The organism is Microbacterium proteolyticum, assembly GCF_014192415.1.
GTDB classification, from domain to species: domain Bacteria; phylum Actinomycetota; class Actinomycetes; order Actinomycetales; family Microbacteriaceae; genus Microbacterium; species Microbacterium proteolyticum.
This window is the reverse complement of sequence record NZ_JACHXY010000001.1, coordinates 1-112191: the sequence shown is the minus strand read 5'-3', so window position 1 is coordinate 112191 and position 112191 is coordinate 1. Positions and strand designations below refer to the sequence as shown.

Here is a 112191-nt window from a genome sequence, read left to right as displayed (position 1 = left end):
CCATGGGGAGCAGCAGGTAGTCGGTCAGGGCGGTCCACCCGACGACGAAGCCGACGCCGGGATGGATCGACTCACGGGCGTAGGTGTAGGCGGAGCCGGCGCTCGGGATGACCCGGACCATCTTGCCGTAGCTCACGGCGGTGAAGGCGAGCACGATGAGGGCCACCGCGTAAGCCGCGGGGACGACGTTGTTCGTCTCGTCGGCCACGAGGCCGAAGGTGTCGAAGACGACGGTCGGGGTCATGTAGCCGAGGCCGAGACCCACGATCGACCAGAGGCCGAGGGTGCGGGCGAGCTTTGCTGCCGAGCCGGGCGTGGCCGTCGGGGCGGCGATGTTCTCGTTCGTGGCTCCTCCTAGAGGGTGCGGGGCGCGATCGGGTGTCGCGCGAGCGGGTGCGGGGCGCGATCGGGTGTCGCGTCCGTGGGGCTGAAGGCGGGGTACAGCACGCGGAGCACCGCTCTGAGTGGGAGCGGACGTGTCGGCCGGGGTCGGGCCGTGGAGCAGGGGCGGGTGAGGATGCCGAACGGGGTGGGCTCGGCATCCCCGGTTCGTCAGAGGCGGTTCGCCGCCTCGGTGAGGGTCGCGCGGAGGATCTGTTCGATCTCGATGAACTCGGACGGGCCGATGGTCAAGGGCGGAGCGAGCTGGATGACGGGGTCGCCACGGTCGTCGGCGCGGCAGTAGAGGCCGGCGTCGAACAGGGCCTTCGACAGGAAGCCGCGCAGCAACCGTTCGGACTCGTCGTCGTCGAACGTCTCTTTCGTCGCCTTGTCCTTCACCAGCTCGATGCCGAAGAAGTAGCCGTCGCCGCGCACGTCTCCGACGATCGGCAGGTCGAGAAGCTGCTCCAGCGTCGAGCGGAAGACGGGGGAGTTGGTGCGCACGTTCTCGAGCAGCCCCTCCTCCTCGAAGACATCGAGGTTCTCCAGCGCCACCGCGGCCGACACCGGGTGCCCGCCGAAGGTGTAGCCGTGCGGGAAGGATGCGTCGCCGTGCGCGAAGGGCTCGTAGACGCGGTCGCTGATGATCGTGCCCCCCAGCGGCGAGTAGCCGCTCGTGACGGCCTTGGCGAACGTGATCATGTCGGGCTGGTAGTCGTACGCGCTGGCGCCGAAGTAATGCCCGAGACGCCCGAAGGCGCAGATGACCTCGTCGGAGACGAGGAGCACGTCGTATTTGTCGCAGATCTCGCGCACCCGCTGGAAGTATCCCGCCGGGGCGGGGAAGCATCCGCCGGCGTTCTGCACCGGTTCGAGGAAGACCGCCGCGACCGTCTCGGGCCCCTCGAACTGGATCATCTGCTCGATGCGGTCGGCGGCCCACAGGCCGAACTCCTCGGGGGTGCCGCCCCCGAAACCGGACTCCTCGGCGCGGTAGTAGTTCGTGTTCGGCACGCGGAAGCCGCCCGGGGTGACGGGTTCGAACATGTGCTTCATGACGGGCAGGCCCGTGATGGCCAGGGCTCCCTGCGTCGTGCCGTGGTAAGCGATCGCGCGGGAGATCACCTTGTGCTTCGACGGCTTGCCCTGGGTCTTCCAGTACTGCTTCGCCAGCTTGAACGCGGTCTCGACCGCCTCGCCGCCGCCCGTGGAGAAGAAGACGTGGTTGAGGTCGCCGGGGGCGAGGTTCGCGAGACGCTCGGCGAGTTCGATCGCGGCGGGGTGGGCGTACGACCAGAGCGGGAAGAACGCCAGCTCTTCGGCCTGCTTCGCCGCCGCCTGTGCGATGCGTCGTCGCCCGTGGCCGGCGTTGACCACGAACAGCCCGGCGAGGCCGTCGATGTAGCGCTTGCCGGTGGAGTCGAAGATGTGGTGGCCCTCGCCCTTGACGATGATCGGGACGCCGGGGCCGTCGGTCATCACCGACTGACGGGAGAAGTGCATCCAGAGGTGGTCGCGGGCTTTCGCCTGGAGGGTGGAGTTCTGGTCGGTGTCGAGAAGGGTCATCGTGTTCCCCAGTTGTAGAGCTGACGGTGGAGCTTGAGGTAGACGAACGTCTCGGTCGAGACGATGTCGGGTAGCGAGCGGATGCGGTCGTTGAGCAGGTCGATGAGGTCGTCGTCGCTCTCGCACACGACCTCGACCAGGAGGTCGAACGACCCCGCGGTCGAGACGACGTACGTCACGCCGGGGAGTTCCGTCATCTGCGCGGCCGCCACCCTCGTGTCACCCGAGACGCGCACGCCGATCATGGCCTGGCGTGCGAAGCCCAGCTGCAGCGGATCGGTGACCGCGACGATCTGCAGGATGCCGGCATCCTGCATCTTCTGCACGCGCTGGCGCGTCGCGGTCTCGCTGAGGCCCACGGCCTTGCCGATCTCGGCGTACGAGCGGCGTCCGTCCTCCTGCAACTGCTCCACGATCGCCTTGGAGAGGCGATCGAGAACGGCGTTGCGTTCGATCGAGGTGCTCATGTTGCGCGACGGTATCAGCGCACTCGACGACAAATCAATGATGATGTCGACTTTCACGGAGGTGTAACAACGCGGAAACCGTCGTATCGCGCGAAATCCCGCGCCGCGCACGCGCGTGACGGAGGGGAGGCGACGCCGAGCCGCGGCATCCGCTCACCCGCTGGACGTCCCGTCCCCGCCTCCGCCGGGGCGCAGAATCGAAAACCGCACCGCACGCGAGGTGGTGGGGGTGGGCGCCTCAGACGTCGCGCGCGAGGAAGCTCAGACCCGCGTCGCGGAACGCGCGCGCACCGGGGGCGTTGACGTGGTGGCGTCCGGGGATGTCGGCGAACTCGCCCCGCGGCAGCAGCGAAGCGAGGTGGGCGGACTGGTCGTGGATCGGGTCTTCCGTGCCGGTGGCGATCAGCACCGGCTGCTGCGGCGGCGAGGCCGGGTCGGGGTCGGTCTCGCCCAAGCGTATGCCCTCGGCGATCGCGACGAGTGCACGCAGATCGTTGCCCGGCACGCGCTCGGCGAGCGAGACGTAGCGCAGGGTCGTGGCGTCTTCCACCGGGGTTCCGTGGTCGAGGAACGCCCGAGCCTGTTCGACCTTCAGGCGTGCCAGGGGGCGACCGTCGGGGATCCCGCCGAGGACGGCCCGCTCGACGTGCTCGGGCGCGTCGACCGCCAGTTGCCACCCGACACGACCGCCGAGGGAGTACCCGAGGTAGCGGACGGAATCGAGCAGATAGGTGTCGAGCACCGCGACGAGGTCGGACACCAGGGTGGGCATCGTGTACGACGCGGCGTCGAACGGCTTGTCACTCGATCCGTGCCCGCGCTGGTCGACGGCGACCACGCGGAACCCGGCGCGCAGCAGATCGCGCACCCAACCGGTGTTGACCCAGTTGTCGCGTGTGCTCGAGCCGAAGCCGTGGACGCACAGCACGGGGTGGGCGTCGGCGTCGCCCCACGTGTACGTCGCGAGGCGCACATTGTCGCCGACGATGACGTACTGCGGCGTGGGCATCTCGGTCAGGGAGGGCACGGCATCCATTCCTCCGATCCTGGCAGATGCACGATCCCCGCTCGGGGTAGTGGTCATAGTGGTCTCATGGGTTTCACGCGCGCCGAACTGGAGTCGTTCCGGGATGCCACCATCCCCGACCTCGTCGAGTCGGGGGTGCGGTTGCTCTTCGTGGGCATCAACCCGGGGCTGTGGACCGCGGCGACGGGCACCCCGTTCGCACGTCCGGGCAACAGGTTCTGGCCCGCGCTCGTGGAGGCCGGCGTGCTGCCCCGGTTGCCGCGATACGCCGAGGAACTGGGCGACGACGACCGTCGCATGATCTTCGACGCCGGTGTCGGGGTGAGCAACCTCGTCGCCCGCGCGACCGCGCGCGCCGACGAGCTCTCACGCGACGAACTGCGCGCCGGGGCCGCGGCGCTCACGGACCGTGTGGCGGCGTGGCGTCCGCGGGCGGTGGCGGTCGTGGGTGTGACGGCGTATCGACAGGGATTCCAACGCCCCCGCGCCGTCGCCGGCCGGCAAGAGGAGTCGATCGCCGATGTGCCGACGTGGGTGCTGCCCAATCCCAGCGGCCTGAACGCGCACGACACCGTCGCCACGTTGGCCCGCGCCTACGCGGAACCCGCTCGCGCGGCCGGAGTGCCGGCATGACGCCCCCGCGCCGTCGTCCGGTCGCGTTGGTAGCGCTCGCCGTGGTCGTGGCGGCGGGGCTCGTCGTGGCGAAGGTCCTGCCCTCATCGGCGGCGACCGACATCGCCGGCGATGCCCTGTACGCCGTCGCCGTCTACGCCGGGCTCGTCGTGCTCCTGCCGCGGGCGGGCAGGCCGATCCTCGCCGTCGCCGCCACCGGGTGGTGCGTCTTCGTCGAGCTGCTGCAGCTGACGGGACTCCCGGTCGCGCTCGCCGAGCGGATACCTCCGATCGCGTTGGTGCTCGGCACGGGCTTCGACGCGCGCGACCTGCTCGTGTACGCGAGCGCGGTGCTGGTCGCCGCCGCGGCCGATGCGGTCGTTCGTTCACGCATGCTGCGCCGCGGTCGATCGAGGATCGACGCCTGACGTGTCGGACGTGTGGGCGCCTCCTCCCCAGGGGGCGGTGCTCGGGCGGCGTCGGAGGGCCGGAGTAGGGTGACCGCGACATGAGGAGGTCCGCGTGATCGTGCGATTCGACGGCGACGTGTTCCGCTGGGAGGCCCGCAGCGACAGCGACTGGTACTTCGTCGCGCTGCCGCCCGAGCTCAGCGCCGACATCCGTGAGACGCAGACGTTCCGCCGGGGCTTCGGGGGCGTGCGGGTGGAGGCGACGATCGGTGGATCGAGCTGGCGCACGTCGATCTTCCCGCAGGCCCATGACGTCTACGTCCTTCCGCTCAAGCGCGCGGTGCGCGACGCCGAGGGGATCGATCCCGGAGCGACCGTCGTGGTCGATCTCGTCGTGCTCGACGCCTGAGATCCCGGATGCCAGGGGCCGTCGCACCGGCGCTGACGGTGTTCGCCGTGCTCGGTGTCGTGCTCGCGGTGATCGACGCCCGCACCCACCGCCTGCCCGACGCCGTCCTCGTGCCCGGTGCCGGAGTGGTGCTGGTGCTGCTGGGCGGAGCCGCCGTGGCGGTCGGTGAGCCGCTGCGTGCGATCGGGGTCGTGGGGGGAGCGGCGGGGGCGTTCTTCGCCTGCCTCGGCGTGCACCTCGCCCGGCCCGCATCGTTCGGCGGCGGTGACGTCAAGCTCGCGGGTCTCTGCGGGGCGGTACTGGGGTGGATCGGCCCCGACGCGGTGGCATCCGGGATCGCCCTGGGCTTCGTCGCCGGAGGGGTCGCCGCGTCCGCAGCCCTGCTCGCCGGCATGCGCGGTGCATCGATCGCCTTCGGACCGTACCTGCTGGTGGGCACGTGGGGGCGCCTGCTCGCGGGCCCGTGATCGGGTGCGGCACGGGCGAGAAGCGGGGGTCGGGTTCGCCCGACGGCCTGATCGACGCTGTCCCGCCCGCGCGCCGCGGTCAACCCTGCGGGACCGACCCCGACGCGTCGATACGCTGAGCCCATGCTGGACCTCATTCGTCGCGTCACCGCGTGGGCGCTGTCGCTCCGCCTCGTGCGCGCCTTCCTCGTCTACTCGGGAGCGCGCGGTCCGAGCCTGGCCGACGGCGTCACCTATCGCACGCTGTTCAGCCTGTTCGCCGCCGTGCTCATCGGTTTCTCGTTCGCGTCCCTCTGGCTGGCCGGCAACCCCGAGGGGCTCAGCGCTCTCGTGCGTTCGGTGAACAGCGTCGTTCCGGGGCTCGTCGGCGAGAACGGACTGATCAAGGTCGAGGACATCGAGGCGCCCGCCGGGCTGACGATCGCCGGCATCCTCGGCTCGCTGGGTCTGGTCGGCGCCGCCATCGGCGCGATCGGGTCGCTGCGCGCCGCCCTGCGGCAGATCGCCGGCGTCACCACCGACGACACCCTCATCGTGTGGGTGCTGCTGCGCAACCTCGCGCTCGCGATCGGCATCGGACTCGCCCTCGTGGCCGGTGCGGCGGTCACGTTCCTCGCCACGGCGGGCCTCACCTTCGTGCGTGAACTGCTCGGCGTCTCCGCCGACTCCTGGGTCACCGCCGTGCTCACCTGGCTGCTGTCGACGCTGGTGGTGCTCGCCCTGGACTCCGCCGCCATCGCCGCCGCCTTCGCACTGCTGTCGGGCGTTCACGCCCGGCGGAGCACCCTCATCCGCGGCGCACTCATCGGCGGCGTCGGCCTCGTGGTCCTGCAGCAGCTGTCGGGATTGTTCGTCGGGGGCGCGAGCAGCAACCCTCTCCTGGCCACGTTCGCCTCGCTCATCGCCCTTCTGCTGTGGCTGAACCTCTCGAGCCAGGTCATCCTCATCGCCGGCGCGTACATCACGGTCGCCACCGAGGAAGACCACGATCGCGTGCGGGCGAAGTACGGTGCCGCGACGATGATCCAGTTCCGCGTCCGGCGGGCCGAGAAGGCGATGAGCGCCGCCCTCGGCGAGCTGAACGCCGCACGCGAAGCCGAGGCGAAGGAGCGCGAGACCCTCGCGAAGACCGACCCCGCGGCCGCGGCACGAGAGACCGACGCCGAACGCGGCGCCCGGGCGAAGAGCGATGTCTGACACACCCACCGGCTCCGGCGATGGTGCGGACCCCGGATCGACGCCGCATGTCTGAGACCCCGGCCGACGGCGAGGAGCGCGCGGCGATGCCTCCCGCACCGCGCACCGCGGCGTACACCGCGGACGCCGTCCGTGCCGCCGAGGCTCCCCTCATCGCCGAGGGCCGACCCCTCATGAGGTGGGCGGCCGAGGCCCTGGCCGAGATCGTCGCCGTCGAGCTGCGCGGAGCCCCCGGTGCCGTGCTCGTGCTCGCCGGCGCGGGTGACAACGGGGGCGACGCCCTCTACGCGGCCGCCGACCTCGCGGGCCGGGCGAATCGGGTCGACGTGGTGCTCGTGCGCGACCGCGTGCACCGCGGTGCGCTGGATGCCGCGACCGCCGCCGGCGCGAACGTGGTCTCCGTCAGCGACGTGTGCGCCCGGCTGAGCGCGTACTCGCTCGTGCTCGACGGCATCCTGGGGATCGGGCGCCTCCGCGACCGACGCCTCCGCGGCTCCGCCCGCGCGCTCGTCGAAGCCCTCCTCGCCCTCGACGAGCGTCCGCGCGTCGTCGCCGTCGATCTGCCGAGTGGACTCGACCCCGACGAGGGGATGGCGGAGGGTGCCGTGCTCCCCGCCGATGTCACGGTCACGTTCGGCGCCGTCAAGGCCGGGCTCGTGCGCGGCCGCGGTCCCGAGCTCTCCGGTCGCGTGCACCTCGTCGACCTCGGGCTCGAGCCCGCCCTGCGCCGCGCCCACCCCGCGGTGACCGCGCCGACCGCGGTCGTGCGGGTCCCGGCGCGTCACCGGCACTGAACGCGCTCGTCCCTCAGCGCCGAGGTGCACGACCGCGCCCGTCCTCGCGGGCGGGCGAGGGCTACCGCGCTCGTCTCCGGGATGGGGGCGGTCTACCGCGCGTAGCGCTCGACGAACGTGCGCAGCATGCGCGACGGCGCCGTCACGGGGGCGCGGCGCACGGCCGCGAGGGTGCTCTGCAGCTCCTCGGCCGCGAAGTAGCCGTAGCCCGCATAGGCGTGGATGCGCGTGACGATGCCGTCGATGTCGAGCTCGGGATGGAACTGCGTCGCGTAGACGTTCCGACCCACTCGGAACATCTGCACCGGGCACGTCGGGGAGGATGCCAGCAGCACCGCAGCCTGGGGCAGTGCCGTGATGGCCTCCTTGTGTCCGACGAAGGCCGAGAACCGATCGGGCAGCCCCGCCGCCAACGGATCGCTGCGACCGTCGTCGGTGAGGGTCACCTCGACCACGCTGATGGGCTCGGCGAACGTGCCGTCGATCGTGGCATCCAGGTGCGTGCCGAGGGTGCCGACGCCGTAGCAGGCCCCCAGGAACGGCACGTCGCGAGCGACCACCTCGTCGAGTAGCGCGGCCATCTCCGCTTCGACCCGCTGCTGGACCGACGACTTCTTCTCGAGGGGGTCGGAGGCGTTGAAGGGGCTTCCCCCGACCATGATGCCGGCGACATCGTCGAGATCGAGAGCGGGCATCGGGTCGCGCTCCAGGCGGATGCGGTGCAGGCGCTCGGGCGGCAGCCCGGTGTAGCGGAGGAAGAGCGCATACTCTTCGTCGGCGGGGAGATCCTCCGCCCGGGTGGCGAGCAGGACGAACGGGCGATCACCGGGCAGGTCCGTCCACATCACCCGAGCGATTCTAGGCGAGCACTGTCAAGGCGCCGGGCGGTGTCGGGGTCGCGGTCTACGCTTTGAGCATGGCTATTGCACGACTGACCGGAGGCCCGCTCGACGGGCAGGTCCTCCCGCTCGAGAACGACTCCGACGACACGCTGATCATGCCCTACAGCGAGGGGCAGCTGGTCTACCGCCGCCAGGGCGCGCCGACGAACACCGGCGAGTCCGACGGACCCACCGAGGCGGTCTTCGCGTTCTCGCAAGAGACCGAGGACATCAACCCCGACGCCGACGGACGCGACGATTGAGCGGAGCCGCTCACGGCGCGTCGAGCGTCGAGGTCGAAGCCAAGTACGACGTCGACGACTCGACGCCCCTCCCGGACTGGTCGGCGCTGCCGGGTATCGCGCGGGTCGGTGACGCCGAGCCCCGCGAGCTCGACGCGCGCTACGTCGACACCGCGGACGCCGAGCTCGCCCACGCCGGTGTGGCGGTCCGCCGTCGGCGCGGTGGTCCCGACGAGGGATGGCACGTGAAGGGCCCGGCGCAGGGCGCGGGGCGCAGCGAACGGCAGTGGCCGCTCGGCGACATCGCCGATGACGCGGCGGATCCTGTGGTGCCTCCGGCGGTGCAGGATGCCGTCGCCTCGATCGCCGCGCCCCCCTTCACCCCGCTGGCGCGTGTGCGCAACAGCCGCACGGCGTACGCCCTTCTCGACGCCGATGGCGAGGTGGTCGCGGAGTTCGTCGACGACCGCGTCCGGGCGCGCGACGAGCGGCGCGGCATCGAGTCCGCATGGCGCGAGTGGGAGGTCGAGCTCGGTCCCGCGGCCCCCGACGACGAGCACGGACGTGCGGCGTTCTTCACCGCGGTCGACGCGGCGGTGTTCGCCGCGGGCGGCCGGCACGCGGCATCCGGATCCAAACTCGCCCGCGCTCTGGGTCGCTGAGTTCGACCCGCATCCGCGTGCGGACGACCGTCCGGGTGTCCCGGAGGCGAACGCGAAAGGCCCGCCCGGCGAACCGGGCGGGCCTTCGACGTCGTGTGGGTCAGAGGTTGATCATGTGACCCGTGAGGCCGTGGAACGCCTCCTGCAGGCCCTCCGACAGCGTCGGGTGCGTGTGCACGTTGCGTGCGGCCTCGAGCGCGGTCAGATCCCACTTCTGGGCCAGGGTGAGCTCGGGAAGGAGCTCGGACACGTCGGGGCCGATGAGGTGGCCGCCGATGAGCTCGAGCGTCTCGGCGTCGGCGACGAGCTTGACGAAGCCGACCGGCTCGCCGAGTCCGTTCGCCTTGCCGTTGGCCGAGAAGGGGAACTTCGAGACCTTGATGTCGTGCCCGGCGTCGCGTGCCTGCTGCTCGGTGAGACCGAACGAGGCGACCTGCGGGTTGCAGAACGTCGCGCGAGGCATGTTGCGGTAGTCGCCCAGCGTCTGCGTCTCGGCCTTGCCGATCGTCTCGGCGGCGACCACACCCTGCGCCTCGGCGACGTGGGCCAGCTGCAGCTTGGCGGTGACGTCACCGATCGAGTAGATGTGCGGCACGTTCGTGCGCATGTGGTCGTCGATGTCGATGGCGCCGCGTTCGGTGAGCTTCACACCGGTGTTCTCGAGACCGAACCCGTCGACCTTCGGGGCGAAACCGATCGACATCAGTACGCGGTCGGCATCGATCGAGCCCTGCGCGCCGTCCTTGCCGGTGTAGGCGACGGTGACCTTGTCGCCGTGGTCGGTGACCGACTCGACCTTGGTGGAGGTGAGGATGTCGACGCCGTAGCCCTTGTACTGCTTCTGGATCTCTTTGGAGACCTCGGCGTCTTCGTTGGGGAGGGCGCGGTCGAGGAACTCGATGATCGTGACCTTCACGCCGTAGTTCGTCATCACGTACGCGAATTCCATGCCGATGGCGCCGGCGCCGACGATGACGATCGACTCGGGCAGTTCGCGGGTGAGGATCTGCTCCTCGTAGGTGACGACGTTCTCACTCAGGGTGACCCCGGGCAGCAGTCGCACGGTCGAGCCCGTGGCGATGATGACGTTGTCGAAGGTGACCTGCTCCTTCGAGCCATCGGTCTTGGTCACATCGATCGTGTGGTCGTCGGCGAAGTAGCCACGGCCCTCGTACTCGGTGACCTTGTTCTTCTTCATCAGGTAGTGGATGCCCTTGACGTGGCCGGCGGCGACGCTGCGCGAGCGGTCGAACGCCTTGCCGAAGTCGAAGTGCACGTCGCCCGAGATGCCGAACAGGTCGGCCTTCGCGTGGAACGTGTGCGCGAGGTCGGCGTTGCGCAGGAGCGCCTTCGAGGGGATGCAGCCCACGTTGAGGCACACACCACCCCAGTACTTCTCTTCGACGATCGCGACCGACAGTCCGAGCTGTGCGCCGCGGACGGCGGCGACGTACCCGCCGGGACCCGCACCAAGAATGACCAGATCGTAATGAGGCATGGCTCCAGCCTATCGCCCGGCGGTGCCGCCTCCGGCGGTCTTCCGCGGTCCCCGCGACGCGAAGACGTACACCAGCACACCCGCCACGATCACCAGCGCCACGGCGATGAGGATCCACGGCAGCGGAGACGCCGGAGCCGCTGACTCGACGGGTGCGGCGGTGGGTTCGGCCGAGGCGGCGGGCGATGCCGCCTCGCTCGCCGATGCGGTGGGGGAGGCGGTCGGCGACGCTGACGGTGTGGGCGTGGGGGAGGCGGTCGGAACCGAGAACGCGAACTCGCCGTCGATGGGGTGGCCGTCGCTCGACACCACGCGCCAGCGCACCGTGACGGCACCGGATGCCGGGCCCGCCAGCGCCTGCGTCACCTCGGTGCCCGCGGCCTCGGGAGTGCCGTCGGTCAGCGAGGCGCCCGACGCGTCGGTCACCTCGATCACCGTCGCGCCCGCGTCGGGGAGCACATCGGCGCTGAAGGACAGCGTGATCTGCGCCGGCAGTGCCTCGAGCACCGCGTCGGCGGTCGGGTCGGTCGCGATCAGTTCGTCGTGCGCAGCAGCGGGAAGGGCCGGAACGAGGAGAGCGGCGGCGGCCAGGAACGCGGTGGCCAGGACGACGGGAAGGGTGCGCCGACGCGGCGCCTGGGGGGACCTCATGCTCCGACCCTAGTTACGGCATCCGAGGAAGGGGCTGGGAGCCGTGTCGCTGTTCGGGAGGTCGGAGCCCGACGCGTACCGGCGCCCGGACTCGACAGGGGCGTGCTCGGGTCGATAGGTTCGAGTGTCTCGTCGACCGCTTCGCGCCCCGAACCGCGGTGCCGGTATCGACGGGAAGAGACACATCACGCATCACCATGGCCCGCTCGAGGCCGGTCGCCCTTCCGGTGCGAATCGGTCGGTTATGGTGAATGAGAAGGAGTAGCCGTGGACGAGACCAGCCGATTCGAGCGAGACGACATCCGGCGTGCAGGCGAAGCTGCCGCCGCCGGTTCGCACGACACGACCCAGACCCACGACGCCGACCTGTCGTTCGTCCCCTTCGGTGCCGACCTCACCGAGGCGGAGGTCGAGGCGATCGGCGCCCTTCCGTCGGGTGCCGCCCTGCTCATCGTGCGGTCCGGGCCGACCACCGGCGCCCGCTACCTGCTCGACACCGACATCACGACCGTCGGTCGCCACCCCGAGGCAGACCTGTTCTTCGACGACGTCACCGTCTCGCGTCGGCACGCCGAGATCACGCGCACGGGAACGGCTTTCGAGATCGTCGACCAGCGCTCGCTCAACGGCAGCTACGTCAACGGCGAGCGTGTCGACCGTGCCGCGCTCGTCAACGGCAGCGAGGTGCGCATCGGCAAGTTCCGCCTGAACTTCTTCGGTTCGCCTGTCGATCTGCCCGCGGCAGAGCACTGATGGCGGCAGCCCCGTCCCGTAGTCGTCAGACGGCTGCGGGGCTGCTGAGTATCGGGCAGGTGCTCGCTCGCCTGACGCCCGATTTCCCCGCGCTCACCTCCAGCAAGCTGCGCTTCCTCGAGGTGCAGGGCATCGTTTCGCCCACGCGGACCGAGTCGGGGTACCGCAAGTTCTCGCCCGCCGACCTCGAACGTCTGCGTCTGGCTCTGACGCTGCAACGCGATCACTACCTGCCGCTCGTCGTCATCCGGGACTACCTCGCCGACCTCGACGCCGGCCGTAATCCCGCGCCGCCCACGTCGATCCCGTCGATGACGAGCGCCCCGCGCCGGTACCGCCGCGAGGAGTTGCTCGCCGCCGCCGGCGCAGGACCCCAGCTCCTCAACGACGCCGTGAGCACGGGCGTCATCGTCGGCGCCGAGAGCTACCCCGAGCAGACGGTGGCGTTGCTGCGGGCGCTCGTCGCCCTCGACCGGCACGGCATCGAACCGCGTCACGTGCGTGCGCTGCGCCAGAGCGCCGAGCGCGAGGTGTCGTTGGTCGAGTCGGCGCTGTCTGCTCTTCTCCGCCGCCCCGACGCGCCGTCGCGAGCGCGCGCGAGCGAGCTCGCCCCCGAGTTGGCGGCGCGCCTCGACGAGGTGCGCACCATGTTCGTCCGCGACGCCCTGGACCGGATGCTCTCCTGAGCGCGACACGCCGCGCCCCTCGGAGCGGATGTCATTGCCGGGGAACGTTCGCTGATCTAGCGTGGAAGCAACGAACCGATGAGGAGGGACGCGAGCATGAACGCTGGCGACGCACTCGGTGAACCTCGGTTCGCCGCTGACCTCCTCTTCACCGACGGTCTGCCCGAGATGGACGACGACACCGGTTATCGCGGGGCCGTCGCCGCGCGTGCAGCCGGCATCACCTACCGCCAGCTCGACTACTGGGCGCGCACCGAACTGGTCGTCCCGACGGTTCGCGGCGCGAGCGGATCGGGCTCGCAGCGCCTCTACGGCTTCCGCGACATCCTCGTGCTGAAACTCGTCAAGCGTCTACTCGACACCGGCATCTCGCTGCAGCAGATCCGCACTGCGGTCGAGCAGTTGCGCGTGGCCGGGATCCGCGATCTGGCGGGCACGACCCTCATGAGCGATGGTGCGTCGGTGTATCTCTGCACCTCGAACGACGAGGTCATCGACCTTGTCAGCCGTGGCCAGGGCGTGTTCGGCATCGCTGTCGGCAAGGTCCTGCGCGAGGTGGAGTCCACCCTCGTCGACTTCGAGACCGCTCAGCCCGACGCGGTCGACGAGCTCGCCGCGCGCCGCGCCGCCCGCACCGCCTGACGCGTCACCGCCCCGTCTTCGAACCTCGGATGCCTCGGCATCCGGGGTTCTTCGTCGCTCTGGGGCGTTTCAGCCGCCCCGCGAGAACGCGATCGGGGCCTGCGGCGAGAAGCGCGATCTGCAGGGTCGGGTCCCGAGAAACGCGATCGGCGGGCGGAAACGCCTCGACGATGCGTTTCTTCCAGTGGATGCCGTTTCTCGCCGGGCGATCCGGCGAGAAACGCGATCGGCGGGCGGAAACGCCGTGACGATGCGTTTCCTCCGGCGGATGCCGTTTCTCGATCATCGGCAGGCGTAGCGCCGTGCGTGCCGCGCTGAACGCGATCGGCGGGGCCATCCGGCGAGAAACGCAATCGGCGGGCGGAAACGCCTCGACGGCGCGTTTCTACCCGCGGATGCCGTTTCTCGCGCCCGGGCACCCCCGGCCGGGGGAGCGGGCTCAGGCCTGGGGAGCCTCGTTGGCGACGGGGATGCGGCCGGTGCGGACGATCCGATCGAGGAGAGCGTCGAAGTCGGCGGCGAGCTCTTGCGCGGAATCGCCGGGCCATACGTGCAGCGGCTTGGCGGCACCCTGCGCCTGCTGGAGCGATGTGCGCTCGGGCAACTGCGGGTTGAGCACGAGGGGGCCGAACATGTCGCGCAGTTCTTTGATGCGGAACTGGTGCTCGATCGACTGCGGGCGCACGCGGTTGACCACCACGCCGAGCGGCTGCAGGCGCGGCGAGAGGCCTCGACGGATCTCTTCGATGGCCCGAAGGGCGCGGTCGGCGGCGGCGACGGAGAACAATCCCGGCTCGGTGACGACCACGACGCGGTCGCTGGCCGCCCACGCGGTGCGCGTGAGGGCGTTGAGCGAGGGGGCGCAGTCGATGAGCACGAGGTCGTACTCGCTCTCGATGGTGGCCAGGGCCTCCTCGAGCTTCCAGACGTCGCGGACGCTCGGGTGCGGACCGTCGAAGTTGATGGCGGACGGGCTGCCGATCAGCACGTCGATGGTGCCGGGATGCACCTTGGCCCACCCGCTCGAGGTGATCGCCTGACGCACGACCTTCTCTTTCGGGTTCGCCAGGACATCGGCGATGTTGAGACGGCCGGCCACCGAGATGTCCATGCCGGTCGACACGTCGGATTGCGGGTCGAGGTCGACGACGAGAGTGCGAACGCCACGTGCGAAGGCTGCGGAAGCCAGCCCGAGTGTCACGGTCGTCTTGCCGACCCCGCCTTTGAGAGAGCTGACGGAGAGTACGTGCACAAGAGTCCACGTTACCTTCCCCTAGGCTGTGAGCACATTCAGCCCCGCCAGATCGACCTGAGGTGCGCATGTTTTCGAAGATCCTGGTCGCCAACCGCGGCGAGATCGCCATCCGAGCGTTCCGCGCAGCCTACGAGGTGGGAGCCCGCACCGTTGCGGTCTACCCCTACGAGGACCGCGCGTCGCTTCACCGGCTCAAAGCCGACGAGGCCTACCAGATCGGCGAGCGCGGTCATCCTGTGCGCGCCTACCTCGACGTCGACGAGATCATCCGCGTCGCGCGCGAGTGCGGGGCGGATGCCATCTACCCGGGGTACGGCTTCCTGTCCGAGAACCCGGAGCTCGCCGAGAAGGCCACGGCTCACGGCATCACCTTCATCGGCCCGCCCGCCGAGGTGCTGTCGATGGCGGGCAACAAGGTCACCGCCAAGGAGCACGCGATCGCCGCCGGCGTCCCGGTGCTGCGCTCCACGCCGGCGTCCGACGACATCGACGCTCTGCTGGCGCAGGCGGACGAGATCGGTTTCCCGATCTTCGCCAAGGCCGTCGCGGGTGGTGGCGGGCGCGGTATGCGTCGCGTCGAGAGCATGGGCGAGCTGGCCCCGGCGCTGGCCGAGGCGATGCGCGAGGCGCAGAGCGCCTTCGGCGATCCCCGGATGTTCCTCGAGCAGGCCGTGCAGCGCCCGCGTCACGTCGAGGTGCAGATCCTCGCGGATGCCACGGGTGAGACGGTGCACCTCTTCGAGCGCGACTGCTCGGTGCAGCGCCGCCACCAGAAGGTCATCGAGATCGCTCCGGCCCCCAATCTCGACGACGCGGTGCGTCAGGACCTGCACCGCTACGCCGTCGCCTTCGCCCGCTCGATCGGATACCAGAACGCGGGCACGGTGGAGTTCCTTCTCGAGACAGCGGGTCCCCGTACGGGCGAAGTCGTCTTCATCGAGATGAACCCGCGCATCCAGGTCGAGCACACCGTGACCGAGGAGGTCACCGACGTCGACCTCGTGCAGTCGCAGATGCGGATCGCCGCGGGACAGACCCTCGCCGACCTGCATCTCCTGCAGGACGACATCCATCTGCGGGGCGCCGCCCTGCAGTGCCGCATCACGACCGAGGACCCCACGCAGGGCTTCCGCCCCGACACCGGCAAGATCACGACCTACCGCTCGCCCGGCGGCGCCGGCATCCGCCTCGACGGCGGTACCACCGCTGCCGGATCCCAGGTCAGCCCGCACTTCGACTCGATGCTGTCGAAGCTGTCGTGCCGTGGCCGCGACTTCCCCGCCGCGGTGGCGCGCGCCCGTCGCGCCCTGGCCGAGTTCCGCATCCGCGGGGTGTCGACCAACATCCCGTTCCTGCAGGCCGTGCTCGACGACCCGGCCTTCGTCGCGGGCGATCTCAGCACCTCGTTCATCGACGAGCGTCCCGAACTGCTGCGCGGACGCGAATCCAAGGACCGCGGCACCAAGGTCCTCTCGTGGCTCGTCGACACCACGGTCAACCGCCCCAACGGCGAGAACCCCCTCTCGATCGACCCCGGCGCCAAGCTCCCGCGTCTCGACCTGGCAGCGCCCGCCCCGGCGGGATCCCGCCAGCGCCTGCAAGAGCTCGGCCCTGCAGGATTCGCCCGGGCGCTGCGCGAGCAGACCGCCCTCGCCGTCACCGAGACCACGTTCCGCGACGCGCACCAGTCGCTGCTCGCCACCCGCGTGCGCACGCGCGACCTGGTCCGTGTCGCCCCGCACGTCGCCCGCCTGACCCCGGGTCTGCTCTCGGTCGAGGCGTGGGGTGGAGCGACGTACGACGTCGCGCTGCGCTTCCTCGGCGAAGACCCATGGGAGCGTCTCGACGCGCTCCGCGACGCGCTACCCAACATCGCGATTCAGATGCTGCTGCGCGGACGCAACACGGTCGGCTACACGCCGTACCCCACCGAGGTCACCGACGCGTTCGTCGCGGAAGCCGCGGCATCCGGTGTCGACATCTTCCGGATCTTCGACGCGCTCAACGACGTGTCGCAGATGCGGCCGGCGATCGACGCCGTGCTCGCCACCGGCACCGCTGTCGCCGAGGTCGCGGTCTGCTACACCGGCGACCTGCTCGACCCGGCCGAGAGCCTGTACACCCTCGACTACTACCTGCGTCTCGCCGAGCAGATCGTCGACGCGGGCGCGCACATCCTGGCCATCAAGGACATGGCGGGTCTGTTGCGTCCCACCGCCGCGGCGAAGCTCGTCTGGGCGCTGCGCGAGAGGTTCGACCTGCCCGTCCACGTGCACACGCACGACACCGCCGGCGGACAGCTCGCCACCCTGCTGGCCGCGTCCACGGCGGGGGCGGATGCCGTCGACGTCGCCGCCGCGCCCATGGCGGGCACCACCAGCCAGCCGTCGTTGTCGGCGCTCGTCGCCGCCCTTGCGCACACCGAGCGCGACACGGGCCTCGACCTCGGGGCCGTCAGCGACCTCGAGCCGTACTGGGAGGCGGTGCGTCATCTGTACCGCCCCTTCGAGTCGGGCCTCGCCGGTCCGACGGGCCGCGTGTACCGCCACGAGATCCCGGGCGGGCAGCTGTCGAACCTCCGCCAGCAGGCCATCGCCCTGGGTCTCGCCGACGACTTCGAACTCATCGAGGACATGTACGCCGCCGCCGACCGCATCCTCGGACGCGTGCCCAAGGTGACCCCGTCCTCCAAGGTCGTGGGCGACCTCGCCCTCCACCTCGCAGCGGTCAAGGCCGATCCGGCCGACTTCGAGCAGAATCCCGAGAAGTACGACGTTCCCGACTCGGTCGTGTCGTTCATGGCGGGCGAGCTCGGCGACCTGCCGGGCGGCTGGCCCGAACCGTTCCGCTCCAAGGTGCTCGCGGGCCGGGACGCCAAGATCGGCGTCACCCCGCTCACCGACGATGACACCGCCGCCCTCGCGGGGGAGCCGGGAGAGCGGCGTGCCCGCCTGAATCGCCTGCTGTTCCCCGGCCCGACCCGGACGTTCGAAGAGATGCGGGCGAACTACGGCGACCTCAGCGTGCTCGACACCGCCGATTACCTCTACGGGCTGCGTGCGGGCGGCGAGCACGTCGTCGAGATCGAGCGGGGCGTGCAGCTGTTCGTCGGGCTCGAAGCCGTCGGCGACGCCGATGACAAGGGCATGCGCACGGTCATGACGACCCTCAACGGTCAGCTGCGTCCGGTTTTCGTGCGCGACCGCTCGATCGACGTCGAGGCGCGCCAGGCCGAGAAGGCCGACACCTCCAAGCCCGGCCAGGTCGCCGCGCCCTTCTCCGGTGTCGTGACCATGAAGGCGAGCCCCGGAGACCGGGTGTCGGCGGGGCAGGCTGTCGCGTCCATCGAGGCGATGAAGATGGAGGCGGCCATCACCTCGCCCGTCGACGGAGTCGTCGAGCGTGTCGCGATCGGTACCACACAACAGGTCGAAGCAGGAGACCTTTTGCTGGTGATCCGCCCGTCGCAGTAGCCTGGGAGGGGGCGCTTTCGCGCCCTCTTCCCGTTTGGAGACTGCAGTGACCCCCGACCGCACTGACGCGAACCCCGACGAGAACGCCGAGCACGGCGTCCTCGACGAGAGCGGGAACCTCGATACCGCCAGCATCACGATCCTCGGTGGGCACATCGCTCAGGTCAACGTCGACCTGCCCGTGGCCAGCGACGACGACATCGACGACGACGTGATCGAAGACGAGATTCCCATCGACGATCCCGACCGTGCCCTCCTCGACAGCCCGATCGAGCGCCGCTCCGACGACGGCGATCGCGAGATCGCCCAGGTCCACCACGTCGAGTCGCTGCCCACCGGCGACATCATCCTCGAGCCCCACGAGGGCGTCGACGACACGGTGTCCGCGTACGGCGACGAGAACCACGATGTGCAGGATGCCGAGCTCGTCGACGACGACCACGGCGCCGAGACTCCCCACGCGGACGTTCCGCATGTCGAGGACGCGGAGACGTTCGACGTCGCGCACGACGCACATCACACCGAGTACGCCGAGACGCGTGATGCGGAGCTCGACGGGGAACACGCCGACGCCTACGAGGCTGAGCCCGGCGAGACGCACGACGGGGAGCACGCCGACGCCTACGACGGGGAGCACCCCGACGTCCACGACGCCAGAACGCCCGTCGCGGACCACGCCGACGAGATCGCCGAGACGCACGAGGCCGAGATCACCGACGAGCACGCCGGTTCTCACGACACTGAGCGCGCCGACACGCTCGAGCCGGATGCCGCCGAGCTCCGGGAGTTCTCCGGGGCAGACGCCCACACGCCGGACGCCCACGAGGGGGCGGAAGCGTCTGCGAACGAGACGCACGCTCCGGATGACGCCGATCAGGGTGACCATGGTCGCGACGCGGCCGAGGGGTCCGGCGAGGACGCCGCCGTGAACGACCATGCAGATGCGCAGCAAGACGTCCACGCGGCCGATCTGCACGACGCCGAGATCGTCGACGATGTCGAACTGTTCGAGGCCGATGCGGCGGATCCCGACGACGTGTCCGGGATGAGTGTGCTCGACACCCCGATCACGGAGAGCACCCTCGGCCTCGAGGAAGCCCCCGAGGGCTCGGACGCCCCCGACGTGCACGATGCCGCGGCGGGCGGCACTGCTCTCACCCGCGCGCCGTGGGTCCCGGCTTCCGATCGAAGCCGCACCGACGAGAACGACGCCGTGTCCGCATCCGCGGGCGCGCCGGACGAGCCCGCGACCGAGTCGGCAACGGCCCCTGAGGAGGACGACGTGGCATCCGAGAAGGAAACCCCTGAGGCGGATGCGACCGCACCGCCGAGCGCGGCACCGTCTGCGACGACGGACCCGGCACCGCGTCGCACCGGCGCCGAGGCGACCGGCCCGGTATCCACCCCCGCGTCGACCACTCCCGCGACGGGGGAGATCGCCGCATCGGCGACGGCTCCCGCGACCGGCCCCGGTGCGGCCGCATCCGACCCGGCGCCGGCGACCGGGCCCGTGCCCGCCACTCGTGCCGAGCGCGCGGCGACGGGTGCCATCGGTACCGTCCCGCTCACGCGCCGCGGCGCGCACCAGGCCGATGAGTCCGCACGCGCCGCCGACGAGGCCGCGCGCGCCGACCGCGCGCACGCGGTGGAACGCGTCCGCACGCCCGCGCCCGAGGTCACGCTGACGTCGAAGCGCATCGGCCAGATCGACGACGCCCGCGAGAGCTCCGACCTGCTCACCGCGGACCGTCTGCTCGACCCGCGCCAGATCTCCAAGCCCGAGCCCGAAGGACTCTGGCAGCAGCTGGTCTACTCGGTGTCCGGACACCGCATCAATCTCGGCGACGGGCGTCGTGCCCGTGACCGCAAAGACCTCGATCAGCGGATCGCCGCACCCCTCACCGGTGGCGCGCGCTTCGTGCCGGTGCTCTCGCGCAAGGGCGGAGTGGGAAAGACCACCGTCACGTCGCTGCTGGGAATGGCTCTCGCCGATGCGCGTGACGACCGCATCATCGCCGTCGACGCCAACCCCGACCGCGGCACGCTCGCCGACCGGGTGGGTCGACCGAACGGCCGCACCGTGCGCGATCTCGTGCGCGCCCACGACGAGGTCGCGGGTTACCACGACGTCTCCTCGATCGTGGCCCGTGACGCCACCCGCCTCGACGTGCTGGCATCCGATGCGGATCCGCGGGTGTCGGAGGCGTTCAGCGACGATGACTACCGACGCGTCGCCGACGTGGCCGCGCACTACTACTCGATCGTGCTGACTGACACCGGCACGGGGATCGTCCACTCGGTGATGGGGGCGACGCTCGAACTCGCCCACACGGTCGTGATCGTGGCGGGCCTCTCCGTCGACGAGGCCCGCCTCGCATCCGAGACCCTCACCTGGCTCGAGACCAACGGGTACTCTGCGCGCGTGCGCGATGCCGTGGTGGTGCTGAACAATTCGCGGCCGGGCACCCCACTCGTGCGCGAGAGCGAACTCGAGGCGCACTTCCGCTCGCGGGTGCGCACCGTCATCCGGATGCCGTACGACGCACGCATCGCCGCGGGCAGCGCCATCACCTTCCGCGACCTGCAGCCCTCGACGCGGCAGGCGGCGCGTGAGCTCGCCGCTGCCGTGGTGGAGGGACTGCGATCACCGGTGGCCGCCGCATGACCGTGCGTCCGATCCGCTTGTTCGGCGACCCGGTTCTGCGCGCCGTCAGCGCGCCCATCGATCAGATCGACGACGGCGTCCGTGCCCTCGTGCAGGACCTGATCGACACCGTCGAGCTGCCCGGTCGTGCCGGGGTGGCCGCCCCTCAGATCGGGGTGGGCCTGCGGGCCTTCAGCTACAACATCGACGGCGACGTGGGGTACGTGCTGAACCCCGTTCTCGTCGAGACGCGTGGCGAGCCGGAGGCGGTGGGAGAAGGATGCCTCTCGGTCCCGGGTCTCTGGCACGATGCCATCCGCTACCCGTGGGCGAAGGTCGTGGGCATCGACCTCGACGGCGCCGAGGTGGTGCTGGAGGGTGAGGGACTGCTGGCGCAGGCCCTGCAACACGAGACCGATCACCTCGACGGGATGCTCTACCTTTCGCGTCTGCCCGCCGACACGCGTCGCGAGGCGATGCGCCAGGTGCGCGAGAGCGACTGGTTCTGACCCGCACGCCGTCGCATCAGATCGGGTGGATGCTCAGCCATGCGCCCAGGGGCAACCCGGTCTCCTCCCGAAGCGCCGAGGTCGTGCGCATCGCGAAGGTCGTGTGCTGTCACCGCCGCGACGGAGAACGGCCCGGCCCCCCGAGGGGGAGCCGGGCCGTTCCGCGTCGTCGTCAGGGCAGCGACACGTTGGTCGTGTTCACCGGTACGGCGTAGAGGTCTTCGATGGCGTCGGCGTAGTCGGACACGATGACGTTGCGCTTGATGCTCATCTTGGGCGTCAGATGTCCGCTGGCCTCGGTCCACTCGGTGGGGAGGATCGTGAACTTGCGGATCGACTCCGCGCGCGACACACGGGTGTTGGCGCGGTCGACGGCAGCCTGCACCTCGGCGCGCACCTTCTCGTTCTCGGCCGCATCGGTGAGCGACATGTCGGAGGGAAGGCCGTTGTTGGCGAGCCACGTCGGCAGCATCTCGGAGTCGAGGGTCACCAGCGCCGCGATGAAGGGCTTGTGGTCGCCCACCACGACGACCTGTCCGACGATCGGGTTGGCGCGGATGGGATCCTCGAGCGCCGCGGGGGCGACGTTCTTGCCACCGGCCGTGACGATGATCTCCTTCTTTCGGCCCGTGATGGTGAGGAACCCGTCGCTGTCGAAGGCTCCGATGTCGCCCGTTTTGAACCATTCGCCGTCGAACGCCTCGGCCGTGGCTTCGGGGTTCTGCCAGTACTCGCGGAAGACGTTGATACCGCGCACCTGGATCTCGCCGTCGTCGGCCAGTCGTACGCCGACGCCCGGCAGCACGGGGCCGACGGTGCCGATCTTGGACTTCGTGGCCAGGTTCACCGTGGCGGGGGCGGTGGTCTCGGTGAGGCCGTACCCCTCGAGGATGACGACGCCGAGGCTGCGGAAGAAGTGACCCAGACGCGGGCCGAGCGGGGCCGATCCCGACACCGCGTAGACGACCCGGCCACCCATGGCATCCCGGAGCTTGGAGTAGACGAGCTTGTCGAAGAGCGCGAACTTGAGCTTCAGTCCGAGCGGGATCTTCTTGCCGTCCTGCAGGCGCTGCGAATGATCGATCGCGGCGTCCGCGGCCGCGCGGAAGATCTTGCCCTTGCCGCCGGCCTCCGCCTTCTGCTCGGCGGAGTTGTAGACCTTCTCGAACACGCGCGGAACGGCGAGGAGGAACGTGGGCTGGAACGAGCCGAGCGCGGGGAGGAGCTGCTTCGTATCGGGCTGATGGCCCGTCTTCACCCCGGCGTGCACGTTCAACAGTGAGATGAAGCGCGCGAACACGTGAGCCGTCGTGATGAACAGCAGCGTGGACGCGCCCTCCGTCTCGACGACCTCGTGCAGCGCCTTGGCGGAGTTGCGCGCCAGTTCGACGAAGTTGCTGTGCACGAGCACGCAGCCCTTGGGCCGCCCGGTCGAGCCCGAGGTGTAGATGAGGGTGGCCACATCCGACGCCTTCGCGAGGTGACGGCGCCGCTCGATCTCCTCGTCGGTGATGTGCGTTCCCTTCGCCACGAGCGCGTCGAGGTCGCCCGCGTGCATGGCCCACACCTCGCGCACGAGGGGAACGTCGCTGCGCACCTCGTCGAGCCGCTCGGCATGTTCGGCCGACTCGAGTACCACGGCGATGGCGCCCGAATCCGCCAGGATCCATGAGATCTGCGCCGGGGAGCTCGTCTCGTAGACGGGCACCATCACGGCGCCGGCGTAGAACAGGGCGAAGTCCACGAGCGTCCAGTCGTACGTGGTGCGCGCGATGAAGGCGACTTTCTCACCCGGCTGCACCCCCGCGGCGACGAACCCTTTCGCCAGGACGATGACCTGCCGCTCGAACTCCGCGGCGGTCACGTCGCGCCATCCGCCGGCGTCGGGGACGGCGAAGAGGGGGCGGTCGGGGGTGGCCCGAACACGGTCGGCCAGGAGGTCGGACGCGTTGGCGTCCGGATCTGCGGGGACGATGAGGGGAAGGTCGAACTGGATCACGGTAACTCCTTCGGCACCGGAAAGAACGTCGAGCGGTGCGTCGAGTCTATCCGCACGGTTTCCGGCCGTACCGGGACCCGCGTGTCCCGCACCGCGCGCGCGGCATGGCTAGACTTCACCGGGCCGAGCCGCGCGGTCGGCCCGGAAGGGAGCACGGTGCAGAACGTCGGCATCGACATCGGGGGCACGAAGATCGCGGGAGGCGTCGTCGACGACGACGGCACCATCATCGAGAAGCTCCGGGTCGACACCCCCATCGACCCCGCCGCCCTCGTGGATGCCGTGGTCGACATGGCCGACCATCTGCGCCGCGCCCACGACATCCACGCGATCGGGGTCGCCGCGGCCGGCTTCATCAGCCTCGACCGCAGCACCGTCATCTACGCCCCGAACATCGACTGGCGAGACGAGCCGTTGCGCGCCCGCCTCGAGCAACGCCTCGACGCACCCGTCACGATCGAGAACGACGCCAATGCCGCAGGCTGGGGCGAGTACCGCTTCGGAGCCGGTCGCGGCGTGCACGACATGGTCATGCTCACCATGGGCACCGGTGTCGGCGGCGCCGTCGTCAGCGGCGGCGAACTCTTCCGCGGCGGCCACGGCATCGGCGGTGAGCTCGGCCACATGCGCTTCGTGCGCGGCGGGCACCCCTGCGGGTGCGGGCAGAACGGATGCCTGGAGCAATATGCCTCGGGCCGCGCCCTGCAGCGCGAGGCGAACGCCATCGCCGACGAGGGTGGCATCGGGGCGGCCCTGGCCGCGATCCGCGAAGAGAAGGGCGCCATCCCCGGGCCCGCCGTCTCGCGACTCGTGCTCGCGGGCGACCCGGGCGCGGTCGAGGCCCTCCGCCGCGTCGCCACCGCCCTCGGCGAGGCGTGCGGCGGCTTCCAGGCCGTGCTCGATCCCGAGCTCTTCGTCATCGGCGGCGGCGTCGCGCAACTGGGCGCCGATCTGCTCGCCCCGGTGAAGCTCGCGTACGAGACGTCGCTTCCGGGGTACGGTGAACGTCCGGTCGCCGACTTCGCCATCGCACGTCTGGGCAACGACGCCGGCCTCATCGGGGTCGCCGACCTCGCCGGGAAGGAGCTCTGACGATGTTCTACTGGCTCATGAAATACGTGGTCATCGGGCCCGTCATCAAGGCGATCTTCCGCCCGTGGATGGTGGGTCGGCGCAACATCCCGACCGAGGGGGCGGCGATCCTCGCCAGCAACCACCTGTCGTTCTCCGACTCGATCTTCCTGCCGCTCATGATCGACCGTCGCATGGCGTTCCTCGCCAAGAGCGACTACTTCACCGGTAAGGGCATCAAGGGCTGGGCCACGCGGATGTTCTTCACCGCGACGGGCCAGCTGCCCATCGACCGATCCGGCGGCAAAGCATCGGAGGCCTCGCTCAACACGGGCCTGGGCGTGCTCGGTCGCGGCGAACTGCTCGGCATCTACCCCGAAGGCACCCGCAGTCCCGACGGCACGCTCTACCGCGGCCGCACCGGAATCGCCCGCATGGCGCTCGAGGCCCGCGTGCCGGTCGTGCCGGTCGTCATGGTCGACACCGGTGCCGTGATGCCGATCGGCCAGCGTCTGCCTCGTGTCGGACGGGTCGGCATCGTCATCGGCGAGCCGCTGGACTTCTCGCGCTTCGAGGGCATGGAGGGCGACCGTTACGTGCTGCGTTCGGTCACGGACGAGATCATGGTGGCGCTTCATCGTCTCGGAGAGCAGCGTTACGAAGACGTCTACGCCTCGACCGTGAAGGACCGCTTGGCCACCGCGCAGGCGGCGAAGGCGCCCGCGTCCCGCCACTAGACTTCAGGGGTGAATCAGCAGCTCCACGACCTCGACCACTGGCGATCCCTGCCCATCAAGCAGCAGCCCCAGTGGTATGACGAGGGCGCGGTGGCCGCGGCATCCGCGGAGCTGGCGACCCTCCCGCCGCTGGTCTTCGCCGGCGAGGTCGACAATCTCCGCGACCGTCTCGCGCGCGCCGCCGCAGGCCAGGCGTTCCTCCTGCAGGGCGGTGACTGCGCCGAGACGTTCGCCGGCGCGACCGCCGAGCAGATCCGCAACCGCATCAAGACGGTCCTCCAGATGGCGGTCGTGCTCACCTACGGCGCCTCGATGCCCGTGGTGAAGATGGGCCGCATGGCCGGGCAGTTCGCCAAGCCGCGCTCGAGCGACGTCGAGACGCGCGGCGACGTGACGCTGCCTGCCTACCGTGGCGACATCGTCAACGGCTACGACTTCACCGAAGCCTCGCGCCGGGCCGATCCCGCGCGACTGCTCAAGGGCTACCACACGGCCGCGTCGACCCTGAACCTCATCCGCGCCTTCACGCAGGGCGGGTTCGCCGACCTTCGCGAGGTGCACAGCTGGAACAAGGGGTTCGCGAGCACCCCGGCCAATCAGGCCTACGAGGCGATGGCCACCGAGATCGACCGGGCCATCAAGTTCATGGAGGCTGCCGGCGCGAACTTCGACGAGCTCACGCGCGTGGAGTTCTACACCGGTCACGAGGGTCTGCTCATGGACTACGAGCGCCCCATGACGCGTATCGACTCGCGCACGGGTCTCGCCTACAACACCTCGTCGCACTTCCAGTGGATCGGTGAGCGCACCCGCGAGCTCGACGGCGCGCACGTCGACTACTTCTCGAAGATCCGCAACCCGATCGGCGTCAAGCTCGGCCCCACGACCACGCCCGAGGCGGCGCTCGCGCTCATCGACAAGCTCGACCCCGAGCGGGAGCCGGGCCGGCTGACGTTCATTACGCGCATGGGCGCCGGTAAGATCCGCGACGCACTGCCGCCGCTGCTCGAGGCCGTCCGGGACTCGGGAGCAGTGCCCCTGTGGGTCACCGACCCGATGCACGGCAACGGGATCACCACACCCACCGGTTACAAGACGCGTCGCTTCGACGACGTCGTCGACGAGGTGCGCGGGTTCTTCGAGGCTCACCGCTCGGTGGGGACGCACCCCGGCGGCATCCACGTCGAACTGACCGGCGATGACGTGACCGAGTGCCTGGGCGGTTCGGAGCAGATCGACGAGGCGACCCTGGCGACCCGCTACGAGAGCCTGTGCGACCCCCGCCTGAACCACCGCCAGAGCCTGGAGTTGGCCTTCCTCGTGGCCGAGGAGCTCGAGAAGCGCTGACCGGTCCAGCCGCCTGACCGACGCCCCCGATCCGCCGTGGTCGGGGGCGTCGTCGTTCCCGCGGGTACCGGTCCCGTCGACGGGCTGAGGCACCTCGACCGGCTCGGGTATCGCGACGGGCTCGGGACCTCGACGGGCTCGGGACCTCGACGGTCTCAGCGACTTCGACGGGCTCGGGACCTCGACGGTCTCAGCGACTTCGACGGTCTCAGCGACTTCGACGGTCTCAGCGACTTCGACGGGATCAGCGACCTCGATGGGATCAGCGACCCCGACGGTCTCAGCGACCTCGAGGGGAGAGGCGTGCAGTGGCTGAGCTGGTCGAAGCCCCTTGCCACTCCCGCGGCGCGGCCGCTACAGCGTCGGCGTCAGGGTGATGGTGCTGCCCTTGGGCGCGGTCTCGCCCGCCTTGGGGTTCGTGGCCCGCACCTTGTAGATGTCCCAGTATGTGAAGCCGAGCGGCAGGGTGCCGTCGTCGATGCCCGCGTTCACCTCGAACCCGAGCCCCTCCAGCGCCGTCACCGCCTCGCGGATGGTCATTCCCACGACGTTTCCGGGGATCTCGACCGGTTCCGGCCCGATCGACACGATCAGCGGCACGGTGTCACCGGGGCGCCAGTTGCCGTCACCGTCGCGATCGCCGATGCCGATGACGACCCCCGATGCCACGCTGTCGCTGTACCGCTCCGAGACCGAGGTGGCGAGGCCGACTTCGTCGAGCGCGCGTTCAGCGCGCGACTGCGACTCACCGGAGACATCGGGGAGGGGGCCGAGCGACACGACCAGCGACGCCGCATCGCCCTCGTACACGGTGCAGCCGTCGGTGCATCCGATGGCGTCGCCGCCGGATCGGGGGATGACGGATGCCGCCAGCACGGTGCCGTCGCCGGCATCCGAGAACTCCCTCGACGGGTCGCCCATACCGACGAACGCGGCGTCGAAGATGCCGTTGACCTCGTCGGCGCTCTTGCCGGCGAGGGCGGGGATCTGATGCGTGGCGGGGCCGACGGAGACGTAGACGGTCACGAGCGTGTCCTTGTCGAGGCGCTCGCCCGCCGCGGGGTCGGACCCCACCGTCGTGCCGGCAGGGATGTCGCGATCGTTGACCTCCTGTGCCTGCGCGCGCAACTGGTTGGTCGCCAGCAGCGTCTCGGCGTCGGCGAAGCTCCGCTGGGATACGTCGGGAACGGCCACGAGGGAGCCGGGGCCCGAGCCGAAGTACCAGCCGGCACCCGCCGCGCCGACGGCCAGCAGCAGCACGAGAACGAGCGTCCAGACGCCCCGGGTGGTGCGGCGGCGGGTGCGCGTGCGCAGGCGCGCGGCGTTGTCGGGCTCTTCGGTGGTCGCGATGGGCAGTGACGCGGTCTGGGGGAGCACCTTGGTGAGCTCACGCGAGTCGGCGGCGCTGGCAGCCCCGGTGGTGCCGATGGCGACCGCCCGGGCGACCTGAGGGGCGAGCCCCAGCTCTTTCTCGACCGCGCGAAGGCGTTCCAGCATCGTGCCGGCGTCGAGCGGGCGGTCATCGGGTCGGCGCTCGGTGGCCCAGAGCACGAGCTCGTCGAGCTGTTCGGGCACCGAGGGGTTCTTCGCACTCGGACGCGGGACGGAGTCGGTCGCATGCTGGTAGGCGATCTGCATGGGCTGTTCGCCCTTGTAGGGCTGCTCCCCGGTGAGCATCTCGTAGAGCATGATGCCGAGCGAGTAGATGTCGCTGCGTGCGTCGGCGGTGCCGCGGGTGACCAGCTCGGGTGCGAGGTAGGCGATGGTGCCCATGAGCTGGGCGCCGCTGGCGGTGTTCGCGGTCGTCGCGCGTGCGAGGCCGAAGTCGCCGATCTTGATGCGGCCGTCCTCGGCCAGCAGCACGTTCTCCGGCTTGACGTCGCGGTGCACGATCCCCGCACGGTGGGCCGCCGCGAGGCCCGAGAGGATGGCATGCATGATCGTCAGGGTCTGATCGATCGTGAGGCGCCGGTGCTCGCGGAGGAGTTCGCGCAGGGTGATGCCGGGAAGGTATTCCATGACCAGGTAGGCCATCTCGCCGTCCTGGCCCTGGTCGAACACGTTCACCACGTGCGGATCGCTCAGACGCGCGGCGGAGCGGGCCTCTTGGATGAACCGGCTCTGGAACACGGTGTCGTCACTGAGGTGGCCGTGCATGACCTTGAGCGCCACCCGACGCTCGAGCCGCAGGTCGGTGGCGACGTACACGGTCGCCATGCCGCCGCGCGCGATACGCGCGCGCACCCGATACCGACCGTCGACGAGACGGCCGATCAGCGGGTCTGCCTGCTGACTCGTGCTCACGGGTCGAGTCTACGGAGCGGCCCCTGTGAGCCCGGGCAACGGCTCACCGTGGGCCGCGACTCAGCCCAGAACAGCGAGCCACGTGGTGGCGGGCTGCTCCCACTGCGCGTAACGGTCGGGGTAGGCCGAGATCTGCACGGCCTGCGCCGCATCGGCGTAGGGCATCTGCTCCCAGCCGGGGATGTCGAGGAGGCCACGCGTCGTGAAGCCGTTGGGGTCGGAGGGGCCGCCATAGAACACACGCGTCGCGCGGTCCGGATCGCGGATCTGCTCGGGGGTGCCCCAGCCCATGCTCGGTCGCTGTTGGAAGAGACCGAGGGAGTCGCGGTCGCCCCAGTCGAGGTTGCGCAGCCACGATTCCTGCATCGCGGTTCCGAGGGCGATCCGGATGCCGTGGTCGGAGACGCCGAGCTCCCGACCGATGCGGATGATCAACCGGGCGTTGTCGGACTGCTCGGCGTCGAGGCCGGGGGCGGTGACCGCAGCGGCAGCGGCGGGAGCCGCGGCGGGAGCGCCGGAGGGAATCTGCAGCACGTCGCCGGGGTAGATGATCGAGGCGCGCGTGAGGCCGTTCGCGCTGAGGACCGCATCGAGCGAAACGCCGTTGGCGCTCGCGATCGCCGAGATGGTGTCGCCGGGCTGCACCTCGTGCGTCACGGCCGCGGGCACCGGGGCGGGGACCGGGGTCGGCGCCGAGGGCGCGGCGGGTGCGCCGCCGAGCACGAGCACCTGGCCGGGGCGGATGACGCTGTCGGGGCCGAGTCCGTTCGCCGCCTGTACAGAAGCCACGTCGAGACCGTTGGCGCGGGCGATGCCCCACACGGTGTCGCCGGGCTGCACGGTGTAGGTGACTGCACTGGTCAGGGAGGTCAGCACCGGAAGAACTTTCAGCGGTGCGGTCGGCAGCGAGCTGAGGGGCGGGGTCGGAGGTGCCGCGTGCGCCGCACCTTCTCCGGCGAGGCTGAGGGCGATGGTGCCCGCTACGGCGGCGGGCCAGGCGGCGACGATCCGTCGGGTCGTCGGCAGGGCAGGGAGGGGGAGTCGTCGCATGGTGGGGGGATTTCCGTTCGTCAGACTGCCCGCCACGCTCGCATGCTGCGATACGGATGTCAACGTGTGAGGCGCATGTGACACGTGTGACCGAACGGCCGCGGGGGTGCGTCGTCGGCGGAGGGTGAGATAGTTGCACCGTGACCGAGACGACCCGTTACGAAACCGACTGGCTGACGATCCCCGACCTCGTGGAGCTCCTCGACGAGCCCCTCGGCCGCGTGCGTCGGCTGATCGACGAGGACTACCTCGTCGGATCCCGCCGTGACGGCGTGTTCAAGGTGCCCGCGGTGTTCCTCGCCGCGGGCCGGCCCCTCCCGGCTCTGCGCGGGACGATCATCGTGCTGCATGACGCCGGGTTCGACCCCGACGAGACCATCGACTGGTTGCTCACCCCGGAGCAGACCATCGGTGTCGCGCCCATCGAGGCGCTCCGCGCGGGCCGCAAGAGCGAGGTACGCCGGGTCGCCGCGACCCTCGCCTGAGTCGTCGAGGCGGCGGAGCCGATCGCGGCCGGTCAGGCCGCGCGATCGGTCGCCGCGCGGGCGAGCGCCCGGAGCTCGTCGACCGCATCGGCTCGCAGCGGTGCACCCGAGAGCGCGAGGTCGGCGCGATGCGCGTAGTCGGCGATGAGCTCCTCGGTGCGCGCGAGCGCGCCGCTGTCGACGATGGTGCGCTGCAGGATGCCGATCTGCTCGGCATCCAGAGCCGGGTCGCCCAGTCGCTGGTCGATCGCCTGACGTTCCTGCGGTGAGACGGCTTCGCGGGCGTAGGCCACCAGCACGGTGCGCTTGCCCTCGCGCAGATCATCGCCTACGGGCTTTCCCGTCACGGCGCTGTCGCCGAAGACCCCGAGCACGTCGTCGCGCAACTGGAACGCCATGCCCACGTCGTGGCCGAAGCGACCCAGCGCGTCGCTTTGAGAGTGATCGGCGCCGCCGAGCGCCGCACCGATCTGCAGCGGCTGCTGGATGCTGTAACGCGCCGATTTGTACGAGGCCACCCGCAGGGCACGCTCGGCGTGCGTGTCGTCGGGGTGGACGGTGTACGCGGACTCCTCGGCGACGTCGAGGAATTGTCCGATGGTGACGTCGCGGCGCATCTGCGCGTACGCCTGCCGGGTCGCATCGGCGGCGGCGGAGCCCCGCAGGCCCTCCTCGAGCAGATCGTCGCTCCATGCGACCAGGAGGTCGCCGAGCAGGATCGCCCCCGAGCGCCCGAACGTGTCGGAGTCGCCCGTCCATCCCGCGTCCCGGTGCGCGCTCTGCAGGGCGCGATGTGCCGCGGGCTGCCCGCGACGGGTGTCGGAATTGTCGACGAGGTCGTCGTGCACGAGGGCGGCCGCGTGGAAGATCTCCAGCGACGTGGCCACGGCGAGGGCGGCATCGTCGAAGCGGGTGGGCGCCGGTTGCACCGCCCCCCAACCCGTGAGACAGAACCGCGCGCGCAGACGTTTTCCGCCGCGGAGGGCGGAAGCGCCGGATCGGGTGAGCATCTCTGCCTCTGGACCGAGGGCGGCGGCGTACAATAGCTGTTCGGTGAGGAAGTTGTCGAGTCGCTGGGAAACAGCTTCGATCGGTTCCGGCGAGGTCGGCACGGGCCTAGCCTAGTGATCCTCGCCCCACGTAGAATCGTCCACACCGAACAATAGAGGGGGATGCATGCCACTCTCCGAACAGGAGCAGCGTCTGCTGGATGAGATGGAGCGCCATCTCATGAGTAACGACACCGATGTCGTCACTGCCCCCAGTCGCGCCCTGAGCTACCGCAACATCGTCCTCGGCTCGATCCTGGTGCTCGCCGGGCTCGGCGCCCTGGTGGTGGGCGTGTCGATCGGCTTCAATACGGGCTTCCTCGGCATAGGTATCGGTGTGCTCGGTTTCCTCCTGATGGTCGGCGGTGTGATCTTCGCGGTGACGCCGATGCGCGGATCCGTCGCCACAGCCTCCCGTGCCGGTGCACCCGGCGCCGGGGCATCCGGTGGCGCCAAGTCCCGGGCCGCGCGTGCCTCGGGCTCATCGTTCATGGACCGCATGAACGAGCGGTGGGACCGCCGCCACGAGGGGCAGTAACCCTCTACTTTTCTCGTGAAGCACCGGCTCTTCGGAGCCGGTGCTTTTTCGTGCGCCCGGGGAAGGGTCATCCAGAATCGCGCGGGGGAGGAGCGAATCCCTCCCTTTTCCTCCACGGGCGGTCTCACGCGCCCGTCCACCGCGTCGAGAACCCCGGCATTCCGCGGATCACGCGCGCGGGGCCGAAGGGGCAACCGCACCGTACACGTCGCCGGAATCCAGCGGAAGATGCGTCTTCCGATAGCCAAGTGGAGGTCAGTGGAGTAAAGTGGAGAAAACTTCGCAGGCCGGACGAAGGGGGTGGACGCCCGAATGCTGCTCGGCACGCACACTCCCAAGCTCGATGACAAGGGGCGCGTCATCCTGCCCGCGAAGTTCCGCGACGATCTCGGCGCCGGAGTGGTGATCACCCGAGGGCAGGACCGCTGCCTCTACGTGTTCAGCACCGAGGAGTTCGAGCGCGTGCACGAGCGGATCCGCGAGGCTCCGCTCAGCAACAAGCAGGCCCGCGACTTCCTGCGCATGTTCCTCTCGGGGGCCAGCGCCGAGAAGCCCGACAGCCAGAACCGCATCACCGTCCCCCCGGCCCTGCGCAGCTACGCGGGTCTCGGTCGCGAACTGGTCGTCACCGGTGTCGGCGCGCACGCCGAGATCTGGGACGCCGAGGCCTGGAACGCCTACGCCGAAAGCAACGAAGACACGTACGCCGAGATGGAGCAGGAGGTGATCCCGGGATTGTTCTGACCCTCCGGCTGTGATGCCCAGCCGCACGCCCTGACGCACTTCCCCGGCGCCAGGTCGATGCGGATGGGGATCAGAGCCGAAGGATCGGACCCCGTCATCATGGACATCCGCGACATCCACACCCCCGTCCTGCTCGAGCGTTGCGCCGAACTTCTCGGGCCCGCTCTGCACAAGCCCGGTGCCGTGTTCGTCGACGGCACGCTCGGCATGGGCGGGCACTCCGAGGCCTTCCTCGAGCGCTTCCCCGAGTCGCGCCTCATCGGCCTCGACCGCGACACCGACGCCCTGCGGATCGCGGGGGAGCGGCTCGCGCGGTTCGGCGACCGCGTGACGCTGGTGCACACCGTCTACGACGGGATCGCCGAGGCCGTGGCATCCGCCGGCGTCGAGAAGGTCGACGGCATCCTGTTCGACCTCGGGGTGTCTTCGCTCCAGCTCGACGAGGCCGCCCGCGGCTTCGCCTACGCGCAGGACGCGCCCCTCGACATGCGCATGGACCAGACCACCGGCGTCACCGCCGCCGAGGTGCTCGCCACCTACGGCGAGGGCGACCTGCGCCGGATCTTCGAGCGCTACGGCGAAGAGAAGCTCGCCGGGCGCTATGCCCGCGCGATCATCGCCGCCCGCGCGACGGCGCCGCTGGAGCGCTCCGCCGAGCTCGTCGAGGTGCTGCAAGCGGCCACTCCGGCCGCCGTGCTGCGCGAGCGTCACCCAGCCAAGCGCGTCTTCCAGGCTCTGCGCATCGAGGTCAACGCCGAACTGTCGGTGCTCGAGCGCACGATCCCCGCGGCCCTCGATGTCCTGGGCGTCGGCGGGCGCATCGTCGTGCTGTCGTATCAATCGCTGGAAGACCGTCTGGTCAAGCGCGTGTTCGGTGCGGCGTCGACGTCGACCGCCCCCCGGGGACTCCCCGTGGAGCTGCCCGAACATGCGCCGAAGTTCCGGTTGCTCGTGCGCGGCGCCGAGCTCGCGAGCGACGAAGAACGCGCAGCCAACCCCCGTGCCACCCCCGTGCGTCTGCGCGCGGCCGAGAGGATCCAGGAGGACGTATGAGTGCATCCCCGGCCATCGACCCCCGGGTCGTCGACGACTTCCTCCCCGACTTCCCGACGCCCGTCCGCGAGCGTCGTCTCACCGTCGTTCCGACCCCCACCCGTCGGCGGGTGCCGCGGCGGCTGTTCGGGATCATCGCCGTCTCGGGCGCCCTCGTGATCGTGCTCGCCCAGATGGGGCTCAGCATCCTCACCACGCAGAGCTCGTTCGAGATCGCCTCGCTCACGCAGCAGCAGCGCGACCTGACGTACCAGAAGCAGATCCTCTTCGACGAGACGGCGGGCCTCAATTCGCCGCAGTACCTCGCCGCCAATGCCGCCGCCCTCGGAATGGTCATCGACGAGTCGCCCACGTACCTGCGACTGAGCGACGGTGCCGTCGTCGGTTCCGACAAGCCGGCCGACACGACGTCGTCGGTGGATGCCAGGGGCCGCGGCTCGGTGGGCAACGCCCTCATCACGGGCGTGCCGCTGGTCACCGACCCGGCGACGGCGACCACGGAGACCGGCGGCACGGCCCCCGACGCAGCAGCCACGGCCCCGGCCGAGGCGACGACCCCCGACACCGGATCCGCGACACCCCCGCCGATCAGCGACGGTCTGCCCACTCCCGCGACACGATGAGAGCCATGACGACAGCCACCTCCCGGTCCCCGCGGCGTCGCACCGTCGTCGCCCTCGCGGTCGTGTTGATCGTGCTCGTCGCCTTCGTGGTGCGCCTGATCGACATCCAGGTCGTGAACGCGCGCGAGCACGTCGACGACTCGCTTTCGATGGGTCTGCAGTCCTCGCGCACCCTGTACGCCTCGCGCGGGCCCATCGTCGACGCGAACGGCACGCCACTCGCGACGAGCATCAACCGCTACGACGTGCAGATCGACCCGTCCCTCGCCGTCGACGGCGTGACCACCTACGACGACGACGGCAACGAGGTCACGACCCCGTGGCCGGAGCTCGCCGCGCGCATCGCTTCCGTCCTCGGGCAAGACGCCCCAGACGTGCGGAAGATCGTGACGGATGCCGTGGCCGACAACCCCGACTCGCAGTACGCCGTGATCGCCAAGGGCGTGTCCACCGAGCAGTACCGGGCGCTCGCCGACCTCGGGCTGCCGTTCCTCAGCTTCCCCCCGCAGGCGGGTCGGGTGTATCCCGACGGCGCCGTCGGCGGCAACCTCCTCGGCTTCGTCGGCAGTGACGGCCAGGCGCTCGCGGGCCTCGAGTCCGCGGACGACTCGTGCCTGGCATCCACGAACGGCAAGGTCGTCTTCCAGCAGAGCCTGCACGGTGTGGTGCTCCCGGGCACCCAGGTCGTCACCCAGCCCGCCGTCGACGGCGGCACCCTGCAGCTCACGATCGACCGCGACCTGCAGTGGTACCTCGGCCAACTCATCGCCGAGCAGGTGCAGAACACCGGGTCGCTGCGTGGCACGATCACTGTCGTCGAGGCGAAGACCGGCAAGATCCGTGCGCTGGCGGAGTACCCCACGGTCGATCCCAACGACCCCACGGCGACGCCGGAGTCCGACCGCGGCAGCGCCGCATTCGGAGACCCGAACGAGCCCGGATCGACGATGAAGGCCATCACCGCGGCCATCGGCCTCGACAGCGGTTCCTTCACCGCGGACACCACGGTCACGGCGTCGTCGCGCGAGGAGTTCGCCGACGGCGCGCGCGTCTCCGACTCGTTCGCACACCCCGAGAACCGCTACACCCTCACGGGCGTGCTCATCGACTCCTCGAACGTCGGCATCTCGAAGTTCGGCGACATGATCCCGCTCGACACACGGGTCTCGTACCTCGAGAAGTTCGGATTGACGCAGCCGACGGCCGTCGGCTTCCCCGGCGAGTCGTCCGGCATCCTGCGCGACCCCGCCGGGTGGGACAAGCAGACCTTCTACAACACCACCTTCGGACAGGGCCTCGCCGTCACGGTGCCCCAGCTGGCGGGCGCTTACCAGACGATCGCGAACGGGGGAGTGCGGATGCCGCTGACCCTCGTCGAGGGCTGCACCGCGGCCGACGGCACCGTCACCGACGTGCCCGACGCGCAGGGCGAGCGGGTCGTGTCGGAGAACGCCGCCGACACGGTCGCGCAGATGCTCGAGAACGTCGCGACCCAGGGCACGCTCGCCGACCAGGTCGCGATCCCCGGGTACCGCGTGGCGATCAAGACCGGTACCGGTGAGAAGACCGACCCGGTCACGGGCGCCTACAAGTCCGACGCCTACTTCACCACGATGATCGGTTTCGCCCCCGCGGACGACCCGCAGTACGTCGTCGAGGTCAACCTCGACGAACCGCGGACGGTAAAATCGTCGGCGGCCACCGCGCCCGCGTTCCAGAAGGCCCTGACGCAGGTCCTCAAGACCTACCGGGTCATCCCCTCCGGAACCACGACCCCCGAACTGCCCAAGTTCGGCTGAGACACCCGCACACCGGTCTCGTCTCGGTAACGAATGCGACATCGGAAAGGGCGTCCGCACAGCAATGATCTCTCTCAGCCTCTCCCACATCGCCGACGTGCTCGGCGGTCGTCTCGTCGTGCGCCGCGGCGACACCCCTGACACCCTCGTCTCAGGCCTGGTCGACACCGACTCGCGCCTGATCGCGCCCGGCGACATCTTCGTCGCCAAGCCCGGCGAGACCACCGACGGCCACCTTTTCGTCGGCACCGCCGTCGAGCGCGGAGCGGCGTTGGCGATCGTGGAGCGCGAGCTCGACGACGAGGTCAGCCAGATCGTGGTGCCCGATGTCGTGGCGGCCCTCAGCGACCTCGCTCGCGACGTCGTGGCCCGCGTGCGGTCCGCGGGCGAGCTGAAGATCGTCGGCATCACCGGCTCCAACGGCAAGACCACCACCAAGAACCTGCTCGCGCGCATCCTCGAGGGCACGGGTGAGACGGTGTCGCCGCGGGCGTCGTTCAACAACGAGGTCGGCGCCCCCCTGACGATGCTCCGTGTGACGGATGCCACGCGGTACCTCGTCAGCGAGTTCGGCGCGAGCGCCCCCGGTGCGATCGCGCACCTCGCGGGACTCGTCACCCCCGACATCGGCGTCGTGCTCATGGTCGGGATGGCCCACGCCGGCGGGTTCGGCGGTATCGAGTCGACCTTCCACGCCAAGAGCGAACTCGTGCGCGCCACCCGCGAGGGGGGCCTCGCCGTCCTCAACGTCGACGACCCGCGGGTCGCCGCGATGGAGCCCATCGCGTGCGAGCGCGGTCAGGGAGTGCGCTGGTTCGGCCGCAGCGAGCGCGCCGAGGTACGCGCCGTCGACGTCGAGGTCTCGGCATCCGGAACACGCGCCGACCTGATCGTCGACGGGCAGGCGTACACGCTGACCTTGCGGGTGCTGGGCGAGCACCACGTCATGAACGCCCTCGCCGCCCTGGCCGCCGCCACCGCCCTGGGGGTGCCGGCTGCTGACGCGGTCGCGCGCCTCGAGACGGTCGAGATCGCCGAGCGGTGGCGCATGCAGCCGCTCGGTTCCGACCGTGTGCGCATCATCAACGACGCCTACAACGCCAGCCCCGACTCGATGGCCGCAGCCCTTCGCACCCTCGCGCAGATCACCGGTCCCGGCGAACGCACGGTCGCCGTGCTCGGGGCCATGAGCGAGTTGGGCGAGTACGCCGACGAGGAGCACGACCGCGTGGGGCTCCTGGCCGTGCGTCTGCGCATCCAGCGGATCGTCGTCATCGGACCCGAAGCCCGGCGCATGTACCTCGAGGCCATCGCCCAGGGGTCGTGGGACGGCGAGGCCGTCTTCTTCGCCGACGCCGACGCCGCGTACGACTACCTCTCGACCGAACTGCGCGACGGTGACCGCGTGCTGGTGAAGTCGTCCAACTCGGCGGGGCTCCGGCATCTCGGCGACCGTCTGGGAGACTTGTTCGCGTGAGATCACTTCTGACAGCGGCGGCGATCTCGCTCGCCTTCACCCTGTTCCTCACCCCGGTGTTCCTGCGATGGTTCCGCCGGTGGGGCTGGGGTCAGGTCATCCGTACGCCCGAGAACGTGCACAACCCCTCGCACGGGGCCAAGCGCGGCACCCCCACCATGGGCGGCACGATCTTCATCCTCGGCACGATGATCGGCTACCTCATCGGGTCCTACGCCGGCAACAACCCGCCGACGCTGTCGGGGCTGCTGGTGCTGTGGCTGATGCTCGGGTTCGGCGTCGTGGGCTTCATCGACGATTACATGAAGGTGCGCCACCAGAACAGCCTGGGGCTGTCGGGCTGGCGCAAGATCGCCGGTCAGATCATCGTGGCGGTTCCCTTCGCGGTCGTGGCCCTCAATTTCCCCAACAGCTTCGGCCAGACCCCCGCCTCCGGATACATCTCGGTGTTCCGCGACATCCAGGTGCTCTCGCTCTTCGCCCTGGGGCCCGTGCTCGGCTGGCTGCTCTATCTGGCGTGGATCTCGTTCATCGGCACGGCGGCATCCAACTCCGTCAACGTCGCCGACGGTCTCGACGGTCTCGCCGCCGGCTCCGGCATCTTCGTCGTCGGCGCCTACAGCCTCATGGCCTTCTGGCAGAACAAGCAGATGTGCGCCGACGTGCTCGACCCCGCGGTGCAGGCCGGATGCTACGCCGTGCGCGACCCGTTCGACCTGGCGATCGTGTCGGCCTCGTTCGTCGGCGCCCTGGTCGGGTTCCTCTGGTGGAACGCCCCGAAGGCGAAGGTCTTCATGGGCGACTGCGGATCGATGGCGATCGGCGGCGTGATCGCCGCCATGGCGATCCTCACCCGCACCGAGCTCCTCCTCGTGCTGATCGCCGGCGTCTACGTGATCGCCTCGGGTTCGGTGATCCTTCAGCGGGCGTACTTCAAGGCCACCAAGGGCAAGCGCCTGTTCCTCATGAGCCCGCTGCACCATCACCTCGAGATGCGCGGCTGGCCCGAGGTCACGATCGTCGTGCGCATGTGGATCATCGCGGGTCTGCTCGCCGTCTCGGGCATCGGATTCTTCTACGTCGAATGGCTCTCACGCGTATGACCGATCTCTCCTCGCTCACCAGCTGGCACGCCGACTGGAAGGGTCTGCGCGTCGCCGTGCTCGGCCTGTCGGTCACGGGTTTCTCGGTCGCCGACACCCTCTCCGAACTCGGTGCCGTCGTGCTCGTCGCCACGGAGCGGGCGGATGCCGAGTACGCGAGGCTCCTGCCCGTGCTCGGTGTCGACCTGCACGAAGGCCCGCTGGACGCCGTGCCCGCCGCCCTCGTCGACTTCGCGCCCGAGGTCGTCATCGCTTCCCCCGGCTTCGCGCCCCACCATCCGGTCATCCGCTGGACGCAGGAGAAGGGCATCGCCCTGTGGGGCGACGTGGAGCTCGCGTGGCGCGTGCGCGACAAGGTCGTGCGCGCCGACGGGCGCCCCGCCGATTGGGTGCTGATCACGGGCACCAACGGCAAGACCACCACGACACGTCTGACGGCCGAGATGCTGGTCGCCGCGGGCCTGCGGGCCGCACCCGTGGGCAACATCGGCACCCCGGTGCTCGACGCCGTGCGCGACCCGAGCGGCTTCGACGCCCTGGTCGTCGAGCTGTCGAGCCATCAGCTCTGGTACCTCAATCTGCAGAGCGGTGCCGACGCGCTGTCACCGCACGCGGCGGTGTGCCTCAATCTCGCCGACGACCACCTCGAGTGGCACGGCGGCGCCGACGCTTACCGCGACGCGAAGGCGGGCGTCTACGCCCGCACGCGTGTGGCCTGCGTCTACAACAAGGCCGACGTCGCCACTCGGACGATGGTGGAGGATGCCGAGGTCATGGAGGGTGCGCGCGCCATCGGCTTCGATCTCGGCGTCCCCGGACCCAGCGACCTCGGCGTCGTCGACGGCATCCTCGTCGACCGCGCCTTCCTCGAGGAGCGGGCCACCTCGGCCCTCGAACTCACCACGGTCGCCGATCTCGCCGCGCACGGGCTCGCCGCCCCCCACGTCGTGGCCAACATCCTCGCCGCGAGCGCCCTCGCCCGCTCGCTCGGGGCGACACCGGCGCATATCCACGACACCCTCGAGAGCTTCCGCCTCGACCCTCATCGCATCCAGGTCGTCGGCGCGCACGCGGGTGTGACGTGGGTCGATGACTCCAAGGCCACCAACCCGCACGCGGCCGCCTCCTCGCTCGCCGCGTACCCCGGCGCCGTCTGGGTCGTGGGAGGACTGCTGAAAGGCGTCGACCTGAGCGAGCTCGTGCGCTCCCGAGGCGAGGCTGTGCGCGCGGCGATCGTGATCGGCACCGAGCGCGGCGACATCGTCGCGGCGTTCGCGCGACACGCCCCGGCGGTGCCGCTGTTCGAGGTCGACCACGCCGAGACTGAAGACGTCATGGCCCAGGTCGTCGAACTGGCGGCGGGTGTGGCCCGGGACGGAGACACTGTGCTCCTGGCTCCCGCGGCGGCATCCTTCGACCAGTTCTCGTCCTACTCCGACCGCGGCGAGCGCTTCGCCGACGCGGTGCGGGCGTGGATAGCGGGTCGGGCCGACGGAGCGATTCGACCGAACGACTGAGGGGGACACGCGTGACCACGACGGCGCCCCCTCCACGGCAGGCCCCCGACGACCAACCCGAGCGGGGCGGACTGATCGCCCGCGTCTCGTTGGGGCGGGCGTTTCGTCCCGTGTCGACCGAGTTCCTGCTGATCGCCTCGGCGGCGCTGCTGCTGACGGGCTTCGGTCTGGTCATGGTGCTGTCGGCGACCTCGGCGCTCGACGGGGGGCAGAGCCCCTTCGATCACGTGATGAAACAGAGCGTGTTCGCGATCGTCGGCATCCCGCTGATGTTCGTCCTCAGCCGCGCGCGCATGGGGTTCTGGCAGAAGATCGCCTGGCCCGCTCTGATCTTCGCCACGGCGTTCCAGCTGCTGGTGTACGTGCCCGGAGTCGGCATCGCCGCCAACGGCAACCGCAACTGGGTGCAGATCGCCGGCTTCCAGTTCCAGCCCGCCGAGTTCCTCAAACTCGCGCTGGCTCTGTGGATGGGTGCCGTGCTGTACCGCAAGCGCCGGCTTCTCACGTCGTGGGCGCACGTGTTCATCCCGGTCGTGCCCGTATCGGTGCTGGTGATCGGCACCGTGCTCGGCGGCAAAGACCTGGGCACGGTGATGATTCTCGTGCTGGTCGTGCTGGGCGCGTTGTTCTTCGCCGGCATCAAGCTGCGCATGTTCATCGTGCCGGCGGTGCTGTCGGTCGCCGTGGTGCTGTTGTCGGCGGTCGGCAGCGAGAACCGCATGGAACGCATCGGCAGCCTCTTCGCGCCCGACGACGCGTCGTGCTACTACACGACGTGCTACCAGTCGCTGCACGGTGTGTGGGGCCTGGCGAGCGGGGGGCTGTTCGGGCTCGGTCTCGGCAACTCGAAAGAGAAGTACGACTGGCTCCCGGCCGCGGCCAACGACTACATCTTCGCCATCATCGGCGAGGAGCTCGGCCTGATCGGGTGCATCGTCGTGCTCGTGCTGTTCGCGCTGTTCGCCGTGGGGGCGTTCCGTATCATCCGCCGCACCGACGACACGTTCGTGCGCATCATCGCGGGAGCGATCACGCTCTGGATCGTCGGCCAGGCACTGGTCAACATCGGAGTCGTGCTGCGCATCTTCCCCGTTCTGGGCGTGCCGCTGCCGTTCATGTCGCAGGGCGGAACATCCCTGCTGTCGGTGCTGATCGCGTGCGGCGTGCTGCTGTCGTGCGCGCGCACGCTCCCCGATCGCCGCGCGGTCGCCGACGCGGAGGCGCTCCGTCGCACTCCGGGCCGGCGTCCGGCTCGACGGAGCTGACCGGCCCCGCCCCACGACCTGGTTAGGGTCGTACGGTGACGACTTACCTTCTCGCCGGCGGCGGCACCGCCGGGCACGTCAATCCGCTTCTCGCCGTCGCCGACGGCCTCCGTGCGCGCGACGCCGCGGACGATGTGCTCGTCCTCGGCACGCGCGAGGGGTTGGAGTCGCGCCTCGTGCCCCTGCGCGGCTACGAGCTGCTCACGGTGGCGAAGGTGCCGTTCCCGCGTCGCCCCGACCGTGCGGCTGCGGCATTCCCCACCCGGTTCCTCCGGGCGGTGGCGCACGTGCGCCGGCTCATCCGCGCCCGAGGCGTCGATGTCGTGATCGGCTTCGGCGGGTATGCCGCCGCGCCCGCCTACATCGCCGCGCGCCGCGAGCGGGTGCCGTTCGTCGTGCACGAGGCGAACGCGAAGCCGGGCCTGGCGAACGTGCTGGGTGCGCGGCGCGCCGCGGCCGTCGGTGTGGCCTTCGCCGGCACGCCGCTGCGGGGCGCGCGAGAGGTGGGGATGCCGCTCCGCCGTGAGATCGTCGACCTCGACGCCGCGGCATCCCGCGCCGAAGCCGCCGCGCACTTCGGACTCGATGCCGCCCGCCCGACCCTTCTCGTCTTCGGAGGGTCGCTCGGCGCCCTACGTCTCAACACGGCGTTCGGGGGAGCGTGGCGCGACGTGCTCGACGCCGGTTGGCAGCTGCTGCACGTGACGGGACAGGGTTCCGATCTGCCCGACCCCGCCGTCGACGGGTACGCGGTCGTCCGCTACGTCGACCGCATGGACCTCGCCTTCGCGCTGGCCGACCTCGTCGTCTCGCGCTCGGGGGCCGCGACCGTGAGCGAGATCAGCGCCCTCGGCATCCCCGCGGTGTACGTGCCCTACGCCGTCGGCAACGGCGAGCAGAGCCTCAACGCCGCCGCCTCCGTGCGCGCCGGCGCGGCGATCCTCATCGCCGACGCCGACCTCACCCCCGAGCGCGTGCGCGACGACATCGTGCCGCTGCTGCGCGACGACTCGCGCCGCACGGCGATGCGGGCCGCTGCCGCCCGCACCGGCATCCGCACGGGCACGGAGAACGTCGTCGCGCTGATCGACGAGGCGCTCGCGCGTTGAGGCGCAGGGCCGGGCGACACGACCCCCGGGGGCTTCGCAGGGTCCACGCGGGCGCGCCGGGGCATCTGCGCAGGGTCGGCGACGTAAACTCGCAGACGCCATGATCAGACCCGACCTGAGCCTTCCCCTCCCCGAGGACATCGCCTCCGCCCACTTCATCGGAATCGGTGGATCGGGCATGTCGGGGCTCGCCCGCATGTTCCTCGACCGCGGCATCCGGGTGTCGGGTTCCGACCGCGCCGACAGCGCCGCTTTGCGAGATCTCGCGTCGCGCGGTGCGACCGTGCACGTCGGTCATGACGCCGCCCATCTCGGCGACGCCGACACCGTGGTGCACACCGGCGCCATCTGGCCCGAGAACCCCGAGTTCGTCACGGCGAAGCAGCGCGGACTCCACGTCATCCACCGCTCGCAGGCCCTGCACTGGTTCATCGGTGACCGCCGCCTCGTGTCGGTGGCCGGCGCCCACGGCAAGACCACGTCGACGGGCATGATCGTCACGGCCCTGCGCGCCCTCGGCATCGCGCCCACGTTCGTCAACGGGGGAGTCATCGCCGATCTCGGCGTCTCGAGCGGTACCGGTGGCGACGACCTCGTCGTCATCGAGGCCGACGAGTCCGACGGCACCTTCGAGCTCTACGACACCTCGGTGGCGCTCATCACCAACGTCGACCCCGACCACCTCGACCACTACGGCTCGCGCGACGCGTTCGACGCCGCGTTCGCCCGTTTCGCGGATGCCGCGAGCGAGGCCGTGGTCATCTCCGCCGACGACCCGGGTGCGCGCGCCGTGCGCGAGCGCATCACGCACACGGATGTCGTGACCTTCGGCGAGGACGCCTCCGCCGACGTTCGCCTCGGTGCCATCCGCACCGACGGTCCGGTCGCCTTCACCCTCACCGCCGACGGCGAGAGCGTCGACGTGCAGCTGCGCGTGCCTGGCGCACACAACGCCGTCAATGCGGCCGGCGCTGTCGCCGTCCTGCGGGTACTGGGGCACTCGCTGGCCGATGCCGCCCGAGCGGTCGAGGGCTTCGGCGGAACCGTGCGCCGCTTCGAGCTGCACGGCGTCGCGCAGGGGGTCAGCGTCTACGACGATTACGCGCACCACCCCACCGAGGTCGCCGCAGCCCTGTCGGCGGCGCGCACGGTCGTGGGCGAGGGGCGCCTGATCGCCATCCAGCAGCCGCACACGTACTCGCGCACGCAGGAGATGTACCGCGAGTTCGCGGAGGTGCTCGAGACCCACGCCGACCACACCGTCATGCTCGACGTCTACGGTGCCCGCGAAGACCCGGTGCCCGGGGTCACGGGCGAGCTCGTCAGCGATGCGTTCGCGGATCCCGCGCACGTGCACTACGTGCCCGACTGGCAGGCGGCTGCGGACTACACGGCGCGGATCGCCCGTCCGGGCGATTACGTCATCACCCTCGGCTGCGGCAACGTCTACCAGATCATCCCGCAGGTGCTCGACGCGCTCTCGCGTACCGAGGCCGCGGCGGTCTGAGCGTGAAGCGGCCCTCGCCCCTTCCGCACCAGCCGGAGTCCGTCCGGTCCGCGGCGCGGTCCGAACGCTCGACGGGGCGGCACGACGCCTCGGTCGTCGGAGCGGCACCGGTGACGCCCCTCGTGCGCCCGGAGACGACGGACGCCGTGCCGGAGCCGGCACTCAAGGGTGCGGGCTTCCGCGACGTGCTGCGGGCGTCGCGGGCCCGGCGTCGCGCGCTGTCCGCCGAGGTCAAACGGTTCACGGTGCGCAGTCGCCGCCGCCGCAACCTCTGGATCGGCGTGGGGGTGGCGGTTCTCGTCACGGTGGCCGGCACGGCGGGAGCCGCATACTCGCCGTTGTTCGCGGTCGAGCGCATCGACGTCGTCGGCACGTCGCAGCTCGACGTTGCCGCCGTCACCGATGCGCTCGGCGGCCAGCTCGGAACCCCTCTCGCGCTCGTCGACGACAGCGCGGTGAAGGCGGCCCTGGTGCGCTTCCCGCTGGTGGAGTCCTACACGCTCGAGGCCCGGCCGCCGCACGATCTCGTGGTGAACATCGTCGAGCGAACCCCCATCGGGGCGATGCAGGGCGCGGCGGGTTTCACGGTGGTGGATGCCGCCGGCGTCGCCCTGTCGACCACCCCCGAGGCCCCCGCCGGTCAGCCCGTCCTCGACATCGCCGAGGGGACGGGGTCGGCGGCGTTCCGCGCGGCCGGCCGCGTCATGCGGGCCCTGCCCGACACGGTACGTGCGCAGGTGACCGGCGTCTCGGCATCCACTCCCGACGACGTCACCCTGACGCTGGGCGCCTCGGGCTCGACGGTCGTGTGGGGGAGCGCGGAGCGCTCGGCCGAGAAGGCGCTCGTGCTCGACCGGCTGATGCAGAAGAGTCCGCCCGACCGTGCCAGAGAGTACGACGTCACCTCTCCCGACGCGGGCGTGGTTCGTTCGTAGCCGACGGCAGGGTGGCGCTCCGACGCTCCGACGCTCCGACGCTCCGACGCTCCGATGCGCCGACCGGCTTTTGCCGGCTTCGGCCGTCGAGGCGCGCGCGGTGCGCGGGAGGCGCGGGCGGGCGTCGTGCGCAGGCGGTCGGAGCAGCCGTCGTGCGCCGAGGCCCGGGCGGGCGTCACCCCTGTCGTGCCTCCTCCAGGAGCGTGCGGCTCGCGCGTTCGTGCCGGATCTGCGAGGCGATAGTCCGACACACCGCGTGTCGGGCGAGCCGCATCCGATCCGCCACCTACTTTCGAACTAAGGAATTGCATACCGGGCAATTCTTTAACCCTCAACATGAGGTTTAGAGTTTCGGGTTCGGGGACAAACGGAGGCCGGCATGAGCCACAACCAGAACTACCTCGCCGTGATCAAGGTCGTCGGTGTGGGCGGCGGCGGCGTCAACGCCGTCAATCGCATGATCGAGCTCGGCCTTCGTGGCGTGGAGTTCATCGCGATCAACACCGACGCGCAGGCGCTGCTGATGAGCGACGCCGACGTCAAGCTCGACGTGGGCCGCGAGCTCACCCGGGGACTCGGCGCGGGAGCCGACCCCGAAGTCGGTCGTCGCGCCGCCGAGGACCACGCGGAAGAGATCGAAGAGGCCCTGCGCGGCGCCGACATGGTCTTCGTCACCGCGGGCGAGGGTGGCGGCACGGGCACCGGTGGTGCACCGGTCGTCGCCAAGATCGCCAAGTCGATCGGCGCGTTGACCATCGGTGTCGTCACCAAGCCCTTCTCGTTCGAGGGGCGCCGTCGTCAGAGCCAGGCCGAGGCCGGTGTCGGGCGCCTGAAAGAAGAGGTCGACACCCTCATCGTCGTGCCCAACGACCGCCTTCTCGAGATCAGCGACCGCGGGATCTCGATGATCGAGGCCTTCGCCACCGCCGACCAGGTTCTGCTCGCAGGTGTCCAGGGCATCACCGACCTCATCACCACGCCGGGTCTGATCAACCTCGACTTCGCCGACGTGAAGAGCGTCATGCAGGGTGCGGGTTCGGCCCTCATGGGCATCGGCTCCGCCCGCGGCGCGGATCGTGCCATCAAGGCAGCGGAGCTCGCCGTCGAATCCCCCCTGCTCGAGGCGTCGATCGAAGGCGCGCACGGCGTGTTGCTGTCGATCCAGGGCGGTTCGAACCTCGGCATCTTCGAGATCAACGACGCCGCCCAGCTCGTCAAGGAAGCGGCCCACCCCGAGGCGAACATCATCTTCGGTACGGTCATCGACGACACTCTCGGCGACGAGGTGCGCGTCACCGTGATCGCCGCCGGTTTCGACGGGGGCGAGCCCTCGCTGCGCATCGACCCCGTCGGCGCTCAGCGTCCGGCATCCCCTCCCGTACTCCCCGCGATCCCCGCCGACGACGTCGCCCGCGACCTCGACGCGGCCGAGGAGCAGAAGGCCACGACGGAACGCGCCCCCGAGCGTCGCCCGGAGCCGACCCCCGTCGTCGCGCGCGTCCCCGAGACCTCGTACGACAACGGCTACGCCGATGACGACCTCGATGTGCCCGACTTCCTGAAGTAAGCACGCACGATCTCTCCGACGAAAGCGGGTCCGGTCTCCACCGGGCCCGCTCTCGTCGTCGAAGGAGCCCCATGGACACCGCCCTGGCCGATCGCCTCGCCGCTGTGGACGAGCGCATTCAGGATGCCGCCCGCGCGGCGCACCGCGACGCCGCCGCCATCACCCGGATCGTCGTCACGAAGTTCCATCCCGCGACGCTCGTATCCGAGCTGCACGCCCTGGGCGTGCGCGACGTGGGCGAGAACCGTCAGCAGGAGCTCACCGCCAAGCGCGCCGAGCTCGCTGGCTTCCCGGATCTGAAATGGCATTTCATCGGTCAGGCGCAGACGAACAAAGCGCGGGCCGTGCGGGCGGCGGCGGATGCCGTGCACTCGATCGACCGTGCACGCATCGCCGACGCGCTCGACGGCGCCGACGGTCGCGGCTTGCTCGACGTACTGCTCCAGGTCAATCTCACCGACGACACGGGCCGCGGCGGGGTCGACCCGAGCGGCGTCGAGGAGCTCGCCGCCCACGTCGCGGGGCTGTCGACCCTGCGCCTGCGCGGCGTCATGGCGGTCGCACCGCTCGACGAAGAACCCGTCCGCGCGTTCGAACGCCTGCGCCGGTCGGCCGATGCCGTGCGCGCAGTCGTGCCCGACGCCGAGTGGATCTCGGCGGGCATGACGGGCGACTTCCCCGAAGCCATCGCGATGGGCGCGACACACCTGCGGATCGGTTCTGCAATCACGGGCCCGAGGCCCCCGCGCGACTAGCCTCGAACCAGACGAGCGAACGGAGGATGCGATGTCGAACCCCCTCAAGAAAACGATGGTGTACCTGGGCCTCGCCGACGAGGAAGAGACCTATGAGGAGACAGCGCCGCAGCCCATCGCGCGCAAGCAGCCCGCACAGACTGCTGCTCCCCTCGAGAAGGCCGCGCCGGTGACCCCCCTGCACCGCCCCGCCGTGGTGCGCCAGCCCACTGCCGGGCCCGTGAGCGAGATCCTCACGGTGCACCCCAAGCAGTACCGCGACGCGCAGACGATCGCCGAGAACTTCCGCGAGGGCATTCCGGTCATCATCAACCTGTCGCAGATGAGCGACGCCGACGCGCGTCGCCTGATCGACTTCGCGAGCGGACTCTCGCTCGGGCTGTACGGACGTATCGAGCGGGTGACGAGCAAGGTCTTCCTGCTCTCGCCCGAGAACATCGCCGTCTCCGGCGACGGTGCGATCGCGCAGGCCGACCCCGAGGGCGCGCCCTTCGCGTCCCAGTAACGCGTCGTGGCCGTCCTGAGCCTGGTCGGCTCGCTTCTCAGCGTCGTCCTGTTCATCTACATCGTGATCCTGCTCGCGCGCCTGGTGCTCGAGTACATCCCGATGTTCAACCGGGAATGGCGTCCGCGCGGTGCCACCCTGGTGCTCGCCGAGATCGTGTACACGGTGACGGATCCGCCGATCAAGCTGATCCGACGTGTGGTCCCGCCCCTTCGTATCGGGGGGATCGCGATCGACTTCGGTTTCGCGATCGTCATGTTCGTCTGTTTCATGTTGCTGAGCGTCACCCGGTCCCTCGCGGCCGCGTGACCCGCATCGCCGCCGTCTCTTCGACAGTGCACTTCGACACTGTCCAGGGGCGGCGGCTATGCTGTTCCGAAGCGGTACGCCTCGGTGCGACACCCCCACCCCTTCTTCATCAGAGCTCTCGAAAGAGGAATCACCATGGCACTGACCCCCGATGACGTCGTCACCAAGCAGTTCCAGCACGTGCGTTTCAAAGAGGGTTTCGACCCCGACGAGGTCGACGACTTCCTCGACGAGATCGTCGTCGAATGGCGCAAGACGATCGCTGAGAACGACGAGCTGAAGAACAAGCTCGCGGCCTACGAGTCCGGTGAGGCCACCCCCGCCGCCACCGAGGCCCCCGCCGCTGAGGCCCCCGCCGTGGCGGAGCCCGTCGCCGAAGAGGTACCTGCTCCGGCCCCCGTCGCGTCGACGCCGACCCCCGACATGGAGCCCGCCGCCCAGAGCGCCGGCATCATCGAGCTGGCCCAGCGCCTGCACGACGAGCACGTCGCCGAGGGTCGCGCGCAGCGCGATCAGCTCGTCAGCGACGCCCAGGCCCAGGCGGCGTCCATCGTCGCCGAGGCCGAGCAGAAGGGTCGCGAAGAGCGTGCCCGCCTCGAGAAGGAGCGCGTGACGCTCGAGGGCCGCATCACCGAGCTCCGCAACTTCGAGCGCGACTACCGCTCGCAGCTGCGTTCGTACATCGAGGGTCAGCTCCGCGACCTCGACACCACCGCGACGTCCTCGGGCTCGACGCCGGTGTCGGCGATCGGTCTGTAGGACCACTCTTTGCGCAGTCGTTCTCCTCTGCGTCCGGCGGCGGCCGGCATCGTCATCGCGATTCTCGCGGTGCTGGTGCTGGCCGCCGACCAGTTGGCGAAGACCGTCGCGATCGACACTCTTCCCCCGGAGCGCGTCGTCCCGGTGCTGGGCGATGCCCTGCAGTTCTACCTCGTTCGAAACCCCGGCGCCGCCTTCTCGCTCGGCGAGGGCGTGACGTGGGTGTTCACCATCGCGCTGGCCGTCGTCGCCGGCGTCATCGTCTTCCTCGCCGTGCGGCGCGTGCGGTCGCGGCTGTGGGCCGTCGTCCTCGGCCTGCTGCTCGGTGGGGTGCTGGGCAATCTCACCGACCGTCTCGTGCGTGCGCCGGGATTCCCCGTGGGCCACGTCGTCGACTTCATCTCGACCCCCTGGATGATGCCCGCGATCTACAACGTCGCCGACATCTTCATCGTCTCGATGATGATCTCGGTGGCCATCCTCGTGCTGGCGGGGCTCCGATTCGACGGAACCCGTGAGACCCGGGCGTCGCGGGCGGCCGATGCCGACGGCGACGTCGAGCCGTCACCCGAGCAGGGCACCCGCTGACATGGAGTCGCGGAGCCTGCCCGTGCCCGACGGGCTCGACGGAACGCGCATCGACCAGGCCTTGGCCAAGATGCTCGGTTTCTCGCGAACCTTCGCCGCCGACGTCGCCGACGCCGGGGGAGTGAGCGTCGACGGGCGCACCGCCGGAAGGTCTGATCGCCTCCGCGCGGGCACCTGGCTGAGCGTGGAATGGGAGCCCAAGCGCGAGCCCGAGATCGTGCCGGTCGCGGTTCCCGACCTCGGGATCGTGCACGACGACGACGACATCGTCGTGGTCGACAAACCCGCGGGCGTGGCCGCGCACCCTTCACTCGGCTGGGAGGGCCCCACGGTCCTCGGCGCGTTGGCGGCGGCCGGCTTCCGCATCGCCACAAGCGGTCCGGCCGAACGACGCGGAGTCGTCCACCGCCTCGATGCGGGCACGAGCGGTCTCATGGTCGTTGCCAAGACCGAGCGTGCCTATGCGCTGCTCAAGAGCGCGTTCAAAGAGCGCGAGGTCGAGAAGATCTACCACGCGGTCGTGCAGGGACATCCCGATCCGCTCAGCGGCACCATCGACGCGCCGATCGGGCGGCATCCGCACCACTCCTGGAAGTTCGCCGTGACCCCCGACGGCAAGGACTCGATCACGCACTACGAGACCCTCGAGGCCTTCCCCCGGGCATCACTGCTCGAGATCCATCTCGAGACGGGCCGCACCCATCAGATCCGCGTGCACATGGCCGCTCACCGGCACCCGTGCGCGGGCGATCCGCTGTACGGGGGCGACCCCACGCTATCCGCGCGCCTGGGGCTGACGCGGCAGTGGTTGCACGCGCACCGACTGGCCTTCACGCACCCCGGCACGGGGGAGTGGGTCTCGTTCGAGTCGCCCTATCCGCCCGAGCTGGCGCACGCGCTGGAGATCCTCGGCGACGGAGCCTGAGCGCCGGTCCCTCGCCGACGTCGAGCGGGCTTCAGCCCCGTGTTGCGTTGTCCGGGTCGGGCGCCCCTCAGCGTCCGCCCTCGAAGCGCGTCGATCCCTCCGTCAGTGCCGCGCGCACGCGCGCCGACATGTCGGCATCCAGGATCTCGTCGACGGCGGTGATCGGATGCCATCCCACCTCGGTCATCTCCCCGTCCACCGGCACGGGTTCGCCCGAGATCCATCGGCACGCGAAGGTCAGGTCGAGGTAGTCGCTCTGGTCGCCGTTGTCGTAGGTGACCCGCGGGATCTGGTGCACCCACGCGAGCCGTTCGGCGCGGATGCGCACCCCCGCCTCCTCTTCCGCCTCGCGAACGGCGGCGTCGGCGGGCTCTTCCCCCGGATCTACGATGCCCGTGATCGGCGTGAGCCGCCCGGTATCGCTGCGGCGACCGAGCAGCACCTGGCCGTCATGCACGATCACCGCGGTCACCCCCACGAGAGGGAGGGGACGGATGCCGATGTGACGGCGCAGCTCCAGCACGAAATCGGGGGTGGGCACGCGCCCACCGTAGCCGAGCCGCGCGCGGCGGTCATCGCCGACTGGGCGTCCGCCCCGAACATCTGGGAGCGATGTCGGAGGCCGAACGTACACTCGGTACGTGGCAGCAGACTCCTTCGCTCACCTTCACGTGCACAGCGAGTACTCGATGCTCGACGGTGCCGCGCGCATCGGCCCGATGGTGCAAGAGGCCGTCAAACTGGGCATGCCCGCCATCGCGGTCACCGACCACGGCAACACCTTCGCGGCCTACGAGTTCTACAAGACCGCGAAAGACGCCGGCATCAAGCCCATCATCGGCATCGAGGCCTACGTCACCCCCGGCACGCACCGCTCCGACAAGGCGCGGGTGCGGTGGGGCACGCCCGAGCAGCAGGGCGACGACGTCTCGGGTTCGGGCGCGTACACGCACATGACGTTGCTCTCCGAGACGACCGAGGGCATGCACAACCTGTTCCGGTTGTCGTCGCGGGCGAGCATGGAGGGCTACTACTTCAAGCCCCGCATGGACCGCGAGCTGCTGCAGACCTACGGCAAGGGGCTCATCGCCACGACCGGGTGCCCGTCCGGCGAGGTGCAGACCCGGCTCCGCCTCGGTCAGTACGACGCCGCGCGCGCCGCCGCGGCGGAGTTCCAAGACATCTTCGGCAAAGACAACTACTTCGCCGAGATCATGGACCACGGCCTGTCGATCGAGCGGCGGGTCATGACCGACCTGCTGAAGATCTCGAAAGACCTCGGCATTCCGCTCGTCGGCACGAACGACCTCCACTACACCCACCAGCACGACGCCACGAGTCACGCCGCTCTGCTGTGCGTGCAGTCGGGTTCGACACTCGACGACCCCAAGCGCTTCAAGTTCGACGGTGACGGCTACTACGTCAAGTCGCCCGCCGAGATGCGGCAAGTGTTCCGCGACAACCCCGAGGCGTGCGACAACACCCTGCTCATCGCCGAACGATGCGAGGTCGAGTTCGACACGTCGGCGAACTACATGCCGCGCTTCCCGGTCCCCGCGGGCGAGACCGAGGGCAGTTGGATGATCAAAGAGGTCGAGAACGGCCTCCGCGACCGTTACCCCGACGGCATCCCGGACGACGTGCGCAAGCAGGCCGAGTACGAGACCGATGTCATCCTCCAGATGGGGTTCCCGGGCTACTTCCTCGTCGTCGCCGACTTCATCAACTGGGCCAAAGACCACGGCATCCGCGTGGGGCCGGGCCGTGGCTCGGGTGCGGGGTCGATGGTCGCGTACGCGATGAAGATCACCGACCTCGATCCGCTCAAGCACGGCCTCATCTTCGAGCGGTTCCTCAACCCCGACCGCGTCTCGATGCCCGACTTCGACGTCGACTTCGACGACCGTCGTCGTGGTGAGGTCATCCAGTACGTGACCGAGAAGTACGGCGACGAGCGCGTGGCGCAGATCGTGACGTACGGCACCATCAAGGCGAAGCAGGCTCTGAAAGACGCCGGGCGCGTCTTGGGTTTCCCGTTCAGCATGGGAGACCGTCTCACCAAGGCCATGCCCCCCGCGGTCATGGGCAAAGACATGCCGCTCGACGGCATGTTCAACCCCGAGCACCCGCGGTACAAAGAGGCGAGCGAGTTCCGCACGCTCATCGAGACCGACGCCGAAGCCAAGACGGTGTTCGATACCGCGCTGGGCCTCGAGAACCTCAAGCGCCAGTGGGGCGTGCACGCCGCCGGCGTCATCATGTCGAGCGAGCCCCTCATCGACATCATCCCGATCATGCGCCGCGAGCAGGACGGCCAGATCGTCACGCAGTTCGACTACCCCGCGTGCGAGTCGCTCGGCCTGATCAAGATGGACTTCCTGGGGCTGCGCAACCTCACGATCATCAACGACGCCCTCGACAACATCGAGGCCAACCGCGGCCACCCGCTCGTGTTGGAAGATCTCGACCTCGACGACGCGGCATCCTACGAACTCCTCGCCCGTGGCGACACGCTCGGTGTGTTCCAGCTCGACGGCGGACCCATGCGCTCGCTTCTGCGCCTGATGCGGCCCGACAACTTCGAAGACATCTCGGCCGTCCTGGCTCTGTACCGTCCCGGCCCGATGGGCGTGAACTCGCACATCAACTACGCGCTGCGAAAGAACAGGCAGCAAGAGATCGAGCCGATCCATCCCGAGCTCGAAGAGCCCCTCGCCGACATCCTCGACACCACCTACGGCCTGATCGTGTACCAGGAGCAGGTGATGGCCGTCGCGCAGCGCGTCGCCGGCTACACGCTCGGTCAAGCCGACCTGCTGCGGCGGGCGATGGGCAAGAAGAAGAAGAGCGAGCTCGACAAGCAGAAAGAGATCTTCTTCGGCGGCATGACCGAGCGCGGCTTCGGCGACGTCGCGCAGCAGACGCTGTGGAAGGTGCTCGAGTCGTTCGCCGACTACGCCTTCAACAAGGCGCACACCGCCGCCTACGGACTCGTGTCGTACTGGACGGCCTACCTCAAGGCGCACTACCCGGCCGAGTACATGGCCGCGCTGCTGACGAGCGTCGGCGACTCGAAAGACAAGATGGCGGTGTACCTCAACGAGTGCCGCCGCATGGGCATCAAGGTGCTTCCCCCCGATGTCAACGAGTCGATCCGCTTCTTCGCGGCCGTCGGCGAAGACATCCGCTTCGGATTGGGCGCGGTCCGAAACGTCGGCACCAACGTCGTCGACGGCATCGTCGCTGCGCGCCAGGATGCCAGGTACACCTCGTTCCACGACTTCCTGTCGAAGGTGCCGATGCACGTGGCCAACAAGCGCACGGTGGAGTCGCTGATCAAGGCCGGGGCGTTCGACTCGCTCGGGTCGACCCGACGCGCGCTGGTCGAGGTGCACGAAGACGCCTGCGAGGGCGCCGTACTCGACAAGCGACGTGAGGCGAACGGCGAGGTCGGCTTCGACTTCGACTCGCTGTGGGACGAACCGCAGCAGGTCGTCAAAGTTCCCGAACGGCCCGAGTGGACCAAGAAGGACAAGCTGGCCTTCGAGCGTGAGATGCTCGGCCTCTACGTGTCCGACCATCCCCTCGCGGGCCTCGAGGTACCGCTCGCCAAGCATGCATCGACCTCCATCCACGATCTGCTCGCGTCCGAAGACGTGCAGGACGGCGATCAGGTCACGGTGGCGGGTCTGCTCACCAGCGTCCAGCACCGCGTGGCGAAGCAGAGCGGCAATCCCTACGGCATGATCACCGTCGAGGACTTCAACGGCGAGGTGACCGTGATGTTCATGGGCAAGACCTACGCGGAGTTCGCGCCGGTCCTGCAGGCCGACTCGATCCTCGTCGTGCGCGGCCGGGTGTCGCGGCGCGACGACGGTCTGAACCTGCACGCCCAGAGCGCCTTCGCGCCCGACCTCGAGGGACTCGACGAGTCGGGTGGCCTGACGCTCATGGTGCCGGAACAGCGCGCCAACGAGGCGTTGGTCGGCGAGCTCGCGCAGATGCTGCGTCGGCACACCGGCTCGACGGAGGTCGTTCTCAAGCTGCACAAAGGCACGACCGCCAAAGTGTTCGAGGTGCCGATGCCTGTGCGCGTCACAGCCGACCTCTTCGGGGAGTTGAAAGGCCTGCTCGGACCGAACTGCCTCGGCTGAATCGCCCCCAAGACCCTCGCTGCAAGCCCCAGCGGACCCCGACGAGCCCGTGATTAGGATGACCCAGGCGCTCCGGCGCCCTGGTGAAAGGATCATCGTGACCGATCAGAACCCCCACGACGGGGACACGCCCGCCGATCGTGAGCGTCTCGCCACGCCCGTCGACGAGACGCCCGCCCACGACCACCCCGTCTCGTCCGTGCGCGCGGGGGAGCACCGTTCCGTACCGGCGTCCGCTCACGCCAACTCCGGTGCACGCGACCACGACACCCTCCCTCGCACCGCCGATGCTCCGCAGTACGGCGTCGGGCCGTTCTCCGTCCGCGAGGTCGCCCTGCTCGGCATCTGGGTCGTCGCCTTCTTCGTGTCGTTCTTCCGCATCAACATCCTCGACTCCCCGTCCGGTGTGCTCATCGGCGGTCTGAACGTCTGGCTGTCGGGACTGTGGTGGATTCCCACCGTCGCGCTCCCGACCATCGCCGTGGGGCTCCTGGTGCTCCGTCGCCTCTCGCCCCAGGGCATCCGTCGTGTCGGCTCGCTCGGCATCGACCAGTTCGCCTCGGTCGCCTTCACCGTCTCGGCGTTCGTGTGGGTCTCCTGGGTGTGGGACACGGTCGTGATCTTCAACGAGACCGGCATCTGGACGCGGTCGTGGGTCATCTGGGTCGAAGCCGTCGTGCTGCTCGCGGGCGTGGTGCTGACCGTCTTCGGGCCCGTCATCCCGCCCTTCGCCCAGGACTTCCGGGGCCGCGAAGAGGTTCCTGCACACCGGAGTTCGCGCCCCATCCGTCCCGTCGTCTCCCGGCCCCGCGCTCCGCGTGCTCCCCGCACTCCGCAGCACGGCGGTGACGACCACGCCTCGGCGCACCCCGGCGAAGACCACACTCTCCGTCACGGCGTCGACGAGGCCGCGCCCGGCAGCTACACCGGCTCTACCGACGTCGCGCACGACGAGGCGGCCCCCCGCACGACGGTGCTCTCCGCCCACGTCGGAGACGACAGCGACACAGATGTCTTCGCGCCCCTGCGCGCGGATCGCGACCAGCAGGCGAATGACGCGCACCTCCACGATGCCTACCGCTCCGATGACGCCCGTCACGACGATCGGCGCCTCGACGACCAGCCTCTCGACGACGGTCGCCCGGACGACCGGCATGACGACGACGACGATCGTCACGGCGAGTACGGCCGCTCCGGGTACCTGCGAGACGGGCAGCGCCGTGCCGACGAGCCGCACCGCGCGGGGGACCACGATTCGCAGAACTCCCGTGACGACCACCCCCACGCGCAGGCGTTCTGGGCGCTCGCGCCGGAGCAGCGTGAAATCGTCGACGACTACGGCACGCCGATCTTCCACATCGGGCCCACGGCGTGGGCGCTCGTCGTCGAAGACCGCGGCGAGACCTTCGTCGTTCGCCACGACGACGGACGCATCGGCTACCTGCACGACGTGTCGGGAATCACGCGCGGCTGATCACCGCCCGCGAGCCGCCCGCCGTGTGCGCAGCGGCTCGCGGGGCGGAATCTGCGCGGCGGCTCCGCGGGCGGGGTAGCCGTGCGGCTCGCTCGGCGGGGCGCTCCCGATCGCCAGCGGCGCGTCGCCCGATCGGGCGAGAAGCAGACGGCCCCGGCCGCTGCCTGAGCGCAGCGCGGCGAGCACCGGTCGCCGACTGAGCACCGTCTTCGAGCCTCCCGCGCGCGGGGCACTGCGCGCACGGCCGGTAGCCTGGGACGCATGCTCCGCACGATCGATCTCCGCGGCCGCGTTCTCTCGCCGGCCGAGCTCCTCGCCGTCGTCCCGCGCGCCGAGGCCGCGCGCGATGAAGCCCTCGCCACGGCTGCGCGTCTCGTCGATGACGTCGCTCACCGCGGCGAAGAGGCGCTGCGCGAGCAGGCCGCCCGGTTCGATCGGGTGAGCGACCACGCCATCCGCGTCCCCGCCGACCACCTCGAAGAGGCGCTGCGCACCCTGGCCCCCGAGATCCGCGCGGCCCTCGACGCCGCCATCGAGCGGGTGCGCACGGCGTCGGCCGCGCAAGTGCCCGCCCCCGTCGTGACCGAGATCGGCGTGGGTGCCCGGGTCACCCAGCGCTGGCAGCCGGTGCGCCGTGTCGGCCTGTACGTCCCCGGCGGCAAGGCGGTCTACCCCTCGAGCGTCGTGATGAACGTCGTCCCGGCCCAGGTCGCGGGCGTGCGCGAGGTCGCTCTCGCCTCACCGCCGCAGTCGGCGTTCGGCGGGCGCGTGCACCCCGTCATCCTGGCCGCCGCGCACCTGCTCGGCGTCACCGAGGTCTACGCGATGGGTGGCGCGGGCGCCATCGGCGCCTTCGCCTACGGGGTGTCCGAGGTCGGTCTCGACCCGGTCGACGTCGTCACGGGGCCCGGCAACAACTTCGTCGCCTCCGCCAAGCGGGCCGTGGCCGGCCGCGTCGGCACGGACTCCGAGGCGGGAGCCACCGAGATCCTCGTCGTCGCCGACGACAGCGCCGCACCTCACCTGATCGCCGCCGACCTCGTCAGCCAGGCCGAGCACGACGAGCAGGCGTCGGCCGTGCTCGTCACCGACTCCACCGCTCTGGCCGACGCCGTGCAGGCAGCGCTTCCCGCACGCGTGGCCGCGACGCGTCACAGCGAGCGCGTGACCGCCGCCTTCCACGGTCCGCAGTCGGCGGTCGTCCTCGTCGACGACATCGCTCAGGCGACCGCGTTCAGCAACGCCTACGCCCCCGAGCACCTCGAGCTGCACCTCACCGACCCGCGGCCCGAGGAGTTCGTCAACGCGGGAGCGGTCTTCGTCGGCCCGTACACGCCCGTGAGCCTGGGCGACTACCTCGCCGGCAGCAATCACGTGCTGCCCACGGGCGGTCAGGCGCGTTACGGCGCGGGTCTGTCGGCGGCGACGTTCCTGCGGCCCCAGCAGGTCGTGCAGTACGACCGCGCCGCGCTGTCCGAGGTGCGGGACGCCATCGTCACCCTCGCCGAGGCCGAGGCGCTGCCCGCGCACGGCGAGGCCGTGACCGCGCGCTTCGAGGCGTAATCGTGCACTGCCCGTTCTGCCGCAACCCCGACTCCCGCGTCATCGACTCGCGCACGAGCGACGACGGCCTGAGCATCCGTCGCCGTCGGCAGTGCCCGAAGTGCGGAGGACGGTTCTCGACGGTCGAGACGGCGAGCCTCTATGTCATCAAGCGTTCGGGCGTGGTCGAGCCGTTCAGCCGCGAGAAGGTGATGTCGGGAGTGCGCAAGGCGTGCCAGGGTCGGCCCGTGACCGACGCCGACCTCGCGGTGCTCGCCCAGCGGGTCGAGGAAGCGATCCGTCAGACGGGGTCGTCGCAGATCGAGGCGAACGAGATCGGTCTGTCGATCCTCGGGCCCCTTCGCGACCTCGACGAGGTCGCCTACCTCCGCTTCGCGAGCGTCTACCAGGCGTTCGACTCCCTGGAGGATTTCGACGCGGCGATCGCGCAGCTGCGCGCGGATCACGCCGACCGCGACGCCGCGCTCGCAGACGGCGACCTCGACGGGCGTCCAGTAGCCTGACGGTGATGTATCCCCTTCTCTTCCGCACGGTTCTCACCCGCCTCGATCCCGAGTTCGCCCACCACCTCGGCGCGCTCGTCATCCGTGTCGCGGGCGTCGAGCCGGTGGCATCCGTGGTCCGCCGCTTCACGTCCCCGGCATCCGACCTCCGTGTGCGGGCACTCGGGCTCGATTTCCCCTCGCCGTTCGGTGTCGCGGCGGGTTTCGACAAGAACGTCACCATGGGGCGGGGGCTCGGCGCCCTCGGGTTCGGACACGTCGAGGTGGGCACGGTCACCGCGCTGCCGCAGCCGGGGAACCCCAAACCGCGCTTGTTCCGCCTCGTCGCCGACCGCGCGGTGATCAACCGCATGGGCTTCAACAACGACGGTGCGGCCGCCGCCGCCGCGAAGCTCCGGCGCCTCCGTCGGTCGCGCACCCGTCCGGTGATCGGTGTGAACATCGGCAAGAGCCGCGTCGTCGCCGTCGAGGACGCCACCACCGACTACGTCCGCAGCGCCAAGATGCTCGCGCCCCTCGCCGACTACCTCGTGGTCAACGTGTCCTCGCCCAACACGCCCGGACTCCGCGGCCTCCAGGCGGTCGAGACCCTTCGTCCTCTCCTGACAGCTGTGCGGGATGCCGCGGGTGACACCCCGCTCCTGGTCAAGATCGCGCCCGACCTCGACGACGCCGAGGTGCAGGACATCGCGCGCCTCGCCGTCGATGCGGGTCTCTCGGGCATCATCGCCACGAACACCACGATCGAGCGCTCGGGTCTCCACTCGGATGCCGCGACCGTCGAGGCCGCGGGCACCGGCGGTCTGTCGGGTGCTCCGCTGAAGGCGCGGGCGACCGAGGTGCTGCGGCTCGTCCGCGCGGCCGTCCCGGCGGAGTTCGTGGTCATCTCGGCCGGGGGAGTGGAGACCGCCGACGACGTGCGCGAGCGTCTCGCCGCCGGCGCGACCCTCGTGCAGGGCTATACCGGGTTCCTCTACCGCGGACCACTCTGGGCCCGCCAGATCAACCGCGCCCTCGCGCGCGGCCGCTGACGCCGCGACGCCGCTCGCCCCCGACGCCTCCGGCCGCTACGCGGCGCCCCGCACCCACGTCGAGTGTCCTCGACACGCCGCTGCGGTCGTCGTGGCCCGGCGTGTCTTGGACGCTCGACGCCCCGCGCGTCGGGGCACAGACGAAACGGCGCGCCCGTAGGCGCGCCGCTCGTGCAATCGGGTGAGGTCAGACCGGGTACTGGCCGCGCTTGACCTGCGCTTTGGGTAGCCGCATGAAGCGCATCTGCACGGTGCGCATCGCGGCGTACCAGCCGAGACCCTTCTCGAGCCGGCTCTCGCCGAACTTCTCCTTCGCGGCCTTCTTCACGCGGATGGAGGTGATGATCATGTCGCCGATGACGAAGAGGATGAAGATCCACAGCGCCACGAACGACCAGTACTGGAAGAACGACACGGGGATCAGCGTCGCGACGATCACGAGGACCATGAACGGCATGACGCCCTCGCCGAGGTGCCAACCGGCATCCACGAAGTCGCGCGCGAAGCGGCGCTGGGGGCCGCGGTCGCGCACCGGCAGGTACCGCTCCTCGCCGGCGGCCATGCCGATACGGGCCTTCTCGCGCTGTGCGGCGAGGTCGGCCCGCGCACGGGCCTTGGCTTCTTTGGTGTCGGGGACGAGGGGACGCTTGCGCGCGGCCTCCTGCTCGGCGCGCGACGGGGTCGCACGACCCTTGCCCGTGCCGATCTCCGTCGGTTCGACGGGGGTGTCGTTGGGTGCGGGGGCGGGGGACTTGGCCACGGGAAACCTCGGTGCTTCGCTGATCAGGAGATTTAAGATTACCCGCATGACCCTCGACCTGTCCCGGCAGGACGCTGTGCAAAATGCAGCGGACTCCGGCATCCCCGCAGCCCTCGCCGATCTCGGCTCCCTCGTGCGCATCCCCTCGATCGCCTGGCCGGCGTTCGATCAGTCCGCGCTCGTGAAGAGCGCGGACGCCGTCGCCGCCCTCCTCGAGGGCACCGGCGTCTTCGATTCGGTGGAGGTCGCTCGCGCCGCCATCCCGGGCACCGACGAGATGGGACAGCCCGCCGTCCTCGCATCGCGCGCCGCGCGCAACGGACGCCCCACGGTGCTGCTGTACGCGCACCACGACGTGCAGCCGCCCGGCGACGAGGAACTGTGGGACTCCCCGCCGTTCCAGCCCACCGTGCGCGACGGCCGCCTCTACGGACGCGGCGCTGCGGACGACAAGGCCGGCATCATGGCCCACGTCGGCGCCATCCGCGCCGTGGCCGAGGTGCTCGGAGACGATCTCGATCTGGGCCTGGCCGTCTTCATCGAGGGCGAAGAGGAGTACGGCTCCCGATCGTTCGCGCAGTTCCTGTCCGACAACGCCGACGCGCTGCGCTCCGACGTGATCGTCGTCGCCGACTCCGGCAACTGGGACGAACGCACCCCGGGACTCACCGTGTCCCTTCGCGGCAACGCCCGTTTCACCCTGACGGTGCGCACGCTCGAGCACGCGTCGCACTCGGGCATGATGGGCGGCGCGGTCCCGGATGCCATGCTCGCCACGGTCAAGCTGCTCGCCACGCTGTGGGACGACGACGGCGCCGTGGCCGTCGACGGTCTCGCGGTGCGCAACGCCGCGACTCCTCATTACGACGAGGCGAAGCTGCGCGCGGAGTCGGGCCTGCTCGAGGGAGTCACCCCCATCGGGCGCGACGCGATCCTCAGCCGCATCTGGAACAAGCCGTCGATCACCATCACCGGATGGGATGCCACGCCCGTGTCCGCGGCATCCAACACCTTGGCGCCCGAGACGAGCGTCGTCATCAGCGCACGTGTCGCTCCTGGACAGGATGCCGAGGAGGCGTTCGCCGCGATCGAGACGCACCTGCGGGCACACGCCCCGTTCGGCGCACGTCTGGAGTTCAGTGACGTCGACTGCGGCGATTCGTTCCTCGTCGACACGAGCGGATGGGCGGTCGGGGACGCGCGAGCGGCCTTCGCGGAGGGGTACGGGGTCGAGTCGGTCGACGTCGGTGTCGGCGGGTCCATTCCCTTCATCGCCGACCTCGTGCGCGAGTTCCCGGACGCCCAGATCCTCGTGACGGGGGTGGAGGATCCGCACGCGCGGGCGCACAGTCCGAACGAGTCGTTGCACCTCGAGACCTTCCGCAACGCCCTCGTGTCGGAGGCCCTCCTGCTGACCCGGCTGAACGATCGCACCGTCTGACGGGGCCGTAGCGGCGGGATCGGCGTAGACTCCATACGTCCCCGCGACCGATCAACCCGAAGGGCATCGCCATGACCGACACCACTCTGTCGTCCTCCGCCGACACCCGCGAGCACGGCGTGGGCCTGACCGCCGCCGCCTCCGACAAGGTGAAGAGCCTGCTGTCGCAGGAGGGTCGCGACGACCTGCGTCTGCGCGTGGCCGTCCAGCCCGGCGGATGCTCCGGACTCATCTACCAGCTCTACTTCGACGAGCGTCACCTCGACGGTGACAAGGTCGTCGATTTCGACGGCGTCGAGGTCATCGTCGACGACATGAGCGTGCCGTACCTCGACGGTGCGAGCATCGACTTCAAAGACACGATCTCCGAGCAGGGCTTCACGATCGACAACCCCAACGCGCAGGGTTCCTGCGCGTGCGGCGACAGCTTCCACTGAGCTCGGTCGCTGTTCCGCAGCGTCGTCTTCGAGAACCCCCGGGACCACGGATCACACCGTGGAACCCGGGGGTTCTCGATGTCTCGGCACTGGACGAATGGCCTGAGAACGGTGAGAGGTTGCCGTAGACTGTCAAAGCTTCATCCACGACCCGGAAAGGTGCATTGTGCCCTCCAAACGTCGCCTTCGTTGGGCAGCGCTCCCTCTCGGGATCGCGTCCGTCGCACTCCTCTCGGGCTGCACCACGACCCAGCTGCACGGATTCCTGCCCGGCTTCGTCGATGACGGAACCCCCGCCACGAACCACACCGACATGGTCGCCGGTCTGTGGGTCAATTCGTGGATCGTGCTCCTCGCCGTGGGTGTCATCACCTGGGGCCTCATGCTGTGGTCGGTCATCGCGTACCGCCGTCGCCGGGGACAGTCGGGCCTGCCGGTGCAGTTGCGCTACAACATGCCGGTCGAGATCTTCTACACGATCGTTCCGCTGATCCTGGTCGTCGGTTTCTTCGCCTTCACGGCGCGCGACCAGAACACCCTCGAGACCCAGTACGACGACCCCGACGTGTCGATCACCGCATACGGCAAGCAGTGGGCCTGGGACTTCCAGTACAACGGCGAAGAGGAAGACAACTCCGACGCCGTCTACTCGATGGGTGTGCAGGCGATCGCCACCTCCGACGGGTACGACCTCGACGACGTGCCCACCCTTTACCTTCCGGTGAACAAGACGGTCAAGATCGACCTGCGCTCGCGCGACGTCATCCACTCGTTCTGGATCATCGACTTCCTGTACAAGAAAGACATGTACATCGGCCGCGACAACGAGTGGTCGTTCATGCCGACTCGTGAGGGCACGTACGAGGGCAAGTGCGCCGAGCTGTGCGGTGAGTACCACTCCGCCATGCTCTTCAACGTCAAGGTCGTCAGCGAGGCCGAGTACGAGGACTACCTCGACTCGCTGCGCCGCGCGGGCGACGTCGGTGACATCAGCGACCTGTCGCGTCTGCAGAACCTGACGACGACCGGTACCGAAGGGAACGAGTGATCATGGCCACGACGCTTCCGCTCCAGGGGACGGGCCCCTCGCGGCCGACGACTCTCCCGCCGCGTCAAGCCGCTCTGCTGAGCACCACGCGTGTCGAGCAGAAGGGCAACCTGGTCGTCAAGTGGATCACCTCCACCGACCACAAGACCATCGGGTACATGTACCTGATCGCCTCCGTGTTGTTCTTCATGCTCGGTGGTGTGATGGCGCTGATCATCCGTGCTGAGCTCTTCGAGCCCGGCATGCAGATCATCCCCACCAAAGAGCAGTACAACCAGCTGTTCACCATGCACGGCACGATCATGCTGCTCATGTTCGCGACGCCGCTGTTCGCCGGCTTCGCCAATGCGCTGCTGCCGCTGCAGATCGGTGCGCCCGACGTGGCGTTCCCGCGCTTGAACGCGTTCGCCTTCTGGCTCTTCCTGTTCGGGTCGACGATCGCCGTCTCGGGCTTCCTCACCCCTCAGGGTGCGGCCGGCTTCGGATGGTTCGCCTATCAGCCGCTCGCCAACGCCAGCTTCTCGCCGGGTGTCGGCGGGAACCTCTGGATGCTGGGACTCGGCATCAGCGGTTTCGGCACGATCCTCGGTGCGGTGAACTTCATCACCACCGTGCTGACCATGCGCGCTCCCGGTATGACCATGTGGCGCATGCCGATCTTCTCGTGGAACACGCTCATCACGAGCATCCTGATCCTGCTCGCGTTCCCCGTGCTGGCTGCCGCCATCTTCGCCGCCGCCGCCGACCGCGTGCTCGGCTCGCACATCTACAGCCCCGAGAACGGCGGTGTCCTGCTCTGGCAGCACCTCTTCTGGTTCTTCGGTCACCCCGAGGTATACATCATCGCGTTGCCGTTCTTCGGCATCGTCTCCGAGATCTTCCCGGTCTTCAGCCGGAAGCCGATCTTCGGTTACAAGACCCTCGTCTACGCCACCATCGCGATCGCCGCTCTCTCGGTGGCCGTGTGGGCGCACCACATGTACGTCACCGGCGGTGTGCTGCTGCCCTTCTTCGCCCTGATGACGATGCTCATCGCGGTGCCGACGGGCGTCAAGATCTTCAACTGGATCGGAACGCTCTGGCGCGGATCCGTCACCTTCGAGACGCCGATGGTGTTCGCCCTCGGCTTCCTGGTGTCGTTCGTCTTCGGTGGTCTGACCGGTGTCATCCTGGCCTCGCCTCCGCTGGACTTCCACCTGTCCGACTCGTACTTCGTGGTCGCGCACTTCCACTACGTCGTCTTCGGCACCGTCGTGTTCGCGATGTTCGCGGGCTTCTACTTCTGGTGGCCCAAGTGGACCGGCAAGATGCTCAACGAGCGTCTCGGCATGGTGCACTTCTGGATGCTGTTCGTCGGCTTCCACATGACCTTCCTCATCCAGCACTGGCTCGGCGTCGACGGCATGGTCCGTCGTTACGCCGACTACGCCGCCGCTGACGGGTGGGCATGGGAGAACCAGCTGTCGACCGTGGGATCGATGATCCTCGGCGCCTCGATGATTCCGTTCCTGCTGAACGTGTGGATCACCGCCCGCAAGGCGCCGCGCGTGACGGTCGATGACCCGTGGGGCTACGGAGCGTCGCTCGAGTGGGCGACGTCGTGCCCGCCGCCGCGCCACAACTTCACCTCGATCCCGCGTATCCGCAGCGAGCGTCCCGCGTTCGACCTGAACCACCCCGAAGCCGGCATCCCGGTCGGTGTGGGTCCGGCCAAGGACGCCCCGGATGCACCTGTCGTCGACGCAGCTGCCGGAGAGGTCAAGTAAGTCCATGCGTACCAACGTCAACCTCTGGTGGATCCTCGCGGTCTTCTCGTTCCTCATCACCGCGGTCTACACCGTCTGGAGCCTCATCCAGCACGGTGGAGTCGAGTGGGTCGGCACGGTGGCCCTCGGGTTCCTCGGGCTCATGTCGTCGATGATCGCCTTCTACATCGGTCGCGTCCTGAAGTCCCAGCGCGGAGAGCTGCCCGAAGACACCCTGACGGCCGACATCGATGACGGTGACCCCGAAATGGGCGAGTTCAGCCCGTGGTCGTGGTGGCCCATCGTGCTCGCTGCGTCCGCGGCGATCGCCGTGATCGGACTCGCCGTGGGCAGCTGGCTCGTCCCCGTCGGTTTCGCGGTCTTCGTGATCGCCATCGTCGGCTGGGTGTACGAGTACTACCGCGGGTACTTCGCGCGCTGATCCTGTGCCCGTTCGGCTGATCACGGCCGCCGTCTCGGATGCCGGCGCCCATCGTCCCACCAACCAGGACGCCGCGTTCGCGGCGTCCTGGGGTGCGGCGGTCGCTGATGGTGTCGGCGGAGGCCCGTCCGGAGATCTCGCATCGGCCGCTCTGGTCCATCGTTTGGTCGCGACGCGCGGGGGAGGGCTAGACGCCGACGGCCTTCTTGTGCGCATCCGCGAGGCCAACTGGGACATCCGTGCGCACGTCGAGCGCGACCCCGCTCTGGAGGGCATGGCCACGACGTTCACCGGTATCTTCCTGAGCACGACGGGTGACCTACTCCTCGCGCACACGGGGGATTCCCGGGCCTACCTGCTGCGTGACGGGGAGTTCTCTCGCGAGACGCGCGATGACTCCTACGTGCAGGCTCTGGTCGACCACGGCATCATCCCGCCCGAGGCGGCCGCGGCACACCCTCGTCGCAACATCATCACTGCTTCTCTCGGCGGGGCCGAAGGAGACGTGGTCTCTGTCGCCGAGCGTCCGCCGCGCGTCGGAGACCGCTGGGTGCTCTGCAGCGACGGACTCACCGACTACGTTCCCGAGGCCGACGTCGCACGGCTCATCGCCGAAGCGTCCGGTCCGCGCGAGGCCGCCGCATCTGCGGTCGCCCTGGCGCTGGAAGCGGGCACGCGCGACAACGTGACGGTCGTCGTGTGCGATGTCGTCGACGATGACGAGACCACGACGGTGGATCCGGTGTTCTTCGGGTCCGCGTCGCGGTGGTTCGCCGAAGACGTCGAAACGGCCTGAGCGGCGCTCCCTAGCGTCGGGCGTCACAGGGTCTCCGCGTCGCCGCGGCCGTCACGGGGGTCTCCGCATCGCTGGGGCCGGCACGCGTCGCGTCGGCACGCTCCGGCCTGACGCCTGCCCGCGTCATCGGAGAGAGCTCGCCTGTGACCTCACGATCGACTCTCGTCCCGAGTCGCCTCCGCGAAGGCGTCAATGGCCGCGCGGGCGAGCTCGGCGCTTCTCGGGCCACCGTGGCCGTCCTCTTCGACGATCTCGAGGCGACTGCCGGTCCAGGCGCGGTGCAATCGCCACGCGGTGAGCGCGGGGCCGCTGATGTCGCGGCGTCCGTGAATAAGCACGCCCGGGATGTCGCGCAGTTCGTTCCCCCGCCTCGGGATGGCCTTTTCGCCGGGCAGGAAGCACTCCCTGCCCAGTAGTGCGTGACCAGCGTCGCGAAGTTGAGACGGTGTCGCGGGTCGGCGTGAAGGGGACCCGGGGTCGCGCCCGGTCCGAGCGCGATGTGCGTCGCCTCCCAGTCGTCCCACCTGTCACCCGCGTCGATCCGAATCCGGGGGTCTGGGTCGCGTAAGAAACGCGCGTATCCCTCAATGGTTCGCTCGCCATTCCGAAGTGGCGCTCGGAGCCGCTCGTGCGCCTCGGGGAAGACGGGAGCGATCCCGTCGGTGATCCAGTCGATCTCCCATCGCCCCCGGTCGTGACGGCGAAGGTGACGATCTCCGTCACGCGTCGCGGGTGGGCGAGGGCGTACGCCAGCGCCAGCGTCGAGCCCCACGACCTTCCATGAGGAGCCAGGCGTCGAGGTGGAGGGCATCTCCGCATCCGTCGGGTCGGAATCGATCACGCCGCCCCGTCGTCGCCGGCCTCCCGCAGTCGCGGATGTCGGGATCGCGAGCCCGCTCGTCGACAGGACCGTCCCGGTCGCCGTGCCAGCGGGGGATGAGATCGCGGAGCCCTCTCAACGGGTCGGAGTCTCGTCAGGGACGGCGCACGACCATGACGGTGGGATCGAACACCCGCTCGCAGGGGCCCTCGTCGTTCTCGAACGGTTGGCCCTCGCGAACCCAGTATTCGTAGCCGCCGATCATCTCCTTCACCGAGTAGCCCAGCTGGGCGAAGGCGAGAGCGCCCTTCTGGCCCGCGTTGCAGCCGGGGCTCCAGCAGTACACGACCACTGGTGTCTCCCGGTCCAGTTCGTGCGGCGCGCGCTCCTCGATGCTCCGATAGGGCATGTGTACGGCGCCGGTGATGCGCCCCTGCGCCCAGGCATCGTCTCCGCGCACGTCGACGAGCACGAAGCGGTCGCCGGCTTTCTGCGCGGCGTAGACGTCGGAAGGATCGGTCTCGACGGCGAGGCGGGTGCGGAAGTACTCGAGTGCATCGGTCACGCTCCCACGGTAGACACCGGGCGTGTGACGGGGGAGGTCTCCAGATGCCACGATGCCGCGGCATCCTGCCAGACCCCGGTTTGGGGCGTCTGACAGTCGATCGTGTGCGTCGACCGGTCGCCGAGCACGACGAAGCCCCGGTGCCGTAGCACCGGGGCTTCGCTTCGAGAGTGTTACTCGCTCTTGTCGCCGCGGGGGCGGTTAGCCTCGCCGAGTCCCTTGGGAGCCGGGATCTCGACCTCGACACGCTCACCGACCGCGTTGCGCGGACGACCGTCCTCATCGGCGCGGGCATCGGCGCCGGCGATCTCGTCGGCCTCCTCGTGCGCGATGTGGTCGAGCTCGTGGTGCTGGTGCGCGACCGCGGCATCGATTTCGGCCTGGGTGAGAGGTGCGAGACGGTCTTCGAAGAACCACCGCGACACCGACGCACGGATGTTCTCGTGCCAAGGAATCTGACCCTTGTCGTTGGGACGGACGACGAGCGGCTCGTACGTCTCGTTGTCCACGAGCTTCCAGCGCTCGAACTCATCGACCGGCTGGTGAACCTCGATGTACTCGCCGCCGGGCAGGCGGACGATGCGACCCGACTCGTAGCCGTGCAGCGCGATCTCGCGGTCCTTCTTCTGCAGCGCGATGCAGATGCGCTTGGCGACGAAGTACGCGAGGATCGGGCCGAGAATCAGCAAGGCCTGAAGGGCGTGGATCACGCCTTCCATCGTCAGGTGGAAGTGCGTCGCGATGATGTCGGACGACGCGGCGGCCCACATGACGGCGTAGAACGTGACACCGGCTGCACCGATGGCGGTGCGAGTCGCGGCGTTGCGCGGGCGCTGGGCGATGTGGTGCTCGCGCTTGTCTCCGGTGACCCACGCCTCGATGAAGGGGTAGATCAGCACGAGGACGATGAACAGACCGAGCACGGCGACCGGCAGGATGATGTTCCAGGACCAGGTGTGGCCCCACAGCACGAACTCGAGGTGCGGCGGCACGAGACGCAGCGCGCCGTCGGCGAAGCCGATGTACCAGTCGGGCTGGGTACCGGCCGACACGGGCGACGGGTCGTAGGGACCGTAGTTCCAGATCGGGTTGATCGTCACCAGGGCGGCGATCAGGACGATGACGCCGAAGGTGATGAAGAAGAAGCCACCCATCTTGGAGGCGTACACCGGCATGATCGGGTAGCCCACGACGTTGCTGTTCGTGCGGGCGGGCCCGGCGAACTGCGTGTGCTTGTTGATGATCATCAGCATGAGGTGCACGGCGAGCAGCGCGACGAGGATCGCCGGCAGCAGCAGGATGTGCAGCGTGTACAGTCGGCCGACGATCGTGGTACCGGGGAACTCTCCGCCGAAGAGGAGGAACGAGGTCCAGGTGCCGATGATCGGCAGACCCTTGATCATGCCGTCGATGATGCGCAGACCGTTACCCGACAGCAGGTCGTCGGGGAGGGAGTAACCGGTGAAGCCCTCGGCCATCGCCAGGATGAAGAGGATGAAGCCGACGACCCAGTTGAGCTCGCGCGGCTTGCGGAACGCACCGGTGAAGAACACGCGCAGCATGTGGACACCGATACCGGCGACGAACACGAGCGCCGCCCAGTGGTGGATCTGACGAACGAGAAGACCGCCGCGCAGGTCGAACGAGATGTGCAGCGCCGACTCCATGGCGGCCGACATCGCGATGCCGCGCATGGGTTCGTACGCGCCGTTGTAGTGCGTCTCGACCATCGACGCCTGGAAGAAGAACGTCAGGAACGTGCCGGAGAGCAGCACGACGACGAAGCTCCACAGGGCGATCTCGCCGAGCATGAACGACCAGTGATCGGGGAAGACCTTGCGGCCGAGCTCCTTGACGAGGCCGGACACGCTCGTGCGCTCGTCGAGGTAGTTCGCCGCGGCACCGACGAAGCGGCCCCCGAGCGGCTTGCCGTCGCGACCCGCAGGCGCCTTCGGCGGACCGGAGTAGACAGCCGGTTCGGTGGTGACGTTCTCGGTGGGGTGAGTACCGGTACTCATGAGCGCTCCCAGAAGCTGGGGCCGACGGGCTCCTGGAAGTCACTCTGCGCGACGAGGTAACCCTCGGCGTCGACGGTGATGGGGAGCTGCGGCAGGGGACGGGCGGCCGGGCCGAAGATGACGGCCGCGCCGTTGGCGACGTCGAACTGCGACTGGTGGCAGGGGCACAGGAGGTGGTGGGTCTGCTGCTCGTACAGTGCCACGGGGCAACCGACGTGGGTGCAGACCTTGGAGTACGCGATGATGCCGTCGTACGACCAGTCGAGGTTGTTGGTCTCGGGGTTGAGCTGTTCGGGCTGCATGCGCATGAGCAGCACGATCGCCTTGGCCTTCTCTTCGAGGTACCCCTCGTCGTGTCCGAGGCCCGCGAGCTCTTCGGGGATCACGTGGAAGGCCGAGCCGAGGGTCACGTCGGCCGCGCGGATGGGACGGCCGGAGGGGTCGTGCGCGAGACGCATACCCTGTTCCCACATGGTGTGGCTCAGCAACGTCACGGGGTCCTGATCCTGCGGTGCGAGCCCGCGGAAGAGCGTGATTCCCGGGATGATGGATGCCGCCAGGGCGGCGAACATCGAGTTGCGAATGATCTCGCGACGACCGAAACCGGAGTCTCTGTCGGCTTCGGCGAAGACGTTGATCGCGCCTTCGCGAACCTCGTCGCGCCCGCGGGTCGCGTGGCGGTCCTCGATGTACTCCTTGTCGGACATGACCGACTTGCCCCAGTGGATGGTGCCGATGCCGATCGCCAGCAGCGCGAAAGCGATGCCGAGTCCGATGAAGAGGTTGTTGTAGCGGATGTCGATCATCGCGCCCGACTCGATCGGGAAGATCATGTAGGCGATGCTCGCCCAGATGCTCGCCGCGACCGAGACGTAGAACAGGGTGTAGACCGTACGGACCGCACGCTTCATCTCCTGCGGGTCCTTGTCGGTCATCCGCTGACGGTGACCGGGCAGACCCGGGTTGCTGACGGCGTCGGGAACCGCGACGGCGAGGCCCGAGCCGGGCTTCCAGGAAGCCCTCTCGTGCTCGAGTGCGTCGTCCTCGTGTGCCATGGTGCTCCTCGTGCGTTTACGTAATGTCGAAGACGACGGTCAGTTGGACTTCGCCGTGATCCACACGGTCAGGGCGATGAGCGCCCCGATACCGAAGATCCAGATGAACAGACCCTCGGAGACCGGGCCCAGCGACCCGAGGGCGTAGCCGCCGGGGGAGTCGGTCTTCTGCACGTACATCAGGTACGAGATGACGTCGCGCTTGTCTTCGGGGGTGAGGTTGAGGTCGTTGAAGACCGGCATGTTCTGCGGACCCGTGACCATCGCCGCATACATGTTGACGGGGGTGACCGTGTGCAGGTCAGGCGCCCACTTGCCCTCGGTCAGAGCGCCGCCGGCACCGGCGACGTTGTGGCACATCGCGCAGTTGATGCGGAAGAGCTCGGCTCCGCGGGACAGGTCGCCCCCTCCGTCGACGAGGTCTTCGGTGGGGTAGGAGGGACCGGGGGCCGAGGACTGCACGTACGCCGCGATCGCATTGATCTGCTCGTCCGTGAACTGCACGGGCTTCACCGGTGCCTGCGGGCCCTGGGCCTGGAGCGGCATGCGGCCGGTCGATACCTGGAAGTGCACCGACAGCTCGCCGACGCCGAACAGCGCCGGTCCCTGCTGGCTGCCCTCGAGGTTCAGACCGTGGCAGGTCGCGCAGTTGGCCTGGAAGAGCTTCTCGCCCTCTTCGACCGCGGTAGCCGAATTGGCCTCGCTGACGGGCGTGGTGGACGTGGCGGCCATCGCGGCCGAGGCGCCGGCGTAGGCACCTCCGGTGAGGAGGAGTCCGATGCCGATCAGCGCTGCGGCGGCCAGGGGGCTACGACGCCCGGACGACCGACGAGTCTTCTTCTCGCGTGCCATGTGAAGTACAGCTCTCTTACTTGAGGAAGTAGATGACGACGAACAGGGCGATCCAGACGACGTCGACGAAGTGCCAGTAGTACGACACGACGATCGAGGTGGTCATCTCTTTCCGGCCGAAGTTCTTCACGGCGTACGCACGGCCGATCACGAGCAGGAAGGCGATGAGGCCGCCCGTCACGTGCAGGGCGTGGAAGCCGGTGGTCAGGTAGAAGGCGGAGGCGTAGGGGTTGGCGCTGATGGGCATGCCCTCGGCCACCAACGTCGCGTACTCCCACACCTGTCCCGACACGAAGACCGCGCCGAGGATGAAGGTGAGGTAGAACCACTCCACCATTCCCCACTGCTTGAAGCCGGTGGCCTTGCCCGTGCGGTACGGCTGGTACCGCTCGGCGGCGAAGACGCCCATCTGGCACGTGACCGACGACAACACGAGGATGAACGTGTTGACCAGCGCGAAGGGGACATTGAGCAGCTGGGTCTCTTCGGCCCACAAGGACGCGGAGGTGCTGCGGAGGGTGAAGTAGATCGCGAAGAGGCCTGCGAAGAACATGACCTCACTGCCCAGCCACACGATGGTGCCTACGGCGACCGGGTCGGGTCGCTTCACGGCACGCACGGCCTGGGAATACGTCGCTGAGGTCGTCACCGTTCCATTATGCGCGATCCGCGGGCCCGATCATCCCATCCCCCGCATGAGTTATTCCATCGTCGAGACTTAGGGAAGCCTCAGAATTCGCAAGGAATCCCCGGTACGGAGCAGGTTCGGAGCGCCCCGTCCGAGGCGCGGATCGCGACACGGCGAGACGACACGCGTGTGAAAGGATCGTCCCATGGCGGAACGCTTCAGCTGGCCCGATCTGCTCTCCTCGTTGCTGGCCGGTGATGACCTCAGTGTGTCGGAGTCCACGTGGGCCATGAGGCAGGTGATGGCGGGCGAGGCGACTCCCTCGCAGTTGGCCGGATTCCTCATCGCCCTGCGCGCGAAGGGCGAGACGGTCGAAGAGATCGTCGGCTTCCGCGATGCCATCCTCGAGGCGGCGGTGCCCCTTCCCGTCCGTGCGGAGGTGCTCGACATCGTGGGCACCGGCGGCGACCGGTTCGGCACCGTCAACGTCTCGACGATGGCGGCGATCGTGGCCGCGGCATCCGGTGTCCCGGTCGTCAAACACGGCAATCGCGCGGCGAGTTCGTCGTCGGGATCCTCCGACGTGCTGTCGTCGCTCGGGATCGCGCTGACCCTCGCGCCCGAGAAGGTGGCGGAGACGCTCGATCGCACGGGCATCACCTTCGCGTTCGCGTCGGCGTTCCACCCCGGGTTCCGGCATGCCGGTCCGACACGGGCCGAGCTCGGCGTGCCGACGGTGTTCAACTTCCTCGGCCCGCTCTGCAACCCGGCCCGGGCCGAGGCGAACGCCGTAGGAGTGGCCCACCTCGACCGCGTGCCGCTGATCACGGGCGTGTTCCGCACGCGCGGCGCCACCGCGCTCGTGTTCCGCGGTGACGACGGCCTCGACGAGCTCACCACGACCGGGCACAGCCGCCTGTGGGAGATCAGCCGGGGCGACGTGCACGAGCACGACCTGGATCCGCGTGATCTCGGCATCCCCCTCGCCGACATCGACGAACTGCTCGGCGGCTCGCCCGACCACAACGCCGCGGTGGTGCGGCGTGTGCTCGCGGGCGACACCGGACCGGTCCGCGACATCGTCCTGCTGAACGCGGCGGCGGGCCTGGTGTCGTTCCGTCTGTTCCAGGATGCGACCGAGGTGCAGCGTCCGATCGTCGAGCGTCTCGCGGAAGCGCTCGCCGACGCGGCCGCGACCATCGACGACGGACGCGCGTCGGCGAAGCTCGACGACTGGGTGCGGACCTCGAAAGAGCTGTCGGAGTAGCGCGTGCACCCGCTCGAGGCGCTCACCGAGATCGCGTACCTGCTCGAGCGCGAAAGGTCGTCGCGATACAAGTCGAAGGCGTTCCGCACCGCCGCCGCCGCGATAGAGGGGCTCAGCGACGCGCAACTTCGCGACCCCGCGCTGCGGCGGCGCCCTGGCATCGGCGATTCGACGTTCACCGTCATCCAGCAGGCGTTGGCGGGAGCCGTGCCCGAGCGCCTCGCGACACTGCGCGCCGAGTCGGCGCCGACGGGTGGCGCGGAGCTGCGCGCGAGGTTGCGCGGCGATCTGCACAGTCACAGCGAGTGGTCCGACGGGCTCACCCCGATCGAGGCCATGGTGGAGGCCGCGCGGGGACTCGGCCACGAGTACCTCGCTCTGACCGACCACTCGCCGCGCCTCAGGGTCGCCAACGGACTGTCGCCGGAGCGCCTCCGCGCGCAGATGGAGGTCGTCCGCGGCCACCGTGGTGGCGGGTTCACGTTGCTCACCGGCATCGAGGTCGACATCCTGGATGACGGGAGCCTCGACCAGCAGGACGAGTTGCTGCGCGAACTCGACGTGGTCGTGGCATCCGCTCATTCGAAGCTGCGCATGGAAAGCGGACCCATGACGAAGCGCCTGGTCGCCGCAGCGAAGGACCCGCGCGTCGATGTGCTGGGGCACGTGACGGGACGGCTCGTCGAGGGCGCGCGCGGAACGCGACCGCCGTCGGACTTCAACGCGGCGGCCGTCTTCGCGGCGTGCGCCGACTCGGGCGTCGCGGTCGAGATCAACTCGCGTCCGGAGCGGCAGGATCCGCCCGACGAGCTGCTGACGCTGGCCATCGAGGCGGGGTGCCTGTTCTCGATCGACTCCGATGCGCACGCGCCCGGACAGCTTTCGCTCCTGGACTACGGCGCGGCGCGAGCCGAGGCGCTCGGTGTTCCCGTCGACCGCATCGTCACGACGTGGCCGCTGGAGAAGCTGAGGGAGTGGCTGGAGCGCTCGCGTTGATCAGCGACGCAGCGCCGTGAGCGCGCGCGTCATCGACGAGCCGAGGTTCCAGGTGTCGGCAAGCGACGTCGCGGCTTCCTCGTCGACGGGACGGAGTCGGTCGTCGTACGGGTCGAGTTCGAGTTCGCGGGCGACGCGCACGACCGTGGGCGCGACCTCGAGGTAGTCGCTCGCCGCGAGGATCTTGGCTCGCTGGGCGGGAGTGCCCGCGGAGCCGTCGGCGGCGGCGGCCCGGATGCCGTCGAGGTCGCCGCAGGCCGCCAGGAGCGACGCCGCGGATTTCTCACCCACTCCCGCCACTCCGGGCAGGCCGTCGGAGGGGTCGCCGCGCAGCACGGCGAAGTCGGCGTACTGCGCGGCGTGCACGCCGTACTTGCGGATAACGGCGGCGTCGTCGACGATCTCGAGGTTGCTCATGCCGCGCGCGGTGTAGACGATGCGGATGCCGCGATCGTCGTCGATGAGCTGGAAGAGGTCGCGGTCGCCGGTGACGATGTCGACCGGTGCGTCCGCGCGCGTGGCGAGGGTTCCGATGACGTCGTCGGCCTCGTGCTCGGCCGCCCCGACGATCGGGATGCCGAGCACCTCCAGCACCGCACGGATCACGGGGATCTGCGCCTCGAGCGGGTCGGGGACTTCTTCGACGTCGGTCCCGGAAGGTACCGCTTCGACGACGCGGTGCGCCTTATAGCTCGGCAGGAGCGCGACGCGCCAGGCGGGGCGCCAATCGTCGTCCCAGCACGCGACGAGACGCGTGGGCTCGTACGTCGTCACGAGTTTGGCGATCATGTCGAGCAGCCCGCGCGCCGCGTTCACCGAGGTGCCGTCGGCCGCCTTCACCTTGTCGGGCACGCCGTAGAAGGCGCGGAAATACTGCGACGCGGTGTCGAGGAGCATGATGCGGTCGGTCACGGGTTCGATCCTGGCACGCGGGGGATTCCGGTGCGACGCCGGGCGGGTCGGCACCGGAGCGCAGAACCTAGAGTGGCGGGATGTCTTTCGGGTCGGCATCCACTCGTCCTTCGGCTGTTGCGGCGTGTCCGTGCGGAGGCGGGGCGTTCGGGAAGTGCTGCGGGCCGATCCTCGACGGTTCGCCCGCGCCCAGCGCCGAGCGATTGATGCGTTCGCGATACACCGCGTTCGCCGTCGGTGATCGAGCGCACCTCGCCCGGTCATGGCATCCGCGCACCCGACCCGATCAGATCGACGTCGACGACGGCACATCGTGGCGCGGCCTCGTCATCGAGCACGCCGCGGAGGACGGGGATGCCGCGGTCGTGGTGTTCCGCGCGTCGTGGCGTCAGCACGGAGTCGACGGGGAGTTGCACGAACGCAGCCGGTTCGCACGTCGCGGCGGCCGCTGGGTGTACGTCGACGGAGACGTGGGCTGAGGGCGTCAACCCCGCCGGTCGATGTCGGAGGTGCTGCGTAGGGTCGTGCTCGGATCCGTGAGCGCGCCCTGTTCCTGCGGCGGTGACTGCGAGAGCGAATCGCGCAGCAGGAGGCACCGCCCAATCGGGCGGACCGCGTGGCTCCGGATGTCGATCGACAAAGTGGGAGGACACTGACATGGAACGCATCGTGATCATCGGAGGGCACGGCAAGGTCGCACTGCACATGGCACGACTGCTGGCCGATCGCGGAGACGAGGCCGTATCCGTCATCCGAAACGCGGATCAGTCCGGCGATATCGAGCAGGCGGGCGGCGCGCCCCTCGTGCTCGACGTCGAGAAGGCCGACCTCGACGAGATGACGGAGGCCTTCGCGGGTGCCGACGCGGTCGTGTGGTCGGCCGGCGCCGGCGGCGGTAGCGCCGAGCGCACCTACGCCGTCGACCGGGATGCCGCGCAACGCGCGATCGACGCTGCGACGAAGGCGGGCGTGCGGCGCTTCGTCATGGTGTCGTGGATCGGGTCGACGCCCGATCACGGCATCGACCCCGACGACTCCTTCTTCGCCTACGCCGACGCCAAGCTGGCCGCCGACGACCACCTGCGCGCGAGCGACCTGGACTGGACGATCCTCGGCCCGGGCACGTTGACGCTCGACCCCCCGACGGGCCGCATCACCACCGCGCCCCAGGGTGCGGGCGAGGTCTCCCGCGCCGATGTGGCGGCGGTCGCCGCCGCCGCGCTCGTGCAGCCGGCCACGATCGGCCGGTTCATCCGCTTCGGTGCGGGGGAGACCCTCATCGCCGAAGCAATCGCCGACACCGCCATCCCTACAACAGGAGAAAACGCATGAGCACCCTTACCGAGCGGGCCCAGACCTTCGCGCAACTGCACACGGCACCCGAGATCCTCCGTGTCGTCAACGTGTGGGACGTCATCTCGGCGAAGGCCGTGGCCGCGCTGCCCGAGACGAAAGCCCTCGCCACCGCCGGCCACTCGATCGCCGCGACGTTCGGGTACGAAGACGGCGAGAACATCCCGCTCGACGTCATGCTCGACATGGTCGGCCGTATCGTGGCCGCGGTCGACGTGCCGGTGACGGCCGACCTCGACTCCGGCTTCGGCAACCCCGGCGAGACCACGCGCCGTGCGATCGGCGTCGGAGTCGTCGGGGCGAATGTGGAAGACAAGGTGCAGCCCCTGGCCGATTCGGTGCGCGCCGTCGAGGCGGTCATCGCGGCGGGCGAGGCCGAGGGCGTGCCCTTCGTGCTCAATGCGCGCACCGACGTGTTCCTCAAGGGAGGCGACCGTCCGCTCGACGACAAGGTCGCGGATGCCGTCGAGCGCGGTCGCGCGTTCCTCGCGGCCGGTGCCACCACGGTGTTCGTCCCGGGCAAGCTGGATGCCGAGACGACCCGCCGTCTCGTGGAGGGGCTGGGAGATCGCAAGCTCAGTGTCATCGGCGTGCCCGGTGCGCTGACGGCGGCCGAATACGAAGCGCTCGGCGTGGCCCGCATCTCGTACGGCCCCCAAACGCAGCGCGTCGCCCTGACCGCCCTGCAGGACCTCGCCATCGACCTCTATGGTGACGGTGTCATCCCCGCGTCGGTGCGTGAACTGAACTGAGCGGGTGTACGAGGCCCGGGGTGTCGCTGAGAGCGGTCTCCTCGGGCCTCGGGCGTGCGGGGTGCCTCGAAGCGGCGCCCCTCGAACCCGCGGGTTCATCCCTGCGGGCCGGAGACGTGCAGCGAGTCGTCGTGACGGCCGGGCGGGGCTGACCGACTCAGCCGCGCGGCGAGTGGGCGGTGCCCGCCGTCAATCGTTGTCGGGGCTGTCGTCGTCGACGACGATGACGCCATCGGGCACGGGATCGCCCAACAGCGGTTCAGCGGCCAGAGTGAGGTCGATGGTCGCGCGCAGAAGACCGCCCAGGGTCGACGAGCGCAGCAGGTCCATCTGATCGAGTTCGCCCAGGGGCGCGATCGCCGCCAGCTGCCACGCGCGGGGGAGCGGTTCCTCCGACAGCTCGACCTCGGGATCCCACCGCGTGCCGCCGAACTGCTGTGCGCGAGCGAGAACGCGACGGACGATCCGCTCGGCCTCCTCGAGCAACGGTGTGAGGGCGTCGTTCCACTCCAGGTCGGGCATGGCCCGGACGTCCGCACGGGGGTAGGGGTCGTCGTCGAGCCACTCGACGATCTCGAATCGCTCGGTTCCCCGCGCGACGATCTGCATCTGCCCCGCCTGCGGGACCACGTGGCTCAGTTGCGCCATCGTGCCCAGGGCGAAGCGCTGGTCGCCTCCGCCGGTCTCGGTGCCGCGCTCGATCAGAACCACTCCGAATGCCGGGTCCGTCTCATCGAGGAGTCGACCGAGCATGACGAGGTAGCGCTCCTCGAAGATCCGCAGCGCCAGGGGCGTATACGGGAAGAGGACGGCGCCGAGGGGGAACATCGCGGTACCCATGTGCCCCAGTCAACCAGCGCGGAGAGCGGTGGGGGCGCGCGCGGAGGAGATTCGCAGCCCGTATGGGCGACACCTCCGTGCGGCAGAGGTCACTGAAGTCGGCATGGCATCCGCTCGGCCGTATCCGATTACGGCGTGTGTCCCGGCGGCCGGTCGCGGCGTTTCGGCTAACGGCGTCTGCCGCGGCACCGAGTGGCGGCGCTACGAGCCGCCGCGCGGACGCGAGCCGGTCAGAACGCGTCGCCCCGAAGGGTCTCGTGCACCCGATGCAGATCGGTGAGCATCGAGCCGACGAGCACCCAATGCGCCGGGGACGGCGTCTGGATCTGCAGGGGGCGCGTGAGGGCCGGTTCCTCCGCAGCGGACGGCTCGGTGCCACGGCCGACGCCCGTGTCGAGTCCGAATGCGAGGCGGACGTCGTGGGCCGCGCGATGCAGTTGCTCGGCGATCGCGCGGACGGCGGGTTCGTCGACAATGGATGCGTCGTAGCCGTCGTAGACCGCACGGGTCATGCCCACGGTCTGAGTGACCACCGGGGTGAACCGGTCGAGCAGGTCGCCCATGGCGGCGAGGTCGGTGCGGTGGCGACCGCTGCGGGGGTTGAGGGCCAGCGAGTCCTCGCCGTCGCGGAGTGCGTCGGCCGCGGCGTCTCGAACCGGCCGCAGCAGTCGCGCTTCGATCAGGAGCCCTTCGAGCGAGCCCGACGTCTGCGGAGTCTCGAGCGCGTCGGCGAGCCGCTCCAGTGAGGCGGCGAGTTCGCGTCCGAGGGCGTCGACCTTCTCGCGCGCCGGGGGAACGAGCACCGGCGGCACCAACACGGCGTTCACGACGATGCCGATGGCGGCGCCGATGAGCGTCTCGAGCACACGGTCGAGGGCGTAGTTGGGGGTGGCAGTGCCCAGGGCGAGCACCAGCAGGGCGCTGATCGCGATCTGATTCGTCGCGCCGGGCGAGATGCGGGCGGCCCACGCCACGACGAGCGCGACGCCGGCTGAGAGCAGGGCGACCCACGGCTGAGAACCGAAGGCGAGCCCCAACAGTGCCGCGATCACGACGCCGACGATGACGCCCACGCTGCGCTCCACGGCACGGGTGAACGACTGATTGACGCTCGGCTGCACGACCAGGAGCGCCGCGATCGCCGCGAAGATCGGGGGCGGACCCTGCACGAGCCAGCCCGCGAGCAACCAGGCGGCGACGATGGCGAGGGCGGATTTCGCCACTTGCAGGAGCGGGACGCGGCGCGGAGTGCGCACGTTCAGGCTTCCGCGCATCTGTCGCATGTCGGGAAGACGCATCGCTCACCCCTTCCCCGCGACGATGTCGTCGGCGTTATCGGCGACCCACTCCATGAGGGGGACGACCCGCGTCATGAGGTCTCGGCCACGGTCGGTGAGGGAGTACTCCACGCGGGGCGGCACCTCGGGGTAGGCGGTGCGGGCGACGAGGCCGTCTGTCTCCAGCGTCTTCAGCGTGCTGGCGAGCATCTTCTCGCTGATCCCCGCGACGTTGCGACGCAGGACGCCCCAGCGCTGGGTGCCGTCGGACAGGGCGAGGAGCACGAGCACGCCCCATTTGCCCATGACGTGGTCGAGCACGGTGCGGGTGGGGCACCCGTTGGCGAAGATCTGCGGATTGCGACCCCGGAGATCGGCAAGACTGACGCTCATGTGAGTACCTAACCAGAAAGTGGGTACCGTCATTCCGGAATGCGCGCGCGAGGAGCAGGTTGCACACGGCGTACCCAATGAAAGGACACCCCCATGACCCTTCTCGTCACCGCCGCCTCCGGCCAGCTCGGCCGCCTGGTCGTCGATGCGCTGCTGCAGCGCGGCGTGCCGGCATCCGACCTCGTCGCGGGCGTGCGCACCCTCTCAAAGGCCGACGATCTCGCCGCGCGCGGCGTCGGGGTCGTCGAGTTGGACTACGCCCGCCCCGAGACCCTCGCACCCGCGTTCACGGGTGTCGACCGCGTGCTGCTCATCTCGGGGACCGACGCCGACCGCGTCAGCGGCCACCGCAATGTCATCGCCGCGGCGCGGGATGCGGGCGTCGGGCGCCTCGTCTACACCAGCGCCCCGCGCGTCGACGAGATCGACTACGCGCTGGGTGCCGACCACAAGGCCACCGAGGAGGCCATCGCCGGCTCGGGCCTGTCGGCGACGGTGCTGCGCCACAACTGGTACACGGAGAACTACCTGGACGCCGTGGCCCGCGCCGCCGACACCGGTGCGATCGTCGCCGCCGTCGGCGATGCCCGCGTCGCGAGCGCGAGCCGTCGCGACTACGCGGAGGCCGCAGCCCTCGCCCTGACCACCGACGAGCTGGCGGGTCGGACACTGGAGGTGGGCGGAGACGTGGCCTGGACGTACGACGATCTCGCTCAGGCGGCGACCGAGGTACTCGGTCGCCCGGTGACGTACACCGCGGTCACGGTCGAGCAGCTCACGGCGGGCCTGGAGGCGGCGGGACTGGATGCCGGGACGGCTGCCTTCGTCGCGGGCATCGACGACGCGATCGCGCGCGGCGCGCTGTCGCGGACCGACGGGACGTTGTCCCGCCTGCTCGGGCGTCCGACGACGCCGCTCGTCGAGGGTCTGCGCGAAGGCCTCGCGGCGCGCTGACACCCGGCGAGCGAGCCCCGGTCGCGCCGACGTGCCGTATCGCACGGGCGATAGGTGAGGAGTCGGGTTCCGTCTCCGTGGTGGCACCACGGGAGGGAGTCCGGCCCTCACCCGTGGTCGCGGGGCGTCAGCGAGGCTCAGCGGCGGAGCCGGCTGCCCGGGCGGTGAGGCGGCGCTGGCGCATCGCCAGGAACAGCGGGAACGTGAAGGCGAACGCGGTGATCCCCGACAGCACGATGTACAGCCACGCGAACCGCATGCCGAGGCGGCGGGCCTCGACGATGATGAAGATGCTTCCGGCGATGGCCACGATCAGCAGATCCACCGTGATGGAGGACACCGCCGGGCCGCTCGAGACGAGGTCGCCGATGAAGTCCCGCATCTGCACGATGGCGAGGGCGTTGAAGGTCCAGGTACCCACGAGACCGGCGACGGCCAGCACGAGGAAGACCACGGCGGTCGGTGTCCAGTGACGGCGGAGTTCTCTCATGCGCCGATCCTGCCCGAGACCGGATGTCGGAGGTGGGGGCTAGCGTCGGAGGATGGATGCCGTCACCGCCGCGCGCATGCTCGATGACCGTGAGCGCGAGGTCGTGCAGCGCCTCGGCCGCCTCCGTGAAGACGATGACAGCCTGCGACACGACCGCGCCGACGCGACCGCCGACGATGAGCACGACCCGGAGGGATCCACCCTGTCGGGGGAGTGGGCCCAGGTCGACGCGCTGCGTCGCGTCGCCGAGGCCGAACGCGCCGAAATCCTCGCGGCGCGGGAGCGCCTGGCATCCGGTGTCTTCGGCGTGTGCGAGAGGTGCGGAGGGCCCATCGCCGACGCGCGCCTGGAGGCGCGGCCGTTCGCCCGGTTCTGCATCGCGTGCGCGTTGTGACGGCGGTCGCTGACCGGCGGGTGCGATGTCGTCCGAGGTCCGCTGCGTGAGCTCGGGTCCGGACCGGGTCGTGTCCGAGCGTGGAGCGCGCCCCGCGCCCCGCGCGTCAGCGCTCGAGATCGTCGTTCTGCCCTGCACCGCGCGCACCCGCGGACGCATAGGCTCGTCGTGTGGAACCCCTGCTCATCGTGCTGCTGTTCGCCAACGCCGTGTTCAACGTCGTCGTCTGGCCGCGGTTCTACCCGCGGATCGCGAAGGATCCTCGCGCACGGGATGAAGCGGGCAAGCCCACGCCGTTCCTCATCGTCCACACGGTGCTCATCGCGGTCGCCCTCGTGCTCGCACTGGCGTCGGTGATCGCCGCGATCGCGGCGCTGGTGAGCTGATTCAGAGCCGCGGTGGAGCGCCGCGGGTAGACTGAAGCCGCGGGATCGTCCCGTCGTAAGGTGTAACTACCTGCCCGGTCCGGCAAGGCGGCACGTTCCCCCGCCCCGGAGACCGATACATGACATCGTCCGCGTCGCTGAGCGCCGTCGCCCACCGCCCGCTGATCCACCACACCGGTGCGTGGTATTTCCCCGTCGCCTTCATCGCGCGGCTGCCGTTCGCGATGATGACGGTGGGCGTCCTCGCCCTCGTGGTCGCCTCGCGTGGGTCCGTCGCTCTCGGTGGACTGACCTCGGCCGCGGTCGGACTGGGCGTCGTCATCGCCGGCCCCGTGCTGGGCGATCTGGCCGACCGTTACGGACAGCGGCGCGTGCTCGTGCCGGTCGGGGTGGTCAATGGCATCCTGCTCGCGGTGTTCCCGCTGGTCGTGGCCACCACGACGGTCGACGGCATGCTGCTCGCCGCCGCGATGGCCATCGGCCTCACCGGTCCGCAGACCGCGGCGATGTCGCGCACGCGGGTGATGGCCCTGATCGGGGAGCGCGTGCACCCCGACCGCCGTGAGCGGACGTTCTCTCGCGCGATGGCGTACGAGTCGGCCGCCGACGAGACGGCATTCGTGATCGGACCGTTCGTCGTGGGGGTGCTGGCCGCCCTCATCGCGCCGTGGGCGCCGATCTCCGGTGCCGCGGTGCTCAGCTTCGTCTTCGTCACCGCTTTCGCGCTTCACCCGACCGGACGCGTCGTCCCGGAGCGGTCCGAGCGGGAGGCGATGGCGCCGTTCAGGGAGCTGCTGCATCCCCGGATGCTCGTCCTCGTGGCGGCGGTCTTCGGCGTGGGTCTGTTCTTCGGCTCGACGTTGACCTCGCTCACCGCGTTCATGGAGGCGCAGGGCGCGCCCGAGGCGGGGGCCCTTCTGTACGGGGTGATGGGCGTGGGCTCCGCCGTGCTGGCACTCGCCGTGGCTGTGCTCCCGACGCGCTTCACGCTGCGGTGGCGCCTGATCATCTTCGCCGTCGTGCTCACCGCCTCGGCTGGCGCGTACACCGTGGGCGGCTCCGTCGTCACGGTGACCGCGGTGCTGTGCCTGATGGGTGTCGGGGTCGGCCCCTCGCTGGTCACCCTGTTCAGCCTGGCCGGTGCCCGTGCGCCGCGCGGGCGCACCGCCTCGACGATGACCCTCCTCGCCTCGGCGTTGACGCTGGCGCAGGCCGCTGCGTCGGCGGTGACCGGGGCCGTCGCCGAGAGCGCGTCGGTGTCGACGGCCATGCTGTTCCCGGCCGCGGCGGCGCTGCTGGTGCTCGCGATGGCCGCGGTCAACGCATCCGCATCGCCGCGCTGGGACGCCGCGGTGCGCGCGGTCTGACCGGGCGGACGTCTGCCCGTTCCACGGGTCGCGAGCCGCCGCTACGCTGTCGGAATGGTCACCCTCGTGCTCACCGTCGTCGGCGACGATCGCGCCGGACTCGTCTCCTCCGTCGCGGACATCGTCGATGCCCACGGAGGTAACTGGGAGAACAGCGAGCTCGCCGAACTCGCCGGCGCCTTCGCCGGGATCGTCGAGGTCTCGGTGGACGTCGACCGCGCCGACGCGCTGCGCCAGGCCCTCGAGAGCTTGTCCGGAACCCTCGCGGTGACCGTGCACACGGGCTCGGCCACCGCGCCGGCATCCGTTCCGCGCAGCGTGACCCTCGACGTGGTGGGCAACGATCGTCCGGGAATCGTGCGCGAGGTCTCGGCCGCGCTCAGCGCCCGCGGTGCGAGCATCGAGCGGATGTCGACTCAGACCACGGATGCCGCGATGGCCGGCGGGCGCCTCTTCGAAGCCGCGATCACCGTCACGCTCATCGAGGGGGTGGAGGTCGACGACCTCGTCGCCGAGCTCGAGCGCCTCGCGGCCGAGATCCAGGTCGACGTGTCGCTCAGCGACTGAGGTCGGCGGGACGGGCGAGCGGTGGGCAGCGCCAGTCTGTCCCGCACCCCTCCTCCCGACGTCCCCGCCGGGGCGATTACGCGCGACGTGAGCGATCGACGAGGAGGGCGGCCCCACGCCAGCCCAGCAGCAACAGCCCGAGCGTGATCGTCGCGACGACGACGAACGCGACGGCCACGCCCTGACCGCTGAGCGCTCGTAAGGCCATCCCGAGCACGACCGTCACCGCCCACACCGGCAGGCCGGTGTGCAACACGGCGAAGGGGCGACGCCAGGCACGGGTGATCGACCAGCCCACGAGCAGGGCTACCAGGAACGGCCAGGCCGTCGTCGCCAGACCCGTGCCGAACGGACCGAAGACGTCACCCTCGTGCGTCGCTCGGCCGATTCCCGCGAAGAGGATGACGAGAGCGGCATCCACGAGGAGGGGGACGACGGGGAAGCGGCGGGGAGTGGTCACTGCTTCATTCTCGTCGTTGGCCGGATGGTGGTCGCGCGCGGTCGATCCGTCGTTCTCACACCGGACCCCTCGCTGAGGCGCGTGTCGCCGGTCACGGGTGGGACGGCGCGGACGCTCTTCCGGGCCGGGTGTCGGACGGGGGAGTCCCGCCGGTGGGTAGCGTGGGGGAATGACGACCCGACTGCTCCTCGTGGCCGACACGCATATTCCGAAGCGGGCGCGCGTCCTTCCGGAGGCCGTGCGCCGAGCGGCATGCGGAGTCGATCTGATCGTGCACGCCGGCGACTGGGTGAGCGTCGCGGTCTTCGACGAACTGAGCGCTCTCGGGCCCGTGCAGGGCGTCTGGGGAAACAACGACGGTGACGACCTGCGCTCGCGCCTGCCGGAGATCGCACGCGCCGAGATCGACGGGGTGCGGGTCGCGGTCGTCCACGAGACGGGACCTGCGACCGGGCGCGAGAAGCGGATGGATGCCGCATTCCCGGACACCGACCTGCTCGTGTTCGGCCACAGCCACATCCCGTGGGACACGGTGACCCCGGACGGTCTGCGCCTGCTGAATCCCGGATCGCCCACCGATCGCCGGCGCCAGCCCGCCTGCACCTTCATGACGCTCGCCCTCACCGAGGGCACCATTCATGACGTCGTGCTGCACAAGATCCCCCGCGGGTGACGACGAGTGCTGCTCGCCCCGCTTCACGTTCGGATGCGCTCAGCGCATGGCGGGACGCAGGGCGCCGCCGCGCCCTCTCGGTCGATGCCGCTCGCGCAGGGATGTCGGCCCCGCGAGCCGCGCGACGATGGAGAAGGAGATAACGACGAAGGCGCCGCCCCAAGGGGGCAGCGCCTTCGTAAGCGGGGGTCTTACTTGACCGAGAGGTGACGCGTCGATCCGGTCAACGGGCAGTCGAAGGGATCGCGAGCAGCGAGACCCACCTCGTTGAGATACCGGATGACGATGCCGTAGGACTGCAGCAGCGACGTCTCGACATAGGGCACACCGAGGGTCTTGCAGTGCTCGCGCACGATGGAGCGTGCACGGCTGAGGTGGGGGCGTGCCATGTTCGGGAACAGGTGGTGCTCGATCTGGTAGTTCAAACCACCCATGAGCCACGTCGCCCACCAGCCGCCGCGGATGTTGCGGGAGGTGCGCACCTGCTTGCTGAAGAAGTCGAGCTTGGCGCCGGGGGCGATGACCGCCATGCCCTTGTGGTTCGGTGCGAACGACGCGCCCATGTACACACCGAAGACGGCCATCTGCACGCCGAGGAAGGCGAAGGCCATGCCGAGGGGCAGGAAGATGAAGATCGGCGCGATGATGAGCGCGTGACGCAGCGCGAGCAGCCCGAGTTCCTGCCAGCGGCCCTTGATCTCTTCACGGGAGAAGAGGTGGCGAAGTGCGAGAACGTACAGGTTGAGACCCTCGAGGGTGAGCAGGGGGAAGAACAGCCACCCCTGGCGCCGGGTGATCCAGCGCTGGACGCCGCGCGCTTTGGCGGCGTCTTCGTCGAGGAACGAGATGGTGTCGATCTCGATGTCGGGGTCTTTGCCGACGCGGTTCGGGTTCGCGTGGTGCCGGGTGTGCTTGGACGCCCACCACGACTGGCTCATACCGACGATGCCGTTGCCGATGATCAGCGCCAGACGGTCGTTGGCGGGGCCTGAGGAGAGAATCTGACGGTGATTCGCCTCGTGAGCGAGGAAGGCGACCTGCGTGAGCAGGATGCCGAGCGCCGCCGCTATCAGCAGCTGGTACCAGCTGTCGCCGAGCAGGATGAAGCCGGTGATGGCGCCGGCGAACCCGAGCCCGACGGCGATCGCGACCAACAGGTAGAAGCGGGGGGTGCGAGCCAAGAGGCCGCTCTCGCGGACGACCTGCGACAACTCTGTGTAGGCCTTGGCGATGGGGGGGAATTCGGTGGTGCCGGAGTACGTCTGACGAACGGGGCCGAGGCGGGACTCGACGATGGTGGAGGCGATGGAATTTCTCCTCGGATCGGGGGTGACCCTGGTCGGGAGCCCGGGTGGTTACCCGGGCTGAGGCCCACACTACGTGCCCTCGTATGGGGCCCTCGGAATACATCCACATGTGCAGAAGGCTCACGGCTAACGGTAATGCCCGCGACCCAGTCGACACCGGTGTCACGGCGTGCCCGGAAAACACCGGAAGCCGGGCTCATCGCGTCTGCGACGAGCCCGGCTTCCGGGTCTCAGCGGAGCTTAGAGGGGGCGGATGTTCGCCGCCTGCATGCCCTTGGGGCCCTGCTCGGCGTCGAATTCGACCTTCTGTGCTTCTGCCAGCTCCTTGAAGCCGTTGCCCTGGATCGCGCTGAAGTGCGCGAACAGGTCGGCGGAGCCGTCATCGGGAGCGATGAAGCCGTATCCCTTTTCGGAGTTGAACCATTTCACGGTGCCAGTGGCCATCGTGTTTCCTCTTTATTCATGTTGGGCCGCATACGCGACCGTGGGCGCCGCTCCGACGCATGCGGAGCGGACGGGGACGCCGTGGTACCGAGTCGGTACCGCGGACGCGGTGGCCGTCGACCGCAGCCTGCGCTGCGTCGACGGAGATATGGAAGCCGAGATTCTCGCCGAGGGGACCCTGGGCTTCGAAGCCCGAGGTGCCCGCGCCGACGAAACCGGCATAATCGGACCCGGCCATCGCGACGTAGACGTCGAGATCGGCCTGGCGCCACGATAGTGGCGAAAGGTGAAGCAGAGACACAAGAACTTTCCGCGAGTGCGACGCGATGACCGAGGTCGTCGAGCGGGGCACGCGATGATTGAGGGCGGGATTGCTGTCGTAAACGGCTCGGCGCCGTGCGCCCGGCATCTCAGCGATGAGGCGGGCGTCGATGAAGCAAGTCCCAGAACGAATGCAATAAAACTAGCACGGAAGTCTGAACGGTGCCGGGGAGTTTCCACCGCTCACGTCATCGGCTGCACTGGAGTCATGGCATCCGGGAACGCGGGAGACCCCGCCGACGACGAACGGTGGCTTGTGATCGACGGTCGGCGCTGGCGCCGCACAGACCCCGCGCTCCCCTCGGATGTCGCCGAACGCCTGCGCTCGCACCTGGGGCGGGCGCGCGCGGCCGTCCGCAGCGCGAAGCGCTCCGACGATCCCGCCGTGCTCGCCGCCGTCCGTCACCGCGTGGGGGTGGCGAAGGCGGGCCTGGGCGAGCGCGGCCCCCGCTGGTGGGACGACACCGTGCCGGCGCGCGTGGAACGCGCCCGGGCGGCCCTCGACGATCTCGACCGCCTCGCCCCTCCGGTCGACGGCGGCCGCGCGGCGAGAGCAGACGACGACGCCGACGTCAACACGTAGCGACCGTGCGGGCCCACTCGGTGGGATGGAGCCTTCGACGAGAGGAATGACATGTCATCCACCGGATCCGAGCTGGACAAGCTGAACGAGCTTCTGAAGAAGTTCCGCTTCGCGATGGTCACCACGCGCGCGGAGGACGGCGCTCTGCACGCGCACCCGCTCACGGTTCAGGAGACCGAGAGCGACGGCGACCTGTGGTTCATCGTGGGGACGCACGCCTCCGCCGTCGCGCACGTGCGACGTGACCCGAAGGTCGGGCTGGCGTTCAGTTCCGACAGCACATGGCTCTCGCTCGCGGGCGAGGCCGAGGTCGTCGACGATCTGGCGAAGCTCAAGGAGCTGTGGTCGACGAGCGTCGAGGCCTGGTTCCCTGACGGGCCCGAATCGCCCGACGTCACGCTGCTGCGGGTGAACACCCTCAGCGGCGAGTACTGGGGCAGCGCCGGCGGGCGCATCGCCACAGCCATCGCGCTGGTGACGTCGAAGGTCACCGGTGAGCGCCCCCAGGGCGGAGAGAACGAGAAGTTCGACCTCCCCGCCTGACTGACGGGCCGGGCCCCGCGGGGCCCGGCCACCGATTATCCCCCCGAAGGGTTGTCGACCGGGGCGCCGTCACCATCGGTGGTGTCGGGGATCTGAGGCGCGTCGGCGGTCTCGAGTTCGTCGGGCTCGTCGGCGGTGTCGTGGGTGTTGTCCGGTGTCGATTGCATGAGGTCAGCCGACCACGCGCGAGCCCCGACGTGTGCGGGCCTTGCGCGCACCGGATTCCTGTGTCAGCGCAAGCCCCCGCGGCACGAAGGGCCCCCTTGCGACGATGACGTCATGTCACGACCTGAGGTGCGCTCCAAGCCCTGCGCATACTGTGGGCTCCCGTTCACCGACCGCAAACGCTGGAGCGGCCGCGATCAGTGGGACCAGGTGCTCTACTGCTCACGCGGTTGCCGCGCGCACGCGGCGAAGCAGAGGCGGCACGCGTGAGGGCGGCCCTGATCCTCGCGACGCAGCAGTTCGCCGAGCATCCCGCGTACGCCGACGACGGCATCGAGGAGTTCTTCTTCATCGAGTCGGCACCGCGATTCCGGAAGATCCCGTATCACCGACACAAGATCGTGCTGCTGATCTCCGCCATGCGGCACACCGCGGCCCGGCTGGAGGCCGAGGGGAAGACGGTCCGCCGGATCGCCCTCGGCGACGACCTCACCTTCAAAGCGGGACTCCAACTCCTCCTGGAGAAGCATCGGGTCACCGAGTTGACGTGGATGAGCGATCCGAACCGTCCGGTCGACGAGCGCATCGCCGCCATCTGCGCCGACCACGACGTCGACACCGACGTGCTCTCGGATGGACTGTTCCTCACCCCGGAGGAGGAGGTCGACGGCTGGTTCGCCGAGCACCCGACGCCGCTGATGGAGGACTTCTACCACTGGCAGCGCCGGCGCACCGGCATCCTGATGGACGGGGGCAAGCCCGCGGGGCGCCGGTGGAACTTCGACGCCGACAATCGCAAGCCGCTCCCCAAGAAGGGGGTGGAGATCCCGCCCCTGCCGCAGCTCGACCACGACGAGATCACCCGTGCGGTGATCGCCGAGGTCGACGAGCGCTTCCTCGATCACCCCGGCACGGGGGAGGACTTCTGGCTGCCGGTGACGCCCGCGCAGTCACGAGAGTGGCTCGACGTGTTCGTCGCCGAACGGCTCGACGACTTCGGTCGCTACGAGGACGCGATGAAGGCCGACGAACCGTTCCTGTTCCACGCGGTCATCTCGCCGATGCTCAACATCGGGCTGCTCACGGTGGAGGAAGTGGTCGTCGCGGCTACGCGCACCGATGCACCCCTGGCATCCGTCGAGGGGTTCATCCGACAGGTGATCGGGTGGCGCGAGTACATGCGCGGCATGTACCGGGCGCACCCGGAGTTGGAGCACGTCAATGCGCTGCACCTCGACACGCGCATCCAGAAGTACTGGTACTCGGGTGAGCGGATGCCGGCTGACCTGCCGATCCCGGTGCGGACGGTTCTCGAGCGCGTACACCGGTGGGGCTACGCACACCACATCGAACGGCTCATGGTGCTGGGCAATTGGTTCCTGCTGCAGGGTTATGCGCCCCGGGAGGTGAACGCGTGGTTCCTCGCGCTGTTCGTCGACGCGTACGACTGGGTCATGGTGCCCAACGTCATGGGGATGAGCCAATTCGCCGACGGCGGGTTCGTGGCGACCAAGCCGTACGTGTCGGGCGGGGCATACCTGCAGAAGATGGGATCGTGGTGGCCGTCCGCGGCGGATGCCAAGGATTCCGTCTTCACCGACGCGTACTGGGCGTTCCTCGAGCGCCACGAGGACGTGCTGGCCGGCAACCACCGGTTGAGCCTCGCCCTGGCGCAGATGCGCAAGCGGCGCGACGCGAAGGGCTAGCGCGCGGGTTCCGGTCTCCTCGACAGCCTCACGGGCCCGGGTCGGAGGTGGCTGAGTCTGTCGGAGCCATCGGCCGATATGGGACCTGGTCCCTCCGACAGGCTCAGCGGCCGGAGTGAGCGGTGGCCGAGCCTGTCGGAGCGTGCGCGGGTGTCAGCTCTTCAGCTTGTTCAGGGCCGAGCCCTTGTGCGCGGCCTTCGCGCCGGATTTCTCCGACTTCACGATGTAGGCAGGGTCGTCGTCGGATGCCGTGAACTTCTGGCCCTCGTGCTCGAAGTCCTTCGTCTTCTTCTCCACGACCTCACCCTGCGTGCGCCCCTGCGGGGTGTCCCAACTGACCCGGTCGCCTTTCGACAGATCCTTCGCCATGACGCGTCCCTTCCATTGATGTGGGGACATGCTCGCGGCCATCGGACACCCCGATCCGGGGATTGACATCGTCCCGGCCCTACGTGGTCATCGGCCGATCCGCAATGCCTCCGCGATGTCGGACCCCCTGCGTACCGTCGAATTGGGCCTCGTTTTCCACGGCCCACGATGTGAGGAGAGCCATGACCGAGCCGACCACCGCAAGCAACCCGACCACCGCCAACAACGGTGCCCCCATCGCCAGCGACGAGCATTCCCAGAGCGTCGGAGCCGACGGCTCGATCGCCCTCACCGATCACTACCTGATCGAGAAGCTCGCGCAATTCAACCGGGAGCGCGTGCCCGAGCGCGTGGTGCACGCCAAGGGCGGCGGTGCTTTCGGCACGTTCCGCACCACCGGCGACGTGTCGGCGTACACGCGGGCGGCGCTGTTCCAGCCGGGTGTCGAGACCGAGATGCTCGCGCGTTTCTCCTCCGTCGCCGGAGAGCAGGGCAGCCCCGACACGTGGCGCGACCCGCGCGGATTCTCGCTGAAGTTCTACACGACCGAGGGCAACTACGACCTCGTCGGCAACAACACCCCCGTCTTCTTCGTGAAGGACGGCATCAAATTCCCCGACTTCATCCGGTCGCAGAAGCGCCTGCCCGGCAGCCACCTGCGCGACAACACGATGCAGTGGGACTTCTGGACGCTGTCTCCGGAGAGCGCGCACCAGGTGACCTGGCTCATGGGCGACCGGGGCATCCCGGCATCCTGGCGCCACATGAACGGCTACGGATCGCACACGTATCAGTGGATCAACGCCGAGGGCGAGCGGTTCTGGGTGAAGTACCACTTCCACACCGACCTCGGGCACAAGACGCTGACCCAGGACGAGGCCGACCAGATCGCAGGTCAAGACGCCGACTTCCACATCCGCGACCTCTACGCCGCGATCGAGCGCGCCGAGTTCCCGACGTGGACGCTGAAGGTGCAGATCATGCCGTACGAGGACGCCAAGACGTACCGCTTCAACCCCTTCGACCTGACCAAGGTGTGGCCGCACGACGACTACCCCGAGATCGAAGTCGGCACGATGGAGCTCAATCGCAATCCGGGCAACTACTTCGCCGAGATCGAGCAGGCGGCGTTCGAGCCGTCGAACTTCGTGCCCGGCATCGACGGGAGCCCCGACAAGATGCTGCAGGCGCGCATCTTCAGCTACGCCGACGCACACCGCTACCGCGTGGGCACCAACTACCAGCAGCTGCCCGTCAACCGTCCCCACACCGAGGTGCACTCGTACTCGAAAGAAGGCGCCATGCGCTACGAGTACAACCCGCCCGAGGTGCCCGTGTACGCGCCCAACTCGGTCGGGGGTCCCGCGGCCGACCCGCGCCGCGCGGGCGACGGCGGCTGGCAGAGCGACGGCGAGCTCGTCCGCTCGGCGGCCACCCTGCACCCGGAAGACGATGACTGGGGCCAGGCGGGAACGCTGGTGCGCGAGGTCATGTCCGCCGAGGAACGCGACCGCCTGGTCGAGACCATCACGGGTCACGTCGGGGGAGTCACACGCGCTGACGTGCGTGATCGGGCCGTGCAGTACTGGAAGAACGTCGACACCGGGATCGGCTCGCGGCTCGAGGCGGCGCTGCCGCCGCTGGAGGGCTCGACGGCACCCGGTGAACAGCTGAGCGAGCCGAACCCGAACGGCGACCTCGTTGGAACGGACGTCGCGGGAAAGATCTGAGGCACGGCCCCACACCGTGAGACTGCATTTCGCCGACCGGACGGTTGCCTGCGGCAACGAGTTCGTCAGCGGGGTGCAGTCTCACGGGAGACCGGCGGGACACGGCCGCGATCGCAGCGCGTCCGGTGCGCCGATCTTCCTCAGAGAGGTGCCCGATCTGTCCGCGTCAGTCGGAAGCGGGATGCCACGACACCCACCAGAAGCGCCCCCGCGCCGCCCGCCATCATGTCGCCGATGGTGTCGTCGTAGGTCACGAAGATGGCATCCGTGATGAAGCGGTAGCCGAACCACTCGACCATCTCCCACACGGCCGACAGCGCCAGGCCGGACATGGTCGCGACCACGATCGGCGTGCGCCGACGGCCCGTCGGGGCGACGACGCCCGCATCGTCGAGCAGCACCAGCGCGACCGCGGCCAGCACACCGGTGCACACCAGGTGCACGATGAGGTCCCAGCCCGTCCATGCCCGGTACAGCTCCAGCACGTTGCTGCCGGCCGCGATGAACACCGTCACGCACGTGACCAGGTCCAGTCCCGAACGCAGCCCGATCATGCGCGAGAGCATCACGGCCGGCAGCGACATCGACAGCACGGCGAAGTCGGTGAACGGCAGCGTGAACAGCGATACCAGCACGAGCACGATCGCCGTGGCGCGCACTGCGTCGGCCAGCCAGTCGGTGACGGTGCGCGGCGGGCGCTTGAGGTTGGCGTACATGGCCCGGATCATCGGCATCCCTCCCGCTTCGTCGGGGTGATCACAGGGCGGATCCGCCCGGAATGCGCACGACGGCCTGCACGGGCAGGTGATCGCTCGGCCATTGCGTTCCGGTCGGCCGCGGGTCGATCCCGACGGCCCGCACCCCGACGTCGGGCGTGGCCAGTACCGCGTCGATCCGCCGGGCACCCTGCTTGGGGCGTCGGTAGTTGTTGAACGTGCCCCACTCGGCCGTGCGGCGAGCCGGCGCGTACGACCACGTGTCCACGAGCAGCCGTTCGGAGAACATCTCGGCGAGCTCACGCGACCGCACGTGCGCGTTGACGTCGGCCGTGAACAGCAGCGGGCCCTGGCGAGCGGCGACGAGCTCGTGCAACCACGTCGCCGAGCGCCGCCGCGCGCGATGCGAGAACGCGTCGAAGTGCGTGTTGACGAAGGTGAAGCGGGCACCGGTGGCGTGATCGCGCAGTTCGGCGATCACGGCGACTCGGGGGATGGTGTTCCCCCACCCCGTCGAGCCCGGGACGTCGGGAGTGTCGGACAGCATCACCTGCTCCCAGCTCTCCACCTCGATACGGTCGCGGTCGTAGAAGAGGGGCGTACCCTCGCCACCGCGGTCCTTGCCGCGCCCGAGACCCACGTGCCGGTACTGCGAGCCCAGCGACTCCTGCACCCACCGGGCCTGGTCGGGCATGGCCTCCTGGGAACCGAGCAGATGCGGGCGGTTGGCGTTGAGGAAGGTGCGCAGACGCTGCTTGCGCGTCGGCCAGCGATCGGCGGACGGCCAGGTGATGCGCTCGAACCGCCGCCGGATGTTGAAGCTCATCACGTGCAGGTCGGGTGCCTCCACGTTCGGGAACAGGATGCCGGTCATCCGCGAGCCACCTCGTCGTGGTCGACGGCGCGGACATCGAGCGGCGGGGGATACGGCGACCGGCGCCCGCGCCACACCCGCACCCACCGCGCCGGGGGGATGTCGGTCGGCCAGTGCGCGAACACCGTGCCGGCCCCGCGGCGGAAGCACCGCGCGAACCGGCGCGGCTCGACCGTGCGCGACGACACACGCATGTGCCGACCCGAGACGGAACGGATGCGGTGGCCTACGCCCAGGTGGTACGCCAGATCGAGGTCGTCGTGCAGTTCGGGGTCGAGGTGCACCTCGTCGCGCACGGCGAGCCACGCCCGGCGGCGGAACGCCATGTTCGACCCCCACAGCGGTGTATGCCCGAGCGCGGGGAACGCGAACGCGTTGTAGGTGCCGAGGAAGACCCGCGCCATCGTCACGCGCTGGGAGACGGGTCCGTCATGGAACACGGCACCCCCGGTGACGGCATCCACTCCCGTCTCGCTGAGCGCCTCCACCATGCTGGCGACCCAGGTCGGTGCGGGGAGGCTGTCGGCGTCGAGGCGCAGGATGAGATCGCCGCGCGCGGCGTCGTACCCGGTGGCGGCCGCCGCGGGGATGCCGCGTTCGCCGCAGGACACGACGCGCGCCCCTGCGGCGCGGGCGATGTCGGCGCTGTCGTCGGTGGAGCCGTTGTCGACGACGACGATCTCATCGGCGGCGACCGTCTGCGCCGCCAGCGCCTCCAGGCAACGCCGGAGGTGCGGACCGTCGTCGCGGACGGGGATCACGACGGACACGGTCGCGGTCGACGACGCGGAGCCTTGAGGCACGCTTCCTCCCGGGGACGAGTCCTCTCACGCTAGGCGATGTGCGCCCCGCGTTTCCCGGCTTGACGCCCGCTGGTCCGGATGACACACGCACGTGCGGGGTTTCATAGGGTGGATGCCATGGCATCCGTCCTCAACGTCTCGGCGTATCTGTTCACGCACATCGCCGACCCCGCCGCCGTTCGAGTGACGTTGCGCGAGCGGGCGATCGCCGCCGATCTGCGGGGCACGATCCTGCTCGCCGAGGAGGGGATCAACCTGTTCCTCGCCGGTGACGCGCACGCCCTGCGCGTCTTCGTCGACGAGCTTCGCGCCGACCAGCGCTTCACTGCGCTCCGCACCACCGACAGTTGGTCGGACGGTGTGCCCTTCGACAAACTCCTGGTGAAGGTGAAGCGCGAGATCATCCGCATGGATCGGCCCGAGGTGCGCCCGCAGGACGGTCGTGCCCCCGCGGTGAGCCCCGACACCCTGCGTCGATGGCTCGACCGCGGCGCCGACGACGACGGCCGCGACGTCGTGCTCGTCGACACCCGCAACGCGTTCGAAGTCGACTACGGCACCTTCGCCGGCGCCACGGACTGGCGCATCGAGCGGTTCACCCAGTTCCCGGATGCGGCGAGCGCCCACCGCGACGACCTCGCCGGCAAGACAGTGGTGAGTTTCTGCACGGGCGGGATCCGCTGCGAGAAGGCGGCGCTGTACCTGCGCTCCGAGGGCGTCGAGGCGTACCAGCTCGATGGCGGCATCCTGGGATGGTTCGACGCGCAGGGCGACGCGCACTGGAACGGCGATTGCTTCGTCTTCGACGGGCGTGAGGCGCTTGACGCCGGGCTGACGCCCGCCCGCGGGGTCGCCCCCGTCACCTCCTCGCTCGGCGTCTGACGTGCTCTGGGACCAGCACGCCTGCGTCGAGCTCGTCGAGACCGCCGACCTCACCGAGCTGCACCGCTACCGCCCCGCGGGAGGCGGCCTGGTCTCGGTGAACGTCGGATACGCGCCGCACGGCCCCGCGGTCACGGCCTCGCTGCTCGCCGCGTTCCGCGCGCAGGTCGAACGCATCGACGGTCTCGCGCTCGCAGCGGCCGTCGACGACGTCGACCGGGTCGCCGCCGCGGGCGACACCGCGGTGGTCTTCGACCTCGAGGACTGCGCCCCGCTCGGCGGAGACCTGGATGCCGTCGCCTCGCTCGTCGCGCAGGGGGTTCGCACGCTCGCCCCGACCTACAACGTCGCGAACCGCGCGGGCGGCGGTTGTCTCGACACGGTCGACGACGGGCTCACCCCCTGGGGCCGCGACTTGGTACGTGAGCTGAACGCGCGCGGCGTCGTGCCCGACGGTTCGCACGTCGGGAAGCGCACCACGCTCGACATGTGCGCGGTGTCGAGCCGTCCGGTGGTCTTCAGCCACTCGAACCTGCGCGCGGTGTGGGACCACCCCCGCAACATCACCGACGACCAAGCCCGCGCCGCGGCCGACACCGGGGGAGTGGTCGGCATCACCGGCGTCGGAATCTTCCTCGGGCCCAACACCCCGACGCTTTCGGCCATGACCCGCCATCTCGAGCACGCGGTCGAGGTCGTCGGCATCGACCACGTCGGCGTCAGCACCGATTTCTCATTCGACTGGCAGACGTTCCGCCACGTCTTCGCGACGAGTCCGGATCTGTACGACGACAGCTACACCGCATGGGGACCCGTCGAATGGATGCCGCCCGAGATCTTCGTCGACCTCGGGGCGCATCTGCGCGATCACGGGTGGGGCGACCTCGACATCGCCGCGGTGCTCGGCGGGAACTTCCGGCGGGTGGCGCGCGAGAGCTGGCATCCGGAGCCTGCTCCGAGCGGATCGACGCCCCACGGCCCCGCGCCTCGGTAGCCTCGGCGTATGACCACTCTCTCCGACGGCGTCGTCCTGCGTCCTGCCCGGCGCGGCGACGAGACCGGCATCCTCGCCTGCATCCAGGCCCTCGCCGACTACGAGCGCGAACCGGATGCCGTCGACAACACCGCCGAGATGATCGACGAGACGCTATTCGGTGACGATCCCCGCGCGTTTGCTTTCCTCGTGGAGGGCCCCGACGGTGACATCCGGGCGATTGGGATCTGGTTCCTCACCTATTCCACCTGGACCGGGCGGCACGGCATCTGGCTCGAAGACCTCTATGTGCACGCGGAGCACCGCGCGAAGGGCTACGGCGTGGCGCTGTTGGCCGCGCTCGCCGCGGAGTGCCTCGAGAAGGGGTACTCGCGCCTCGAATGGACGGTGCTCGACTGGAACGAGCCCGCGATCGGCTTCTACCGTGCCCTCGGGGCCGAAGCGATGGAGGAGTGGACCACGCGACGGGTGACCGGAGATGCGCTGTCGGCATTGGCGGCGCGGCTCTAGCGCGCATATCCGGGCCCCGAGCCCGTCCGGAGACGGGCAACGTGCGGCTGGCCGCCCGGCTCATGCCGCGAGGTCGGCGAGCACCGCCTCCGCGGCCCGCTGCCCTGACACCAGGGCGCCCTGGATCGACGCGGTGTCGCGGTGATCGCCGGCGAGGTAGCGGCCGTCCCCCCGGCGCACCGAGCGCCGCAGGCGCAGGGGCGGATCCTGCGCGGGGAGGGCGCGGATGACGTCGTCCCGGCGTAGGAGGCGCCACGCCCGGGTGTCGGCATCCCACATCTCGGCGAGCTGTCGGCGGATGGCGTCCTCCGACGCCGCGGACGGCAGCACGCAGGTCGCCTGAACGAGGTGCTGCCCGCGCGGTGCGTAGGTGCGCGCGGTGTTGGTCATCACGGCGGTGTTCACGATCGGCCCCCGCCGCCGTCGTCCGTCCACACGGAGCGCGGCGTCGTCGGTGGGAGCCTGGTCGGTCGCGAACCACCACGTCTGCAGGCCGCGAGGACGCGGGAGCGGCACGTCGAGCGACGGATCGAGTCCGGTCGCGATGACCACGGCCCGGGCCGTCATGGCATCCTGTCCCTCCACCCCGACGTGCCAGCCACGGGCCCGGTTCCGGGTCGAGACCACGCGATGGGCGAGGCGGATGCCCGCACCGGCCCGACGGGCGGTCTCGGCGAGCTGCGCCGGGAGCGCGCCGATTCCCGCGGCGGGAACTCCCGGTCGCCCGAGCGTGAAACTGCGGACGAGCAGCCGAACGAACGCGTCGGAGGTTTCCTGCCGGTCATCGGCCAGCACCCCGGCGAGGAACGGTTCGAGCACGCTGTCGCGGAGTGCGCCGCGAAGCCCCGCGCGATCCCACGCCTCGTCGAGCGTGCGGTCGGTCCCGGTCTTCGCCGCCCGCGCCGAAGCGAGAGTGGGCCCCACCCACCGCGCCAGCGCTGCGAGATCGGACGGCCCGATGAGCCCGCTCCGCAGTGTTTCGCGAACGGACAGTGGATGCCGAAGGGGATGGGTCAGCCGCGCGAGTCGGTCGTCGAGCCGGACACCGACCGCCACCGGGAAGCGCCTCAGCGCGAGCGCATCCACGTCGACCCAGCGCCGGATGGCCGGATACGCCGGGTTGAGGACGTGGAAACCCAGGTCGAGGCGGAAGCCGTCGACGACGTCGGTGCGTTCTCGTCCGCCGACGGCGTCGCTCTGTTCGAGCACGACGACGTCGCGACCGGCCTCTGCCAGTCGCGTCGCACAGCGCAGGCCCGCCAAGCCGGCGCCCACCACGATCACGTCGTATCCGCTCATCCCGCGAGCCTAAGCAGGGGTGCCCTGGGGCCCGCGGGGCTTGCGCGCACCGACCGCCCGTCCCGTGTCCACGACACGCCGCCTCGCGCTGCGGGTGCACGGCGGGTTCTGGACGCTCGAGGTGAGGGTGATCCGCGACGGCATCACGTCCCGGGTGCAGCGCCTGCTGGCATGTGCGAGGGGCCCGGATGCTTGTCATCCGGGCCCCTCTTGCTCACGCGGAGGCTTCCTCGCGCTTGGGCAGAACCCAACCGGGGCGCACGAAGTGGCACGTGTAGCCGTGGGGGATGCGCACGAGGTAGTCCTGGTGCTCGGGCTCGGCCTCCCAGAACGGCGCCTCGGGCTCGATCGTGGTGACGGCCTTCGCCGGCCAGATCCCCGACGCGTCGACGTCGGCGATCGTGTCGCGCGCGACCTTCTCCTGCTCGGGCGAGAGCGGGAAGATCGCCGAGCGGTAGCTCGTGCCCACGTCGTTGCCCTGGCGGTTCAGGGTCGAGGGGTCGTGGATCTGGAAGAAGAACGCCAGGATGTCGCGGTACGACGTCTGCGAGGGGTCGAAGACGATCTCGACGGCCTCCGCATGACCGGGGTGGTTGCGGTAGGTCGCGTGCTCGTTCTGGCCGCCGGTGTAGCCGACGCGGGTGTCGAGGACGCCGGGCTGGCGGCGGATGAGGTCTTCGACGCCCCAGAAGCAGCCGCCCGCGAGGACGGCGGTCTCGGTGCCGGGGCGACGGGTGATCTCGCCGGATTCGGAAAGTCCGCTGGTCATGGTGGTGCTCCTTTTGCGCTTGCGGAAAGGGAAGAGGTTCATGAGGCTCGGCTCTCGCGGAACAGGGCGAGGTAGGCGCCGTAGCCCTGGGCTTCGAGCTCGCTGACGGGCACGAAGCGCATCGCCGCCGAGTTCATGCAGTATCTCAGCCCGCCGGCGTCGCGCGGGCCGTCGTCGAACAGGTGGCCGAGGTGGCTGTCCGCCCCGGCGGAGCGCACCTCGGTGCGGGTCATCCAGAGCGTCCGGTCGGTCTTGTTCACGACGGCGGCGTCGTCGATCGGCTTGGTGAAGCTCGGCCAGCCCGTACCGCTCTCGAACTTGTCGGTCGACGAGAACAGGGGCTGTCCCGACACGACGTCGACGTAGATGCCGTCTTCGTGGTTGTCCCAGTACTCGTTGCGGAACGGCGGTTCGGTGGCGTCGTCCTGCGTGACGGCGAACTGGCGGTCGGTGAGGCGGCCCAGCGCCTCCGACGTCTTCCGGTACTCCGTGCTCACGGTTCGCATCCTCTCGTCCTGACGTCCGATGGTGGGCGTCCTTCAATCGAACGCCTCGCCCGCCGGTTTTGGTCCCGCGGGACTGTGAGCGGGCTGTGAGTTCCGCTGCGGCGACGTAGAGGCGACGGATGCCGACGGCAAGCCCCGATCGTCTCGTCTGCGCCGCGGTTAGCGTGGCCTTCTCGAATCAGGAAGAGGATGCCATGACCCGCACCATCGTCATCACCGGAGCCAGCGACGGCATCGGGGCGGCATCGGCGAGACAGCTCGCCCAGCTCGGCGAAGAGGTGGTCGTGGTCGGCCGCAACCCCGACAAGACCGCGCGCATCGCCCGCTCGCTGGGCGTCGAGTCGTTCGTCGCCGACTTCAGCGACCTGGCGCAGGTGCGCGAACTCGCGGCATCCCTCCTCGCGGCGTACCCGCGTATCGATGTGCTCGCCAACAACGCCGGCGGTGTCTTCGGCGAGCGCACGCTGACGAAGGACGGCTACGAGACGACCTTCCAGGTCAACCACCTCGCACCGTTCCTGCTCACGAGTCTCCTGCGAGAGCGACTCGTCGACTCGCAGGCTTCGGTGATCCAGACCTCGAGCGCTGCCGCAAAGCTGTTCCCGCGGTTCGACATCGACGACCTGCAGGGCGAGCACCGGTACTCCTCGACTGCCGCCTACGGCAACGCGAAGCTCGCGAACGTCCTGTTCACGAAGGAGCTGAACCGCCGTTTCGGTGACGCGGGGCTGTCGGCCGTGGCTTTCCACCCGGGGGTGATCGCGTCGAACTTCGGCTCGACCAGCGACGGGCCGTGGAAGTTCCTCTACAGCGGTCCGATCGCCCAGCGGCTCATGACATCGACCTCGGTGGGGGGAGCGCGGCTGACCTGGCTCGCGCTCGGCAAGCCGGGCGTGGACTGGACGCCCGGTGGCTTCTACTCCAACAACAAGCCCGCGAAGACGAACCGGATCGCCGACGACCCGATCATCGCGACGCAGCTGTGGGAGCGCAGCTCCGTCCTCGTCGGGCTCGACGACTGATCACCTAGGCGTTTCTTTTGTGTCGAGGCGGTCCGCCGCTTTCCTGGTGCCGTCTGGGAGGGGCGCGGGCGCGCTGAGTCCTGTGCGATCCCCGTGTCGTCCGTCACGGAGACCGGGCGAGGCCGCGCGCCTCGATTCTCGATCACTGCACGCCGGCTCGCGGCGGACTCACGTTCCATCCGAAGCGTTCGAGTGCGTCGTGGAGCCGGCGGGCCTGCGCCCACGCGATCGCGCCCGAGACGTCGGAGTAGATGTCGATGACGAAGGGCGGCGGATCGGCGAACTTGGGGATCTCGACCTCGGCCCAGGCGTGCGGGGCGAGCCAGACGCGGGGGCGGGCGGTGCCGGCGTCATCCACGCCCCCGTCGGCGGCGAAGGCGATCGCATCCAGGGCGTCGATCTTCGTGATCGGCATGTTCACGACGAGGGTCACCGCGTGCAGTACTCCGGTCATCGCGTACCTCCTTTCCTCATCCTCACACGCGACTCGGGAGTCGGGACCGCCCGCGGCGGAACTGCGCGGGTGCAGGCGTGAGCGCGCGCGCCGCGGCACGCATAGCTCGGGCACAGGATCGGCCAGGCCGGGGGCAGGGTATGTCGGACACGCTCGATGCATCGACATCATCCCCGATCACCGGAGGCGACCATGAGCAGGATCCCCGACACCCAGATGACCCCCGACGGCCCCGCGTACGAGGGCCGTCTGCTCGACCGGGCCGACGAACCCGTCGTCGACCAGGGGGCGCCGTTCGACATCCGCACGCTCGTCTCGCGCCGTGGCATCCTGGGGCTCGTCGCCCTCGGCGCGGGCGCCGTCACACTCGCCGCCTGCACTCCCGCGGCGACCGGGACGACCTCGGCGTCGACCGCGCCGACCACCCTCACCCCGACCCCGACGGCCTCGGCGACCCCCTCCGCCTCGGCGACCAGCGCAGCCGTCGCTCTCCCCGCCGGTGAGATCCCCGACGAGACGGCCGGCCCGTACCCCGGGGACGGCTCGAACGGCCCCGACATCCTCGAGCAGTCAGGGATCGTCCGCGGAGACCTTCGCACGAGCCTCGACGGTGGCATAACGGCCGATGGCGTCCCGATGACCCTGAACCTCACGATCTTCGACGCCGCAGGCGGCGACGCGCCGTTCGTCGGTGCCGCCGTGTACGTGTGGCATTGCGACGCGGAGGGGCGCTACTCGATGTACTCCTCGGGCGTCGAGAACGAGACCTTCCTTCGCGGAGTCCAGGTCGTCGGGGCCGACGGTGTCGTCTCGTTCACCTCGATCTTCCCCGCCTGCTACGACGGCCGCTGGCCGCACATCCACTTCGAGGTCTACCCGAATGTGGATGCCATCACCGACGCGTCGAACGCGATCGCGACCTCGCAGGTGGCCCTCCCGCACGCTGCGTGCGACGTCGTCTACGCGGATGCGAGGTACCCGTCGTCGGCGGCGAACCTGGCCCGTGTGTCGCTCGACAGCGACAATGTCTTCGGCGACGACGGGGGAGCGCTCGAGCTCGCCACGACCGCGGGCGATAACACCGCCGGCTGGACGGTCGCTCTGGGCGTGCGCGTCGACACCACCACCACCCCGACCGCGGGCGCGATGCCCGGCGGCCGGGGCTGATCGGGATTCCTCCCGTGCTGCAGAACCTCACGGGTTGGCACGCCCTCATCGTGCTCGCGATCGTCGTCCTCGTCTTCGGCGCCGCCAAGCTCCCGGCCCTCGCCCGCAGCGTCGGACAATCCATCCGCATCCTGAGGACGGAGGCGGCCGAACCGTGTACGGATACCCCGGCCCCCACGGTCGACGACACACGCGCGCAGGCGGACTCCGCGTCTGTGCCGCCCTCGCCGGTACCCGCTCCGCCAAGGATGTCGTGAGCGCCGCCGCCGGCCCGCCATGGCTGGGAGGGGCTCGGCCGCCCGGACGGCCGAGGGCGGCAGCTAGCCTCGATCCATGTCGTCTCCCCGCGCACAGCTCGAAGATCTCCTCGCCCGGGGGCTCGGCGACGTTTCTCCGGCGCTGCGCGCGGCGCCGGTCGAGGGTGAGGCTCGGGCAGCGGCGGTCCTCATCCTGTTCGGCGTGCTCGACGGCATCCCGAGCGAACGCGCCGCGCGACACGTCCCGAGCGATCTCGACGTCCTCCTTTTAGCGCGCGCGAGCACGCTGCGCGCCCACCCCGGACAGGTCGCCTTCCCCGGAGGCCGCGTCGATCCCGAAGATCCGGATGCCGTGGCGGCAGCGCTGCGCGAGGCACAGGAGGAGACCGGTCTCGACCCCGACGGCGTCGAGGTGCTCGGCACGCTCGAGCCGGTTCCGCTGGCGTTCTCTCGCCACGAGGTGACTCCCGTCGTCGGGTGGTGGACGCGCCCGACGACGGTCCGGGCGGTCGATGCGGCGGAATCGGCCGAGGTGTTCCGCGTTCCCGTCGCCGATCTTCTCGACCCTGCCCGCCGCGGCGTCACGGTCCTCCGGCGCGACGGCCGCGAGTGGCGCGGACCCGCCTTCGCGCTCGATACGGCGCGTGGACCGCAGACGCTGTGGGGCTTCACGGCGATGCTGCTCGACGGCCTGTTCGACCGGCTCGGCTGGACCGAGGCGTGGGATGCCTCGCGCGAGATCCCCCTCCGGGAGCCAGTGGTCGCCGACCCCGTGGTTCTTCCCGGGCCGCCCCGTCCCTAGCGCGCACCGCCGTCTTCGTCATCCGTCGCGTGTCGCGCCCCGGGGTCGCTAGCGTGTGTTGCGTGACTGCGCCTATCGATCCCACCACCACCGCCGCCTGGTCCCGCCTCACCGCGCTCCAGGGCGCGTTCGAGCCCGACCTGCGCGGCTGGTTCGCCGCCGACACCGACCGCACGCGCGATCTCACGCGCACCGTCGGCGACCTCCACGTCGACCTGTCGAAGAACCTCGTCACCGCCGATGTGCTCGACGCCCTCGTCGCGCTCGCCGAAGAGACCGGCGTCGCCGAGCGTTATGCCGACATGCGGCGGGGCGTGCACCTCAACACCAGCGAAGACCGCGCCGTTCTGCACACCGCCCTTCGCCGCCCGGCCGGCGCCGAGCCCGCGCTCGTCGTCGACGGTCAGCAGGTCGATCACGACGTGCACGAGGTGCTCGACCGCCTCAGTGCGTTCGCCGAGCGCGTGCGATCGGGCGAGTGGCGCGGCGTCACCGGCAAGAAGGTCACCACGGTCGTCAACATCGGCATCGGCGGCAGCGACCTCGGCCCGGTGATGGTCTACGAGGCCCTCCTCCCGTACGCCGACGCCGGCATCCACGCGCGGTTCGTCTCCAACATCGATCCGGCCGACATCGCGCAGAAGACCGCCGATCTCGACCCCGAGACCACGCTCTTCATCGTCGCCTCGAAGACGTTCACCACCCTCGAGACCCTCACCAATGCCCGTCTCGCGCGCGACTGGCTGTGGAAGAAGCTCGCGACCGCCGGCGTCATGGACGACTCGGATGCCGCCCGCACCGACGCCGTCGCCCATCACTTCGTCGCGGTCTCGACGGCTCTCGACAAGGTCGCGGCCTTCGGTATCGACCCCGCCAACGCCTTCGGGTTCTGGGACTGGGTGGGCGGGCGCTACTCCGTCGACTCCGCTATCGGGCTGTCGCTGGCGATCACGCTCGGCCCGGACGCGTTCCGCGGACTTCTCTCCGGCTTCCACGCGGTCGACGAGCACGTGGCATCCACCCCGATCGCTGAGAACGTGCCTGTCCTGATGGGGCTCCTCAACGTCTGGTACACCAACTTCCTCGGTGCGCAGTCGCACGCGGTCCTGCCGTACGCGCAGCAGCTGCACCGCTTCGCGGCGTACCTCCAGCAGCTGACGATGGAATCCAACGGCAAATCCGTGCGCTGGGACGGCACTCCCGTCACCACCGACACGGGCGAGGTGTTCTGGGGCGAGCCGGGGACCAATGGTCAGCACGCCTTTTATCAGCTCATCCACCAGGGCACGCGGCTGATCCCGGCCGATTTCATCGCCTTCGTGAACCCGGCCTACCCGCTCGCCGACGATGGACGCGACGTTCACGGGCTGTTCCTGGCGAACTTCCTCGCTCAGACCAAGGCCTTGGCGTTCGGCAAGACCGCCGAAGAGGTCGAGGCCGAGGGCACCACCGGCACCCTCGTGGCCGCGCGCACGTTCCCGGGCAACCGTCCGACGACGTCGATCTTCGCGCCCTCGCTCACCCCGTCGGTGCTCGGTCAGCTCATCGCGCTCTACGAGCACATCACGTTCACGCAGGGCACCATCTGGGGCATCAACTCGTTCGACCAGTGGGGGGTCGAGCTCGGAAAGCAGTTGGCCCTGCAGATCGCGCCGGCCATCGAGGGTGACGAGAGCGCGCTCGACGCACAAGACGCGTCGACGCGGGCGCTGCTCGAGTACTACCGCGCACACCGCTCCTGACACTGGTACGCGGCTGAGGCCGTGACGGCGGGCCGATCCGAGGATTCTCCACTCTTCTCGGGTGGGCCCGTCGCACATCGCGGGCGCGGGGATGACGACTCGAGCCGTCCCGCGCCTCGGCAGCTCGGTCAGTGAGAAAAAGACCAGATCAGATGATTATTCCGAGCAAGCGCACGGTCGGGCGCGCACGGAGCGGATCCGCCGTCGCCGACGCCCTCGGTCGAGGGGTGGGCGATGCGCGGCTCACACGCGTCGCCCAGGTAACGAAGAGATAACGCTCAGAAGCGGCCCGCACACTCGGGGACTTGTGTCGACCCGAACGACACATCACCGCGCTCGATCCCGACGAGCGCGCCCCGACGAAAGATTGCTCCTTGCTCCGTTCTGATGTGAAACTTCTGCACGTCCACCGCGCCCGTCGCACCCTCGTCACGGCCGCGACCTGCGCCGGACTCGCGCTCGGCCTCGTCGCCACCACCGGTCTCGCCGTCGCCGCCCCGCTGTCGGTCCCGGATGCCTCGGCATCCTCGTTCTCGTCCCCGGCCTCTTCGGTGCCCGTCTCGACCGCTCCGACGCTGGATGCCGTGACCATCGGCGCGACCGACGCGCGCGCCGACGCGGTTTCCGCCCTCGCGCGCGCCGAGTCCGTGCGCGCCGACGTCGCGGCGACCGGCCTCGCATTGTCGATCGGCGACGCCACCATCGACACGGCGGCTCTCGAAGACGCCGTGGATCGCCTCGACTCGACCGACCTGCTCCCCGTGCTGCTCGTGCCCGCGCTCAGCCAGAACGCGCAGACCGAGGTCGCCCAGGTCGTCGCCCGTTCGTCGGAGGTCGAGGCCAGCCTCGCGCAGGCCAAGGCCGAGAAGGCCGCGGCGGACGCCGCCGCCGAGGCGCAGCGTCAAGCCGAGGCTGCCGCCGCCGCTGAGGCGCAGCGTCAGGCCGAGGCCGCCGCGGCGCTCGCGCGTGTGAACACCCCTGATGGTGCGCGCGCCTACGCCGCGCAGCTGGCCTCCGAGAAGTACGGGTGGGGGAGCGATCAGTTCTCCTGCCTGTCCTCGCTCTGGAGCAAGGAGTCGGGCTGGAACTACCAGGCCTACAACGACGACGGCGGCGCCACCGGCATCCCGCAGGCCCTCCCCGGCAGCAAGATGGCGACCTTCGGCGCGGATTGGCAGACCAATGCCGCGACGCAGATCGCGTGGGGGCTGGACTACATCAACCGCGGATACGGCACGCCGTGCAGCGCGTGGGGCCACTCGCAGTCCGTCAACTGGTACTGAGAATCCGCCCAGCGACCGTCCCGCGACCCCGTCAGCGATATATCGTTATGTATCGCTGACTCAAATCGGGTTCGCGCGAAGGAGGTCGTCATGAGTGGTTCATTCCTAGGAGACGCGTTCGGCGGACGCGGCGGCAACAACACCCCCGGCTGGCCGATGTCCAACATCCTCGAGGGTCTCGAGCAGCTGCGCTCGCAGTTCGAGCAGAAGACCAGCGCGATGCCCCGCATGAACAAGGGCGACGTGCGGTCCGCAGTGCTCTCGCTGCTTCTCGAGCAGCCCATGCACGGCTACCAGATCATCCGCGAGATCGAAGAGCGCAGCGGCGGATCGTGGAAGCCAAGCCCCGGCTCGGTCTACCCCACGCTCCAGCTCCTCACCGACGAGGGTCTCGTGCAGTCGGAGGAGTCCAACGGTCGCAAGACCTACTCGCTCACCGCCGAGGGCCGGGCTGCGGCCGGCGACGAGACCACCGAGCGCACCGCACCCTGGGAGTCCGCGGGCTCGCGCGACAGTGGCCGCATGACGGCGCTTCCCAAGGCCGGGGTCGAACTCGCGCAGGCCGCCGCCCAGGTCGCGCGAACGGGCGACAAGGAGCAGGTCCAGCAGGCGGTCGAGATCCTCGACGAGGCTCGCCGCAAGCTCTACTCCATCCTCGCTCAGGGGTGAGGCCGCCCCAGAGCGACGGGGGCTCGGCACCCGTCGGCATCCAGGAGAACCGATGACCGACGACGCCCTGATGAAGGCCCGCTACCGGCGCATCACGCGCTTCGCCGCGCGCTACCTCGTGCAGGCGTGGTGGTACGAGCTCTTCCTGCCGCGGTTCGGCCTCGGGTGGATCTCCGCCCGGGGTCGAACCCGTCGTCTCGAGCGCATCGCGCAGCGCTTCCACGTCCTGGCGGTCGACCTCGGCGGCCTGATGATCAAGGTCGGGCAGTTCATGTCGTCGCGCCTCGACGTGTTGCCGCCCTCGATCACGAAACAGCTCGAAGGCCTGCAGGACGAGGTACCCGCGGTCCCGTTCGCCCAGATGCGCGCCCGCGCCGAGCACGAACTGGGGATGCCGCTGGAGCGGGCGTTCGCCAGTGTCGATGAGCGGCCGCTCGCCGCTGCCTCGCTCGGACAGGCGCATCGCGCCGTGCTCACCGACGCGCTGGCCGAGGAGACGGGTCTGCGCGCGGTCGTACTGAAGATCCAGCGCCCCGACATCGATCGCATCGTCGACGTGGATCTGCGCGCCCTCCGGAAGGTGGGTGTCTGGCTGAGCAAGGTCGCCCTCGTCCGCGACCGCGTCGACATGCCCTCCCTCGTGGAGGAATTCGCCGTGACCAGCCTCGAAGAGATCGACTATCTGCACGAAGCCGCCAACTCCGAGCGTTTCGCCGCGGATTTCGGGGGAGAGGACGGGGTCGCCGTCCCCGATGTCGTGTGGGAGCGCACGACTCGCCGCGTGCTGACCCTCGAAGACGTCAGCGCGATCAAGATCAACGATGTCGACGCGCTTCGCGCCGCCGGCATCGACCCGTCCGAGGTCGCCGCGCGTTTCGCCGCGGTGATGTTCGATCAGCTGTTCGACGACGGCTTCTTCCACGCCGACCCCCACCCCGGCAACGTCTTCGTCACCCCGCTGTCCTCGTCGACGGATGCCGGCCCTCCGGCCTGGCGTTTCACGTTCATCGACTTCGGCATGATGGGCGACGTTCCACCGGGCCTTCGACGGGGCCTGCGCCGCGTTCTCATCGCCGCGGCGTCGCGCGATGGGAAGGGTCTGGTCGACGGAATCCGCGACGTGGGTGTGTTGCTTCCGTCGGCCGACACGATCCAGCTCGAACGGGCGATGACGCAGCTCTTCTCGCGTTTCGGCGGCATGGGGTTCGCCGAACTGCAAGAAGTGGACCCGCGGGAGTTCCGTGCCTTCGCGATCGAGTTCGGCGACGTCGTTCGCGCGCTGCCGTTCCAGTTGCCCGAGAACTTCCTGCTGATCGTCCGTGCCATGTCGTTGACGAGCGGTATGTGCAGTTCGCTCGACCCCGCCTTCAATATCTGGGATGCCGTCGAGCCTTACGCTCAGCGCCTGATCCGCGAAGAGAGCGGCAACACCGCCCAGGCTCTCGTGCGGGAGGTCGGCGCCGTCGCGGCCGTGACCGCGCGCTTGCCGCGCCGCGCCGACAATCTCATCTCCCGGCTCGAGGAGGGGTCCCTTGCCGTCGAGACGCCCCGCATCGAACGCCGCATGCGCGATCTCGAACGGATGGTCCGTCGGGTCGTGTCGTCGGTGCTGTTCACGGGACTGCTCATCGGGGGAGTGCTGCTGCAGGCCGAGCAGGCGGTGATCGGCACGATCCTCATGGTGGTGTCGTTCGCGCCCCTCTCCCACGCCCTGCTCGCCGGCGTCATCGCCCGTCGCAACGGCGCGTGACCGATCGGATGCGCCCTCACCGGTGATCCACGATGCGGACCTCCGAGAGGAGGATCCGCACCCACGCCGATCCCCGCGAATCCTGCCGATGACGACGAGGGCGCCGCCCCGGATCGTTTCCGGGGCGGCGCCCTCGTCGTTCAGCGTCGACCGGGGGTCGAGGCCCCGATCGGCGGGTCAGTACCAGCCGGTGGACTGCGAGTGGCTCCACGCGCCGCACGGGTCGCCGTAGCGGCCGGAGATGTAACCGAGGCCCCACGAGATCTGGGTGGTCGCGTTGCTCTGCCAGTCGGCGCCGGCCGATGACATCTTGCTGCCCGGGAGCGCCTGCGGGATCCCGAAGGCACCGCTGCTGGCGTTGTATGCCTGGTAGTTCCAGCCCGATTCCTTGTTCCACAGCGAGACGAGGCAGCTGAACTGGTCGTCTCCCCAGCCGCGGCTGGCCAGCATGCCTCGCGCGGTCGCCTGAGCGCCGGCGGGGCTGTTGTCGCCCGAGCCGCCGCCCGTGGCGAACGGCGCCGACGATCCTGAGCCGCTCGACGACGACGAAGACGACGAGGTGCTCTGCTCAGCGGCGGCCTGCTCGGCGGCCTCCGCTGCGGCGGCTGCGGCGGCTGCGGCCTCCGCTTCCTGGCGTGCCTTCTCGGCTGCTTCCTCTTCGGCCTTCTTCGCCACGGCGGCGTCGAGGCTGCCGCGCAGTTCGGCAACGCGTTGGTCGACGGCCGCGGTCGCGGTTTCGACGTCGTCGGCGAAGTCGGGCAGGAACGTCGCCGGCAGCACAGAGGCCGACTGCAGGCGCTCTGCGGCGTACACGAGCGCACCGGTGTCGACGGTCGCGGGCTGGCCGATGTCGAGCCCGGATGCCGCGATGTCGGCCTGCACGCTCGAGGCGGCCTTCAGGGAGCCGGCGGCGGTGGTCTGAGCGGATCGAGCCTGCGCGACCTCGGGGCCACGGGCAGGTTCGAGAACCGTCGGTGTGGTCGCGGAGGCGAGCGAGAACGTCGCGGTCGTGAGGTCGGCCGGCGAGGCGGTCGCCGCCGGCACGGTGCCGGTGAGGGCTGCGGCCGCGACCGCGCCGACCACGAGCACGCCGACGGTGGTCACCGGGCGACGGCGGGTGCGACGGGCGGCGAGGCGGCGATCACGACGGTTGGACGTGGGCGTCGAAGAAGAGCGCATAGAACCGGTTTCACGTGAGGGGGGACGACGCGGGTTTCGCCGTCGGGCCCGCGATGACGGGCACAAGACGGGGAGCCTGGCACGGCATTCTGGACGCCACCTGGGCACGCGTGCGGAGACCGGCGCGGCAAAAGGGCCGATCCGGGGCGAATCGGTGCCTGCGTCGCCGCTTCTTCGACGTCGTATGACGCCCCTGTCACCGCAGGATCCGCGAAGAGGGGTCGGTGAGTTAGACTGAGATGTCACACGTGGGCTCTGCTCGTTCTCCGGGCGGCCCGTGACATCGCACGAATCAATCCGCTTCGCTTCGACGCGTGGCACGTGCTCGCCCTCGGGTGGGCGGGTGCCCGATGCCTCCGGTCCACCGACCGACGGGCGCAGAAGTCGCAGCCCGACACCACACCCAACTAGGACAACCCACTACATGACTACCGCAACGACCGCCCCGGCTATCAAGCAGGTCGCGATCAACGACATCGGCTCGGCCGAAGACTTCCTGGCCGCGGTCGAGAAGACGCTCAAGTTCTTCAACGACGGCGACCTCATCGAAGGCACCGTGGTCAAGATCGACCGCGACGAGGTCCTCCTCGACGTCGGTTACAAGACCGAGGGTGTCATCCCCTCCCGCGAGCTCTCGATCAAGCACGACGTCGACCCCAATGAGGTCGTCAACGTCGGCGATCACGTCGAGGCCCTCGTTCTCCAGAAGGAGGACAAGGAAGGCCGCCTCATCCTGTCCAAGAAGCGCGCTCAGTACGAGCGTGCGTGGGGCGACGTCGAGAAGATCAAGGAGAACGACGGTGTCGTCACCGGCTCCGTGATCGAGGTCGTCAAGGGTGGTCTCATCGTCGACATCGGCCTCCGCGGCTTCCTCCCGGCTTCGCTCATCGAGCTGCGCCGCGTCCGCGACCTGACGCCGTACCTCGGCCAGGAGATCGAGGCCAAGATCCTCGAGCTCGACAAGAACCGCAACAACGTCGTTCTGTCGCGCCGCGCTCTGCTCGAGCAGACGCAGTCCGAGTCGCGCACCACGTTCCTCAACAACCTCCACAAGGGCCAGGTCCGCAAGGGCACGGTCTCGTCGATCGTCAACTTCGGTGCGTTCGTCGACCTGGGCGGCGTCGACGGTCTCGTCCACGTCTCCGAGCTCTCCTGGAAGCACATCGAGCACGCCTCCGAGGTCGTCGAGGTGGGCCAGGAGGTCACCGTCGAGATCCTCGAGGTCGACCTCGACCGTGAGCGCGTGTCGCTCTCGCTCAAGGCGACGCAGGAAGATCCGTGGCAGGTGTTCGCCCGTACCCACGCGATCGGTCAGATCGCGCCGGGCAAGGTCACCAAGCTCGTCCCCTTCGGTGCGTTCGTCCGCGTGGCCGACGGTATCGAGGGCCTCGTGCACATCTCCGAGCTGTCGGGCAAGCACGTCGAGCTCGCCGAGCAGGTCGTGTCGGTAGGCGAAGAGGTCTTCGTCAAGATCATCGACATCGACCTCGAGCGTCGTCGCATCTCGCTGTCGCTCAAGCAGGCCAACGAGTCGGTCGACCCCAACGGCACCGAGTTCGACCCGGCGCTGTACGGTATGGCCACCGAGTACGACGAGCGCGGCGAGTACAAGTACCCCGAGGGCTTCGACCCCGAGTCGGGTGCGTGGCTCGAGGGCTTCGATGCCCAGCGCGAGCAGTGGGAGCAGGAGTACGCTGCGGCCCAGGGTCGCTGGGAAGCTCACAAGTCCGCCGTTGCCAAGGCCCTCGAGGCCGAGGCGGCGAACCCGACGGACGCCGGTACGTTCGGCGGATCGTTCTCGTCGGAGTCGCCCGCCCAGGGCACCCTCGCCGACGACGAGTCGCTGGCGGCGCTTCGCGAGAAGCTCTCCGGACGCTGATCCGTCTCACACCGAAGGCCGGTACCTCCTCAGAGGTGCCGGCCTTCGGTCGTTTCGACGCAAGCCCTGTTGTTCCCGGGGGAGTCCGGGGCAGGATCGATGTATGGCAAACCGACTTCCGCTTCTGATCACTCTCGCCGGCGTGGCCGTGCTCTTCTTGTCGATCGTGTTCGTTTTCGCCCTCGTGCTGGGGGCGATGTTCTTCGATGGGATCGAGTTCACCGGCGGGCACACGGATGCGATGGCCTCCGGCCTTGCCTGGGGACTCGTCGCCTGACAGGTTTCCCCGTTCCCACGCGTCGGCCCGGCCGACCTCCGCGGTCGCGCCGGGCCCTGTTGTTTCCCGCGTGTTTCCGTGCATTTCGTGTGCCGACACGCCCGGGATGTGGCGTGATTGGCCGAGCAGGTGAACCGGACGTACAGTATTACTTGTTCGCCCCACAGGGGAGAGCGGAGCGGCCGAAAGGCCCGGCATCCCCTCAAGTGGTGAGCTGCTGAGAATCACTCCACACGGAGAGGTTCCAGCTCGACCGTCCAGTTCGTTGTCACGACGTTGATCTTGTTCAGAGATCCCACAGTGAGAGCATTCAGTTCCGGGTGGTCTTATAGATCGTGAACTGCCTCACGGGTAGGTCGGAAGACTGTTTTCGTGGGTGCGTCCGTTCCTTGAGAACTCAACAGCGTGCACTTGTCAAATGCCAATTTTA

115 protein-coding genes (1 of these 115 only partly in view) are annotated in these 112191 nt (G+C 69.5%); 77 read left to right on the top strand and 38 right to left on the bottom strand.

Going from position 1 to position 112191, the window contains the following annotated elements:
* The 4 genes from FHS07_RS00570 to FHS07_RS00555 form a co-directional block, all read right to left on the bottom strand.
* Positions 1-334, bottom strand: partial view of an amino acid permease gene (locus tag FHS07_RS00570; protein WP_183419349.1) — the 5' portion only. It extends 1079 nt beyond the left edge of the window; the window shows 334 of its 1413 coding nt (coding positions 1-334); it begins with the start codon at positions 332-334; the stop codon falls past the left edge of the window.
* A 218-nt stretch (positions 335-552) separates the two neighbouring features.
* Positions 553-1947 carry an aspartate aminotransferase family protein gene (locus tag FHS07_RS00565; protein WP_183417987.1) on the bottom strand — a complete coding sequence of 465 codons (1395 nt, stop codon included), beginning with the start codon at positions 1945-1947 and terminating at the stop codon, positions 553-555.
* Complete coding sequence (locus FHS07_RS00560) at positions 1944-2414, bottom strand: Lrp/AsnC family transcriptional regulator (RefSeq protein WP_183417986.1); 471 nt, start codon at positions 2412-2414, stop codon at positions 1944-1946. Before FHS07_RS00560 ends, FHS07_RS00565 begins: the two co-directional genes overlap by 4 nt.
* Positions 2415-2652: 238 nt before the next feature.
* The gene (locus FHS07_RS00555) at positions 2653-3450 is read right to left on the bottom strand and encodes an alpha/beta fold hydrolase (RefSeq protein WP_183417985.1); all 798 of its coding nucleotides are present in this window, start codon (positions 3448-3450) and stop codon (positions 2653-2655) included.
* A gap of 57 nt (positions 3451-3507) precedes the next feature.
* Here FHS07_RS00555 and FHS07_RS00550 point away from each other — a divergent pair, with 57 nt between their 5' ends.
* The 6 genes from FHS07_RS00550 to FHS07_RS00525 all read left to right on the top strand — a co-directional run bounded on the left by FHS07_RS00550 (position 3508) and on the right by FHS07_RS00525 (position 7330).
* Positions 3508-4074 carry a mismatch-specific DNA-glycosylase gene (locus tag FHS07_RS00550; RefSeq protein ID WP_183417984.1) on the top strand — a complete coding sequence of 189 codons (567 nt, stop codon included), beginning with the start codon at positions 3508-3510 and terminating at the stop codon, positions 4072-4074.
* Positions 4071-4481 carry a ribosomal maturation YjgA family protein gene (locus FHS07_RS00545; protein WP_183417983.1) on the top strand — a complete coding sequence of 137 codons (411 nt, stop codon included), beginning with the start codon at positions 4071-4073 and terminating at the stop codon, positions 4479-4481. The genes FHS07_RS00550 and FHS07_RS00545 overlap by 4 nt, the downstream gene beginning before the upstream one ends.
* A 94-nt stretch (positions 4482-4575) precedes the next feature.
* Positions 4576-4872: a DUF1905 domain-containing protein gene (locus FHS07_RS00540; protein WP_183417982.1), complete on the top strand. Its 297-nt coding sequence runs from the start codon at positions 4576-4578 to the stop codon at positions 4870-4872.
* Positions 4873-4880: 8 nt separating this feature from the next.
* A complete protein-coding gene (locus tag FHS07_RS00535) occupies positions 4881-5339 on the top strand; it encodes a prepilin peptidase (protein ID WP_183417981.1) in 459 nt (152 codons plus the stop codon).
* A 123-nt stretch (positions 5340-5462) separates the two neighbouring features.
* Positions 5463-6536, top strand: a complete 1074-nt coding sequence (locus FHS07_RS00530) for a YihY/virulence factor BrkB family protein (protein WP_183417980.1) — start codon at positions 5463-5465, stop codon at positions 6534-6536.
* 47 nt (positions 6537-6583) lie between these two features.
* Positions 6584-7330: an NAD(P)H-hydrate epimerase gene (locus tag FHS07_RS00525; protein WP_246383060.1), complete on the top strand. Its 747-nt coding sequence runs from the start codon at positions 6584-6586 to the stop codon at positions 7328-7330.
* 92 nt (positions 7331-7422) lie between these two features.
* Here the strand turns inward: FHS07_RS00525 and FHS07_RS00520 are convergent, their stop codons facing one another.
* Positions 7423-8175: a glutamine amidotransferase gene (locus FHS07_RS00520; protein ID WP_183419347.1), complete on the bottom strand. Its 753-nt coding sequence runs from the start codon at positions 8173-8175 to the stop codon at positions 7423-7425.
* Between the two features lie 71 nt (positions 8176-8246).
* Between FHS07_RS00520 and FHS07_RS00515 the strand changes: the two genes are divergently transcribed.
* Positions 8247-8474 (top strand): response regulator, encoded by a 228-nt coding sequence (locus FHS07_RS00515; protein WP_183417979.1) that lies wholly within the window; start codon positions 8247-8249, stop codon positions 8472-8474.
* A complete protein-coding gene (locus FHS07_RS00510) occupies positions 8471-9115 on the top strand; it encodes a CYTH domain-containing protein (protein WP_183417978.1) in 645 nt (214 codons plus the stop codon). The genes FHS07_RS00515 and FHS07_RS00510 overlap by 4 nt, the downstream gene beginning before the upstream one ends.
* Before the next feature lie 100 nt (positions 9116-9215).
* Here the strand turns inward: FHS07_RS00510 and lpdA are convergent, their stop codons facing one another.
* Together lpdA and FHS07_RS00500 are read right to left on the bottom strand one after the other, a co-directional pair.
* Positions 9216-10613 (bottom strand): dihydrolipoyl dehydrogenase, encoded by a 1398-nt coding sequence (gene lpdA, locus FHS07_RS00505; RefSeq protein WP_183417977.1) that lies wholly within the window; start codon positions 10611-10613, stop codon positions 9216-9218.
* A gap of 9 nt (positions 10614-10622) precedes the next feature.
* On the bottom strand, positions 10623-11264 hold the full coding sequence (locus FHS07_RS00500; RefSeq protein WP_183417976.1) for a copper resistance CopC family protein: 642 nt from the start codon (positions 11262-11264) through the stop codon (positions 10623-10625).
* Between the two features lie 267 nt (positions 11265-11531).
* Here FHS07_RS00500 and FHS07_RS00495 point away from each other — a divergent pair, with 267 nt between their 5' ends.
* The 3 genes from FHS07_RS00495 to FHS07_RS00485 all read left to right on the top strand — a co-directional run bounded on the left by FHS07_RS00495 (position 11532) and on the right by FHS07_RS00485 (position 13345).
* Positions 11532-12017 (top strand): FHA domain-containing protein, encoded by a 486-nt coding sequence (locus FHS07_RS00495; RefSeq protein WP_183417975.1) that lies wholly within the window; start codon positions 11532-11534, stop codon positions 12015-12017.
* Positions 12017-12703 (top strand): transcriptional regulator FtsR, encoded by a 687-nt coding sequence (gene ftsR, locus FHS07_RS00490; RefSeq protein WP_183417974.1) that lies wholly within the window; start codon positions 12017-12019, stop codon positions 12701-12703. The genes FHS07_RS00495 and ftsR overlap by 1 nt, the downstream gene beginning before the upstream one ends.
* Before the next feature lie 96 nt (positions 12704-12799).
* On the top strand, positions 12800-13345 hold the full coding sequence (locus FHS07_RS00485; protein ID WP_183417973.1) for a MerR family transcriptional regulator: 546 nt from the start codon (positions 12800-12802) through the stop codon (positions 13343-13345).
* Positions 13346-13349: 4 nt separating this feature from the next.
* Here the strand turns inward: FHS07_RS00485 and FHS07_RS00480 are convergent, their stop codons facing one another.
* Positions 13350-13682: a hypothetical protein gene (locus FHS07_RS00480; protein WP_183417972.1), complete on the bottom strand. Its 333-nt coding sequence runs from the start codon at positions 13680-13682 to the stop codon at positions 13350-13352.
* Between the two features lie 102 nt (positions 13683-13784).
* On the bottom strand, positions 13785-14597 hold the full coding sequence (locus FHS07_RS00475; RefSeq protein WP_055957537.1) for a ParA family protein: 813 nt from the start codon (positions 14595-14597) through the stop codon (positions 13785-13787).
* 68 nt (positions 14598-14665) lie between these two features.
* Here FHS07_RS00475 and FHS07_RS00470 point away from each other — a divergent pair, with 68 nt between their 5' ends.
* Genes FHS07_RS00470 through FHS07_RS00460 form a run of 3 tightly spaced genes read left to right on the top strand, consistent with a single transcriptional unit; the run spans position 14666 to position 21226 of the window.
* Positions 14666-18073, top strand: a complete 3408-nt coding sequence (locus FHS07_RS00470; protein ID WP_183417971.1) for a pyruvate carboxylase — start codon at positions 14666-14668, stop codon at positions 18071-18073.
* A gap of 46 nt (positions 18074-18119) precedes the next feature.
* Positions 18120-20738 carry a nucleotide-binding protein gene (locus FHS07_RS16745; protein WP_343054568.1) on the top strand — a complete coding sequence of 873 codons (2619 nt, stop codon included), beginning with the start codon at positions 18120-18122 and terminating at the stop codon, positions 20736-20738.
* Positions 20735-21226 carry a peptide deformylase gene (locus tag FHS07_RS00460; RefSeq protein WP_183417970.1) on the top strand — a complete coding sequence of 164 codons (492 nt, stop codon included), beginning with the start codon at positions 20735-20737 and terminating at the stop codon, positions 21224-21226. The genes FHS07_RS16745 and FHS07_RS00460 overlap by 4 nt, the downstream gene beginning before the upstream one ends.
* Before the next feature lie 172 nt (positions 21227-21398).
* Here FHS07_RS00460 and FHS07_RS00455 read toward each other — a convergent pair whose 3' ends face one another.
* Entirely contained in the window at positions 21399-23225 is a 1827-nt protein-coding gene (locus FHS07_RS00455; RefSeq protein ID WP_183417969.1) for an AMP-binding protein, read from the bottom strand.
* Between the two features lie 156 nt (positions 23226-23381).
* Between FHS07_RS00455 and FHS07_RS00450 the strand changes: the two genes are divergently transcribed.
* Genes FHS07_RS00450 through FHS07_RS00440 form a run of 3 tightly spaced genes read left to right on the top strand, consistent with a single transcriptional unit; the run spans position 23382 to position 26380 of the window.
* The gene (locus FHS07_RS00450) at positions 23382-24317 is read left to right on the top strand and encodes an ROK family glucokinase (RefSeq protein ID WP_183419345.1); all 936 of its coding nucleotides are present in this window, start codon (positions 23382-23384) and stop codon (positions 24315-24317) included.
* Positions 24318-24319: 2 nt separating this feature from the next.
* Positions 24320-25033, top strand: coding sequence for a lysophospholipid acyltransferase family protein (locus tag FHS07_RS00445; protein WP_183417968.1), 714 nt, complete (start codon positions 24320-24322; stop codon positions 25031-25033).
* A gap of 9 nt (positions 25034-25042) precedes the next feature.
* Positions 25043-26380 (top strand): class II 3-deoxy-7-phosphoheptulonate synthase, encoded by a 1338-nt coding sequence (locus FHS07_RS00440; RefSeq protein ID WP_183417967.1) that lies wholly within the window; start codon positions 25043-25045, stop codon positions 26378-26380.
* A 354-nt stretch (positions 26381-26734) separates the two neighbouring features.
* On the opposite strand, the gene pknB is transcribed toward FHS07_RS00440, so the two are convergent.
* Together pknB and FHS07_RS00430 are read right to left on the bottom strand one after the other, a co-directional pair.
* Entirely contained in the window at positions 26735-28684 is a 1950-nt protein-coding gene (gene pknB, locus FHS07_RS00435) for a Stk1 family PASTA domain-containing Ser/Thr kinase (RefSeq protein ID WP_183417966.1), read from the bottom strand.
* A 60-nt stretch (positions 28685-28744) separates the two neighbouring features.
* Complete coding sequence (locus FHS07_RS00430; protein WP_183417965.1) at positions 28745-29734, bottom strand: LysM peptidoglycan-binding domain-containing protein; 990 nt, start codon at positions 29732-29734, stop codon at positions 28745-28747.
* A gap of 140 nt (positions 29735-29874) precedes the next feature.
* Between FHS07_RS00430 and FHS07_RS00425 the strand changes: the two genes are divergently transcribed.
* A complete protein-coding gene (locus tag FHS07_RS00425) occupies positions 29875-30219 on the top strand; it encodes an Rv2175c family DNA-binding protein (protein ID WP_183417964.1) in 345 nt (114 codons plus the stop codon).
* Between the two features lie 32 nt (positions 30220-30251).
* On the opposite strand, the gene FHS07_RS00420 is transcribed toward FHS07_RS00425, so the two are convergent.
* On the bottom strand, positions 30252-31331 hold the full coding sequence (locus FHS07_RS00420) for a polyprenyl synthetase family protein (RefSeq protein WP_183417963.1): 1080 nt from the start codon (positions 31329-31331) through the stop codon (positions 30252-30254).
* 64 nt (positions 31332-31395) lie between these two features.
* On the opposite strand from FHS07_RS00420, the gene FHS07_RS00415 reads away from it, so the two are divergent.
* From FHS07_RS00415 to FHS07_RS00325, 19 genes are all read left to right on the top strand, one after another.
* Entirely contained in the window at positions 31396-31806 is a 411-nt protein-coding gene (locus FHS07_RS00415; protein ID WP_183417962.1) for a DUF3040 domain-containing protein, read from the top strand.
* Positions 31807-32118: 312 nt separating this feature from the next.
* Positions 32119-32550: a division/cell wall cluster transcriptional repressor MraZ gene (gene mraZ / locus FHS07_RS00410; RefSeq protein WP_055957500.1), complete on the top strand. Its 432-nt coding sequence runs from the start codon at positions 32119-32121 to the stop codon at positions 32548-32550.
* 99 nt (positions 32551-32649) lie between these two features.
* Positions 32650-33603 (top strand): 16S rRNA (cytosine(1402)-N(4))-methyltransferase RsmH, encoded by a 954-nt coding sequence (rsmH, locus tag FHS07_RS00405; RefSeq protein ID WP_183417961.1) that lies wholly within the window; start codon positions 32650-32652, stop codon positions 33601-33603.
* On the top strand, positions 33600-34226 hold the full coding sequence (gene ftsL / locus FHS07_RS00400; protein WP_183417960.1) for a cell division protein FtsL: 627 nt from the start codon (positions 33600-33602) through the stop codon (positions 34224-34226). The genes rsmH and ftsL overlap by 4 nt, the downstream gene beginning before the upstream one ends.
* Before the next feature lie 5 nt (positions 34227-34231).
* On the top strand, positions 34232-36025 hold the full coding sequence (locus tag FHS07_RS00395; protein WP_183417959.1) for a peptidoglycan D,D-transpeptidase FtsI family protein: 1794 nt from the start codon (positions 34232-34234) through the stop codon (positions 36023-36025).
* Between the two features lie 64 nt (positions 36026-36089).
* Positions 36090-37502: a UDP-N-acetylmuramoyl-tripeptide--D-alanyl-D-alanine ligase gene (locus tag FHS07_RS00390; RefSeq protein ID WP_183417958.1), complete on the top strand. Its 1413-nt coding sequence runs from the start codon at positions 36090-36092 to the stop codon at positions 37500-37502.
* Positions 37499-38605, top strand: coding sequence for a phospho-N-acetylmuramoyl-pentapeptide-transferase (mraY, locus tag FHS07_RS00385; RefSeq protein ID WP_183417957.1), 1107 nt, complete (start codon positions 37499-37501; stop codon positions 38603-38605). Before FHS07_RS00390 ends, mraY begins: the two co-directional genes overlap by 4 nt.
* Positions 38602-40122 (top strand): UDP-N-acetylmuramoyl-L-alanine--D-glutamate ligase, encoded by a 1521-nt coding sequence (murD, locus tag FHS07_RS00380; RefSeq protein ID WP_183417956.1) that lies wholly within the window; start codon positions 38602-38604, stop codon positions 40120-40122. Before mraY ends, murD begins: the two co-directional genes overlap by 4 nt.
* An 11-nt stretch (positions 40123-40133) precedes the next feature.
* Positions 40134-41387 carry a putative lipid II flippase FtsW gene (gene ftsW / locus FHS07_RS00375; protein WP_183417955.1) on the top strand — a complete coding sequence of 418 codons (1254 nt, stop codon included), beginning with the start codon at positions 40134-40136 and terminating at the stop codon, positions 41385-41387.
* A 35-nt stretch (positions 41388-41422) separates the two neighbouring features.
* Complete coding sequence (locus FHS07_RS00370; RefSeq protein WP_183417954.1) at positions 41423-42496, top strand: glycosyltransferase; 1074 nt, start codon at positions 41423-41425, stop codon at positions 42494-42496.
* A gap of 100 nt (positions 42497-42596) precedes the next feature.
* The gene (gene murC, locus FHS07_RS00365; protein ID WP_183417953.1) at positions 42597-44003 is read left to right on the top strand and encodes a UDP-N-acetylmuramate--L-alanine ligase; all 1407 of its coding nucleotides are present in this window, start codon (positions 42597-42599) and stop codon (positions 44001-44003) included.
* A 110-nt stretch (positions 44004-44113) separates the two neighbouring features.
* Complete coding sequence (locus FHS07_RS00360) at positions 44114-44938, top strand: FtsQ-type POTRA domain-containing protein (RefSeq protein ID WP_343054567.1); 825 nt, start codon at positions 44114-44116, stop codon at positions 44936-44938.
* A gap of 379 nt (positions 44939-45317) precedes the next feature.
* Positions 45318-46505, top strand: coding sequence for a cell division protein FtsZ (ftsZ, locus tag FHS07_RS00355; protein WP_183417952.1), 1188 nt, complete (start codon positions 45318-45320; stop codon positions 46503-46505).
* Between the two features lie 71 nt (positions 46506-46576).
* Positions 46577-47260, top strand: coding sequence for a YggS family pyridoxal phosphate-dependent enzyme (locus tag FHS07_RS00350; RefSeq protein WP_183417951.1), 684 nt, complete (start codon positions 46577-46579; stop codon positions 47258-47260).
* A 31-nt stretch (positions 47261-47291) separates the two neighbouring features.
* Entirely contained in the window at positions 47292-47765 is a 474-nt protein-coding gene (locus tag FHS07_RS00345; RefSeq protein ID WP_183417950.1) for a cell division protein SepF, read from the top strand.
* A gap of 6 nt (positions 47766-47771) precedes the next feature.
* Entirely contained in the window at positions 47772-48074 is a 303-nt protein-coding gene (locus FHS07_RS00340) for a YggT family protein (RefSeq protein WP_183417949.1), read from the top strand.
* Between the two features lie 135 nt (positions 48075-48209).
* Positions 48210-48833: a DivIVA domain-containing protein gene (locus FHS07_RS00335; protein WP_183417948.1), complete on the top strand. Its 624-nt coding sequence runs from the start codon at positions 48210-48212 to the stop codon at positions 48831-48833.
* A gap of 9 nt (positions 48834-48842) precedes the next feature.
* The gene (gene lspA, locus FHS07_RS00330) at positions 48843-49421 is read left to right on the top strand and encodes a signal peptidase II (RefSeq protein ID WP_183417947.1); all 579 of its coding nucleotides are present in this window, start codon (positions 48843-48845) and stop codon (positions 49419-49421) included.
* 1 nt (position 49422) lies between these two features.
* Complete coding sequence (locus tag FHS07_RS00325) at positions 49423-50346, top strand: RluA family pseudouridine synthase (RefSeq protein ID WP_183417946.1); 924 nt, start codon at positions 49423-49425, stop codon at positions 50344-50346.
* A gap of 67 nt (positions 50347-50413) precedes the next feature.
* On the opposite strand, the gene FHS07_RS00320 is transcribed toward FHS07_RS00325, so the two are convergent.
* A complete protein-coding gene (locus FHS07_RS00320) occupies positions 50414-50887 on the bottom strand; it encodes an NUDIX domain-containing protein (protein WP_183417945.1) in 474 nt (157 codons plus the stop codon).
* 148 nt (positions 50888-51035) lie between these two features.
* On the opposite strand from FHS07_RS00320, the gene dnaE reads away from it, so the two are divergent.
* From dnaE to FHS07_RS00295, 5 genes are all read left to right on the top strand, one after another.
* Positions 51036-54500 carry a DNA polymerase III subunit alpha gene (gene dnaE, locus FHS07_RS00315; protein WP_221189158.1) on the top strand — a complete coding sequence of 1155 codons (3465 nt, stop codon included), beginning with the start codon at positions 51036-51038 and terminating at the stop codon, positions 54498-54500.
* 97 nt (positions 54501-54597) lie between these two features.
* A complete protein-coding gene (locus FHS07_RS16305; protein ID WP_246383057.1) occupies positions 54598-55974 on the top strand; it encodes a hypothetical protein in 1377 nt (458 codons plus the stop codon).
* A 261-nt stretch (positions 55975-56235) separates the two neighbouring features.
* Positions 56236-57537: a histidinol dehydrogenase gene (gene hisD, locus FHS07_RS00305; RefSeq protein WP_183417943.1), complete on the top strand. Its 1302-nt coding sequence runs from the start codon at positions 56236-56238 to the stop codon at positions 57535-57537.
* Positions 57538-57539: 2 nt separating this feature from the next.
* Positions 57540-58040, top strand: a complete 501-nt coding sequence (nrdR, locus tag FHS07_RS00300) for a transcriptional regulator NrdR (protein WP_183417942.1) — start codon at positions 57540-57542, stop codon at positions 58038-58040.
* A gap of 5 nt (positions 58041-58045) precedes the next feature.
* Positions 58046-59071 (top strand): quinone-dependent dihydroorotate dehydrogenase, encoded by a 1026-nt coding sequence (locus FHS07_RS00295; RefSeq protein WP_183417941.1) that lies wholly within the window; start codon positions 58046-58048, stop codon positions 59069-59071.
* A gap of 187 nt (positions 59072-59258) precedes the next feature.
* Here the strand turns inward: FHS07_RS00295 and FHS07_RS00290 are convergent, their stop codons facing one another.
* Complete coding sequence (locus tag FHS07_RS00290; RefSeq protein ID WP_183417940.1) at positions 59259-59831, bottom strand: DUF3043 domain-containing protein; 573 nt, start codon at positions 59829-59831, stop codon at positions 59259-59261.
* A gap of 46 nt (positions 59832-59877) precedes the next feature.
* Between FHS07_RS00290 and FHS07_RS00285 the strand changes: the two genes are divergently transcribed.
* From FHS07_RS00285 to FHS07_RS00260, 6 genes are all read left to right on the top strand, one after another.
* Positions 59878-61272, top strand: a complete 1395-nt coding sequence (locus FHS07_RS00285; protein ID WP_183417939.1) for a dipeptidase — start codon at positions 59878-59880, stop codon at positions 61270-61272.
* 71 nt (positions 61273-61343) lie between these two features.
* Positions 61344-61709, top strand: a complete 366-nt coding sequence (gene erpA, locus FHS07_RS00280) for an iron-sulfur cluster insertion protein ErpA (protein ID WP_183417938.1) — start codon at positions 61344-61346, stop codon at positions 61707-61709.
* A gap of 166 nt (positions 61710-61875) precedes the next feature.
* Positions 61876-62757, top strand: coding sequence for an aa3-type cytochrome oxidase subunit II (ctaC, locus tag FHS07_RS00275; RefSeq protein ID WP_183417937.1), 882 nt, complete (start codon positions 61876-61878; stop codon positions 62755-62757).
* Positions 62758-62759: 2 nt separating this feature from the next.
* A complete protein-coding gene (ctaD, locus tag FHS07_RS00270; RefSeq protein ID WP_183417936.1) occupies positions 62760-64523 on the top strand; it encodes an aa3-type cytochrome oxidase subunit I in 1764 nt (587 codons plus the stop codon).
* 4 nt (positions 64524-64527) lie between these two features.
* Positions 64528-64944: a cytochrome c oxidase subunit 4 gene (locus tag FHS07_RS00265; protein ID WP_183417935.1), complete on the top strand. Its 417-nt coding sequence runs from the start codon at positions 64528-64530 to the stop codon at positions 64942-64944.
* Between the two features lie 4 nt (positions 64945-64948).
* A complete protein-coding gene (locus tag FHS07_RS00260; protein WP_183417934.1) occupies positions 64949-65740 on the top strand; it encodes a protein phosphatase 2C domain-containing protein in 792 nt (263 codons plus the stop codon).
* A 974-nt stretch (positions 65741-66714) separates the two neighbouring features.
* On the opposite strand, the gene FHS07_RS00255 is transcribed toward FHS07_RS00260, so the two are convergent.
* From FHS07_RS00255 to ctaE, 5 genes are all read right to left on the bottom strand, one after another.
* Positions 66715-67125 (bottom strand): rhodanese-like domain-containing protein, encoded by a 411-nt coding sequence (locus FHS07_RS00255; RefSeq protein ID WP_183417933.1) that lies wholly within the window; start codon positions 67123-67125, stop codon positions 66715-66717.
* A gap of 173 nt (positions 67126-67298) precedes the next feature.
* Positions 67299-69143, bottom strand: a complete 1845-nt coding sequence (qcrB, locus tag FHS07_RS00250) for a cytochrome bc1 complex cytochrome b subunit (RefSeq protein ID WP_183417932.1) — start codon at positions 69141-69143, stop codon at positions 67299-67301.
* On the bottom strand, positions 69140-70198 hold the full coding sequence (gene qcrA, locus FHS07_RS00245) for a cytochrome bc1 complex Rieske iron-sulfur subunit (RefSeq protein WP_183417931.1): 1059 nt from the start codon (positions 70196-70198) through the stop codon (positions 69140-69142). The genes qcrB and qcrA overlap by 4 nt, the downstream gene beginning before the upstream one ends.
* A gap of 39 nt (positions 70199-70237) precedes the next feature.
* Positions 70238-71050 carry a cytochrome bc1 complex diheme cytochrome c subunit gene (qcrC, locus tag FHS07_RS00240; RefSeq protein WP_183417930.1) on the bottom strand — a complete coding sequence of 271 codons (813 nt, stop codon included), beginning with the start codon at positions 71048-71050 and terminating at the stop codon, positions 70238-70240.
* Between the two features lie 16 nt (positions 71051-71066).
* Positions 71067-71699 carry an aa3-type cytochrome oxidase subunit III gene (gene ctaE / locus FHS07_RS00235; RefSeq protein ID WP_183417929.1) on the bottom strand — a complete coding sequence of 211 codons (633 nt, stop codon included), beginning with the start codon at positions 71697-71699 and terminating at the stop codon, positions 71067-71069.
* Positions 71700-71883: 184 nt separating this feature from the next.
* On the opposite strand from ctaE, the gene trpD reads away from it, so the two are divergent.
* A complete protein-coding gene (gene trpD, locus FHS07_RS00230) occupies positions 71884-72945 on the top strand; it encodes an anthranilate phosphoribosyltransferase (protein ID WP_183417928.1) in 1062 nt (353 codons plus the stop codon).
* 3 nt (positions 72946-72948) lie between these two features.
* Positions 72949-73941 carry a PHP domain-containing protein gene (locus FHS07_RS00225; RefSeq protein WP_183417927.1) on the top strand — a complete coding sequence of 331 codons (993 nt, stop codon included), beginning with the start codon at positions 72949-72951 and terminating at the stop codon, positions 73939-73941.
* Here the strand turns inward: FHS07_RS00225 and FHS07_RS00220 are convergent, their stop codons facing one another.
* Positions 73942-74853: a 5'-3' exonuclease H3TH domain-containing protein gene (locus tag FHS07_RS00220; protein WP_183417926.1), complete on the bottom strand. Its 912-nt coding sequence runs from the start codon at positions 74851-74853 to the stop codon at positions 73942-73944.
* Between the two features lie 80 nt (positions 74854-74933).
* Here FHS07_RS00220 and FHS07_RS00215 point away from each other — a divergent pair, with 80 nt between their 5' ends.
* From FHS07_RS00215 to FHS07_RS00205, 3 genes are all read left to right on the top strand, one after another.
* Entirely contained in the window at positions 74934-75332 is a 399-nt protein-coding gene (locus tag FHS07_RS00215) for a YchJ family protein (protein WP_183417925.1), read from the top strand.
* A 178-nt stretch (positions 75333-75510) separates the two neighbouring features.
* The gene (locus FHS07_RS00210) at positions 75511-76185 is read left to right on the top strand and encodes an SDR family oxidoreductase (RefSeq protein ID WP_183417924.1); all 675 of its coding nucleotides are present in this window, start codon (positions 75511-75513) and stop codon (positions 76183-76185) included.
* Positions 76182-76958, top strand: coding sequence for an isocitrate lyase/PEP mutase family protein (locus FHS07_RS00205; protein WP_183417923.1), 777 nt, complete (start codon positions 76182-76184; stop codon positions 76956-76958). The genes FHS07_RS00210 and FHS07_RS00205 overlap by 4 nt, the downstream gene beginning before the upstream one ends.
* Before the next feature lie 189 nt (positions 76959-77147).
* Here the strand turns inward: FHS07_RS00205 and FHS07_RS00200 are convergent, their stop codons facing one another.
* From FHS07_RS00200 to FHS07_RS00190, 3 genes are all read right to left on the bottom strand, one after another.
* Positions 77148-77798 carry an LON peptidase substrate-binding domain-containing protein gene (locus tag FHS07_RS00200; protein WP_183417922.1) on the bottom strand — a complete coding sequence of 217 codons (651 nt, stop codon included), beginning with the start codon at positions 77796-77798 and terminating at the stop codon, positions 77148-77150.
* Between the two features lie 230 nt (positions 77799-78028).
* On the bottom strand, positions 78029-79096 hold the full coding sequence (locus FHS07_RS00195; protein WP_246383056.1) for an FUSC family protein: 1068 nt from the start codon (positions 79094-79096) through the stop codon (positions 78029-78031).
* Positions 79097-79099: 3 nt separating this feature from the next.
* The gene (locus FHS07_RS00190) at positions 79100-79468 is read right to left on the bottom strand and encodes a winged helix-turn-helix transcriptional regulator (protein ID WP_183417921.1); all 369 of its coding nucleotides are present in this window, start codon (positions 79466-79468) and stop codon (positions 79100-79102) included.
* 93 nt (positions 79469-79561) lie between these two features.
* Between FHS07_RS00190 and FHS07_RS00185 the strand changes: the two genes are divergently transcribed.
* Positions 79562-80422: an SDR family oxidoreductase gene (locus FHS07_RS00185; RefSeq protein ID WP_183417920.1), complete on the top strand. Its 861-nt coding sequence runs from the start codon at positions 79562-79564 to the stop codon at positions 80420-80422.
* Positions 80423-80549: 127 nt separating this feature from the next.
* Here the strand turns inward: FHS07_RS00185 and FHS07_RS00180 are convergent, their stop codons facing one another.
* Complete coding sequence (locus tag FHS07_RS00180; protein ID WP_183417919.1) at positions 80550-80912, bottom strand: DUF2834 domain-containing protein; 363 nt, start codon at positions 80910-80912, stop codon at positions 80550-80552.
* Between the two features lie 52 nt (positions 80913-80964).
* Between FHS07_RS00180 and FHS07_RS00175 the strand changes: the two genes are divergently transcribed.
* The 4 genes from FHS07_RS00175 (at position 80965) to FHS07_RS00160 (ending at position 83626) form a co-directional block, all read left to right on the top strand.
* Entirely contained in the window at positions 80965-81306 is a 342-nt protein-coding gene (locus tag FHS07_RS00175) for a TraR/DksA family transcriptional regulator (RefSeq protein WP_183417918.1), read from the top strand.
* A 170-nt stretch (positions 81307-81476) separates the two neighbouring features.
* Complete coding sequence (locus FHS07_RS00170) at positions 81477-81692, top strand: SCO4848 family membrane protein (RefSeq protein ID WP_183417917.1); 216 nt, start codon at positions 81477-81479, stop codon at positions 81690-81692.
* 119 nt (positions 81693-81811) lie between these two features.
* Entirely contained in the window at positions 81812-83059 is a 1248-nt protein-coding gene (locus FHS07_RS00165) for an MFS transporter (RefSeq protein ID WP_183417916.1), read from the top strand.
* Positions 83060-83113: 54 nt separating this feature from the next.
* A complete protein-coding gene (locus tag FHS07_RS00160; protein WP_183417915.1) occupies positions 83114-83626 on the top strand; it encodes a glycine cleavage system transcriptional repressor in 513 nt (170 codons plus the stop codon).
* 76 nt (positions 83627-83702) lie between these two features.
* On the opposite strand, the gene FHS07_RS00155 is transcribed toward FHS07_RS00160, so the two are convergent.
* Positions 83703-84086: a DUF3054 family protein gene (locus FHS07_RS00155; RefSeq protein WP_183417914.1), complete on the bottom strand. Its 384-nt coding sequence runs from the start codon at positions 84084-84086 to the stop codon at positions 83703-83705.
* Between the two features lie 169 nt (positions 84087-84255).
* On the opposite strand from FHS07_RS00155, the gene FHS07_RS00150 reads away from it, so the two are divergent.
* Positions 84256-84759: a metallophosphoesterase family protein gene (locus FHS07_RS00150; protein WP_183417913.1), complete on the top strand. Its 504-nt coding sequence runs from the start codon at positions 84256-84258 to the stop codon at positions 84757-84759.
* Positions 84760-84950: 191 nt separating this feature from the next.
* On the opposite strand, the gene FHS07_RS00145 is transcribed toward FHS07_RS00150, so the two are convergent.
* Both FHS07_RS00145 and FHS07_RS00140 read right to left on the bottom strand, forming a co-directional pair.
* Positions 84951-86066 (bottom strand): fatty acid desaturase, encoded by a 1116-nt coding sequence (locus FHS07_RS00145; RefSeq protein ID WP_183419342.1) that lies wholly within the window; start codon positions 86064-86066, stop codon positions 84951-84953.
* Between the two features lie 240 nt (positions 86067-86306).
* Positions 86307-86510, bottom strand: coding sequence for a cold-shock protein (locus FHS07_RS00140; RefSeq protein WP_094733682.1), 204 nt, complete (start codon positions 86508-86510; stop codon positions 86307-86309).
* Between the two features lie 529 nt (positions 86511-87039).
* Between FHS07_RS00140 and FHS07_RS00135 the strand changes: the two genes are divergently transcribed.
* Together FHS07_RS00135 and FHS07_RS00130 are read left to right on the top strand one after the other, a co-directional pair.
* Positions 87040-87414 carry a biopolymer transporter Tol gene (locus tag FHS07_RS00135; protein ID WP_183417912.1) on the top strand — a complete coding sequence of 125 codons (375 nt, stop codon included), beginning with the start codon at positions 87040-87042 and terminating at the stop codon, positions 87412-87414.
* Positions 87415-87465: 51 nt separating this feature from the next.
* On the top strand, positions 87466-87957 hold the full coding sequence (locus FHS07_RS00130; RefSeq protein WP_183417911.1) for a pyridoxamine 5'-phosphate oxidase family protein: 492 nt from the start codon (positions 87466-87468) through the stop codon (positions 87955-87957).
* 35 nt (positions 87958-87992) lie between these two features.
* Here FHS07_RS00130 and FHS07_RS16580 read toward each other — a convergent pair whose 3' ends face one another.
* Entirely contained in the window at positions 87993-88124 is a 132-nt protein-coding gene (locus FHS07_RS16580; RefSeq protein ID WP_281369371.1) for a hypothetical protein, read from the bottom strand.
* On the opposite strand from FHS07_RS16580, the gene FHS07_RS16740 reads away from it, so the two are divergent.
* Both FHS07_RS16740 and FHS07_RS00120 read left to right on the top strand, forming a co-directional pair.
* Positions 88123-88392 (top strand): DUF2256 domain-containing protein, encoded by a 270-nt coding sequence (locus tag FHS07_RS16740; protein WP_343054566.1) that lies wholly within the window; start codon positions 88123-88125, stop codon positions 88390-88392. The genes FHS07_RS16580 and FHS07_RS16740 overlap by 2 nt on opposite strands.
* On the top strand, positions 88389-89828 hold the full coding sequence (locus FHS07_RS00120) for a cryptochrome/photolyase family protein (RefSeq protein ID WP_183417909.1): 1440 nt from the start codon (positions 88389-88391) through the stop codon (positions 89826-89828). Before FHS07_RS16740 ends, FHS07_RS00120 begins: the two co-directional genes overlap by 4 nt.
* Positions 89829-89981: 153 nt before the next feature.
* Here the strand turns inward: FHS07_RS00120 and FHS07_RS00115 are convergent, their stop codons facing one another.
* Positions 89982-90197, bottom strand: a complete 216-nt coding sequence (locus FHS07_RS00115; protein ID WP_183417908.1) for a hypervirulence associated TUDOR domain-containing protein — start codon at positions 90195-90197, stop codon at positions 89982-89984.
* A 182-nt stretch (positions 90198-90379) separates the two neighbouring features.
* Here FHS07_RS00115 and FHS07_RS00110 point away from each other — a divergent pair, with 182 nt between their 5' ends.
* The gene (locus FHS07_RS00110) at positions 90380-91927 is read left to right on the top strand and encodes a catalase (RefSeq protein ID WP_183417907.1); all 1548 of its coding nucleotides are present in this window, start codon (positions 90380-90382) and stop codon (positions 91925-91927) included.
* A gap of 140 nt (positions 91928-92067) precedes the next feature.
* On the opposite strand, the gene FHS07_RS00105 is transcribed toward FHS07_RS00110, so the two are convergent.
* The 3 genes from FHS07_RS00105 to FHS07_RS00095 are packed head-to-tail and all read right to left on the bottom strand — an operon-like array spanning position 92068 to position 94320.
* Positions 92068-92655, bottom strand: a complete 588-nt coding sequence (locus FHS07_RS00105; protein WP_183417906.1) for a DUF2238 domain-containing protein — start codon at positions 92653-92655, stop codon at positions 92068-92070.
* Between the two features lie 28 nt (positions 92656-92683).
* Positions 92684-93517, bottom strand: coding sequence for an endonuclease/exonuclease/phosphatase family protein (locus FHS07_RS00100; protein WP_183417905.1), 834 nt, complete (start codon positions 93515-93517; stop codon positions 92684-92686).
* Positions 93514-94320, bottom strand: a complete 807-nt coding sequence (locus FHS07_RS00095) for a glycosyltransferase (protein ID WP_183417904.1) — start codon at positions 94318-94320, stop codon at positions 93514-93516. The genes FHS07_RS00100 and FHS07_RS00095 overlap by 4 nt, the downstream gene beginning before the upstream one ends.
* A 117-nt stretch (positions 94321-94437) precedes the next feature.
* Between FHS07_RS00095 and FHS07_RS00090 the strand changes: the two genes are divergently transcribed.
* Genes FHS07_RS00090 through FHS07_RS00080 form a run of 3 tightly spaced genes read left to right on the top strand, consistent with a single transcriptional unit; the run spans position 94438 to position 96706 of the window.
* Entirely contained in the window at positions 94438-95202 is a 765-nt protein-coding gene (locus FHS07_RS00090) for a sulfurtransferase (RefSeq protein ID WP_183417903.1), read from the top strand.
* Position 95203: 1 nt separating this feature from the next.
* Positions 95204-96196 carry a membrane dipeptidase gene (locus tag FHS07_RS00085; RefSeq protein WP_183417902.1) on the top strand — a complete coding sequence of 331 codons (993 nt, stop codon included), beginning with the start codon at positions 95204-95206 and terminating at the stop codon, positions 96194-96196.
* A 9-nt stretch (positions 96197-96205) separates the two neighbouring features.
* On the top strand, positions 96206-96706 hold the full coding sequence (locus tag FHS07_RS00080) for a GNAT family N-acetyltransferase (protein WP_183417901.1): 501 nt from the start codon (positions 96206-96208) through the stop codon (positions 96704-96706).
* 60 nt (positions 96707-96766) lie between these two features.
* On the opposite strand, the gene FHS07_RS00075 is transcribed toward FHS07_RS00080, so the two are convergent.
* The 3 genes from FHS07_RS00075 to msrB form a co-directional block, all read right to left on the bottom strand.
* On the bottom strand, positions 96767-98005 hold the full coding sequence (locus tag FHS07_RS00075) for an NAD(P)/FAD-dependent oxidoreductase (protein WP_183417900.1): 1239 nt from the start codon (positions 98003-98005) through the stop codon (positions 96767-96769).
* Between the two features lie 214 nt (positions 98006-98219).
* Positions 98220-98774, bottom strand: a complete 555-nt coding sequence (gene msrA, locus FHS07_RS00070) for a peptide-methionine (S)-S-oxide reductase MsrA (RefSeq protein ID WP_183417899.1) — start codon at positions 98772-98774, stop codon at positions 98220-98222.
* A gap of 38 nt (positions 98775-98812) precedes the next feature.
* Positions 98813-99271: a peptide-methionine (R)-S-oxide reductase MsrB gene (gene msrB / locus FHS07_RS00065; protein ID WP_183417898.1), complete on the bottom strand. Its 459-nt coding sequence runs from the start codon at positions 99269-99271 to the stop codon at positions 98813-98815.
* A gap of 203 nt (positions 99272-99474) precedes the next feature.
* Here msrB and FHS07_RS00060 point away from each other — a divergent pair, with 203 nt between their 5' ends.
* A complete protein-coding gene (locus FHS07_RS00060; RefSeq protein WP_183417897.1) occupies positions 99475-100302 on the top strand; it encodes an SDR family NAD(P)-dependent oxidoreductase in 828 nt (275 codons plus the stop codon).
* A 142-nt stretch (positions 100303-100444) separates the two neighbouring features.
* On the opposite strand, the gene FHS07_RS00055 is transcribed toward FHS07_RS00060, so the two are convergent.
* Positions 100445-100756, bottom strand: coding sequence for a hypothetical protein (locus FHS07_RS00055; protein WP_183417896.1), 312 nt, complete (start codon positions 100754-100756; stop codon positions 100445-100447).
* A 192-nt stretch (positions 100757-100948) separates the two neighbouring features.
* Here FHS07_RS00055 and FHS07_RS00050 point away from each other — a divergent pair, with 192 nt between their 5' ends.
* The 7 genes from FHS07_RS00050 to FHS07_RS00020 all read left to right on the top strand — a co-directional run bounded on the left by FHS07_RS00050 (position 100949) and on the right by FHS07_RS00020 (position 108426).
* Positions 100949-101923 (top strand): intradiol ring-cleavage dioxygenase, encoded by a 975-nt coding sequence (locus FHS07_RS00050; protein ID WP_183417895.1) that lies wholly within the window; start codon positions 100949-100951, stop codon positions 101921-101923.
* Between the two features lie 14 nt (positions 101924-101937).
* A complete protein-coding gene (locus FHS07_RS16575) occupies positions 101938-102180 on the top strand; it encodes a twin-arginine translocase TatA/TatE family subunit (RefSeq protein WP_183417894.1) in 243 nt (80 codons plus the stop codon).
* A gap of 76 nt (positions 102181-102256) precedes the next feature.
* A complete protein-coding gene (locus FHS07_RS00040) occupies positions 102257-102982 on the top strand; it encodes an NUDIX hydrolase (RefSeq protein ID WP_183417893.1) in 726 nt (241 codons plus the stop codon).
* 62 nt (positions 102983-103044) lie between these two features.
* A complete protein-coding gene (pgi, locus tag FHS07_RS00035; protein WP_183417892.1) occupies positions 103045-104724 on the top strand; it encodes a glucose-6-phosphate isomerase in 1680 nt (559 codons plus the stop codon).
* A gap of 374 nt (positions 104725-105098) precedes the next feature.
* The gene (locus tag FHS07_RS00030) at positions 105099-106007 is read left to right on the top strand and encodes an aggregation-promoting factor C-terminal-like domain-containing protein (RefSeq protein ID WP_183417891.1); all 909 of its coding nucleotides are present in this window, start codon (positions 105099-105101) and stop codon (positions 106005-106007) included.
* 90 nt (positions 106008-106097) lie between these two features.
* Positions 106098-106676, top strand: coding sequence for a PadR family transcriptional regulator (locus tag FHS07_RS00025; RefSeq protein WP_183417890.1), 579 nt, complete (start codon positions 106098-106100; stop codon positions 106674-106676).
* Between the two features lie 52 nt (positions 106677-106728).
* Positions 106729-108426, top strand: a complete 1698-nt coding sequence (locus tag FHS07_RS00020; RefSeq protein WP_183417889.1) for an ABC1 kinase family protein — start codon at positions 106729-106731, stop codon at positions 108424-108426.
* A 177-nt stretch (positions 108427-108603) separates the two neighbouring features.
* On the opposite strand, the gene FHS07_RS00015 is transcribed toward FHS07_RS00020, so the two are convergent.
* Positions 108604-109605 (bottom strand): aggregation-promoting factor C-terminal-like domain-containing protein, encoded by a 1002-nt coding sequence (locus tag FHS07_RS00015; protein WP_183417888.1) that lies wholly within the window; start codon positions 109603-109605, stop codon positions 108604-108606.
* 424 nt (positions 109606-110029) lie between these two features.
* Between FHS07_RS00015 and rpsA the strand changes: the two genes are divergently transcribed.
* On the top strand, positions 110030-111484 hold the full coding sequence (gene rpsA / locus FHS07_RS00010; RefSeq protein WP_183417887.1) for a 30S ribosomal protein S1: 1455 nt from the start codon (positions 110030-110032) through the stop codon (positions 111482-111484).
* Positions 111485-111587: 103 nt separating this feature from the next.
* Complete coding sequence (locus FHS07_RS00005) at positions 111588-111761, top strand: hypothetical protein (RefSeq protein ID WP_183417886.1); 174 nt, start codon at positions 111588-111590, stop codon at positions 111759-111761.
* Positions 111762-112191 lie beyond the last annotated feature (430 nt).

Coding starts and splice junctions, on each gene's coding strand:
- FHS07_RS00565 (WP_183417987.1), bottom strand. CDS start 1,947: ATGACCCTTCTCGACACCGACCAGAACTCCACCCTCCAGGCGAAAGCC.
- FHS07_RS00560 (WP_183417986.1), bottom strand. CDS start 2,414: ATGAGCACCTCGATCGAACGCAACGCCGTTCTCGATCGCCTCTCCAAG.
- FHS07_RS00555 (WP_183417985.1), bottom strand. CDS start 3,450: ATGGATGCCGTGCCCTCCCTGACCGAGATGCCCACGCCGCAGTACGTC.
- FHS07_RS00550 (WP_183417984.1), top strand. CDS start 3,508: ATGGGTTTCACGCGCGCCGAACTGGAGTCGTTCCGGGATGCCACCATC.
- FHS07_RS00545 (WP_183417983.1), top strand. CDS start 4,071: ATGACGCCCCCGCGCCGTCGTCCGGTCGCGTTGGTAGCGCTCGCCGTG.
- FHS07_RS00535 (WP_183417981.1), top strand. CDS start 4,881: ATGCCAGGGGCCGTCGCACCGGCGCTGACGGTGTTCGCCGTGCTCGGT.
- FHS07_RS00530 (WP_183417980.1), top strand. CDS start 5,463: ATGCTGGACCTCATTCGTCGCGTCACCGCGTGGGCGCTGTCGCTCCGC.
- FHS07_RS00525 (WP_246383060.1), top strand. CDS start 6,584: ATGTCTGAGACCCCGGCCGACGGCGAGGAGCGCGCGGCGATGCCTCCC.
- FHS07_RS00520 (WP_183419347.1), bottom strand. CDS start 8,175: ATGTGGACGGACCTGCCCGGTGATCGCCCGTTCGTCCTGCTCGCCACC.
- FHS07_RS00515 (WP_183417979.1), top strand. CDS start 8,247: ATGGCTATTGCACGACTGACCGGAGGCCCGCTCGACGGGCAGGTCCTC.
- lpdA (WP_183417977.1), bottom strand. CDS start 10,613: ATGCCTCATTACGATCTGGTCATTCTTGGTGCGGGTCCCGGCGGGTAC.
- FHS07_RS00500 (WP_183417976.1), bottom strand. CDS start 11,264: ATGAGGTCCCCCCAGGCGCCGCGTCGGCGCACCCTTCCCGTCGTCCTG.
- ftsR (WP_183417974.1), top strand. CDS start 12,017: ATGGCGGCAGCCCCGTCCCGTAGTCGTCAGACGGCTGCGGGGCTGCTG.
- FHS07_RS00485 (WP_183417973.1), top strand. CDS start 12,800: ATGAACGCTGGCGACGCACTCGGTGAACCTCGGTTCGCCGCTGACCTC.
- FHS07_RS00480 (WP_183417972.1), bottom strand. CDS start 13,682: ATGGCCCCGCCGATCGCGTTCAGCGCGGCACGCACGGCGCTACGCCTG.
- FHS07_RS00470 (WP_183417971.1), top strand. CDS start 14,666: ATGTTTTCGAAGATCCTGGTCGCCAACCGCGGCGAGATCGCCATCCGA.
- FHS07_RS00460 (WP_183417970.1), top strand. CDS start 20,735: ATGACCGTGCGTCCGATCCGCTTGTTCGGCGACCCGGTTCTGCGCGCC.
- FHS07_RS00445 (WP_183417968.1), top strand. CDS start 24,320: ATGTTCTACTGGCTCATGAAATACGTGGTCATCGGGCCCGTCATCAAG.
- FHS07_RS00430 (WP_183417965.1), bottom strand. CDS start 29,734: ATGCGACGACTCCCCCTCCCTGCCCTGCCGACGACCCGACGGATCGTC.
- FHS07_RS00415 (WP_183417962.1), top strand. CDS start 31,396: ATGCCACTCTCCGAACAGGAGCAGCGTCTGCTGGATGAGATGGAGCGC.
- mraZ (WP_055957500.1), top strand. CDS start 32,119: ATGCTGCTCGGCACGCACACTCCCAAGCTCGATGACAAGGGGCGCGTC.
- rsmH (WP_183417961.1), top strand. CDS start 32,650: ATGGACATCCGCGACATCCACACCCCCGTCCTGCTCGAGCGTTGCGCC.
- ftsL (WP_183417960.1), top strand. CDS start 33,600: ATGAGTGCATCCCCGGCCATCGACCCCCGGGTCGTCGACGACTTCCTC.
- FHS07_RS00395 (WP_183417959.1), top strand. CDS start 34,232: ATGACGACAGCCACCTCCCGGTCCCCGCGGCGTCGCACCGTCGTCGCC.
- FHS07_RS00390 (WP_183417958.1), top strand. CDS start 36,090: ATGATCTCTCTCAGCCTCTCCCACATCGCCGACGTGCTCGGCGGTCGT.
- murD (WP_183417956.1), top strand. CDS start 38,602: ATGACCGATCTCTCCTCGCTCACCAGCTGGCACGCCGACTGGAAGGGT.
- murC (WP_183417953.1), top strand. CDS start 42,597: ATGATCAGACCCGACCTGAGCCTTCCCCTCCCCGAGGACATCGCCTCC.
- ftsZ (WP_183417952.1), top strand. CDS start 45,318: ATGAGCCACAACCAGAACTACCTCGCCGTGATCAAGGTCGTCGGTGTG.
- FHS07_RS00350 (WP_183417951.1), top strand. CDS start 46,577: ATGGACACCGCCCTGGCCGATCGCCTCGCCGCTGTGGACGAGCGCATT.
- FHS07_RS00345 (WP_183417950.1), top strand. CDS start 47,292: ATGTCGAACCCCCTCAAGAAAACGATGGTGTACCTGGGCCTCGCCGAC.
- FHS07_RS00335 (WP_183417948.1), top strand. CDS start 48,210: ATGGCACTGACCCCCGATGACGTCGTCACCAAGCAGTTCCAGCACGTG.
- FHS07_RS00325 (WP_183417946.1), top strand. CDS start 49,423: ATGGAGTCGCGGAGCCTGCCCGTGCCCGACGGGCTCGACGGAACGCGC.
- dnaE (WP_221189158.1), top strand. CDS start 51,036: ATGCTCGACGGTGCCGCGCGCATCGGCCCGATGGTGCAAGAGGCCGTC.
- hisD (WP_183417943.1), top strand. CDS start 56,236: ATGCTCCGCACGATCGATCTCCGCGGCCGCGTTCTCTCGCCGGCCGAG.
- FHS07_RS00295 (WP_183417941.1), top strand. CDS start 58,046: ATGTATCCCCTTCTCTTCCGCACGGTTCTCACCCGCCTCGATCCCGAG.
- FHS07_RS00285 (WP_183417939.1), top strand. CDS start 59,878: ATGACCCTCGACCTGTCCCGGCAGGACGCTGTGCAAAATGCAGCGGAC.
- erpA (WP_183417938.1), top strand. CDS start 61,344: ATGACCGACACCACTCTGTCGTCCTCCGCCGACACCCGCGAGCACGGC.
- ctaD (WP_183417936.1), top strand. CDS start 62,760: ATGGCCACGACGCTTCCGCTCCAGGGGACGGGCCCCTCGCGGCCGACG.
- FHS07_RS00265 (WP_183417935.1), top strand. CDS start 64,528: ATGCGTACCAACGTCAACCTCTGGTGGATCCTCGCGGTCTTCTCGTTC.
- qcrB (WP_183417932.1), bottom strand. CDS start 69,143: ATGAGTACCGGTACTCACCCCACCGAGAACGTCACCACCGAACCGGCT.
- qcrA (WP_183417931.1), bottom strand. CDS start 70,198: ATGGCACACGAGGACGACGCACTCGAGCACGAGAGGGCTTCCTGGAAG.
- qcrC (WP_183417930.1), bottom strand. CDS start 71,050: ATGGCACGCGAGAAGAAGACTCGTCGGTCGTCCGGGCGTCGTAGCCCC.
- trpD (WP_183417928.1), top strand. CDS start 71,884: ATGGCGGAACGCTTCAGCTGGCCCGATCTGCTCTCCTCGTTGCTGGCC.
- FHS07_RS00215 (WP_183417925.1), top strand. CDS start 74,934: ATGTCTTTCGGGTCGGCATCCACTCGTCCTTCGGCTGTTGCGGCGTGT.
- FHS07_RS00210 (WP_183417924.1), top strand. CDS start 75,511: ATGGAACGCATCGTGATCATCGGAGGGCACGGCAAGGTCGCACTGCAC.
- FHS07_RS00205 (WP_183417923.1), top strand. CDS start 76,182: ATGAGCACCCTTACCGAGCGGGCCCAGACCTTCGCGCAACTGCACACG.
- FHS07_RS00200 (WP_183417922.1), bottom strand. CDS start 77,798: ATGGGTACCGCGATGTTCCCCCTCGGCGCCGTCCTCTTCCCGTATACG.
- FHS07_RS00195 (WP_246383056.1), bottom strand. CDS start 79,096: ATGCGTCTTCCCGACATGCGACAGATGCGCGGAAGCCTGAACGTGCGC.
- FHS07_RS00190 (WP_183417921.1), bottom strand. CDS start 79,468: ATGAGCGTCAGTCTTGCCGATCTCCGGGGTCGCAATCCGCAGATCTTC.
- FHS07_RS00185 (WP_183417920.1), top strand. CDS start 79,562: ATGACCCTTCTCGTCACCGCCGCCTCCGGCCAGCTCGGCCGCCTGGTC.
- FHS07_RS00180 (WP_183417919.1), bottom strand. CDS start 80,912: ATGAGAGAACTCCGCCGTCACTGGACACCGACCGCCGTGGTCTTCCTC.
- FHS07_RS00175 (WP_183417918.1), top strand. CDS start 80,965: ATGGATGCCGTCACCGCCGCGCGCATGCTCGATGACCGTGAGCGCGAG.
- FHS07_RS00165 (WP_183417916.1), top strand. CDS start 81,812: ATGACATCGTCCGCGTCGCTGAGCGCCGTCGCCCACCGCCCGCTGATC.
- FHS07_RS00160 (WP_183417915.1), top strand. CDS start 83,114: ATGGTCACCCTCGTGCTCACCGTCGTCGGCGACGATCGCGCCGGACTC.
- FHS07_RS00150 (WP_183417913.1), top strand. CDS start 84,256: ATGACGACCCGACTGCTCCTCGTGGCCGACACGCATATTCCGAAGCGG.
- FHS07_RS00140 (WP_094733682.1), bottom strand. CDS start 86,510: ATGGCCACTGGCACCGTGAAATGGTTCAACTCCGAAAAGGGATACGGC.
- FHS07_RS00135 (WP_183417912.1), top strand. CDS start 87,040: ATGGCATCCGGGAACGCGGGAGACCCCGCCGACGACGAACGGTGGCTT.
- FHS07_RS00130 (WP_183417911.1), top strand. CDS start 87,466: ATGTCATCCACCGGATCCGAGCTGGACAAGCTGAACGAGCTTCTGAAG.
- FHS07_RS16740 (WP_343054566.1), top strand. CDS start 88,123: ATGAGGTCAGCCGACCACGCGCGAGCCCCGACGTGTGCGGGCCTTGCG.
- FHS07_RS16580 (WP_281369371.1), bottom strand. CDS start 88,124: ATGCAATCGACACCGGACAACACCCACGACACCGCCGACGAGCCCGAC.
- FHS07_RS00115 (WP_183417908.1), bottom strand. CDS start 90,197: ATGGCGAAGGATCTGTCGAAAGGCGACCGGGTCAGTTGGGACACCCCG.
- FHS07_RS00110 (WP_183417907.1), top strand. CDS start 90,380: ATGACCGAGCCGACCACCGCAAGCAACCCGACCACCGCCAACAACGGT.
- FHS07_RS00105 (WP_183417906.1), bottom strand. CDS start 92,655: ATGATCCGGGCCATGTACGCCAACCTCAAGCGCCCGCCGCGCACCGTC.
- FHS07_RS00100 (WP_183417905.1), bottom strand. CDS start 93,517: ATGACCGGCATCCTGTTCCCGAACGTGGAGGCACCCGACCTGCACGTG.
- FHS07_RS00090 (WP_183417903.1), top strand. CDS start 94,438: ATGGCATCCGTCCTCAACGTCTCGGCGTATCTGTTCACGCACATCGCC.
- FHS07_RS00080 (WP_183417901.1), top strand. CDS start 96,206: ATGACCACTCTCTCCGACGGCGTCGTCCTGCGTCCTGCCCGGCGCGGC.
- FHS07_RS00075 (WP_183417900.1), bottom strand. CDS start 98,005: ATGAGCGGATACGACGTGATCGTGGTGGGCGCCGGCTTGGCGGGCCTG.
- msrA (WP_183417899.1), bottom strand. CDS start 98,774: ATGACCAGCGGACTTTCCGAATCCGGCGAGATCACCCGTCGCCCCGGC.
- FHS07_RS00060 (WP_183417897.1), top strand. CDS start 99,475: ATGACCCGCACCATCGTCATCACCGGAGCCAGCGACGGCATCGGGGCG.
- FHS07_RS00055 (WP_183417896.1), bottom strand. CDS start 100,756: ATGACCGGAGTACTGCACGCGGTGACCCTCGTCGTGAACATGCCGATC.
- FHS07_RS00050 (WP_183417895.1), top strand. CDS start 100,949: ATGAGCAGGATCCCCGACACCCAGATGACCCCCGACGGCCCCGCGTAC.
- FHS07_RS00040 (WP_183417893.1), top strand. CDS start 102,257: ATGTCGTCTCCCCGCGCACAGCTCGAAGATCTCCTCGCCCGGGGGCTC.
- FHS07_RS00025 (WP_183417890.1), top strand. CDS start 106,098: ATGAGTGGTTCATTCCTAGGAGACGCGTTCGGCGGACGCGGCGGCAAC.
- FHS07_RS00020 (WP_183417889.1), top strand. CDS start 106,729: ATGACCGACGACGCCCTGATGAAGGCCCGCTACCGGCGCATCACGCGC.
- FHS07_RS00015 (WP_183417888.1), bottom strand. CDS start 109,605: ATGCGCTCTTCTTCGACGCCCACGTCCAACCGTCGTGATCGCCGCCTC.
- rpsA (WP_183417887.1), top strand. CDS start 110,030: ATGACTACCGCAACGACCGCCCCGGCTATCAAGCAGGTCGCGATCAAC.
- FHS07_RS00005 (WP_183417886.1), top strand. CDS start 111,588: ATGGCAAACCGACTTCCGCTTCTGATCACTCTCGCCGGCGTGGCCGTG.